Annotated in this window: 105 protein-coding genes and 4 tRNA genes (1 of these 109 running past the window's edge); 60 read left to right on the top strand and 49 right to left on the bottom strand. The window is 61.3% G+C overall.

What is annotated here, in order from left to right; all coding sequences use genetic code 11:
• From sdhA to H620_RS0124455, 9 genes are all read left to right on the top strand, one after another.
• Nucleotides 1–469: the 3' portion of a succinate dehydrogenase flavoprotein subunit gene (gene sdhA, locus H620_RS0124495; RefSeq protein WP_023381356.1), read on the top strand. It extends 1304 nt beyond the left edge of the window; only the last 469 of its 1773 coding nucleotides appear in the window; its start codon lies beyond the left edge, outside the window; it ends in the stop codon at nt 467–469.
• An 11-nt stretch (nt 470–480) separates the two neighbouring features.
• Complete coding sequence (locus H620_RS0124490; RefSeq protein ID WP_023381355.1) at nt 481–1185, top strand: succinate dehydrogenase iron-sulfur subunit; 705 nt, start codon at nt 481–483, stop codon at nt 1183–1185.
• Nucleotides 1186–1429: 244 nt separating this feature from the next.
• Nucleotides 1430–4261 (top strand): 2-oxoglutarate dehydrogenase E1 component, encoded by a 2832-nt coding sequence (locus H620_RS0124485; RefSeq protein WP_023381354.1) that lies wholly within the window; start codon nt 1430–1432, stop codon nt 4259–4261.
• A 42-nt stretch (nt 4262–4303) separates the two neighbouring features.
• Entirely contained in the window at nt 4304–5530 is a 1227-nt protein-coding gene (gene odhB / locus H620_RS0124480) for a 2-oxoglutarate dehydrogenase complex dihydrolipoyllysine-residue succinyltransferase (protein ID WP_027908202.1), read from the top strand.
• A 92-nt stretch (nt 5531–5622) separates the two neighbouring features.
• Nucleotides 5623–7059 carry a dihydrolipoyl dehydrogenase gene (gene lpdA, locus H620_RS0124475; RefSeq protein ID WP_023381352.1) on the top strand — a complete coding sequence of 479 codons (1437 nt, stop codon included), beginning with the start codon at nt 5623–5625 and terminating at the stop codon, nt 7057–7059.
• A gap of 172 nt (nt 7060–7231) precedes the next feature.
• Nucleotides 7232–8398, top strand: a complete 1167-nt coding sequence (gene sucC / locus H620_RS0124470; protein WP_023381351.1) for an ADP-forming succinate--CoA ligase subunit beta — start codon at nt 7232–7234, stop codon at nt 8396–8398.
• Nucleotides 8398–9282, top strand: a complete 885-nt coding sequence (gene sucD / locus H620_RS0124465; RefSeq protein ID WP_027908201.1) for a succinate--CoA ligase subunit alpha — start codon at nt 8398–8400, stop codon at nt 9280–9282. Before sucC ends, sucD begins: the two co-directional genes overlap by 1 nt.
• A 375-nt stretch (nt 9283–9657) precedes the next feature.
• Nucleotides 9658–10971 (top strand): branched-chain amino acid transport system II carrier protein, encoded by a 1314-nt coding sequence (gene brnQ / locus H620_RS0124460; protein ID WP_023381349.1) that lies wholly within the window; start codon nt 9658–9660, stop codon nt 10969–10971.
• A 214-nt stretch (nt 10972–11185) separates the two neighbouring features.
• On the top strand, nt 11186–11935 hold the full coding sequence (locus H620_RS0124455; RefSeq protein ID WP_027908200.1) for a DUF599 domain-containing protein: 750 nt from the start codon (nt 11186–11188) through the stop codon (nt 11933–11935).
• Between the two features lie 67 nt (nt 11936–12002).
• On the opposite strand, the gene H620_RS0124450 is transcribed toward H620_RS0124455, so the two are convergent.
• Nucleotides 12003–12287: a hypothetical protein gene (locus tag H620_RS0124450; RefSeq protein WP_023381347.1), complete on the bottom strand. Its 285-nt coding sequence runs from the start codon at nt 12285–12287 to the stop codon at nt 12003–12005.
• Between the two features lie 154 nt (nt 12288–12441).
• Between H620_RS0124450 and H620_RS0124445 the strand changes: the two genes are divergently transcribed.
• The 4 genes from H620_RS0124445 (at nt 12442) to H620_RS0124430 (ending at nt 16157) form a co-directional block, all read left to right on the top strand.
• On the top strand, nt 12442–12918 hold the full coding sequence (locus H620_RS0124445; RefSeq protein WP_023381346.1) for a PaaI family thioesterase: 477 nt from the start codon (nt 12442–12444) through the stop codon (nt 12916–12918).
• Nucleotides 12915–13397: a PaaI family thioesterase gene (locus H620_RS0124440; protein ID WP_023381345.1), complete on the top strand. Its 483-nt coding sequence runs from the start codon at nt 12915–12917 to the stop codon at nt 13395–13397. The genes H620_RS0124445 and H620_RS0124440 overlap by 4 nt, the downstream gene beginning before the upstream one ends.
• Before the next feature lie 70 nt (nt 13398–13467).
• A complete protein-coding gene (htpG, locus tag H620_RS0124435; protein ID WP_023381344.1) occupies nt 13468–15372 on the top strand; it encodes a molecular chaperone HtpG in 1905 nt (634 codons plus the stop codon).
• Between the two features lie 59 nt (nt 15373–15431).
• Nucleotides 15432–16157: a dienelactone hydrolase family protein gene (locus H620_RS0124430; protein WP_023381343.1), complete on the top strand. Its 726-nt coding sequence runs from the start codon at nt 15432–15434 to the stop codon at nt 16155–16157.
• Nucleotides 16158–16275: 118 nt separating this feature from the next.
• On the opposite strand, the gene H620_RS0124425 is transcribed toward H620_RS0124430, so the two are convergent.
• The gene (locus H620_RS0124425; protein ID WP_027908199.1) at nt 16276–17139 is read right to left on the bottom strand and encodes a pirin family protein; all 864 of its coding nucleotides are present in this window, start codon (nt 17137–17139) and stop codon (nt 16276–16278) included.
• Nucleotides 17140–17254: 115 nt separating this feature from the next.
• Here H620_RS0124425 and H620_RS0124420 point away from each other — a divergent pair, with 115 nt between their 5' ends.
• Nucleotides 17255–18256 (top strand): amidohydrolase family protein, encoded by a 1002-nt coding sequence (locus H620_RS0124420; protein WP_027908198.1) that lies wholly within the window; start codon nt 17255–17257, stop codon nt 18254–18256.
• A gap of 112 nt (nt 18257–18368) precedes the next feature.
• On the opposite strand, the gene fabB is transcribed toward H620_RS0124420, so the two are convergent.
• From fabB to H620_RS0124395, 5 genes are all read right to left on the bottom strand, one after another.
• A complete protein-coding gene (gene fabB, locus H620_RS0124415) occupies nt 18369–19589 on the bottom strand; it encodes a beta-ketoacyl-ACP synthase I (RefSeq protein ID WP_023381340.1) in 1221 nt (406 codons plus the stop codon).
• A gap of 11 nt (nt 19590–19600) precedes the next feature.
• On the bottom strand, nt 19601–20116 hold the full coding sequence (fabA, locus tag H620_RS0124410; protein WP_003251509.1) for a 3-hydroxyacyl-[acyl-carrier-protein] dehydratase FabA: 516 nt from the start codon (nt 20114–20116) through the stop codon (nt 19601–19603).
• A 208-nt stretch (nt 20117–20324) separates the two neighbouring features.
• On the bottom strand, nt 20325–22256 hold the full coding sequence (locus tag H620_RS0124405) for a response regulator (protein ID WP_027908197.1): 1932 nt from the start codon (nt 22254–22256) through the stop codon (nt 20325–20327).
• Nucleotides 22253–23143 (bottom strand): ABC transporter substrate-binding protein, encoded by an 891-nt coding sequence (locus tag H620_RS0124400; RefSeq protein WP_023381338.1) that lies wholly within the window; start codon nt 23141–23143, stop codon nt 22253–22255. Before H620_RS0124400 ends, H620_RS0124405 begins: the two co-directional genes overlap by 4 nt.
• Nucleotides 23143–25290: a TonB-dependent receptor plug domain-containing protein gene (locus H620_RS0124395; RefSeq protein WP_177325249.1), complete on the bottom strand. Its 2148-nt coding sequence runs from the start codon at nt 25288–25290 to the stop codon at nt 23143–23145. The genes H620_RS0124400 and H620_RS0124395 overlap by 1 nt, the downstream gene beginning before the upstream one ends.
• A gap of 336 nt (nt 25291–25626) precedes the next feature.
• Between H620_RS0124395 and H620_RS0124390 the strand changes: the two genes are divergently transcribed.
• From H620_RS0124390 to H620_RS0124325, 14 genes are all read left to right on the top strand, one after another.
• A complete protein-coding gene (locus tag H620_RS0124390; protein WP_023381336.1) occupies nt 25627–26652 on the top strand; it encodes an NAD(P)H-dependent glycerol-3-phosphate dehydrogenase in 1026 nt (341 codons plus the stop codon).
• Between the two features lie 36 nt (nt 26653–26688).
• The gene (locus H620_RS0124385) at nt 26689–27036 is read left to right on the top strand and encodes a DUF4389 domain-containing protein (RefSeq protein WP_023381335.1); all 348 of its coding nucleotides are present in this window, start codon (nt 26689–26691) and stop codon (nt 27034–27036) included.
• The gene (sixA, locus tag H620_RS0124380; RefSeq protein WP_023381334.1) at nt 27033–27491 is read left to right on the top strand and encodes a phosphohistidine phosphatase SixA; all 459 of its coding nucleotides are present in this window, start codon (nt 27033–27035) and stop codon (nt 27489–27491) included. The genes H620_RS0124385 and sixA overlap by 4 nt, the downstream gene beginning before the upstream one ends.
• Nucleotides 27492–27589: 98 nt before the next feature.
• Nucleotides 27590–27973 (top strand): hypothetical protein, encoded by a 384-nt coding sequence (locus H620_RS0124375; protein WP_023381333.1) that lies wholly within the window; start codon nt 27590–27592, stop codon nt 27971–27973.
• 88 nt (nt 27974–28061) lie between these two features.
• Nucleotides 28062–28850, top strand: coding sequence for an alpha/beta fold hydrolase (locus tag H620_RS0124370; RefSeq protein WP_023381332.1), 789 nt, complete (start codon nt 28062–28064; stop codon nt 28848–28850).
• On the top strand, nt 28847–29701 hold the full coding sequence (locus H620_RS0124365) for an alpha/beta hydrolase (protein WP_023381331.1): 855 nt from the start codon (nt 28847–28849) through the stop codon (nt 29699–29701). The genes H620_RS0124370 and H620_RS0124365 overlap by 4 nt, the downstream gene beginning before the upstream one ends.
• A 109-nt stretch (nt 29702–29810) precedes the next feature.
• Nucleotides 29811–30605 carry a DUF4892 domain-containing protein gene (locus tag H620_RS0124360; RefSeq protein ID WP_023381330.1) on the top strand — a complete coding sequence of 265 codons (795 nt, stop codon included), beginning with the start codon at nt 29811–29813 and terminating at the stop codon, nt 30603–30605.
• A gap of 12 nt (nt 30606–30617) precedes the next feature.
• A complete protein-coding gene (locus tag H620_RS0124355; protein ID WP_023381329.1) occupies nt 30618–31670 on the top strand; it encodes an AI-2E family transporter in 1053 nt (350 codons plus the stop codon).
• 141 nt (nt 31671–31811) lie between these two features.
• On the top strand, nt 31812–31901 hold the full coding sequence (kdpF, locus tag H620_RS26140) for a K(+)-transporting ATPase subunit F (protein WP_041925515.1): 90 nt from the start codon (nt 31812–31814) through the stop codon (nt 31899–31901).
• 9 nt (nt 31902–31910) lie between these two features.
• Nucleotides 31911–33605: a potassium-transporting ATPase subunit KdpA gene (gene kdpA, locus H620_RS0124345; RefSeq protein WP_027908196.1), complete on the top strand. Its 1695-nt coding sequence runs from the start codon at nt 31911–31913 to the stop codon at nt 33603–33605.
• Between the two features lie 10 nt (nt 33606–33615).
• Entirely contained in the window at nt 33616–35670 is a 2055-nt protein-coding gene (kdpB, locus tag H620_RS0124340; protein WP_023381327.1) for a potassium-transporting ATPase subunit KdpB, read from the top strand.
• A gap of 10 nt (nt 35671–35680) precedes the next feature.
• On the top strand, nt 35681–36232 hold the full coding sequence (gene kdpC, locus H620_RS0124335) for a potassium-transporting ATPase subunit KdpC (RefSeq protein ID WP_023381326.1): 552 nt from the start codon (nt 35681–35683) through the stop codon (nt 36230–36232).
• 154 nt (nt 36233–36386) lie between these two features.
• On the top strand, nt 36387–39041 hold the full coding sequence (locus H620_RS0124330) for a sensor histidine kinase (protein ID WP_027908195.1): 2655 nt from the start codon (nt 36387–36389) through the stop codon (nt 39039–39041).
• Nucleotides 39038–39733, top strand: coding sequence for a response regulator (locus H620_RS0124325; RefSeq protein WP_023381324.1), 696 nt, complete (start codon nt 39038–39040; stop codon nt 39731–39733). Before H620_RS0124330 ends, H620_RS0124325 begins: the two co-directional genes overlap by 4 nt.
• Before the next feature lie 133 nt (nt 39734–39866).
• Here the strand turns inward: H620_RS0124325 and H620_RS0124320 are convergent, their stop codons facing one another.
• The 5 genes from H620_RS0124320 to H620_RS0124300 are packed head-to-tail and all read right to left on the bottom strand — an operon-like array spanning nt 39867 to nt 46405.
• Nucleotides 39867–41363 (bottom strand): efflux transporter outer membrane subunit, encoded by a 1497-nt coding sequence (locus H620_RS0124320; protein ID WP_027908194.1) that lies wholly within the window; start codon nt 41361–41363, stop codon nt 39867–39869.
• A gap of 12 nt (nt 41364–41375) precedes the next feature.
• The gene (locus H620_RS0124315; protein ID WP_023381322.1) at nt 41376–42491 is read right to left on the bottom strand and encodes an ABC transporter permease; all 1116 of its coding nucleotides are present in this window, start codon (nt 42489–42491) and stop codon (nt 41376–41378) included.
• Nucleotide 42492: 1 nt separating this feature from the next.
• On the bottom strand, nt 42493–43626 hold the full coding sequence (locus H620_RS0124310) for an ABC transporter permease (RefSeq protein ID WP_023381321.1): 1134 nt from the start codon (nt 43624–43626) through the stop codon (nt 42493–42495).
• Nucleotides 43623–45383 carry an ATP-binding cassette domain-containing protein gene (locus H620_RS0124305; RefSeq protein ID WP_023381320.1) on the bottom strand — a complete coding sequence of 587 codons (1761 nt, stop codon included), beginning with the start codon at nt 45381–45383 and terminating at the stop codon, nt 43623–43625. The genes H620_RS0124310 and H620_RS0124305 overlap by 4 nt, the downstream gene beginning before the upstream one ends.
• Nucleotides 45383–46405, bottom strand: coding sequence for an HlyD family secretion protein (locus tag H620_RS0124300; RefSeq protein ID WP_023381319.1), 1023 nt, complete (start codon nt 46403–46405; stop codon nt 45383–45385). Before H620_RS0124300 ends, H620_RS0124305 begins: the two co-directional genes overlap by 1 nt.
• A 94-nt stretch (nt 46406–46499) precedes the next feature.
• Here H620_RS0124300 and H620_RS0124295 point away from each other — a divergent pair, with 94 nt between their 5' ends.
• The 3 genes from H620_RS0124295 (at nt 46500) to H620_RS0124285 (ending at nt 49230) form a co-directional block, all read left to right on the top strand.
• Nucleotides 46500–47150 carry a TetR/AcrR family transcriptional regulator gene (locus tag H620_RS0124295; protein WP_023381318.1) on the top strand — a complete coding sequence of 217 codons (651 nt, stop codon included), beginning with the start codon at nt 46500–46502 and terminating at the stop codon, nt 47148–47150.
• Nucleotides 47151–47277: 127 nt separating this feature from the next.
• Nucleotides 47278–48243 carry an ABC transporter substrate-binding protein gene (locus H620_RS0124290; protein ID WP_023381317.1) on the top strand — a complete coding sequence of 322 codons (966 nt, stop codon included), beginning with the start codon at nt 47278–47280 and terminating at the stop codon, nt 48241–48243.
• Nucleotides 48244–48258: 15 nt separating this feature from the next.
• Nucleotides 48259–49230: an aliphatic sulfonate ABC transporter substrate-binding protein gene (locus H620_RS0124285; protein ID WP_023381316.1), complete on the top strand. Its 972-nt coding sequence runs from the start codon at nt 48259–48261 to the stop codon at nt 49228–49230.
• Here H620_RS0124285 and H620_RS0124280 read toward each other — a convergent pair.
• The 4 genes from H620_RS0124280 to H620_RS0124265 form a co-directional block, all read right to left on the bottom strand.
• Nucleotides 49215–49994: an AraC family transcriptional regulator gene (locus H620_RS0124280; protein WP_023381315.1), complete on the bottom strand. Its 780-nt coding sequence runs from the start codon at nt 49992–49994 to the stop codon at nt 49215–49217. The two genes, H620_RS0124285 and H620_RS0124280, sit on opposite strands and share 16 nt — an antisense overlap.
• 32 nt (nt 49995–50026) lie before the next feature.
• Nucleotides 50027–51262, bottom strand: coding sequence for an MFS transporter (locus H620_RS0124275; protein WP_023381314.1), 1236 nt, complete (start codon nt 51260–51262; stop codon nt 50027–50029).
• Between the two features lie 205 nt (nt 51263–51467).
• The gene (locus tag H620_RS0124270; protein WP_023381313.1) at nt 51468–52847 is read right to left on the bottom strand and encodes a nucleobase:cation symporter-2 family protein; all 1380 of its coding nucleotides are present in this window, start codon (nt 52845–52847) and stop codon (nt 51468–51470) included.
• Between the two features lie 115 nt (nt 52848–52962).
• Entirely contained in the window at nt 52963–53634 is a 672-nt protein-coding gene (locus H620_RS0124265; protein WP_023381312.1) for a Bax inhibitor-1/YccA family protein, read from the bottom strand.
• Between the two features lie 134 nt (nt 53635–53768).
• On the opposite strand from H620_RS0124265, the gene H620_RS0124260 reads away from it, so the two are divergent.
• Nucleotides 53769–53856, top strand: a tRNA-Ser gene (locus H620_RS0124260).
• 286 nt (nt 53857–54142) lie between these two features.
• Here H620_RS0124260 and acuI read toward each other — a convergent pair.
• Both acuI and acuR read right to left on the bottom strand, forming a co-directional pair.
• Complete coding sequence (gene acuI, locus H620_RS0124255; RefSeq protein WP_027908191.1) at nt 54143–55126, bottom strand: acrylyl-CoA reductase (NADPH); 984 nt, start codon at nt 55124–55126, stop codon at nt 54143–54145.
• Between the two features lie 47 nt (nt 55127–55173).
• A complete protein-coding gene (acuR, locus tag H620_RS0124250) occupies nt 55174–55806 on the bottom strand; it encodes an acrylate utilization transcriptional regulator AcuR (protein WP_440137991.1) in 633 nt (210 codons plus the stop codon).
• 204 nt (nt 55807–56010) lie between these two features.
• On the opposite strand from acuR, the gene H620_RS0124245 reads away from it, so the two are divergent.
• Nucleotides 56011–56646, top strand: a complete 636-nt coding sequence (locus H620_RS0124245) for a hypothetical protein (RefSeq protein ID WP_027908190.1) — start codon at nt 56011–56013, stop codon at nt 56644–56646.
• Nucleotides 56647–56688: 42 nt separating this feature from the next.
• Here the strand turns inward: H620_RS0124245 and H620_RS0124240 are convergent, their stop codons facing one another.
• Complete coding sequence (locus H620_RS0124240) at nt 56689–57234, bottom strand: hypothetical protein (RefSeq protein ID WP_023381308.1); 546 nt, start codon at nt 57232–57234, stop codon at nt 56689–56691.
• Nucleotides 57235–57384: 150 nt separating this feature from the next.
• Here H620_RS0124240 and H620_RS0124235 point away from each other — a divergent pair, with 150 nt between their 5' ends.
• A complete protein-coding gene (locus tag H620_RS0124235; RefSeq protein ID WP_023381307.1) occupies nt 57385–57801 on the top strand; it encodes a RidA family protein in 417 nt (138 codons plus the stop codon).
• A gap of 183 nt (nt 57802–57984) precedes the next feature.
• A complete protein-coding gene (locus H620_RS0124230; protein WP_027908189.1) occupies nt 57985–59439 on the top strand; it encodes a TrkH family potassium uptake protein in 1455 nt (484 codons plus the stop codon).
• 419 nt (nt 59440–59858) lie between these two features.
• Here H620_RS0124230 and chrA read toward each other — a convergent pair whose 3' ends face one another.
• Both chrA and H620_RS27055 read right to left on the bottom strand, forming a co-directional pair.
• On the bottom strand, nt 59859–61214 hold the full coding sequence (chrA, locus tag H620_RS0124225) for a chromate efflux transporter (RefSeq protein ID WP_425311467.1): 1356 nt from the start codon (nt 61212–61214) through the stop codon (nt 59859–59861).
• Nucleotides 61215–61320: 106 nt separating this feature from the next.
• Nucleotides 61321–61515 carry a hypothetical protein gene (locus H620_RS27055; protein ID WP_148299920.1) on the bottom strand — a complete coding sequence of 65 codons (195 nt, stop codon included), beginning with the start codon at nt 61513–61515 and terminating at the stop codon, nt 61321–61323.
• On the opposite strand from H620_RS27055, the gene H620_RS0124220 reads away from it, so the two are divergent.
• A complete protein-coding gene (locus H620_RS0124220; protein WP_027908187.1) occupies nt 61493–63655 on the top strand; it encodes a methyl-accepting chemotaxis protein in 2163 nt (720 codons plus the stop codon). The two genes, H620_RS27055 and H620_RS0124220, sit on opposite strands and share 23 nt — an antisense overlap.
• A 90-nt stretch (nt 63656–63745) precedes the next feature.
• Here the strand turns inward: H620_RS0124220 and H620_RS0124215 are convergent, their stop codons facing one another.
• Both H620_RS0124215 and H620_RS0124205 read right to left on the bottom strand, forming a co-directional pair.
• A complete protein-coding gene (locus tag H620_RS0124215) occupies nt 63746–63931 on the bottom strand; it encodes a hypothetical protein (RefSeq protein WP_023381302.1) in 186 nt (61 codons plus the stop codon).
• A gap of 723 nt (nt 63932–64654) precedes the next feature.
• Complete coding sequence (locus H620_RS0124205) at nt 64655–65575, bottom strand: LysR substrate-binding domain-containing protein (RefSeq protein WP_027908186.1); 921 nt, start codon at nt 65573–65575, stop codon at nt 64655–64657.
• 99 nt (nt 65576–65674) lie between these two features.
• Between H620_RS0124205 and H620_RS0124200 the strand changes: the two genes are divergently transcribed.
• Nucleotides 65675–66436 (top strand): sulfite exporter TauE/SafE family protein, encoded by a 762-nt coding sequence (locus H620_RS0124200; protein ID WP_023381300.1) that lies wholly within the window; start codon nt 65675–65677, stop codon nt 66434–66436.
• Nucleotide 66437: 1 nt separating this feature from the next.
• Here H620_RS0124200 and H620_RS0124195 read toward each other — a convergent pair whose 3' ends face one another.
• From H620_RS0124195 to H620_RS0124180, 4 genes are all read right to left on the bottom strand, one after another.
• Nucleotides 66438–67862: a GGDEF domain-containing protein gene (locus H620_RS0124195; RefSeq protein ID WP_027908185.1), complete on the bottom strand. Its 1425-nt coding sequence runs from the start codon at nt 67860–67862 to the stop codon at nt 66438–66440.
• Between the two features lie 139 nt (nt 67863–68001).
• Complete coding sequence (locus tag H620_RS0124190; protein ID WP_027908184.1) at nt 68002–69831, bottom strand: SLC13 family permease; 1830 nt, start codon at nt 69829–69831, stop codon at nt 68002–68004.
• 138 nt (nt 69832–69969) lie between these two features.
• Complete coding sequence (locus tag H620_RS0124185; RefSeq protein ID WP_023381297.1) at nt 69970–70353, bottom strand: glycine zipper domain-containing protein; 384 nt, start codon at nt 70351–70353, stop codon at nt 69970–69972.
• Nucleotides 70354–70425: 72 nt separating this feature from the next.
• Nucleotides 70426–70605, bottom strand: a complete 180-nt coding sequence (locus H620_RS0124180; protein ID WP_023381296.1) for a hypothetical protein — start codon at nt 70603–70605, stop codon at nt 70426–70428.
• A 226-nt stretch (nt 70606–70831) separates the two neighbouring features.
• Here H620_RS0124180 and H620_RS0124175 point away from each other — a divergent pair, with 226 nt between their 5' ends.
• The 3 genes from H620_RS0124175 to H620_RS0124165 all read left to right on the top strand — a co-directional run bounded on the left by H620_RS0124175 (nt 70832) and on the right by H620_RS0124165 (nt 73268).
• A complete protein-coding gene (locus H620_RS0124175; RefSeq protein WP_027908183.1) occupies nt 70832–71992 on the top strand; it encodes a GGDEF domain-containing protein in 1161 nt (386 codons plus the stop codon).
• Nucleotides 71993–72060: 68 nt separating this feature from the next.
• Complete coding sequence (locus H620_RS0124170; RefSeq protein WP_027908182.1) at nt 72061–72411, top strand: hypothetical protein; 351 nt, start codon at nt 72061–72063, stop codon at nt 72409–72411.
• 35 nt (nt 72412–72446) lie between these two features.
• On the top strand, nt 72447–73268 hold the full coding sequence (locus tag H620_RS0124165; RefSeq protein ID WP_023381293.1) for a class I SAM-dependent methyltransferase: 822 nt from the start codon (nt 72447–72449) through the stop codon (nt 73266–73268).
• On the opposite strand, the gene H620_RS0124160 is transcribed toward H620_RS0124165, so the two are convergent.
• The 4 genes from H620_RS0124160 to H620_RS0124145 all read right to left on the bottom strand — a co-directional run bounded on the left by H620_RS0124160 (nt 73269) and on the right by H620_RS0124145 (nt 76418).
• Nucleotides 73269–74036 carry an SDR family oxidoreductase gene (locus H620_RS0124160; RefSeq protein WP_023381292.1) on the bottom strand — a complete coding sequence of 256 codons (768 nt, stop codon included), beginning with the start codon at nt 74034–74036 and terminating at the stop codon, nt 73269–73271.
• Between the two features lie 23 nt (nt 74037–74059).
• Nucleotides 74060–75127 carry a phosphotransferase family protein gene (locus H620_RS0124155; RefSeq protein WP_027908181.1) on the bottom strand — a complete coding sequence of 356 codons (1068 nt, stop codon included), beginning with the start codon at nt 75125–75127 and terminating at the stop codon, nt 74060–74062.
• A gap of 210 nt (nt 75128–75337) precedes the next feature.
• Complete coding sequence (locus tag H620_RS0124150) at nt 75338–75655, bottom strand: SCP2 sterol-binding domain-containing protein (RefSeq protein ID WP_023381290.1); 318 nt, start codon at nt 75653–75655, stop codon at nt 75338–75340.
• Nucleotides 75656–75707: 52 nt separating this feature from the next.
• Nucleotides 75708–76418 (bottom strand): histidine phosphatase family protein, encoded by a 711-nt coding sequence (locus H620_RS0124145; RefSeq protein WP_023381289.1) that lies wholly within the window; start codon nt 76416–76418, stop codon nt 75708–75710.
• A gap of 198 nt (nt 76419–76616) precedes the next feature.
• Here H620_RS0124145 and sohB point away from each other — a divergent pair, with 198 nt between their 5' ends.
• From sohB to H620_RS0124125, 3 genes are all read left to right on the top strand, one after another.
• Entirely contained in the window at nt 76617–77636 is a 1020-nt protein-coding gene (gene sohB / locus H620_RS0124140) for a protease SohB (protein WP_023381288.1), read from the top strand.
• A gap of 154 nt (nt 77637–77790) precedes the next feature.
• Nucleotides 77791–77864: transfer RNA gene (locus H620_RS0124130), tRNA-Cys, on the top strand.
• Between the two features lie 279 nt (nt 77865–78143).
• On the top strand, nt 78144–78338 hold the full coding sequence (locus H620_RS0124125) for a hypothetical protein (RefSeq protein WP_023381287.1): 195 nt from the start codon (nt 78144–78146) through the stop codon (nt 78336–78338).
• A 1-nt stretch (nt 78339) separates the two neighbouring features.
• Here H620_RS0124125 and H620_RS0124120 read toward each other — a convergent pair whose 3' ends face one another.
• Nucleotides 78340–78753, bottom strand: a complete 414-nt coding sequence (locus H620_RS0124120) for a DoxX family protein (RefSeq protein WP_023381286.1) — start codon at nt 78751–78753, stop codon at nt 78340–78342.
• 102 nt (nt 78754–78855) lie between these two features.
• Nucleotides 78856–78940 (bottom strand) — tRNA-Leu (locus H620_RS0124115).
• Nucleotides 78941–79141: 201 nt separating this feature from the next.
• On the opposite strand from H620_RS0124115, the gene H620_RS0124110 reads away from it, so the two are divergent.
• The 4 genes from H620_RS0124110 (at nt 79142) to H620_RS0124095 (ending at nt 82481) form a co-directional block, all read left to right on the top strand.
• Nucleotides 79142–79432, top strand: coding sequence for a hypothetical protein (locus tag H620_RS0124110; protein ID WP_023381285.1), 291 nt, complete (start codon nt 79142–79144; stop codon nt 79430–79432).
• An 80-nt stretch (nt 79433–79512) separates the two neighbouring features.
• On the top strand, nt 79513–80673 hold the full coding sequence (locus H620_RS0124105) for a two-component system sensor histidine kinase NtrB (RefSeq protein ID WP_023381284.1): 1161 nt from the start codon (nt 79513–79515) through the stop codon (nt 80671–80673).
• Between the two features lie 5 nt (nt 80674–80678).
• A complete protein-coding gene (locus H620_RS0124100; RefSeq protein WP_023381283.1) occupies nt 80679–82124 on the top strand; it encodes an ATPase domain-containing protein in 1446 nt (481 codons plus the stop codon).
• 3 nt (nt 82125–82127) lie between these two features.
• Nucleotides 82128–82481, top strand: coding sequence for a response regulator (locus tag H620_RS0124095; protein ID WP_023381282.1), 354 nt, complete (start codon nt 82128–82130; stop codon nt 82479–82481).
• Between the two features lie 54 nt (nt 82482–82535).
• On the opposite strand, the gene csrA is transcribed toward H620_RS0124095, so the two are convergent.
• From csrA to H620_RS0124055, 8 genes are all read right to left on the bottom strand, one after another.
• The gene (gene csrA / locus H620_RS0124090; RefSeq protein WP_023381281.1) at nt 82536–82733 is read right to left on the bottom strand and encodes a carbon storage regulator CsrA; all 198 of its coding nucleotides are present in this window, start codon (nt 82731–82733) and stop codon (nt 82536–82538) included.
• 253 nt (nt 82734–82986) lie between these two features.
• Nucleotides 82987–84009 (bottom strand): DNA topoisomerase IB, encoded by a 1023-nt coding sequence (locus H620_RS0124085; RefSeq protein ID WP_027908179.1) that lies wholly within the window; start codon nt 84007–84009, stop codon nt 82987–82989.
• A 57-nt stretch (nt 84010–84066) separates the two neighbouring features.
• Nucleotides 84067–85158 carry a molybdenum ABC transporter ATP-binding protein gene (modC, locus tag H620_RS0124080; protein ID WP_023381279.1) on the bottom strand — a complete coding sequence of 364 codons (1092 nt, stop codon included), beginning with the start codon at nt 85156–85158 and terminating at the stop codon, nt 84067–84069.
• Nucleotide 85159: 1 nt separating this feature from the next.
• A complete protein-coding gene (modB, locus tag H620_RS0124075; protein ID WP_023381278.1) occupies nt 85160–85840 on the bottom strand; it encodes a molybdate ABC transporter permease subunit in 681 nt (226 codons plus the stop codon).
• Nucleotides 85840–86598: a molybdate ABC transporter substrate-binding protein gene (gene modA, locus H620_RS0124070; protein WP_023381277.1), complete on the bottom strand. Its 759-nt coding sequence runs from the start codon at nt 86596–86598 to the stop codon at nt 85840–85842. The genes modB and modA overlap by 1 nt, the downstream gene beginning before the upstream one ends.
• Nucleotides 86599–86684: 86 nt before the next feature.
• A complete protein-coding gene (locus H620_RS0124065; protein ID WP_023381276.1) occupies nt 86685–87758 on the bottom strand; it encodes an NAD(P)H-dependent flavin oxidoreductase in 1074 nt (357 codons plus the stop codon).
• 43 nt (nt 87759–87801) lie between these two features.
• Nucleotides 87802–87972, bottom strand: a complete 171-nt coding sequence (locus H620_RS27250; protein WP_023381275.1) for a hypothetical protein — start codon at nt 87970–87972, stop codon at nt 87802–87804.
• A 7-nt stretch (nt 87973–87979) separates the two neighbouring features.
• Nucleotides 87980–88282: a DUF1883 domain-containing protein gene (locus H620_RS0124055; protein WP_023381274.1), complete on the bottom strand. Its 303-nt coding sequence runs from the start codon at nt 88280–88282 to the stop codon at nt 87980–87982.
• A 161-nt stretch (nt 88283–88443) separates the two neighbouring features.
• Between H620_RS0124055 and H620_RS0124050 the strand changes: the two genes are divergently transcribed.
• The 8 genes from H620_RS0124050 to ahpF all read left to right on the top strand — a co-directional run bounded on the left by H620_RS0124050 (nt 88444) and on the right by ahpF (nt 96886).
• Entirely contained in the window at nt 88444–88803 is a 360-nt protein-coding gene (locus H620_RS0124050; protein ID WP_023381273.1) for a hypothetical protein, read from the top strand.
• A 145-nt stretch (nt 88804–88948) separates the two neighbouring features.
• A complete protein-coding gene (locus H620_RS0124045) occupies nt 88949–89599 on the top strand; it encodes a c-type cytochrome (RefSeq protein ID WP_023381272.1) in 651 nt (216 codons plus the stop codon).
• The gene (locus H620_RS0124040; RefSeq protein WP_023381271.1) at nt 89596–90510 is read left to right on the top strand and encodes a c-type cytochrome; all 915 of its coding nucleotides are present in this window, start codon (nt 89596–89598) and stop codon (nt 90508–90510) included. Before H620_RS0124045 ends, H620_RS0124040 begins: the two co-directional genes overlap by 4 nt.
• An 89-nt stretch (nt 90511–90599) precedes the next feature.
• Nucleotides 90600–91961, top strand: a complete 1362-nt coding sequence (locus tag H620_RS0124035; RefSeq protein WP_023381270.1) for a UDP-glucose dehydrogenase family protein — start codon at nt 90600–90602, stop codon at nt 91959–91961.
• Nucleotides 91962–92010: 49 nt separating this feature from the next.
• Nucleotides 92011–92850: a UTP--glucose-1-phosphate uridylyltransferase GalU gene (galU, locus tag H620_RS0124030; RefSeq protein WP_023381269.1), complete on the top strand. Its 840-nt coding sequence runs from the start codon at nt 92011–92013 to the stop codon at nt 92848–92850.
• Nucleotides 92851–92947: 97 nt separating this feature from the next.
• A complete protein-coding gene (gene gorA / locus H620_RS0124025) occupies nt 92948–94303 on the top strand; it encodes a glutathione-disulfide reductase (protein WP_027908178.1) in 1356 nt (451 codons plus the stop codon).
• Between the two features lie 257 nt (nt 94304–94560).
• Nucleotides 94561–95124, top strand: coding sequence for an alkyl hydroperoxide reductase subunit C (gene ahpC / locus H620_RS0124020; RefSeq protein WP_023381267.1), 564 nt, complete (start codon nt 94561–94563; stop codon nt 95122–95124).
• A 199-nt stretch (nt 95125–95323) separates the two neighbouring features.
• The gene (gene ahpF / locus H620_RS0124015; protein ID WP_023381266.1) at nt 95324–96886 is read left to right on the top strand and encodes an alkyl hydroperoxide reductase subunit F; all 1563 of its coding nucleotides are present in this window, start codon (nt 95324–95326) and stop codon (nt 96884–96886) included.
• A 197-nt stretch (nt 96887–97083) separates the two neighbouring features.
• Here the strand turns inward: ahpF and H620_RS0124010 are convergent, their stop codons facing one another.
• The 3 genes from H620_RS0124010 to H620_RS0123995 all read right to left on the bottom strand — a co-directional run bounded on the left by H620_RS0124010 (nt 97084) and on the right by H620_RS0123995 (nt 106039).
• Nucleotides 97084–97863, bottom strand: a complete 780-nt coding sequence (locus tag H620_RS0124010; protein ID WP_027908177.1) for an IS5 family transposase — start codon at nt 97861–97863, stop codon at nt 97084–97086.
• A gap of 908 nt (nt 97864–98771) precedes the next feature.
• Nucleotides 98772–103259 (bottom strand): NEL-type E3 ubiquitin ligase domain-containing protein, encoded by a 4488-nt coding sequence (locus H620_RS0124000; RefSeq protein ID WP_162144469.1) that lies wholly within the window; start codon nt 103257–103259, stop codon nt 98772–98774.
• A 236-nt stretch (nt 103260–103495) separates the two neighbouring features.
• The gene (locus H620_RS0123995; RefSeq protein ID WP_027908175.1) at nt 103496–106039 is read right to left on the bottom strand and encodes a dermonecrotic toxin domain-containing protein; all 2544 of its coding nucleotides are present in this window, start codon (nt 106037–106039) and stop codon (nt 103496–103498) included.
• Between the two features lie 405 nt (nt 106040–106444).
• Here H620_RS0123995 and H620_RS0123990 point away from each other — a divergent pair, with 405 nt between their 5' ends.
• A complete protein-coding gene (locus H620_RS0123990) occupies nt 106445–106633 on the top strand; it encodes a hypothetical protein (protein ID WP_023381261.1) in 189 nt (62 codons plus the stop codon).
• Nucleotides 106634–106638: 5 nt separating this feature from the next.
• Here H620_RS0123990 and H620_RS0123985 read toward each other — a convergent pair whose 3' ends face one another.
• From H620_RS0123985 to nhaR, 3 genes are all read right to left on the bottom strand, one after another.
• Nucleotides 106639–107286: a YceH family protein gene (locus tag H620_RS0123985; RefSeq protein ID WP_023381260.1), complete on the bottom strand. Its 648-nt coding sequence runs from the start codon at nt 107284–107286 to the stop codon at nt 106639–106641.
• A 132-nt stretch (nt 107287–107418) separates the two neighbouring features.
• Entirely contained in the window at nt 107419–108630 is a 1212-nt protein-coding gene (gene sstT, locus H620_RS0123980; RefSeq protein WP_023381259.1) for a serine/threonine transporter SstT, read from the bottom strand.
• A 128-nt stretch (nt 108631–108758) separates the two neighbouring features.
• On the bottom strand, nt 108759–109652 hold the full coding sequence (gene nhaR, locus H620_RS0123975; protein ID WP_023381258.1) for a transcriptional activator NhaR: 894 nt from the start codon (nt 109650–109652) through the stop codon (nt 108759–108761).
• A 135-nt stretch (nt 109653–109787) separates the two neighbouring features.
• On the opposite strand from nhaR, the gene H620_RS0123970 reads away from it, so the two are divergent.
• A complete protein-coding gene (locus H620_RS0123970) occupies nt 109788–110027 on the top strand; it encodes a hypothetical protein (RefSeq protein WP_023381257.1) in 240 nt (79 codons plus the stop codon).
• Nucleotides 110028–110051: 24 nt separating this feature from the next.
• Complete coding sequence (locus H620_RS0123965; protein WP_023381256.1) at nt 110052–110804, top strand: TerC family protein; 753 nt, start codon at nt 110052–110054, stop codon at nt 110802–110804.
• 48 nt (nt 110805–110852) lie between these two features.
• On the opposite strand, the gene H620_RS0123960 is transcribed toward H620_RS0123965, so the two are convergent.
• Nucleotides 110853–111032 (bottom strand): hypothetical protein, encoded by a 180-nt coding sequence (locus H620_RS0123960; protein ID WP_023381255.1) that lies wholly within the window; start codon nt 111030–111032, stop codon nt 110853–110855.
• A gap of 213 nt (nt 111033–111245) precedes the next feature.
• Between H620_RS0123960 and H620_RS0123955 the strand changes: the two genes are divergently transcribed.
• On the top strand, nt 111246–111908 hold the full coding sequence (locus tag H620_RS0123955; RefSeq protein ID WP_023381254.1) for a peptidase C39 family protein: 663 nt from the start codon (nt 111246–111248) through the stop codon (nt 111906–111908).
• Nucleotides 111909–111986: 78 nt separating this feature from the next.
• On the opposite strand, the gene H620_RS0123950 is transcribed toward H620_RS0123955, so the two are convergent.
• A complete protein-coding gene (locus H620_RS0123950) occupies nt 111987–113270 on the bottom strand; it encodes an NAD(P)/FAD-dependent oxidoreductase (RefSeq protein ID WP_023381253.1) in 1284 nt (427 codons plus the stop codon).
• Between the two features lie 201 nt (nt 113271–113471).
• Here H620_RS0123950 and H620_RS0123945 point away from each other — a divergent pair.
• Nucleotides 113472–113548 (top strand) — tRNA-Val (locus H620_RS0123945).
• Nucleotides 113549–113749 lie beyond the last annotated feature (201 nt).

Below are 113749 nucleotides of genomic sequence, written 5' to 3'. Positions count from 1 at the left end.
CGACACCGACGTCGATGTTGCACTGAACCGCCTGAGCAAGCTGAACGAGCGCACCACCGGTGAAGACGTCGCCAGCCTCAAGCGCGAGCTGCAGAGCTGCATGCAGAACTACTTCGGTGTGTTCCGTACTGGCGAATACATGCAGAAGGGTATCGAGCAGCTGGCCGGTCTGCGTGACCGCATCGCCAACGTCAAGATCAATGACAAGTCCCAGGCCTTCAACACCGCGCGTATCGAAGCGCTGGAGCTGCAGAACCTGCTGGAAGTTGCTGAAGCTACCGCCATCGCGGCCGAAGCCCGTAAAGAGTCCCGCGGCGCTCACGCCCGTGAAGACTTCGAAGACCGTGACGACGAGAACTGGCTGTGCCACACCCTGTACTACCCGGGTGAGAAGCGCGTTGCCAAGCGTGCAGTCAACTTCGCGCCGAAGACCGTACCGGCCTTCGAACCAAAAGTCCGGACTTACTAAGGGTGGCCGCCATGTTGCAAGTTGAAGTTTATCGTTACAACCCGGACACCGATTCGGCACCGAAGATGCAGACCTTCCAGGTCGACACCGGTGGCAAGGATCTGATGGTCCTGGACGTACTGGCACTGATCAAGGAGCAGGACGAAGGTTTCTCCTATCGTCGCTCCTGCCGTGAAGGCGTTTGCGGTTCCGACGGCATGAACATCAACGGCAAGAACGGCCTGGCGTGCATCACGCCGCTGTCCTCTGTCGTAAAAGGTAACAAGCTGGTTCTGCGTCCGCTGCCAGGCCTGCCGGTTATCCGTGACCTGGTCGTCGATATGAGCATCTTCTACAAGCAGTACGAGAAGGTGAAACCGTTCCTGCAGAACGATACTCCGGCTCCGGCCATCGAGCGTCTGCAGTCGCCGGAAGAGCGTGACAAGCTGGACGGTCTGTACGAGTGCATCCTGTGCGCGTGCTGCTCGACCTCCTGTCCTTCGTTCTGGTGGAACCCGGACAAGTTCCTGGGTCCCGCCGCTTTGCTGCAGGCCTATCGCTTCCTGGCTGACAGCCGTGACACCAAGACTCAGGAGCGCCTGGCGTCCCTGGATGACCCGTTCAGCGTATTCCGCTGCCGCGGGATCATGAACTGCGTAAACGTTTGCCCGAAGGGTCTGAACCCAACCAAGGCGATCGGTCACGTACGTAACATGCTGCTGCAAAGCGGCACCTGATCCAAACGTTGTACCTGCAGTAAGCCGAGGTGCGGGTGGTGAGCCCGCACTGAGGTAAAACCCGAGCAAGGGCTCAAAAAGCCCGCGCTCATTACCTATGAAGATATGAGACCAGCAGGGGCTTCCGGGCTGGTACCCGGAAAATCAGCAGGATCCAGGTGGCGTGGTTCAGTCGCTGTGTTCGGACTTTTCCAGGTTTGCTGTGGCTCTCGCCGATCAGTCCCCTAACCGAGGGTGACCAAGCATGCAAGAAAGCGTGATGCAGCGCATGTGGGAAAGCGCCCACCTTTCAGGTGGTAACGCTGCATATGTGGAAGAGCTTTATGAGCTCTACCTGCACGACCCTAACGCTGTGCCAGAAGAGTGGCGCACTTACTTCCAGAAGTTGCCCGCCGACGGCAGCACCGCTACTGATGTATCGCACTCGACAATCCGCGACCATTTCGTACTGCTGGCAAAGAACCAGCGCCGCGCCCAACCGGTGTCCGCCGGGAGCGTGAGCAGTGAACACGAGAAGAAGCAGGTTGAAGTTCTGCGACTGATCCAGGCCTATCGTATGCGCGGCCATCAGGCTGCCAAGCTCGACCCCTTGGGGTTGTGGCAGCGCCCTGCGCCCGTAGACCTGTCGATCAATCACTACGGCTTGACCAATGCCGATCTTGATACGACCTTCCGTGCCGGCGACCTGTTCATCGGCAAAGAGGAAGCGAGCCTACGTGAAATTTTCGAGGCGCTCCAGAAGACATATTGTCGCACCATTGGCGCCGAGTTCACCCACATCGTCGATTCCGAGCAGCGCAGCTGGTTCCAGCAGCGCCTGGAAAGCGTCCGCGGTCGTCCGGAATTCTCCGCCGACGTGCAGGCTCACCTGCTCGAGCGCGTGACCGCCGGTGAAGGCCTTGAGAAGTACCTGGGCACCAAGTACCCGGGCACCAAGCGTTTCGGCCTCGAAGGTGGTGAAAGCCTGATCCCGATGCTGGACGAAATGATCCAGCGTTCCGGCTCCTACGGCACCAAGGAAGTTGTGATCGGCATGGCCCACCGTGGCCGTCTGAACGTCCTGGTGAACACCTTCGGCAAGAACCCGCGCGAGTTGTTCGACGAGTTCGAAGGCAAGAAGATGAACGAGCTGGGCTCCGGTGACGTGAAGTATCACCAGGGCTTCTCCTCCAACGTGATGACCCCCGGTGGCGAAGTTCACCTGGCCATGGCGTTCAACCCGTCCCACCTGGAAATCGTCTCGCCAGTGGTGGAAGGTTCGGTGCGCGCCCGTCAGGACCGTCGTAACGACACCGTGGGCGACAAGGTTCTGCCGATCTCGATCCACGGCGACGCTGCGTTCGCCGGTCAGGGCGTGGTCATGGAAACCTTCCAGATGTCGCAGACCCGCGGTTTCAAGACCGGCGGTACCGTGCACATCGTGATCAACAACCAGGTCGGTTTCACCATCAGCAACCCGCTGGACTCGCGTTCCACCGAGTACGCCACCGACGTCGCCAAGATGATCCAGGCGCCGATCCTGCACGTGAACGGTGACGATCCGGAAGCCGTGCTGTTCGTGACCCAGCTGGCCATCGACTACCGCATGCAGTTCAAGCGTGACGTGGTCATCGACCTGGTCTGCTACCGTCGTCGCGGCCACAACGAGGCCGACGAGCCGAACGGTACCCAGCCGCTGATGTATCAGCAGATCAGCAAGCAGCGCACCACCCGTGAGCTGTATGCGGATGCCCTGATCCAGGCTGGTCGCATCGACGCCGAGCGCGCTCAGGCCAAGGTCGACGAGTACCGCAACGCCCTGGACAACGGTCTGCACGTGGTCAAGAGCCTGGTCAAGGAGCCGAACCGCGAGCTGTTCGTCGACTGGCGTCCGTACCTGGGCCACGCCTGGACCGCGCGTCACGACACCCGCTTCGACCTCAAGACCCTGCAGGAGCTGTCGGCCAAGTTGCTGGAGCTGCCGGAAGGCTTCGTGGTTCAGCGTCAGGTAGCGAAGATCTACGAAGATCGCCAGAAGATGCAGGCCGGTGGCTTGCCGATCAACTGGGGTTACGCAGAGACCATGGCATACGCCACCCTGCAGTTCGAAGGTCACCCAATCCGTATGACCGGCCAGGACATCGGCCGTGGCACCTTCTCGCACCGCCATGCAGTGCTGCACAACCAGAAGGACGCCAGCACCTACGTACCGCTGAAGAACCTGTTCCCAGGCCAGCCGAAGTTCGAGCTGTACGACTCCTTCCTTTCGGAAGAAGCCGTTCTGGCCTTCGAATACGGCTACTCGACCACCACGCCGAACGCGTTGGTGATCTGGGAAGCCCAGTTCGGTGACTTCGCCAACGGTGCGCAAGTGGTGATCGACCAGTTCATCACCAGTGGCGAGCACAAGTGGGGCCGTCTGTGCGGTCTGACCATGCTGCTGCCACACGGCTATGAAGGGCAGGGCCCGGAGCACTCCTCCGCGCGTCTGGAGCGTTACCTGCAGCTGTGCGCCGAGCACAACATCCAGGTTTGCGTACCGACCACTCCAGCCCAGATCTACCACCTGCTGCGTCGTCAGGTCATTCGTCCGCTGCGCAAGCCGCTGATCGTGCTGACACCGAAGTCGCTGCTGCGCCACAAGCTGGCCGTGTCGACCTTGGAAGACCTGGCCGAAGGCTCGTTCCAGACCGTGATCCCGGAAATCGACAACCTCGATCCGGCCAAGGTCGAGCGCCTGATTCTGTGCGGTGGCAAGGTTTACTACGACCTGCTGGAAAAACGCCGTGCCGAAGGCCGCGAAGACATCGCCATCGTGCGTATCGAGCAGCTGTATCCGTTCCCTGAGGATGACCTGGTGGAAATCCTGGCGCCGTACACCAACCTCAAGCATGCGGTCTGGTGCCAGGAAGAACCGATGAACCAGGGCGCCTGGTACAGCAGCCAGCACCACATGCGCCGTATCCTGGGCCGCCACAACAAGGCACTGGTTCTGGAATACGCAGGTCGCGACGCTTCCGCCGCACCCGCTTGTGGTTACGCATCGAAGCACGCCGAACAGCAGGAAAAACTGCTGCAAGACGCCTTCACTGTCTAACGCCATCGCGCACACGAAACCGAATTTAAGGAAACACTGATAATGGCTATCGAGATCAAAGCCCCAACCTTCCCGGAATCGGTCGCCGACGGCACCGTTGCTACCTGGCACAAGCAGCCGGGCGACGCCGTCAAGCGTGACGAGCTGATCGTCGACATCGAAACCGACAAGGTGGTCCTGGAAGTCCTGGCCACCGCCGACGGCGTGCTGGGTGCCATCGTCAAGGGCGAGGGCGACACCGTCCTGTCCGACGAAGTGCTGGGTTCGATCGTTGAAGGTGGCGCTGCCGCCGCCGCTCCGGCTGCTGCTCCGGCCGCCGCCGCTGCCCCTGCCGCCGCTGCAGCCGATGCGGGTGAAGACGACCCGGTCGCCGCACCTGCCGCACGCAAGCTGGCTGAAGAGAACGGCATTGACCTGGCTACCGTTGCCGGCACCGGCAAAGGCGGTCGCATCACCAAGGAAGACGTAGTTGCCGCAGTTGCCAACAAGAAGTCGGCTCCTGCCGCTGCTCCGGCTGCCAAGCCGGCTGCCGCTGCCGCTGCTCCGGTCGTCGTCGCTGCTGGCGACCGCACCGAGAAGCGTGTACCGATGACCCGCCTGCGTGCCAAGATCGCCGAGCGTCTGGTCGAAGCCCAGTCGAGCATGGCCATGCTGACCACCTTCAACGAAGTCGACATGACCGAAGTCATGGCCCTGCGTTCGAAGTACAAGGACCTGTTCGAGAAGACCCACAACGGCGTGCGCCTGGGCTTCATGTCCTTCTTCGTCAAGGCTGCCACCGAGGCCCTGAAGCGCTTCCCGGCCGTCAACGCCTCGATCGACGGCAACGACATCGTCTACCACGGCTATGCTGACGTCGGCGTTGCCGTCTCCAGCGACCGTGGTCTGGTGGTTCCGGTCCTGCGTAACGCCGAGTCGATGAGCCTGGCTGAAATCGAGAACGGCATCGCCACCTTCGGCAAGAAAGCCCGTGACGGCAAGCTGGCCATCGAAGAGATGACCGGCGGCACCTTCACCATCACCAACGGTGGTACTTTCGGCTCGATGATGTCGACCCCGATCGTCAACCCGCCGCAGGCCGCGATTCTCGGCATGCACAACATCATCCAGCGTCCGATGGCCATCAACGGCCAAGTGGTCATTCGCCCGATGATGTACCTGGCACTGTCCTACGATCACCGCCTGATCGACGGCAAGGAAGCGGTCACCTTCCTGGTGACCATCAAGAACCTGCTGGAAGATCCGTCTCGCCTGCTGCTGGACATCTAACCCTCTGGCTGCTTACCGTTCGGCCCCGGCTTCGAGAGAAGCAGGGCCGCGCGGTTCGCGGCTTGTAGCTTGTAGCTGATAAGGAATCTTTTATGACCCAGAAATTTGACGTAGTGGTAATTGGTGCAGGTCCTGGCGGCTATGTGGCTGCCATCAAGGCCGCACAACTTGGTCTGAAGACTGCCTGTATCGAGAAGTACACCGACGCCGAGGGCAAGCTGGCCCTGGGCGGCACCTGCCTGAACGTAGGTTGCATTCCTTCCAAGGCGCTGCTGGACAGCTCCTGGAAATACAAGGAAGCCAAAGAGAGCTTCAACGTCCACGGTATCTCCACGGGTGAAGTGAAGATGGACGTCGCCGCGATGGTTGGCCGCAAGGCTGGCATCGTCAAGAACCTGACCGGTGGCGTTGCCACGCTGTTCAAGGCCAATGGCGTCACTTCGATCCAGGGCCACGGCAAGCTGCTGGCTGGCAAGAAAGTCGAAGTCACCAAGGCTGACGGCACCACCGAAGTCATCGAAGCCGAAAACGTGATCCTGGCCTCTGGCTCGCGTCCGATCGACATTCCGCCGGCTCCGGTCGACCAGAACGTCATCGTCGATTCCACCGGCGCCCTGGAATTCCAAGCTGTGCCTAAGCGCCTGGGCGTGATCGGCGCCGGTGTCATCGGTCTGGAACTGGGTTCGGTCTGGGCTCGTCTGGGCGCTGAAGTCACCGTCCTGGAAGCCCTGGACACCTTCCTGATGGCTGCCGACACCGCCGTCTCGAAAGAAGCCCAGAAGACCCTGACCAAGCAAGGCCTGGACATCAAGCTGGGCGCTCGCGTCACCGGCTCGAAAGTCAACGGCAACGAAGTCGAAGTGACCTACACCGACGCCAACGGCGAGCAGAAGATCACCTTCGACAAGCTGATCGTCGCGGTCGGCCGTCGTCCTGTGACCACCGACCTGCTGTCGGCTGACTGCGGTGTGAACATCGACGAGCGTGGCTACATCTTCGTCGACGACTACTGCGCCACCAGCGTTCCTGGCGTCTATGCCATCGGTGACGTGGTGCGCGGCATGATGCTGGCACACAAGGCCTCGGAAGAGGGCATCATGGTCGTCGAGCGCATCAAGGGCCACAAAGCCCAGATGAATTACGACCTGATTCCATCGGTCATCTACACCCACCCGGAAATCGCTTGGGTCGGCAAGACCGAACAAGCCTTGAAGGCCGAGGGTGTTGAGGTTAACGTAGGCACCTTCCCGTTCGCGGCCAGCGGCCGTGCAATGGCAGCCAACGACACCGGTGGTTTCGTCAAGGTCATCGCCGATGCCAAGACCGACCGCGTCCTGGGCGTGCACGTGATTGGCCCATCGGCTGCCGAACTGGTACAGCAGGGCGCAATCGCGATGGAATTCGGCACCAGTGCCGAGGATCTGGGCATGATGGTCTTCAGCCATCCGACCCTGTCCGAAGCGCTGCATGAAGCAGCGCTGGCAGTGAATGGCGGCGCCATTCACGTGGCCAACCGTAAGAAGCGTTAATTATAAGAAACCACGGCGGGCTGCCCGTCGTGAGTCTTGCGTGCATGACTCACCGCGGAACGTCCGCCGGACCGAACTACATGGGATAACCCGGGGTTAACGGTCACAGGTGGTGCGGCGCCAGCAATGGCGCAGCGCCGAAGCGCAGTACCTAACGAAGACGGTAAAAAGCATGAATCTTCACGAGTATCAGGGTAAGCAGCTGTTCGCTGAATACGGCCTGCCAGTTTCCAAGGGTTTCGCTGTCGACACCCCTGAAGAAGCTGCAGAAGCCTGCGACAAGATCGGCGGTTCGGAGTGGGTCGTCAAAGCCCAGGTCCACGCTGGCGGTCGCGGTAAAGCGGGCGGCGTAAAGCTGGTTCGCAGCAAGGAAGACGCCAAGGCGTTCGCTGCGCAGTGGTTGGGCAAGAATCTGGTGACCTACCAGACTGACGCCAACGGTCAACCAGTTTCCAAGATCCTGGTCGAATCCTGCACTGACATCGCCAAAGAGCTGTACCTGGGCGCTGTCGTCGATCGCTCGAGCCGTCGTATCGTGTTCATGGCCTCCACCGAAGGTGGCGTGGACATCGAGAAAGTCGCTCACGAAACTCCTGAGAAGATCCTCAAGGCTACCATCGATCCACTGGTCGGCGCTCAGCCGTTCCAGGGTCGTGAGCTGGCGTTCCAGCTGGGTCTGGAAGGCAAGCAAGTTCAACAGTTCGCCAAGATCTTCGTCGGTCTGGCCAAGCTGTTCAAGGATCACGACCTCGCCCTGCTGGAAGTGAACCCGCTGGTCATCAAGGCCGACGGCGACCTGCACTGCCTCGATGCCAAGATCAACATCGATGCCAACGCCATGTACCGTCAGCCTAAGCTGAAGACCTTCCACGACCCGTCGCAAGACGACGCCCGTGAAGCCCACGCTGCCAAGTTCGAACTGAACTACGTAGCCCTGGAAGGCAACATAGGCTGCATGGTCAACGGTGCCGGTCTGGCCATGGGTACCATGGACATCGTCAACCTGCACGGTGGCAAGCCAGCCAACTTCCTGGACGTTGGCGGCGGCGCCACCAAAGAGCGCGTGACCGAAGCGTTCAAGATCATTCTGTCGGACAGCAATGTCGCGGCCGTTCTGGTCAACATCTTCGGCGGCATCGTTCGCTGCGACATGATTGCCGAAGGCATCATCGGTGCAGTGAAAGAAGTAGGCGTTAAGGTTCCGGTCGTCGTTCGCCTCGAAGGCAACAACGCCGAACTGGGCGCTAAAGTACTGGCAGAAAGCGGTTTGAACATCATTGCGGCCACCAGCCTGACCGACGCTGCTCAACAAGTTGTCAAAGCTGCGGAGGGCAAGTAATGAGCGTCCTGATCAATAAAGACACCAAAGTCATCTGCCAGGGCTTCACTGGCTCGCAGGGTACTTTCCACTCCGAACAAGCCATCGCCTACGGCACCAAGATGGTTGGCGGCGTTACTCCGGGCAAGGGTGGCACTACCCACCTGGGCCTGCCGGTGTTCAACACCGTCAAGGACGCTGTCGAAGCCACTGGCGCCGAAGCCTCGGTGATCTACGTTCCGGCTCCGTTCTGCAAAGACTCGATCCTGGAAGCTGCCTTCGCCGGCATCAAGCTGATCGTCTGCATCACCGAGGGTATCCCTACCCTCGACATGCTGGACGCCAAGGTCAAGTGCGACGAGCTGGGCGTACGTCTGATCGGCCCTAACTGCCCAGGTGTCATCACCCCGGGCGAGTGCAAGATCGGCATCATGCCAGGCCACATCCACCTGCCAGGCAAGGTTGGTATCGTTTCCCGTTCCGGCACCCTGACCTATGAAGCGGTCAAGCAGACCACCGACGCCGGCTTCGGCCAGTCGACCTGCGTCGGTATCGGCGGCGACCCGATCCCAGGCTCGAACTTCATCGACATCCTGAAGCTGTTCCAGGAAGACCCGCAGACCGAAGCGATCGTCATGATCGGTGAGATCGGCGGTTCGGCTGAAGAAGAGGCTGCTACCTATATCAAGGCCAACGTCACCAAGCCTGTCGTTTCCTACATCGCTGGTGTTACCGCTCCTGCGGGCAAGCGCATGGGTCACGCTGGCGCCATCATTTCCGGCGGCAAGGGCACTGCGGACGAGAAGTTCGCCGCCCTGCAGGACGCAGGTGTGAAAACCGTGCGTTCCCTGGCTGACATCGGCAAGGCCCTGGCCGAGCTGACTGGCTGGGAAATGAAGAAGTAATACGCTTTACCCCCCACGCGCACAGAGGCCACCTTCGGGTGGCCTTTGTCGTTATGAGGGGGAGGTCTTTTCTCGGTGCGGAAAATTCGATCGCCTCGATCAGGTTTTTCCACCAGACATTTGCCCGATTCAGCAATAAATTATCGCCTGAGACAGATATCCAGACGACAAACACATACGCACATCGGACAAGCAGCACTGTATCAGTGCGTTTGCCCGGTAAAACGGTTAATCTACGCGCTCACTCTGTGCCCGTACCCCAAAAGGGAACGACACGCTAAACGGGTCTGGCCTACCAAGCCGGGCAGCATTTCCCTCACCCATTGGGAAATCCCCTCTCGAATCCCGATTTCAGCAGTGTGGTACTTCCTTAAAATGAAAGTGTTAAAAGGCCAGGATATCCTGGCGCTTGGCTTTATGACGTTTGCGCTTTTCGTAGGCGCCGGCAATATCATCTTCCCGCCCATCGTCGGCCTGCAGTCGGGTCCGCATGTATGGATGGCGGCCCTGGGCTTCCTGGTTACAGCGGTTGGCCTGCCGGTGATCACCGTGGTTGCCCTGGCCAAGGTCGGTGGTGGCATGGACGCGCTGAGCAGCCCGATCGGCAAGTTCTTCGGTGGCTTGCTGGCAGCCGTGTGCTACCTGTCGGTCGGCCCGCTGTTCGCCACCCCGCGCACCGCGACCGTGTCGTTCGAAGTAGGCGTGGCGCCGCTGACCGGTGAAAGCCCCATGGCGCTGTTCATCTACAGCCTGGTGTACTTCGTGGTGGTACTGGCCGTGTCCATGTACCCTGGCAAGTTGCTCGACACGGTCGGCCGCTTCCTCGCCCCGCTGAAGATCATTGCCCTGGCGGTGCTGGGCATCGCCGCGTTCGCGCTGCCGGCCGGCACCATCGGTGAGGCGCAGCCCGCCTATGCCGCTGCCGCGTTCTCCAAAGGCTTCTCCGATGGCTACCTGACCATGGATACCCTCGGTGCGTTGGTGTTCGGTATCGTGATCGTCAACGCCATTCGCTCGCGTGGTGTCGAGTCGCCTAAGTTGATCACTCGCTATGCCATCATTGCGGGCCTTATCGCCGGTGTCGGCCTGGCGTTGGTCTACGTCAGCCTGTTCCGCCTGGGTGCGGGCAGTCATGAGATCGCGGCGGGCGCCACCAACGGTGCGGCGGTACTGCACGCCTATGTGCAGCACACCTTCGGCTCGCTGGGCAGCGGTTTCCTGGCCGTGTTGATCGCCTTGGCGTGCCTGGTGACCGCGGTCGGCCTGACCTGTGCGTGTGCCGAGTACTTCAGCCAGATTCTGCCGTTGTCGTACCGTGCATTGGTGGTGATCCTGGCGGGCTTCTCGCTGCTGATCTCCAACCTTGGCCTGACCAAGCTGATCATGTTCTCGATCCCGGTGCTGACCGCGATCTACCCACCGTGCATCGTGGTGGTAGGCCTGAGCTTCGTGAAGGATCTGTGGAATTCGCCGACTCGCATCCTGGCGCCGGTCATGCTGGTATCGCTGGTGTTCGGTATCGTCGATGCAATCAAAGGCAGCAGCATCGCCCACGTACTGCCGGACTTCATGGCTCACCTGCCGTTCAGCGACGAGGGCATGGCCTGGCTGGTGCCTTCGGTCCTGACCCTGGCAGGCGCCGTGGTCTGCGACCGTATGCTGGGCAAGCCGCGCGAGGCGCTGGCCTGATGTGTTGATGCCTGATCGCGGCACCGGCCACAAGCCATAGGGTGTTGCCAGAGGCCCAGACCTGAAGCCCCGTGTCCGAGAGGATGCGGGGCTTTTGTTTGCATCGAGTGGCATCGGCAGAAAAACATTTTGACCCGACGGTGTGCCTTTCCGGGCTTGCAGGCGTCGAAATGCCGTCTCTATTCTTTGTGCACCTGGCGTTCGGGAACTCTGCATGAACTTCATTCAAAGCAACATCTACAACCTGCTGGCCATCGGCTGGTTTGCCCTGTGTTGGGGAGGCTATACCCGTTACGCCATCTGGAAGGGCCGTGATACGGCGTGCCTGGCCAGTGTCCTGCATTTGTATCGCGAGGACTGGATGCGCCGCATGCTGCTGCGTGACAACCGTATCGCGGACGCCAGTGTGATCGGCAATCTTGAGCGCAATGCCTCGTTCTTCGCCTCCAGTACGCTGATCATCCTGGCCGGCATCCTTACGGTGCTCGGGGCGTCGGATCGGGCGCTGTCGTTGCTGGCCGACCTGCCGTTGGTCCAGCAGACATCGCAAGGCATGTCGGAAATCAAACTGTTATGCCTGGCGATGGTGTTCGTCTATGCATTCTTCACGTTCAGTTGGTGCATGCGCCAGTACAACTTTGCCGCCGTACTCGTCGGCTCGGCACCGATGATCGGTGAGCGCCTGGTCAACGAGTTGGAGCGAAAGGCGTTTGCTTCGCGTGCCGCACGCGTGCTGTCGCTGGCGGCCAACCAGTTCAACTTTGGTCTGCGCTCTTACTACTTCGGCATGGCCATGCTCAGCTGGTTCATCAGCCCGTGGTTATTCATGGTCATGAGTGTGGGGGTTGTGTTGATTCTGTACCGTCGAGAGTTTCATTCCGATGTATTGGAAGTGATGGTATTCACGCCGACGGAAAGCGCCCCGGTAGAAGTGGGTAAAGAAAGTTCCACTACCGGTGCCTGAAACGTTTAATCCATAAAAGATACATACAAAAAAACCCGACAGTGTCGGGTTTTTTTGTTGGGACCGATTACTGCTTGGCAGGTTCGGCCGGGGTAGCAGGCGCAGCTTCTGGAGCCGGGGTGGCAGGAGCGGCTTCTTCAGCAGCTTTCTGCTCAGCTTCGGCCTGATCTTTGGCGGCTTCGGCGTTTTCCTTGGCAGCCTCGTTCATCTTATCCTGAGCTTCGCCCATTTTTTCCTGGGCTTGCTCGGCGTGTTGCTGTGCGTCCTGGGCTTTGTCTTCGCTCGCTTTATCGCAAGCAGCCAGGCCCATGGCAGCAGCCAGCATCAGAGCAAAAGCAAAAGGTTTACGCATGGGGGTGTTTCTCCTTGGTGGAATAAGTGACTTGTTCCTTCGAGTTCAACGGTGCGGAATAAGTTCCGCAAAGGTTACAGATATATAAAAGTTTGTTCCATATAGACTTTTTACCGATTTTATGCCGCTGCGGCATTGATCATGGACTGCGCCTATGAGCGATACAACCTTGATGGCCATGGCCGAGCGATTTCTTTCGGCGTTGAAACATTGCCAGGTTTTACAGATGCGGGTTGCGCATGCCGACAGCGACGGCATCACCTTGGTATTACCCTGGTCGAAGGCCATCGTCGGCAATCCGCAGACCGGCGCCGTACACGGTGGCGCGCTAACCACCCTGATGGATACCACGTGCGGCATGGCCACGCTGTGCGTCCTTCCGCGCTTCGAAGTCTGTCCGACCCTGGACCTGCGAATCGACTACATGCACCCAGCCGCGGCGGGCAAGGACATCCATGGTCATGCCCAGTGCTACCGCGTGACCCGTGACGTGATCTTCACCCGGGGCACTGCCTACCAGGATGATCCCGACCGACCTATCTGCCAGGTGGTGGGTACCTTCATGCGCCTTGGGCAGGACATAAAAGGCGGGCTTCATTTCGGTAACAGCCTCAGGGAGAAAGACGCATGATTCCACGGGATGTCCGCCAGCGGTTGAACGAGGCCCATGCCGTGGGTGACTACCGGCCATTGCTGGCCCTGATCCCCTACGCTGGCCTGATCGGCATCGAATGCCAGCGCGACGGCGAGGACCTGCTGTTTCGCCTGCCAGCCAATCCGGACAACATCGGGAACCCCTTGCTGCCAGCCATTCATGGTGGGGTGATCGCAGGTTTCATGGAGCTGTCCGCGGCACTTTACCTGCTGATCTACAGCGAGAGCGCGAGCATTCCCAAGATCATCGATTTCTCCATCGACTACCTGCGTGCCGGGCATTTTCGCGATACCTATGCGCAGTGTCAGTTGTGGCGCCAGGGCCGTCGCGTGACCAATGTCGCCATCACCGCCTGGCAGGGCGATCGCCAGTCGCCGATTGCCACGGCTCGTGCGCATTTCAAGATCGAACCGGAAAAGCCCTTGAAATCATCCGGGCAGCCCCCATCTGCATGACATCCGCCGTTAATGCAGGCCGATTCGGCTGCCAGGCGCCAACTGCCATCAGATCGGAGTTTTGAAGACCATGACTGTGGAAACACAAAAGGAAACCCTGGGCTTCCAGACCGAGGTAAAGCAGCTGCTGCACCTCATGATTCACTCGCTGTACTCGAACAAGGAGATCTTCCTCCGTGAACTGATCTCCAACGCCTCCGATGCCGCCGACAAGCTGCGTTTCGAAGCGCTGGCCACGCCTGATTTGCTCGAAGGTGACGCCGATCTGAAGATTCGCCTGAGCTTCGACAAGGACGCCCACACCATTACCCTGGAAGACAACGGTATCGGCATGAGCCGCGAAGATGTCATCGCGCATCTGGGGACCATTGCCAAGTCGGGCACCGCCGACTTCATGAAGAACCTTAGTGGTGACCAGAAGAAGGACTCGCACCTGATCGGTCAGTTCGGCGTGGGCTTCTACTCCGCATTCATCGTCGCCGACAAGGTCGATGTGTTCAGCCGTCGCGCTGGCCAACCGGCTTCCGAGGGCGTGCATTGGTCCTCCAAGGGCGAAGGCTCGTTCGAAGTCGCTACCGTGGACAAGGCCGAGCGCGGCACGCGCATTGTCCTGCACCTGAAAAAAGGTGAGGAAGAGTTCGCCGATGGCTGGCGCCTGCGCAACCTGGTCAAGAAGTACTCCGACCACATTGCCTTGCCGATCGAACTGCCTAAGGAGCAGGCTGGCGCCGAAGGCGAGGAGAAGCCAGCTGTCGAGTGGGAAACCGTCAACCGCGCCAGCGCCCTGTGGACCCGTCCGCGTACCGAGATCAAGGACGAGGAATACCAGGAGTTCTACAAGCACATCGGCCACGATTTCGAGAATCCGCTGGCCTGGAGCCACAACAAGGTCGAAGGCAAGCTGGAGTACAACTCGCTGTTGTACGTGCCGGCCCGCGCACCGTTCGACCTGTACCAGCGTGAAGCGCCACGCGGCCTGAAACTGTACGTGCAGCGCGTGTTCATCATGGACCAGGCTGAGTCGTTCCTGCCGTTGTACCTGCGCTTCATCAAGGGCGTGGTCGACTCCAACGACCTGTCGCTTAACGTTTCGCGGGAAATCCTGCAGAAGGACCCGATCATCGACTCGATGAAGTCGGCGCTGACCAAGCGTGCGCTGGACATGCTGGAGAAGCTGGCCAAGAACGAGCCCGAGCAGTACAAGAGCTTCTGGAAAAACTTCGGCCAGGTGCTCAAGGAAGGCCCGGCCGAGGACTTCGCCAACAAGGAGAAGATCGCCGGCTTGCTGCGCTTTGCCTCCACCCAGGACGACAGCGGCGAACAGACCGTTGCCCTGGCCGACTACCTGGCGCGCGCCAAGGAAGGTCAGGACAAGATCTACTACCTCACCGGCGAGTCCTACGCGCAGGTCAAGAACAGCCCGCACCTGGAAGTCTTCCGCAAGAAAGGCATCGAAGTGCTGCTGTTGACCGATCGCATCGATGAATGGCTGATGAGCTACCTCAGCGAGTTCGATGGCAAAGCCTTCATCGACATCGCCCGTGGCGACCTGGACCTTGGCAAGCTGGATTCGGAAGAAGACAAGAAAGCCCAGGAAGAAGTCGCCAAGGAAAAAGAAGGTCTGGTCGAGCGCCTGAAGGGTGCGCTGGGTGACAGTGTGGCCGAGGTGCGTGTTTCCCACCGCCTGACCGACTCGCCGGCCATCCTGGCCATTGGTGAGCAGGACCTGGGTCTGCAGATGCGCCAGATCCTTGAGGCAAGCGGGCAGAAGGTGCCTGAGTCCAAGCCGATCTTCGAGTTCAACCCGACCCACCCGCTAATCGAGAAGCTGGACAACGAACAGAGCGAGGACCGCTTCGCCGAGCTGTCGCATATCCTGTTCGACCAGGCCGCGCTTGCAGCCGGTGACAGCTTGAAGGATCCGGCGGCTTACGTTCGTCGCCTGAACAAGCTGTTGGTCGAACTGTCTGCTTGAGTTGATGCAAAGGAAAGCCCGCTTCGGCGGGCTTTTTTAATGGTGCAAGGAGGAATTTGATGAGCAAGGTAATCGTCGAGTCGTTGGTTTATCACCTGTCCGGCAAGGCGTACGAGAGCCGCCTGGTGTATGAACCGGGCTCGTTGCCCAAGCCTGGCCTGGTCATGGCGCCGAACTGGATGGGTATTGGCGAGGGGGCCGAGCGGATCGCCAAGGAGGTGGCCGAGAAGGGCTACGTGGTGCTGATTGCCGACCTGTATGGGCAGTCGGTGCGTCCTTCCAATGCCGATGAGGCTGGGGCGGCGATGATGCCCCTGAAGAATGACCGGGCCGAGCTGCGCAAGCGTATGCAGGAGGCGCTGGCCCAACTGCTGGGCCAGTCGAAGGCGTTGCTGGAGCCTGGCCAGGTGGCCACCTTCGGCTTCTGCTTCGGCGGTTGCTGTGCCCTTGAGCTGGCCCGCTCAGGGGCTGACCTGAAGGCGGCGGTGTCGTTCCATGGCACGCTCGATACGCCGAATCCGGAAGATGCCAAGCGCATCAAGGGTTCGGTGCTGGTGCTGCATGGTGCTTCCGACCCGCTGGTGCCGAAGGAGCAACTGCCGGCCTTCGAGGACGAAATGAACGCAGCGAAGGTCGACTGGCAATTGGTCAGCTATGGCGCGGCGGTGCATTCGTTCACTGACCCCAATGCCAATGTGCCGGGCAAGATGCAATACGATCGGCGGACCTCCGAGCGGGCTTTCCGTGCGATGCACAATCTGCTGACCGAAGTGTTCCCGCGCTGATCGCCTGTAGGAGCGGGCTTACTCGCGAAGAACTCGATGCGGTAGAGGGCACGGGCTTTGCCCGTGCTCGCGGGTATACCCGCTCCAGCAGGGGGATCGGCCGTCAGGCGGCCCTCTGTCAGCGAGGCAGTTCAATTCGCGAACTCTCCCCCGGCACCGTGGGCCAATCACCTGCAGCCCATTTGGCCCTTGCCTGTTCGATCAACTGCGGATCGCTTGCCACGAAATTCCAGTTCATCCGCCGCGGCCCATCCAGCGCAGCGCCGCCGATCAAAACGAGCTGGCAATCACCCTCGGCGTAAAGGGTGACCTCTTCACCTTCCGGTAGCACCACCAGGCTGCGCGGCTCGACTTCTGTATCCTCCATCAGCAATTCGCCTTCCAGCAGGTAAAGCGCCCGCTGCGCATGCTCGTTCGGTACCTGCAAGGTTGTGGCCGGCTGCATGTGCACATGGGCATAGAGGGTAGGGGAGAGCACTGGTACCGGCGACTCCAGGCAGAAGCCCTGGCCGGCAATCATGCAGATCCGAACCCCCATGCTATCGCTCACTGGTAGGCTGGCCGCTGGATGATGGCTATAGCTCGCCGGACCTTGCTCAAGCTCGCGGGGCGATGCGAGCCAAACCTGCAGGCCATGCAGTCGGGAGCCGTCGGTGAAGGCCTCGGCTGGGGTGCGTTCGACATGCGCAACGCCGCTGCCAGCGGTCATCCAGCTCACATCGCCGGGCTGTACGCGCTGTTCGGAGCCGAGGCTGTCCTTGTGCAGGATTTCACCCTCGAACAGGTAGGTCAGGGTAGACAGGCCGATGTGCGGGTGTTGGCGGATGTCCATGCCGCTGCCGGGTGCATACTCGGTCTCCAGCATGTGGTCGAAGAAGACGAAGGGGCCGACGCTTCGGCATTGTGCCGATGGCAAGGGGCGCAGTATCGGCTGGCCCTCGACCGATTCGGCGCGCGGGCGGATGACCAGGGGGCTGCTCATGTTGGGCTCCAGGCTGGATGGAAATGCCCCAAGCATAGCGGTTCGCCAGGCGTTGCTGAACCGCCGGGCAAGCTTGCCGGTCTACCGTGTTCGTAACGGGACAAGGAATACAGCGATGATGGTCAGAGTGCTGGGTTGCTTACTATTGTCTGCCTGGATAGGCCATGCGGCGCAAGCACGTGATTACGCTTACAGCGACGCCCACCTGCACTACGTCGATTTCTTCCAGGAGACCGAGGGCATGCCTGCATTGATCGAGGCCATGGACAGGGCAGGCATCGAGCACTCGATGATTTCCGGCATTCCGGTGGCCAAGAAGTGGCATGAGGACGAGCCCAAGCGGCCGCGCTACTATGCAGGCGACGATGCTGATGCCTATTGGTACAGCGCCACCGACCTGTATGTGGCGGCAGCTCTCGAAAAGCTGCCTGCCGAGCAGCGACGCAGGTTCCATCCCTTTCTCACTGGCTTCAACCCAGTGGACAAGAATGCCGTCAGCCACATCGAGCGCATGCTTGAGCTGTACCCAGGGCTTTGGCAGGGGATCGGTGAAGTGTTCACCCGTCATGACGACCTGACCGCGCTCACCAGTGGCGATACGCCTCGCGCCAACAACGAGGCCATGACGCGTATCTACCACTTGGCGGCCGAGCGCGACCTGCCGGTGCTGTTGCACTCGAACATCACCTCGAAGCGCGAACGCAACCCGCTGTATCTGGCGGAGATCGAAGAGCCATTGCGCAATCATCCACATACCCGTTTCATTTGGGCCCACGCCGGCACCAGCATGGAAATTCACCGGCATCAGACGCAGATGGACTTCCTGTTGCCGGTGTTGACGCGGCTGCTGGAGGATTACCCGAATTTGTATGTGGATCTTTCCTGGAGTGTGCTTACGCCCTACCTGCTGGATGAGCGAGGCGTGCCGCGCAAGGCGTGGATCGATGTGGTCGTCAAGCATCCACAGCGCTTCATGCTGGGCTCGGATGTGGTGGGCAAATTTGGCGGCCTGGGAGAACAGTTGCACGGTTTCAGGCCATTTCTCGATGCCTTGCCTGAGGAGGTGGCGAACAAGGTAGCGCGGGATAACTTCCTGGCGGTGTTGCCCAGGCGGTAGTGCCTCGGAAGGGTTGGCCTCATCCCGAGTGCGCCCAATCCCACAGGGTTGCACGCCACACATGAAAACGCCCCGAACCAGTCGGGGCGTTTTCAATTACCGCATCAGCGTCTTACTTGCCAGTCCAGCGCTTGAGCACCAGGGTGGCGTTGGTGCCGCCGAAGCCGAAGCTGTTGCTCATGACCGTGTCGATCTTGGCGTTCTCTTCGGTTTTGCGCAGGATCGGCATGTCGGCGACTTCCGGATCCAGCTCGTCGATGTTGGCGGAGCCGGCGATGAAGTTGTTTTCCATCATCAGCAGGCAGTAGATCGCCTCGTGCACGCCAGCGGCGCCCAGCGAGTGGCCCGACAGGCTCTTGGTCGAGCTGATCTTCGGCGCTTTGTCACCGAACACTTCACGCACGCCCTTGATTTCTGCAACGTCACCGACCGGCGTCGAGGTGCCGTGGGTGTTCAGGTAGTCGATCGGGGTGTCGACGGTGGACAGCGCCTGCTGCATGCAGCGGATGGCACCTTCGCCGCTCGGTGCGACCATGTCGTAGCCGTCGGACGTGGCACCGTAGCCGACGATTTCGGCGTAGATCTTCGCGCCGCGGGCCAGTGCGTGTTCCAGTTCTTCGACCACGACCATGCCGCCGCCGCCAGCGATGACGAAGCCGTCACGGTCGGCGTCGTAGGCGCGCGAGGCCAGTTCCGGGGTTTCGTTGCGCTTGGTCGACAGGGCGCCCATGGCATCGAACAGGAACGACTGGCTCCAGTGCTCTTCTTCACCGCCACCGGCGAAGACGATGTCTTGCTTGCCCCACTGAATCTGCTCCATGGCGGTGCCGATGCAGTGTGCCGAGGTGGCGCAGGCCGAGGAGATCGAGTAGTTGATACCCTTGATCTTGAACGGAGTGGCCAGGCACGCCGATACGGTGCTGCCCATGGTGCGGGTGACACGGTAAGGGCCGACACGCTTGACGCCTTTCTCGCGCAGGGTGTCCAGCGCTTCCATCTGGTTCAGGGTCGAGGCGCCGCCGGAACCAGCAACCAGGCCGGTACGCGGGTTGGAAATCTGCTCTTCGGTCAGGCCGGAGTCCTTGATCGCGTCCTGCATCGCCAGGTAGGCATAGGCAGCGGCGTGGCCGACGAAGCGGTAGACCTTGCGGTCGATCAGTTCTTCGAGGTTGAGGTCGATGGAACCGGAAACCTGGCTACGCAGCCCCATTTCCTTGTATTCCGGGTTGTAACGAATGCCCGGACGGCTGTTGCGCAGGTTTTCGGTGACAGTAGCTTTGTCATTGCCCAGGCACGAAACGATGCCCAGACCAGTGATAACGACGCGGCGCATGCGAATAACCCTTAGAAATTGTCAGTGGAGGTGAACACGCCGACCCGCAGGCCTTCGGCGGTGTAGATCTCGCGACCGTCGACGCTGACCGAGCCATCGGCGATGGCCATGTTCAGCTTGCCCTTCAGGACGCGCTTGATGTGAATGTTGTAGGTGACTTTCTTGGCTTCGGGCAATACCTGGCCAAAGAACTTCACTTCGCCCGAACCCAGGGCGCGACCACGGCCTGGCAGGCCCTGCCAGCCGAGGAAGAAACCGACCAGCTGCCACATGGCGTCGAGGCCCAGGCAGCCTGGCATTACCGGGTCGCCTTCGAAGTGACAGGCGAAGAACCACAGGTCCGGATTGATATCCAGCTCGGCGACCAATTCACCTTTGCCATACTTGCCGCCTTCTTCGCTGATGTGGGTGATGCGATCGACCATCAGCATGTTCGGCGCGGGCAGTTGCGCATTACCTGGGCCGAACAGCTCACCGCGACTGCAGCGCAGCAGGTCTTCCCGAGTAAAGGCGTGTTGTTTGGTCATGCGAGCTCCTCAATAACCCCCTGCGGCAGGGGATGAATCTTCCCGGCCGGCCCGGAGTGTGTTGAGTCCGGGGCGGCAGCCTACAGGTAGACTATTGCGTTGTGGTGAAAGTCACAGCGCACCTGGCAAAAAGAAGTACAGGTGTGCACTGAAACGGCTATTTTCAGGTCCGACGAAGGTCCTGTCCAGTCCTTAAGACTGCCGCACTTTAGCATTTATCGCCAGTCGCGGCTGTCCGGCCGGGTAACCAACGCTGCAATACCCGTTGCAATTCGGTGCGGCGGAAGGGTTTGCTCAGGTAATCGTTCATGCCGGCGGCCATGCAGCGCTCGCGGTCGCCCTGCAACGCATTGGCCGTCAAGGCGATGATCGGCAGGCTGTCGCGATCGGGCAGTTGGCGGATGCGCCGGGTGGCTTCGTAACCGTCCAGCCGCGGCAGCCGGCAGTCCATCAGTACCGCGGCGAAGCGCTGCTGGCTGACCTGCTCCACGGCCTGGAGGCCATCCAGCGCCACGCTCACCTCCAGCCCAAGGCTGCGCAACATGGCTTCGATGACGCTTTGATTGATCGGATTGTCCTCTACCAGCAGGATTCGCCCGCCCTCGGTACCCAGGCTGCCCTGCGCGACGCTGCCGGGCAGGGCCGGGGGCGCCATGCTGGCCAGGGTCAGGGGAATTTCCAGGGTGAAGGTCGAGCCCAGCCCTTCGCGGCTTTCCCCGCGCAGCTTGCCACCCATGCGTTCGGCCAGGGTGCGGGCGATCGACAGGCCCAGGCCGGTGCCGCCATAGCGCCGGGAAATCGAGCTGTCCGCTTGCTGGAAGGCCACGAACATGGTCTCCAGGCGCTCGCTGTCGATGCCGATGCCAGTATCGCGCACACTGCAGGTCAACCAGATCAGCTGCCGGTCCAGGGGCTGCCAGCGCGCATGCACCTGGACCTGGCCGCGTTCGGTGAACTTCAACGCGTTGCCGATCAAGTTCAGCATGATCTGGCGGATTCGAGTCGGATCACCGCTGACTTCCAGCTGCTCCATGCCGGCCGGCATCTGCAGTTGCAGGTCGAGTCCACGCTGCTGGGCGCTGTGCTGGAACGACTGCACGCTGTGGGCGATCAATTCGCCGAGGTTGAAGTCGATCTGCTCAAGTTCCAGCGTGGTGCGTTCGATGCGCGAGAAGTCGAGGATATCGTTGATGACCTTGAGCAAGTGGCCCGTGGATTCGCTGGCGACCGCCGCATAGTCGGCCTGCTCGGGCGTCAGCTGGGTGGTTTCGAGCAACTGCAGCATGCCCAGCACACCGTTCATCGGCGTGCGTAACTCATGGCTCATCATCGCCAGGAAGTCGGACTTGGCGCGGTTGGCTTGCTCGGCCTCCTCACGGGCCTGGATCAACTGGGCAATGGCCTGCTTCTGTTCGGCGCTGGCCTGCTCCAGGGCGCTGGCCAGGTTGTTGATATGGCGCGCCAGGTGGCCGAGCTCGCTGTCGTCCACCACCGGTAACGGGGCATTGTACTCGCCCTGCTGGATCGCCTTCACCGCATGGCCCATGTCGCTGATCGGCTTGGCCAGGCTGGTGGCCAGGCGGCGGGCGAGCAGGAAGGTGAACAACAGGGCGAACAAGGCAAGAATGCCAGCCTTGATAACGATTTCCTGCTGGCGTTGGCTGAACGCATCATCGGACATACCGACGATCACCCGTCCCAGGTAATCGTCGCCGATGGCGGGGGTGGGGGCCTTGCCCTGTTGCAGGAAGTCGCTGTCCAGGCGGATCTGCTGCAGCCGTATGGGGGCCTGGAACACTTCCACGCGCTGGGCGCGGTTGCTGCTTTCATCGGACTGCTCGACGTACACCAGAATATGGTTGCGGCTGTCCTGCACCTCCAAAAAACGCACGTGTGGAATGCTCAGGGTGGCCCTCATGAGGCCTTCGAGCACCTCATTGTTGCCGGAGATCACCCCGTACTCGGACGCCGGGGCCAGTTGGTTGGCGATCAACTGCCCGGTGTGGTTGAGCTCCTGGCGCAAGTCCTGGATCCGCACGAAGGTGAAGAAACTGATCAGCAGCAGGGTCAGCAGCAGTGCAGGACCCAGGCTGATCATCTGGGTGCGGGTGTGGATATCCCAGCTCAGGCGTTTGCTCATGGGTTGGGTTCTCCTGCGGCCAGGGCCTGGGCAGCGGCCTTCGGATCGATGGGTTCCAGGCCCAGTGCACGGGCGACTTGCTGGTTGCCACTGACGCCGAAACGCGCCGGGTAAAGACTGCGCGGCCAGCGCGAGGGCGGTTGGTCGAGCAACTGGTCGAGAACCGCCAGCCAATCATCCTGGTCGCTGTAGCTGCTGGCCAGGGCGCCAGCGCGCACGAAACCGGCGTTCGGCCCGATCAGCGCCATCTGTCGGCCGTAGCTGCTGAGCAACAGGTTCTTGGCGGTCTTCGAGTTGTACAGGTCGGGGTCGTCCAGGCCCAGCAGCACGTCGCTGTTGAGCAGCAGGTTCTGCAGTGGTCGGCTGTCCCGTTGATCGGGCCAGTCCTGGGCAACGATCTCCAGGCCCAACGGGCGGGCGGCATGGCGCAACTCTTCGAGCAGGAAGTGGCTGTGCTCGCCATACAGCACGCCGATGCGCTGCGCCTGCGGCAGCAGGTAGCGTGCCAGGCGTAGCTGCCGTGCCAGGGGCGGGTCGCTCCACAGCAGGCACAGGTAGGCCGGACGGGATTTGCCCAGGCGCTGCTGCGCCTGCACCCGGCTGATACGCATCGCCAGTGCCGGGGGGCCGGCGGGCTCGGCGAGCCGCCAGTCCAGGGCAGCGCTATCGAGCAGGATCAGGCGCAGGTCGGCATTCAGCTGGCCGGGGCGGGGTAGGGTCGAGGTGGTCTGGAAACGCACCACGTCGTGGCTGCGACGGCTCTCCAGGGCCGCCACGAAGCTGCGAATGCCGGGTTGATCTTCACCACCGACCAACAGGATTTCGCTAGCGGACAGCGATCCCATGGGCCAGAGAAAGATCAGCAGCAGGCGCAGCAGGCGGGCCATCAGAACTCCAGCTCCGCGCTGACGCTCAGGCGGTGACGGCTGTCGTAGCGGTTCTGGATCGTCGTGGTCGGTTCATCGTCCAGGCGCTGCTGCCACAGCGCGGCCAGCTCCAGGTTGCTACCCTGGATACGCAAGCGCTTGGCCACACGCAGGTCCAGACGCTCGTAGCGGTACTGGTTGAGTGCGTCGTCGCCGTAGTAGAAAAGAGCGCTGGACCAGCCGTCGCCCCAATCGCGCATCCAGCCGGCCGAGCCACTGTTGCGGGCGGTGTTGGCGCTGTCCAACGGGTTGCTGGCCCAGGCGTCGACATAGGCGTAGGTCAGGCGCAGGCGGTCGCGTTGGGTCACGCGCCAGTCGGCTTGCGCCTCGCTGCCACTGAACCGCGCTTTGTTGGCGTTGCTGGCGATGTACTGGTTGTTCCTCAGGGGCTCGCTGATCATTCCGGTGATCTCGTCATAGAACAACTTCACATCCATGCTCAAGTCGATGTCGCTGAAGTAACCGTTGTAGCCCAGTTCCCGCGAGCGCATGCGTTCTTGATCGAGGTTGCCAGGGCCTCGGGTCTTGACGAAATATTCGCCGTTCTGCAGCCCGAAGTCGTTGGGCGTCAGGTTCTTGACCGTATAGCTCCAGTTGACGTTGTTCTCGAACATGTCGGGCGAGCGGACCGCTTCGGAGTACACCGCTCGCAAACCGTGGCGCGGGGTGATCAGGTAGTTCACCGCCATGCGCGGGGTAAGCGAACTGCCCGAAAGACGCGAGTCCTCGAACATCGCACCGCCCTGGATGATCCAGTGTTCGTCCGCACGCCATTCCAGCTGGCCGAATGCGCGCCAGGTCTGGTCGTCGATGCTGCCGTTGAAGTAGGTCTGCGAGTCGGCGCGATCATAGCGGTAGTTCATACCGCTGAGCAGGCGCAGGTTGTCGGTCAGGCTCAGGGTGTCCTGGATCTCCAGGTCGTAGCGGGTTTCGCGGGTACTTTGATCGACATCGCCGCAGACCGTGCTTTTGCCGCCGTTGTTCCATTGCGTCTGGGCCTGGGTCAGCAGGGCGCTGAGCGTCGGGTCCGTGGTTGTCGGCAGGTTTCCGGTCGACAGGTTGCGTGCCACCTTCTCGGCGAAGTCTGGGTTCAGTTGCCACAACTGGGTCAACGCCGGACTGAACGCCATCAGCGCGTCGCACGCCAGCCAGACTTGCTGGCGATCGAAGTGTTGAGCCGACCCTTGGATGTAGAAGCTGTGCTCTGGGCTGATATCGATGTTCCAGCGTACCGAGCCCGCGTAATCCTTGGCGTTGACATCTGCGTCGGTGCCTGCGGCATACTTGCCGAACACCGGTTGGTAGGTGTACGGCCGCTGGTTGCTGCCCTCCTTGGCCGCCAGTTGCCACTCCAGGGTCTGGTCGGGCGCGAGGTTGTGGCTGGCGCTGAGGTTGACGCGGTTCAGGCGGCGGCTGTCGCGGTAGTCGTTGCCGAACTGGTCGCTGTCGAAACCGTCGTCCTGCTGTCCCGACACCGACAGGCGCAGATCACCGCCGTCCCAGCCGAATCCATGACTGGCGTAGTAATCGTTGATGCCATCCTGGCCACGGGTGAGCTTGACCCGTGTGCCATGGCTGTCGGCGGGGTTGCGGGTGAGGATGTTGACCACCGCCATCAAGGCGTTGGCGCCATAGCTGACGGTGTTCGGGCCGCGGAACACCTCGATGCGCTCGATATCCTCCAGGGCCACCGGGATATCGCTCCAGTCCACCGTGGCAAGGCCGGCCCGATACACCGAGCGGCCGTCGATCAGCACTTGCATGCGCCGGGCTTCGTTGACGTTGCTGCCGTGGTAGTTGACGGTTGGCTGGTTGCCGGCGCCGTAGCCGATCATCATGCCTGGCACCAGGCGCAGCAGTTCGGGAATATCGCGGGCACCGCTGGCACGGATCAGTTCGCTGTCGAGCACGGTCATGCTGCCCGGCACCGCCGCCGGGGATTGTTTCAGGCGCGTGGCGGTCAGAACCTGCGGCAAGTCAGTGTTGTCGATGAACAGGTCATCGGCCATGACCGGGCCACCGAGCAGGGCGGTCAGCAATAACAGACGCGGGTAAGGGGGCGTGCCTGGGAACACGATACGGCCTTGTATCAAAGATGAAACAGGCATGTTAACTGACCTTGGACCTTTTGCCAGTGGTGGGGCGCGAGTTTGCGAGGTGGGGGGGTGAGGGAAAGGCTTGCCGGTGGTTTTCGGGTGGTGTCGAGATCGCGCGGCGCATCGCGAGCAAGGCTCGCTCCTACGCTTTTTTCGGGCCAGTTATGCCTGTGGGATTTGCGCGCGACCGCTTTGGCATGGCCCGAAAAACGTAGGAGCGAGCCTTGCTCGCGATGCGCCACGCGATCGCCAACCCAACCCGCCACGCAAGCCATGCACTGGCCCTGTCGCATCCGCACCGTATAATGGTCCGGTCGCCACTCACATTTTGGCATTAACGGATTGAATATGACTGAACAGCAACCTGTTGCAGTTCTGGGAGGCGGAAGCTTTGGCACCGCCGTGGCGAACCTGCTGGCTGAAAACAACGTGCCAGTGCGCCAATGGATGCGCGACCCCGAGCAGGCCGAGGCCATGCGCATCAATCGCGAGAATCCGCGTTACCTCAAAGGTATCCGCCTGCACGACGGTGTCGAGCCGGTCAACGACCTGCTGGCGACGCTGCAGGCTTGCGAGCTGATTTTCGTGGCCCTGCCGTCTAGCGCCCTGCGCAGCGTGCTGGCCCCGCATGCCGAGTTGCTGCGCGGCAAGGGACTGGTGAGCTTGACCAAGGGCATCGAGGCGCAGAGCTTCAAGCTGATGAGCCAGATCCTTGAGGAAATCGCCCCCCAGGCACGTATTGGCGTGCTGTCGGGCCCGAACCTGGCCCGCGAGATCGCCGAACATGCGCTGACCGCCACTGTGGTCGCCAGCGAAGATGAAGACCTGTGCCAACGCGTGCAGGCGGTGTTACACGGGCGCACCTTCCGGGTGTACGCCAGCACCGACCGCTTCGGTGTCGAACTGGGCGGTGCCCTCAAGAACGTCTATGCCATCATGGCTGGCATGGCCGTTGCCCTGGGCATGGGTGAAAACACCAAGAGCATGCTGATTACCCGTGCCCTGGCCGAGATGACTCGTTTCGCCGTCAGCCAAGGCGCCAATCCGATGACCTTCCTGGGGCTGGCCGGTGTCGGCGACCTGATCGTCACCTGCTCTTCACCCAAGAGCCGCAACTATCAGGTGGGTCATGCGCTGGGGCAGGGCCTGAGCCTGGAACAGGCGGTCAACCGCCTGGGCGAAGTGGCCGAGGGGGTCAATACCCTCAAGGTACTGAAGGCCAAGGCCCAGGAAGTGCAGGTGTACATGCCGCTGGTGGCGGGCCTGCACGCGATCCTGTTCGAAGGCCGCACGCTGAACCAGGTCATCGAACACCTGATGCGCGCCGAGCCCAAGACCGACGTCGATTTCATTTCCACAAGCGGTTTCAACTGAGCCTTCGTGGGTTCTGAACAGAGCAAGGAGCAATACATGAACGATACCCCCGAGCGCGCGCAGCGCGAGTCGATCATCCTGCGGGTGCTGTGGATGCTGGTGTTCCTGGTGGTCTGGCAACTGGCCGAGCTGCTGCTGGGTGGCCTGGTGCTGGTGCAGCTCATCTACCGACTGGTGTATGGCGCCCCGAGCGCCAGCCTGATGAACTTCGGCGACAGCCTCAGTCAGTACCTGGCGCAGATCGGTCGTTTCGGCAGTTTCCACAGCGACCAGAAGCCCTGGCCATTCGCCGACTGGCCGGCCCCGCGGGCGCCGGAAGGCGAGGCGCCTCACGCCGTGGCACCGGCAGCGCACCCGGTGCGCGACGAGGAGCCCAAGCTGTGAAGCTCTGGGTTCTGCGCCACGGCGAGGCCGAACCGCGGGCCAATACCGACGCCGAGCGGCGCCTGACGCCCCATGGCCGCGAGCAAGTGCTGCACAGCGCGGCGCGCTTGCTGGGCCAGCCACTGCAAGCCATCCTGGCCAGCCCCTATGTGCGCGCCCAGCAGACCGCGGCACTGGTGCATGACACCCTCGGTTTCACCGAGCCGGTGCACACAGTGCCGTGGTTGACCCCCGACAGTGACGTGCAACAGGTCATCGGCGAAATCGAGCGACTGGGCCTTGAGCATGTGCTGCTGGTCAGCCACCAGCCGCTGGTGGGCACATTGGTTGGAAGGCTCGAGCACGGGCATGGCCAGCGACCAGCCCCCATGAGTACCGCCAGCCTTGCAGAGTTGGAAGGGGATTGGCCATTGGCAGGCCTGATGACCGTGCGCGCGATTAATTCACCCGACTGAAACCGGGCAACTGGCATTTTTGTCAGTTGCCGCCTCTGGCAGGGCGTTGCTAGCGTTGCATCGAGGCGGTACAGGCAGGGAAGAATCAGGAGTGCGGGATGGGTGGTCGAAGGTTGGATCTGGTTCGCTGTGCCGATTTGCAGCCAACGTTGGATAAAGTGCAGGCCAGCGGGGCGCTGGATTTTGCCGAGTACAGCCTGCTGCGTGAGGCCGCTGATGCCAAGCTGTATCACCTGATGGGCAGGCTCCAAGGCCGTGGCTGCCCGGACCTCGCCACCCGGATACAAGGAGAGGAAGACCTGCGCAGGCTGCAGGACGCTTGCCAGCGCGTATCCCACCTGGTGCAGACCAGCTGCCTGGCGTTACGCCGGCTACAGCTCGACCACAAGGATCAGCGCCTGGCTCGCGAGGCGCTCGAAAGCCAGCTGGCCTACCTGCAAGCCTGCCTGCGCCGTTCATTGCTCGGTTTCGACCTGTCCTGATTGCCCTGCGCGATGACCTTTCCGGACATTGCCGAGCGCCGCCACGATGCCGACAATGGGCAACCATCCCCGGTTCGGACCTGGCGCCATGTCGCAACGGATCTTCTTCGCCCACGCCAACGGATTTCCCTCGGCCACCTACGGCAAGCTGTTCGCCGCGCTCGCGCCGGACTACCAGGTGACGCACCTGGCCCAACACGCCCACGACCCAAGGTTTCCGGTCGATGACAATTGGCGGAACCTGGTCGATGAACTGTTGCACCATCTGGCTCAGCAGGATCAGCCCGTGTGGGGCGTCGGTCACTCCCTGGGCGGTGTGCTGCACCTGCATGCCGCGCTGCGCCGCCCAGAGTTGTACCGGGGCGTGGTAATGCTTGACTCGCCGGTGTTGACCCGTGCCGACCAGTGGTTGATCCGCACCGCCAAGCGTTTCGGTTTCATCGATCGCATCACGCCTGCGGGCCGCACCTTAGGGCGGCGCGAGGCCTTCGCCGATCGTGACAGCGCGCGGACATATTTCGCCAGCAAGACCTTGTTCCGCAATTTCGACCCCGAGTGCCTCGAGGCGTATCTGGAACATGGTCTGCAAACCGCAGAGGAGGGTCTGCGCTTGCGCTTCGACCCGGCCACCGAGATCAGTATCTATCGCAGCATCCCCCATGCCAGCCCGGCACCTGCCCGGCATTTGCAGGTGCCGTTGGCGATGGTGCGTGGCGACCGTAGCCGGGTGATTCGTCGTCACCACGCGTTTGCCGTGCGTGGCATGCCCACGGGTGAGTACCACAGCGTACCGGGTGGCCATATGTTCCCGCTGGAGCGCCCCACTGATACCGCCAGCCTGATCAAGGGCCTGTTCGATCGCTGGAGCCAGGCATGAGCCTGCCCGTCGAAGAAGTGCGCCTGAGCCTGGGCCATATCGAACTCGCCGCGCACCTGTTCGGGCCAGCGGACGGGTTGCCGGTGATCGCACTGCATGGCTGGCTGGACAACGCCAACAGTTTCGCGCGCCTGGCACCCCGTCTACAGGGCTTGCGTATCGTCGCGCTCGACTTGGCCGGCCATGGCTATTCCGAACACCGCCCGCCAGGGGCCGGCTATGCCCTGGCCGATTACGCCCATGACGTGTTGCGGGTCGCCGAGCAGCTTGGCTGGCAACGATTCGCCCTGCTTGGTCACTCGCTGGGCGCCATCATCTCGGTGCAGTTGGCTGGGGCCTTGCCGGACAGGGTCAGCCACCTAGCGTTGATCGACGGCGTGATCCCGCCTACCGGTGCCGAGCAGGATGCGGCTGAGCGGTTGGGCATGTCGTTGCAGGCGCAGTTGCGCCTGGATGGCAAGCGCAAGTCGGTTTACGCCTCGGTCGAAGACGGCGTGCAGGCTCGCATGAAGGGGATGGTCGCGGTAAGCCACGAAGCTGCGCAGTTGCTGGCCCAGCGCGGACTGATGCCGGTCCCGGGCGGGTTCAGCTGGCGCAGCGACAGCCGACTGACCTTACCATCGCCGGCGCGCCTGAACCCGGCCCAGGCCATGGCGTACGTGCACCGGGTCGGTTGCCCGGGCTGTCTGGTGGTGGCCGCCGATGGCATGCTGGTGCGCCACACCGAGTTGCTGGAGCAGCTACCCTTTGAGCGAGTGGTGCTGCCAGGTGGGCATCATCTGCACCTGAACGATGAGCAGGGTGCGATCCTTGTCGCAGACTGTTTCAATCGCTTCTTTGGCTTTTCTTGACTTGTACCGGACAAGTGCCGAGGCTTGGCGGGTTGAACAGGGAGACAACCATGCAAATGCCAGACATCCTGGACCTTCGCTCCGCCACCCGCTGCCCCAAGGGTGGCCGATGAGCGCATCCGTTTTCATCCGCGTCACCTTCGTCACCTGCGTCGCGCTGGTCAGCGCCGCTTCCTGGGCGGGCAGCCTGCCGGTGCCGCAAGATGGCAAGGTGGTCGACCAACGCCCCGCCGTAGAACAGGAACGCGTCTACCCCCTGGGCCCGCTGCGCAAGATCAGCGGTCGCCTGCGGGTCGATGACAAGGTCGAGAGCCGTGGCCAGGTTAGCTCGGTCACTTACGAACTGCCCGTCGAACGCACCGCTCGTGAGGCGTTCACCAGCGCCCGCGAACAATTGCAGCGTGACGGCGGTTACCCCTTGTTCTGGTGCCAGGGCCGTGACTGCGGCGAAGCCAGCCTGTGGGCCAACGATGTGTTCGGCAATGCCCGGCTCAATGGCGGCGACGAGCAGCAGGCATTCATCCTGTTGCGCCGTTCGGCCGAAGAGGCCGACACCTTGGTGGCGTTGTACAGCGTCACCCGTGGCAACCGCCGCGCGTACTTGCACGTCGAAGAGTTCGTCGCGGGCAGCCCGCTGGGCGAACTGCTACCCACGCCAGCGACTGTGCTGCGCGAAATGCGCGACACCGGAAAGCTGGACTACCCTGACCTGGGCGCACCGCAAGCCACCTGGGTGACCCTGCTCGGACGCAGCCTGAACCTTGACAGCACCCTGCGTGCCAGCCTCAGTGGAGCCGAGGCCGAAGCCTGGCGCCAAGAGCTGATCAAGGCAGGCGTGCGCAGCAGCCGACTGGAAGTCGGGGACGCCCCTACCGATGGCCTGCACCTTGAACTGATTCGTTGATCGAGCGCCACCATGGCCAACAATGATCGTCTGTTGATCCAGATTCTTCTGCTGGCGCTGTTGGGCGCGGGGCTGTGGGTAATGGCGCCGTTCATTTCGGCACTGCTGTGGGGGGCCATCCTGGCCTTTGCCAGCTGGCCGTTGATGCGCCTGCTGACCCGCGTGCTGGGGGATCGCGAGACCCTCGCGGCAGGTTTGCTGACCGGTGTCTGGATTCTGGTCGTGGCCTTGCCGCTGGTCTGGCTTGGGTTCAACCTGGCGGACCACATTCGCGACGCCACGGCGTTCATTCGCGATGTACAGGTCGATGGTTTACCTGACGCCCCGGACTGGCTGGCCGGTGTCCCGCTGGTCGGCGGGCGCCTGGTCAGCTGGTGGGAGTCGCTGGACCAACAGGGCGCGATGCTGCTGGCCTCGGTCAGACCCCACCTGGGTCAGGTTGGTAACTGGCTACTGGCACGCAGTGCGCAATTGGGCAGTGGTGTGCTCGAACTGACCCTGAGCCTGGTGTTCGTGTTCTTCTTCTACCGCGACGGCCCGCGATTGGCGGCGTTCGTCCTGCGCCTGCTGCAGCGTTTGATGGGCGACCGTGCCGAGTATTACCTGGAACTGGTGGCCGGCACCGTGCAACGTGTGGTCAACGGCGTGATCGGCACCGCCGCGGCCCAAGGCCTGCTGGCATTGATTGGCTTTCTCATCGCCGGTGTGCCGGGCGCCATCATCCTCGGCCTGGTGACCTTCATGCTCAGCCTCATTCCCATGGGGCCGCCGCTGGCTTGGATACCGGCCACCGGTTGGCTGGTATGGAAAGGTGAGTACGGCATGGCCGTGTTCCTGGGTATCTGGGGTACCTTCGTCATCAGTGGCGTTGACAACGTGCTCAAGCCCTACCTGATCAGCCGCGGCGGCAACCTGCCACTGGTGATCGTCCTGCTTGGTGTGTTCGGTGGCCTGATCGCGTTTGGCTTCATCGGCCTGTTCATCGGGCCGACACTGCTGGCGGTGGGCTACAGCCTGTTGCTGGACTGGAGCCGCAACGCAGGGCAGCAGACGCCGCAACGCTGATATCACCCGCGGCCCGGCAACGGGCTGCATCTTTACGCATTCTTTATGCGCTGACCTGTCCCTCGATCTCGCCCCTTTACGTCGCACCCTCGGACAATTTCCCCAAAGCGGCCAACGCCGCATGGATGGGGAGAACCACCGATGAATGTGCTCGAAGGGTTGTCACTGCTGCTGGCAGTGGCGTTGGCGATTTACCTGCTTACGGCGCTGCTGCGCGCCGATCGCAGCTAGGGAGCGGTCATGCACAGTTACGACTACGCGTTGCTGTTGGCCTTCTTTGCCATCGTGCTGCTGCCTGCACCCTGGCTGGGGCGTTTCTACTACAAGGTGATGGAAGGCCAGCGTACCTGGCTCAGCCCAGTACTCGGCCCATTGGAGCAGGGCTGTTACCGGCTGGCGGGCGTGCGCACCGAGCAGGAGCAGAATTGGAAGCAGTACGCCCTGGCTTTGTTGGCCTTCAACCTGGCCGGGTTCGTGCTGCTGTTCTGCGTGCTGTTGCTGCAGGGCTATCTGCCGCTCAATCCGCAGCACTTGCCAGGCCAGGAGTGGTCGCTGGCATTCAACACAGCGGTAAGCTTCGTCACCAACACCAACTGGCAGGCCTACAGCGGCGAAGCCTCGGTCAGCTACCTGAGCCAGATGCTTGGCCTGACCGTGCAGAACTTCGTCAGCGCTGCCACCGGCCTGGCCGTATTGGTTGCACTCTGCCGTGGCATTGCCAGGCGCTCTGCGGCAACGCTGGGCAACTTCTGGGTCGACATGACCCGGGGCACCCTCTACGGGCTCTTGCCGTTGTGTCTGGTGCTGGCGCTGCTGCTGGTGTGGCAGGGCGTGCCCCAGACCTTCGCCGATTATGCCCATGCTGTGACCCTGCAAGGCGTTGACCAGGTCATCCCGCTGGGACCGGCTGCCAGCCAGATCGCCATCAAGCAACTGGGTACCAACGGGGGTGGTTTCTTCGGCGTGAACTCGGCGCACCCGTTCGAGAACCCCACGGCCTGGAGCAACCTGTTCGAGGTGGCGTCGATCATTCTGATCCCGGCTGCCCTGGTGTTCACCTTTGGCCACTACGTGAAGGACTTGCGCCAGAGCCGCGCCATCATCGCCTGCATGCTTGCCCTGTTCCTGATCGGTGGCAGTACCGCCTTGTGGGCGGAATACCAACCCAATCCGGCATTGGAAAGCGTTCAGGTACAGTCGAGCGCGCCGATGGAGGGCAAGGAAAGCCGCTTCGGCACCACCGGTTCGGTGCTCTGGAGCGTGACCACCACCGCTGCGTCCAACGGTTCGGTCAACGCCATGCACGACAGCCTCAACCCGCTGACGGGTATGGTGGCCATGGCCAACATGATGGTCGGTGAGGTGATCTTCGGCGGCGTCGGTGCCGGGCTCTACGGCATGTTGCTGTTTGTGCTGATCGCTGTGTTCCTGGCAGGCCTGATGATTGGGCGCACGCCGGAATACTTGGGCAAGAAGCTGCAAGCCCGTGAGGTGCAGTTGTTGGTGGCGACCTTGTTGGTGATGCCGGTGGGCGTGCTGGTGCTCGGCGCCATCGCCGCCAGCCTGCCAGGCCCTGCGGGGGCGGTGAGCAACCCAGGCGCCCATGGCTTCAGCCAGCTGCTGTATGCCTACACCTCCGGCACCGCCAACAACGGCTCGGCCTTCGCCGGTTTCGGTGCCAACACCGTTTTCCACAACCTGATGATCGGCTTGGCCATGCTGATCGGCCGCTTCGGCTACATCCTGCCGGTGCTGGCCCTGGCAGGCAGCTTGGCTGCGAAGAAAACCGCGCCGCAAGGGCTGAACAGCTTCCCGACCCACGGGCCACTGTTCGCCACCTTGCTGGTGGTGACCATCCTGCTGGTGGGCGGCCTGACCTTCCTGCCAACCCTGGCCCTTGGGCCGATCGCCGAACACCTGAGCCTGGGCTTCTGAGGAGCGAACCATGAACATGCCCATTCCCGAAGTGAAAGCCCACTCCAGCGCCAAGGACCAGACCCGTTTCGCCGCACTCTGGCGCCCGGCCATGGTGCAGGCCTTCGTCAAACTCGACCCGCGTCAACTCAAGCGTTCACCGGTGATGCTGGTCGTGGCCCTCACGGCTGTGCTCACCACTGTGCTGTGCTTTGCACCGGGCAGTGGCGTGAGCACCAGCGTGGCGGTGCAGATTGCCCTGTGGCTGTGGTTCACCGTGTTGTTCGCCAACTTTGCCGAAGCCCTGGCCGAAGGGCGCGGCAAGGCCCGCGCCGACAGCCTCAAGGCCGGCAGCCAGGGCCTTACCGCGCAGCGCCGCACCCGCCAAGGCGGCTTCGAGACCGTGCCTGCCTCGCAGTTGCGCAAGGACGATGTGGTCAAGGTGGTGGCCGGTGAATTGATCCCCGGCGACGGCGAAGTGCTCGAGGGCATTGCAGCGGTCAACGAGGCGGCCATTACTGGCGAGTCGGCCCCGGTGATCAGAGAGTCCGGTGGCGACCGATCGGCCGTCACCGGCAACACCCGCCTGGTATCCGACTGGCTGCTGATCCGCATCACCAGCAACCCTGGCGAGTCGACCCTGGACCGCATGATTGCCCTGGTTGAAGGTGCCAAGCGGCAGAAGACGCCCAACGAGATCGCGTTGGATATTCTGTTGATCGGCCTGACCCTGATCTTCCTGATCGTGGTCGTGACCTTGCAGCCGTTCGCCCACTTCGCAGGCGGTAGCCTGCCGCTGATCTTCCTCGCAGCGTTGTTGGTGACACTGATCCCCACCACTATCGGCGGACTGCTATCGGCCATCGGCATCGCTGGCATGGACCGCCTGGTGCGGCTCAATGTCATCGCTCGCTCGGGCCGCGCCGTGGAGGCGGCCGGTGATGTGCACACCCTGATGCTCGACAAGACCGGCACCATCACCTTCGGCAATCGTCGTTGCAGTGCGCTGCACAGTGCGCCGGGGGTCACGGCCAAGGAGTTGGGGGAGGGCGCGTTGCTGGCATCGTTGGCCGATGATACTGCCGAGGGCAAGTCGATCGTCGAGTACCTGCGTCAATTGCACGCGTTCATTGAACCAAGCGCCCAGCAGCTGGTACCCATTGCCTTCAGCGCCGAGACGCGGCTTTCCGGTGTCGATTTTCAGCAGCGTCACTACCGCAAGGGCGCGGTCGATGCGGTGCTGGCCTTCGTCGGCATGCAGCGACTGGAGATGCCGCCGGCACTGGCCCGTGAAGTCGAACGCATCGCTCAGAGCGGCGGTACGCCCCTGCTGGTGTGTGTCGACAAGCGCTTGCTGGGCGTGATCCACCTCAAGGATGTGGTCAAGCCCGGCATTCGCGAGCGCTTCGCTGAGCTGCGCAAGCTGGGTATCCGCACGGTGATGGTCACCGGCGACAACCCGCTGACCGCTGCTGCCATCGCCGCCGAAGCCGGGGTGGACGATGTGCTGGCTGAAGCCACGCCCGAGAAGAAGCTGGCGCGCATTCGCCAGGAACAGAACGACGGGCGTCTGGTCGCCATGTGCGGTGACGGCGCCAATGATGCACCGGCGCTGGCCCAGGCAGATGTGGGCATGGCCATGAACGATGGTACCCAGGCGGCGCGTGAGGCGGCCAACATGGTCGATCTGGACAGCGACCCGACCAAGCTGCTGGACGTGGTCCAGGTGGGCAAGGAGTTGCTGGTCACGCGCGGGGCGCTCACCACCTTCTCCATCGCCAACGACGTGGCCAAGTACTTCGCCATTCTGCCGGCGCTGTTCGCCGCCATCTACCCGCAGCTGGGCGTGCTCAACCTGATGCACCTGGCCAGCCCGCAGAGCGCGATTCTGTCGGCGATCGTCTTCAACGCGCTGATCATCATCGCGCTGATTCCCTTGGCCTTGCGCGGTGTGCGTGTGCAGGCAGCGAACGCGGCCCAGTTGCTGCGACGCAACCTGCTGATCTACGGCCTGGGCGGGATCATCGTGCCGTTTGCCGGGATCAAGCTGATCGACATGTTGCTCAATGCATTGCACCTGGTCTGAGGAGGCCGACATGAACACCTATCTGCGCCCGGCATTGAGCCTGGCCTTGTTGATGACCCTGGTCACCGGCGCGTTGTACCCCTTGGCGGTAACCGGCATAGCCCAGGTCGCGTTTCCCGAGCAGGCCAACGGCAGCCTGGTGCGTGACGACCATGGCCAGGTGCGTGGCTCGGCATTGATCGCCCAGGACTTCCAGGGTGATGGCTGGTTTCACTCGCGTCCGTCGGCCGGTGCCTATGCCACCGTGGCCAGCAGTGCGAGCAATCTTTCCCCCAGCAATCCGGCATTGGCCGAACGGGTGAAAGGGGAGGCGGCAGCGCTCTACCAACCTGGGCAGGGGGGCGTACCCCAGGCGTTGCTGACCACCTCGGGCAGCGGCCTGGACCCGCACCTGCCGCCTGAGGCCGTGGCCTACCAGATCGCGCGCGTGGCGGCAGCCCGGCAGATGTCAGTCGAGCGCTTGCAAGCCTTGGTGGAAGAGGCCACCCTGCAGCCACTGATCGGCCCCCCTGTGGTCAATGTGCTGGCCCTGAACCGGGCGCTTGGCAGTATTGGTCACTGACTCAAGGCCGGTTACCAGCAAAGGCCTGTGGGGGCGGGTTTGCCCGCGAAGGGTGCGGTGAGCTCACCGACGTATTCGCGGGTGAACCCGTTCCTGCACGTGCCATGCCGATCTTGCGGCCCGTGTTTTCTGCACAGCAGATGAAGGATGACTCATGAGTGATTCCGCCCGCGCAGACGCGCTGTTGGCCAATCTGCCGCGTGAAGGGCGCGGCAGGCTCAAGGTGTTTCTCGGTGCCGCGCCTGGGGTGGGCAAGACCTACGCCATGCTGCAAGCCGCTCACGCCCAGCAACGCCAAGGCGTGCAGGTGCTGGCCGGGGTGGTCGAGACCCATGGCCGGGCCGAGACCGAAGCCTTGCTCGGCGGCATGCTCCAGCAACCCTTGCTGCGCAGCGAGTACCGTGGCGTCACGTTGGAGGAAATGGACCTCGACGGACTGCTCAAGGCATCCCCGTCCTTGGCCCTGGTCGATGAGTTGGCCCACACCAATGCGCCTGGCAGCCGCCACGCCAAGCGCTGGCAGGATGTCCAGGAACTGTTGGCCGCCGGGATCGACGTCTACACCACGGTCAACGTCCAGCACCTGGAAAGCCTGAATGACAAAGTGCGTGACATCACCGGCGTGCAGGTGCGCGAGACCTTGCCCGACTGGGTACTGCAGGAGGCCTTCGAGCTGGTGCTGATCGACCTGCCGCCCCGCGACCTGCTCGCCCGTCTGCGTGAGGGCAAGGTGTATGTGCCCGAGCAGGCGCGGGCGGCCATCGATGCCTACTTCTCCCAGACCAACCTCACGGCCCTGCGCGAACTGGCCATGCAGACGGCGGCTGCGCAGGTGGATGCCGACCTGGCCCACGGCTACCGCCAGCGTGGCCAGGAGGCACCGGCCTTGCGTGGGCGTTTGCTGGTCGGGGTCGACGGTGACGATCAGGCCGAGCGTCTGGTGCGCCATGCCTGTCGGGTGGCCCAGCGCCGACACCTGCCCTGGAGCCTGGTGCATGTGGACAATGGCCGGTTGCTCGACGAAACCGCCCGTCATCGCCTGCAGGCTGCGCAGCAGCTTGCCGAGCGGCTGGGAGGCGAAGTGGTGGTGTTGCGGGCCGGGGAGGTGGCGCGCACGCTGATCCAGCATGCTGCCGAACGCAGGGCCAGTCTGGTGCTGGTCGGGCAGTCGCGTGATCGCCTGCGGCGGCGCTTGTTCGGCGCCGGGGTGGCGGCTCGGTTGCTGCGTGAAAGCCATGGGTTGGAAGTCAACGTGCTCGACCGCGATGCCCAACCCGCCACACCCAGCATGTCGGTCAAGCGCGTTTGGGTGTGGCGCCATTATCTGCTGGCCGTGCTGGCGACTGCGTTGGCGGCAAGTCTGTCCTGGGCGGTGGCCGGCGTGTTGGCATTGCCCAATATTTCCTTGGTGTTCCTGGCCGCGGTGTTGCTGGTGGCCGTACGCAGCAGCCTTGGGCCAGCCCTGGCCTGTGCGGCGTTGTCGTTCCTGACCTACGACTTTCTGTTCATACCGCCGAACTTCTCCTTCACCATCCAGCGCGAGGAAGACGTGCTGACGCTGGTGTTCTTCCTGCTGATGGCCGCCCTGACCGGCAATCTCGCAGCGCGGCAACGCCAGCAGTTGCAGGCCCTGCGCGAGACTCAGGCGCAGACCAGCCAGTTGCTCGACCTTTCTCGACGGTTGACCGTGGCTACCGACCGTCAGGCGGTATTCAATGCAGCGGGCCAGCATTTGAACGGTTTGCAGGACATGCAGGTATGCCTGCTCGAGCGCAATGCAGAGGGCCTGTTGCATCGGGTCAGTGGCGAGGCGCAAGCCCTCACCGACAACGAACGGGCCGCTGCCGAGTGGGCCTGGCAACACGGCCAGGCTGCCGGCCATGGCAGCGATACCTTGCCCCATGGGCGCTGGTGGTGGTGGCCGTTGGCGGTTGATGAGCAGCCGCTGGCGCTGCTTGGCGTGCGGCCGCACTCCGGCGAGCCGCTCAGCGCCCAGCGCCGTCGCCTGCTGATGGCCTTGGGGCAACCTTTGGCCCAGGCCCTGGCCCGGGCGCGGCTGGCCGAGCAACTGGAAGCGGCGCGCCTGCATGGCGAAACCGAGCAGTTGCGCAGTGCCTTGCTGGCATCGGTATCCCATGACCTGCGTACACCGCTGACCGCCATGCGCGGCAGCATCGACAGCCTGCTGGCATTGGGCGAGGCCATTGCGCCCGCTGATCGGCGTGAGTTGCTCGAAGGCACGCGCAACGAGGCCGAACGCCTGGACCGTTACATCCAGAACCTGCTCGACATGACCCGCCTGGGCCATGGTGGGCTGAAGCTTGCTCGCGACTGGGTGGCACCGGCGGACATCGTCGGCAGTGCGCTGAACCGCCTGCGCGCCGTGCTGGCGCCGTTGCGCGTGCACACCGAGGTGCCGGCCGCGTTGCCCTTGTTGTTCGTGCATGCGGCATTGATCGAACAGGCCCTGGTCAATGTGCTGGAGAACGCCGCCCGCTTTTCGCCGGCGCAGGGACGGCTGGAACTGGAGGTGTCCGTGCACGACCAGCAACTGTACTTCGCGGTAAGCGACCAGGGGCCTGGCATTCCGGTGGCGGAGCGGGACAAGATCTTCGACATGTTCTACACCGCTGCCCGGGGGGATCGGGGCGGGCAGGGCACGGGGCTTGGGTTGGCCATCTGCCAAGGCATGGTCGGCGCCCACGGCGGGCAAATCCTGGTCAGCGAAGGCATCGATGGCCAGGGCACCTGCATCACATTATGCTTGCCGCTGCCCGATCAACCTGAAGCCGAAAGCGAAGCCCCATGAGCCAGCACGCGACCCTCCTGGTCATCGACGACGAACCGCAGATCCGCAAGTTTCTGCGCATCAGCCTGGCATCCCAGGGGTACAAGGTGATCGAGGCCGCCACAGGTGCCGAGGGCCTGACCCAGGCCGCCCTGGCCAAGCCGGACTTGGTGGTGCTCGACCTTGGTTTGCCAGACATGGACGGCCAGCACGTGCTGCGTGAGCTGCGCGAGTGGAGCTCGGTGCCGGTAATGGTGTTGTCGGTGCGCGCCAGTGAAGTTCAGAAAGTGGATGCGCTCGATGGTGGTGCCAACGACTATGTGACCAAGCCCTTCGGTATCCAGGAGTTCCTGGCACGCATCCGCGCCCTGCTGCGTCAGGCGCCACAGGCCAGTGGCGGGGAGGCATTGGCGAGCTTTGGGCCGTTGACGGTCGACTTTGCCTTTCGCAAGGTGACCCTGGACGGTGTCGAGGTGGCGCTGACCCGCAAGGAATATGCGCTGCTGGCGCAACTGGCCGGGCATCCTGGGCGGGTGATCACCCAGCAGCAGTTGCTCAAGGATATCTGGGGGCCGACCCATGTGGACGATACCCACTACCTGCGGATCGTGGTGGGGCACCTGCGGCAGAAACTGGGCGATGACCCGACGGCGCCGAGGTTCATCATTACCGAGGCGGGGGTGGGGTATCGGTTGGTGGCGCCGGCTGGATAAGCCCAGGGTACTGGCGCATCGCGAGCAAAGCTCGCTCCTACAGCGGTTCGCGGCGGCTGCACACCTTACGGACCCAGATCAGACGTAGGAGCGAGCCTTGCTCTCGATGCGCCGCGCAGGCGGCGCTTGTCCATCATTGCTGCACCTCGCGCGCACCCACTGGAGCACCGCCCCCCAGCGCCTTGTACAACGCTACAAGGCCCAGGCGTAACTGGTTGTCACTGTCCACCACATCTCGGCGCGCCTGCAGATAGTTGCGTTGGGCGTCGAGCGCTACCAGAAAGTCAGTCAGTCCACCGGCATAGCGTGCCTTGGCCATGTCATAGGCTTGCCCGGCGCTGCCCAGGCGTGCCTTGAGCTGGTCGTTGCGCTGGCGTTCGGCGCCATAACTGCTCAGCGCATCATCCACCTCCTGCCAGGCCTTGAGTACCGTCTGCTGGTAGTTGACCGCTGCCTCCTGTTGTTCGAGCGTGCGCAAAGTGACTTGAGCGCGGCGCCGACCATTGTCGAAAATCGGCACGCTCAAGCTCGGCCCTACCGCCCACTGGCGGCTGCCCCAGTCAGAAAACTTGCCGCTTTCGAACGAGGAATACCCAAAGCTGGCACCCAGGCGGATGCTTGGATACAACTCGGCGACCGCCACCCCTATGTTGGCCGTTGCCGCGTGAAGCTGGGCTTCGGCGGCGCGGATATCCGGGCGTTTGCGCGCCACGTCCGAGGGCAGCCCAGGGCTCAGGTCGGGTAGGGTGGGAGGCGTGGCTGTAGGTAGCAGCAACTGAGCCTGCAGTTCGCCCGGTTGCGCGCCGACCAGCACGCCCAGTTGGTTGATGGCCTGGGTCTGCGCCGCCTGCAGTGAGGGCAGGGTGGCACTCAGTTGTTCGAGTTGAGCGCGTTGACGGACCAGGTCGAAATCGTCGACCAGGCCGCCGTCGGCGCGGGCTTTCACCAGTTCGAGCGACTCCTCGGTGGCTCGCAGGTCTTGCTCGGTGACGCCGATCAACTGTTGCACCCTACGCAATTCGAAATACCCGCGCGCCACTTCGCTGGCCACCACCAGCCGTGCCTGCTCAAGCAAAGCGCGCTGCTGCTCGACACGGGCGTCCGCGGCCTCGACGGAGCGGCGTACGCGGCCCCAGAAATCGACCTCCCAGGATGCGTCGAAGCCTGCTTCATAAAGGGTGAATGGTTGCGCCAGGGCCTTGGTCAGCTCGTCGCTGTTGCCCGGTGCGAAGCTGTCGATCATCTTCGCGCTGGCACCGCGCTCACTCTGACGCTGGCGCTGGATGTCGGCCCTGCCGTCGACGTTCACGCCACGCTGCGCCGCGACCATCTGCCGTTGCATGCGCGCTTGTGCAAAGCGCAGGGCGGCGTTGGTCAGGTCCGGACTGGCGGCAATGGCGCGCCGCTGCAGGTAGTTCAGCGTCGGGTCGGCAAACTGGGTCCACCATTGCGTCGCAATGGCCTGGTTGGCCGAGCGCGTGTTCAGGAGCGTGGGGTCACCGCTATGGGCCGCGTGCCAGTCGCTTGGGGTAACCGGCTGCGGCGCTTGGTAGTCAGGCCCGACCGCGCTGCAGGCCATCAGGGCCAGTAGCAACGGCGTGAGGCAAAAGGCGTTGAGCGGCGACGACATTGCAGCCTCCGGTTAAGCGAGTCGATTGCGGAACAGCCAGGCAGACAGCGGCAGAGTGACGGCGGCTACGGCGAGCATGGGGACCAGGTCGTGTGCCACGTCGAACAGGCTGACGCCTTCGAGATAAATGCGTTGAATCAGGTCGATGGCAAAGCGCAGGGGATTGATCCAGGTGGCCAGTTGCATGGCGTCGGGCATGTTGCGCACCGGCGTGGCCAGGCCCGACAGCAGCATGATCGGCATGATCAGCACGAAGGTATAGAGCATGGCCTGCTGCATGTTCAGCGATATGGCCGAAATCGACATGCCCAGGCCGACGCTGGAGATCATGAACACCAGCAGGCCTCCGTACAGGTCGAGCAGGGAGCCGGCCATGGGAATGCGGAACCAGAACAGCGCCATCAATAGCACCAACGAGGCTTGCACCAGGCCGATGAGAATGGGCGGTATGGCTTTGCCGATCATGATCTCCATCGGCGAGTAGGGGGTGACCAGCAATTGGTCGAACGTGCCCTGCTCACGTTCGCGCGCCACCGACAAGGCGGTGAGCACCAGTGTCTGCAGCATGCTCAGCGAAGCAATCAACGCCGGAATGAGCGGCCAACGGGTTTCCAGGTTGGGGTTGTACCAGGCGCGGGTAACCACGTTGATCGGTGCTTGCGCCAGACCGCGTTCTCGGTTGAAGTCGTTCACGATGCTGGCAAGGCCCGCTGCGGCGGAGCCTGCGGTGGTCGAGTTACGGCCGTCGAGTATCACCTGCAGCGGTGCGGTTTCTCCTCGGGTAAGGCGGGCCTCGAAATCAGGTGGGATGTGCACCACCAGCAATGCCTCTTGCGCATCGATCACCTCGGCGATGTCGCGGCTGGAGTTGAGGGTCTGCACGCGGTGGAAGATGCCGCTGCCGTCCAGGCGGCTGGCCAGGCGCTGGGACGACTCGCTGTGGCTATGGTCGAGCAGTGCGTAGGGCACGTCGTTGAGATCGAAGGTCACGGCATAGCCGAACAGCAGGCTCTGCATGAGCACCGGTGCGATCAGTACGATGCGGTTTGCCGGGTCTTTGAAAATCACCAGTAGTTCCTTGCGCCACAGGTTGACCAGGCGACGCAGCAGTTCCAGGAACGTGGCCATGTCAATCGAGCCTCTTGCGCGTGGCCAGGCGCGCCAGCCCCAGCAAGGCCACGGCGTAACCGGTGAGAATCAAGCTGTTGCGCAGGATCAATGGCCAGAAGTCGCCGGCCAGGAACAGCGACTTCACCACTTGCATGAAGTAGGTGGCGGGCAGCAGGTTTCCGACTACCTGCACGGCGGTGGGTACGTTGCGCAGGTCGAAGATGAAGCCTGAAAGCATCATCGCCGGCAGGAAGCTGACGAGCAGGGAAATCTGGCTGGCCAGGAACTGGTTCTTGGTGACCGCCGAAATCAGCAGGCCGATCCCCAGTGCCACGAGCAGGTACAGCATCGAGCAGATCACCAGCGCCCACAGCGAACCATACATCGGCACATCGAATAGAAAACGCGCTGCCAGCAGGCACAACCCCAGGCCGATCAGGCCGACGACGAAGCAGGGAATGACCTTGGCCAGGAGAATCTCCGCAGCCCGCACGGGCGTCACGAACAACGCTTCCAGGGTGCCGCGCTCCCATTCGCGGGCCATCACCAGCGCGGTGAGAAAAGCCCCCACCAGCGTCATGATCAATACGATCAACCCAGGCACGAGGTACCAGGTACTGGTGTTGGCGGCATTGAACCACATGCGTTGCTCGATCTGCACTCCACCAGCCTGCAAGCCGCCGTTGCGCGAACTCTGCTTCTGGCCCCACAAGGCCAGGGCCTGGTTCAGGTAGTTGCTGACCCCCGAAGCACGCGTCGCGTCTGAGCCTTGTACCAGCACCAGTACCTGGGCGTTGCCCGCCTGCAGGCGACGGCTGAAATCGCCCGGCAGGTACACCAGGGCATCGACTTCACGCGAAGCCAGCCATTGCCTGCCTTGCTCGAAGGACTTCACAGGCCGCGGTTCCAGGTAGGCCGAATGGCTGATGCTGGCCAGCAGGTCGTGGGCTTGCGGCGCAGGGTCATCCTGCACCACCGCGACCACGCTGTGACGCACGTCCAGCGACAGTCCGTAGCCGAAGATGAGAATCAGCACGATGGGCAAGCCAATGCCGATCAACAGATTGCTTTTGTCACGCAGCATCTGCCGCACTTCCTTGCGGGTCAGTGACACCAGTCGGCGGCAGAAGGCACCGAGCGTCGCGGTGCTCATGCCGGCGTCACCTGCTGTTGCTGGCGCTCCTGCTCGACGATGGCGATGAAGGCCTGTTCCATGTTCAGCGTGCTGCCCTTGCCTGCGGCCTGCTCGCGGACTTCCTGCGGCGTGCCCATGGCGATCAGCTTGCCAGCGTCCTGGATGACGATGCGGTCGCAGTACTCCGCCTCTTCCATGAAGTGGGTGGTGATGATGATCGTGGTGCCGGCAGCCGCCAGTGCCGTGATGCGTTGCCAGAAACCTCGGCGGGCGAGGGGGTCGGCGCCGCTGGTGGGCTCGTCGAGAAAGAGGATTTCCGGCTCGTGAAGCAGGCCCACGGCCATGGCCAGGCGTTGCTTGAAGCCGCCAGGCAGTTGGCCGCTGGGGTCGCTCTCGTGTCCGGACAAGTCGAATTGCTGGGCGACTTCGTCCATGCGCCGCTGCAACTGCTTGCCGGGCAACCCATAGGCGCCGCCGAAGAACTCAAGGTTCTCGCGGACCGAGAGGTTGCCGTACAGGGAGAATTTCTGCGACACATAGCCCACCCGGCGGCGAGCCTTCGCCCGTGCATGGCGCAGATTGACGCCGGCCACCTGCAGGCTGCCCGACGAGGCGGGCAGCAGGCCGCAGAGCATGCGGAAGGTGGTGGTCTTGCCAGCGCCATTGGGCCCCAGCAGGCCGAAGATCTCACCCCGGCGCACACTGAAACTGGTGCTGGCCACGGCGGTGAAGTCGCCGAACGTGCGCACCAGGTCCTTCACTTCGATGGCCGGTTCGCTGCTGTGTGGGTCGCTCGGGGCACTGGTCTTGAGTGTTTCCATGTCGACGTGCTCGGCATCGCTGCGTGCACGCAGCAGGAACATGAAGCCATCTTCCAGCCTGGCCTCCACCGGGCGTACCGGAGCGCCGCCCAGCAGCGTGTCGAGTGTCTGCTGGTCGGCATCAGGCTGGCGCATGAAACGCACCTCACCCGATTGCGGCACCGCATCGATGATGGTGTGCGTGTTGCCCAGCAGACGGGCCTGCAGGGTGCGCGCCGGCTGCCCGGCGGGCGGTGTGGCGAGGTAGCAAAGGCCATCGGCGTGGCGGCGGATGTCCTGTGGCATGCCTTGGGCCAGCAGTTCACCCTGGTGCAGCATGTACACTTCCGAGCAGCGCTCGGCTTCGTCCAGGTAGGAGGTGCTGAGCAGTACGCTGAGGTTCTCTTCCCGCACCAGTTGCTGGACGATCTCCCACAGTTCACGACGTGACAGCGGGTCGACCCCCACGGTCGGCTCATCCAGCAACAGCAGTTGCGGCGACCGCACCAGGGTGCAGGCCAGGCCGAGCTTCTGCTTCATGCCACCAGACAGCTTGCCTGCTGGCCGGCGAGTGAAGTGCGTCAGGTCGGTCATCGCCAGTAGCCGCTCGAAGCGCTGCCGACGCAGGTTGGCGCCTACGCCATGGAGGTCGGCGTAGAGGTCGAGGTTCTCCTGTACGCTCAGGTCTTCATACAAGCCAAAGCGCTGCGGCATATAGCTGATCAGGTCCTGGACCTTCTGCGGGTGCGCCTTGACGTCGACGCCGAGCACGTTCAACTCCCCGCTATCGGCTTGCAACAGCCCCGCGACCAGGCGCAGGAATGTGGTTTTACCGGCGCCATCGGGCCCGACCAGGGCGGTGAGGGTGCCTTTGCGCAGTGTCAGGTCCAAGCCGTGCAATGCCTGGACGGCCTGCCCCGATGCCTTGACCAGGAACCGCCTGGCAACAGCCTTGGCCTCGATGACCAACTCCATTACCGGGCCTTCCCGTCGTTCACCAGGTCCGCCTGGGCAAATCGAACGGTTGCCGGCATTCCCAGGCGCAGGCGGTTGTCCTTATCGTCGACGATGATGCGCACCTCGTACACCAGCGCGGTGCGTAGCTCGGCGGTTTGCACGGCCTTGGGCGTGAATTCGGCAACGTCGGAAATGAACCCGACCTGCCCCTGCACGGGAGCGTCCGGGTGGCTGTCGGTCGTGACCCTGGCGGGCAGGCCCGGTCGGATGTGGCCCAGTTGCGACTCATTGATATAGGCCCGTACCCACTTTGGCGTGGTAATGGCCAGGGCATACACCGCCCGTTGCGGCGAGGCCATGTCGCCTGGTTCGAGCATGCGCGAGCGGACGGTGGCATCCTGCGGTGCACGCAGTTCGGTTTCGTCGAGGTTGTGCTGCAGCAGTGCCAGTTGCGCGCGGGCGCTTTGCAGCTGGGCCTCGGCCTGGGCGATGTCTTCGGCCCGGGGGCCAATCCTGGCCAGACGCAGGGCCTTCTGGCTGTCCTCCCACTGGGCCTGGCGCACCTTCAGTTGCGCGGCGGCATTGTCCAGGTCCTGTTGGCTCACGGCCCGTCCGCCGCTGCTGTTGGCGCGGATGGTTTGCAAGCGGCGCAACTGGGTGGCGGCGAGGTCGACCTGGGCCTTGCTGGCTGCTGCCTGGGCACTGGCGCGGTCGATGTCCTCGGGTCGGCTGCCATTGCGCAGGCGCAGGACGTTGGCCTGCTGGACGGCGACCTGGGCGTTGGCCTGGTCGATCTGCAGCTTCAACGCACGGCTATCGAGGGTAGCCAGCACCTGCCCGGCTTTGACGGTGTCGCCTTCCTCCACGCGCATTTCGCCGATGCGCTCGCTGCCGGTGAATGCCAGCGAGACCTGGCGGATATCGACGTTGCCATAGAGCACCAGGTCGCCCCCCTGGTCGCCCCGGGTGTGCACGTAGTACCACGCCCCAAAGCCCACCAGCGTTGCCGCCAACAGGGCGATGACGAGCTTTTTCTGCATGATGACGACCTGTGATCGATCACTGACATGGAGCAAGCATAGTCACAGAATTCAAATTAGAATTTGATTTGAGACAACACCACGAGTGCCTGGCATGAGCCGCGAACCAGCCCCTTCCAGTAAGCCGCGTGGGCGCCGCCCGGATGGCGACATCACCCGGCAGCGCATCCTCGATGCCGCCGGCCAGCTGATTGCCGAACGTGGCTATGCCGAGGCGACCAGCAAGGCCATTTGCGCCCTGGCGCAGTGCAACCTGGCCGCGGTGAACTACCACTTCGGCAGTCGCGAGGGCCTCTACCGCGCAGTACTCAAGGAGATGCACCAACACCTGATCAGCTTGGAGCAGTTGCAGCAACTGGCCTGCAGCGACCGCCCAGCCCGTGAACGCTTGGTCGACCTGATCAGGGCACTGACCCTCAACGTCATCAACGGCAAACGGTGGCAAGCCCGGTTGTGGAGCCGCGAGTTGCTGACCCCGTCGCCGTATGTGAGCGAGTTGATCGCAGAAGAGGCGATGCCCAAGTCGCGACTGGTATTGAGCCTGCTGGGTGAGCTCACGGGTAAGCCCGTGGAGGACCCGGCATTGCTGCGCTGTCTGTTCAGCGTCATCGCACCGGTGATGATGTTGCAGGTGATCAGCCGCGACATCACGACACCGCTATCGGGATTGTTCGAACAGTCGGAAGAGGCGTTGGCAGAACACTTGGTGCGGTTCGCCCTGGCAGGGCTCGATGCGGTGATGTAGTCCTGCTTTTTGCATATTAGGTTAGCACTAAAATCAATTTCATTAATTTCTAGGTGCTCGATAAAGTGTCCCGGCATCAGGTGGCATGCCACCTGGCCTTTCCAGGAATGCTTTGAAGGAGCACAGGATGTCCAGCCGTCGCCGTCTATCGTTGTTGCTTGTAGCCTCATTGCTGGCCACCCAGGCCATCGCCGCCGAGCGCCTGACCCTGCGTGTCGGCGACCAGAAAGGCAACATGCGTGCCCAGTTGGAAGCGGCAGACGCCTTGCGCGATGTGCCTTACGACATTCAGTGGGCCGAGTTTCCCGCAGCTGCGCCGCTCGCTGAAGCACTGAATGCTGGCGCTATCGATGCCGGCATCATCGGCGATGCGCCGTTGTTGTTCGTGCTGGCATCAGGTGCGCCAGTCAAAGCGATCGCCGTGGACAAGTCCGACCCTTACGGCACGGCGCTGCTGGTGCGCCCTGACGCGCCGCTGCACAGCGCGGCGGACCTCAAGGGCAAGCGCATCGCCACCGGCCGTGGTTCCATCGGCCATCACCTGGCACTCAAGGCGCTGGACCAGGTCGGGCTGACGGAGAAGGACGTGGAGTTCCGTTTCCTGGGACCGGTCGATGCCAAGATTGCCCTTGCCAATGGTTCGGTGGACGCCTGGTCGACGTGGGAGCCCTATACGGCCCTGTCCGAACTTAACGGGCAAGGCAGGGTGCTGGTCAACGGCAGAGGGCTGTCCACCGGCAACAGTTTCCTCGCGGCCACCGACAAGGCTCTCGAAGACCCTGCACGCCGCACGGCGTTGCAGGACTATCTTGCCCGTCTGGCTGGTGCCCAGGTCTGGGCCAACCAGCATCTGGACACCTATTCCAGGACGCTTTCCGCCATCATCGGCTTCCCCGTGGAAGCGGCGCGACTGCAGTTCGAACGTCGCCAACTTCGCTGGCAGGCGATCGACGGCGAGACCATCGCTGAGCAACAGGAAACCGCGGACTTCTACCAAGCCCATGGCCTGATGAGCGAGCGCCTGGAGGTAGCGCCGACCTTCGCTTCGGGTTTCAGCGTACCCGCCACCGACCCTCTGACTGCCCAACACTGATTCCGGAGAATCTTCATGGCATATCCCAAACGCCTGCGCCATCTTGCGCTGGGCCTGTTGATCGGCGGCGTGCTACCGTCCCTGGCCAGCGCCGAGCAGACCCTGCGTATCGGTTACCAGAAGTCCTCGACCCTGCTGACCCTGCTCAAGGCACGCGGCACCCTCGAACAACGCCTGCAGGCTGAGGGTATACGAGTCAGCTGGCACGAGTTCCCCAGCGGCTTGCCGCTGCTCGAAGCGTTGAACCTGGGTAACGTCGACCTTTCTGCAGATGTGGCCGACACCGTTCCCGTGTTCACCCAGGCCGCTGGTGCGCAACTGACGTACTTTGCCCGGGAGGCGCCGTCGCCGGCGGCCCAGGCCATCCTGGTGCCGGCCAACTCGCCGCTCAAGACCCTTGCCGACCTCAAGGGCAAGCGCGTGGCGGTGACCAAGGCCGCTGGCAGCCACTACCTGCTGATCCAGGCGCTGGCCAAGGCGGGACTGAGCTTCAAGGACATCAGCCCGGCCTACCTGATTCCCGCCGACGGACGCGCAGCTTTCGAAAACGGCAAGGTCGACGCTTGGGTAACCTGGGATCCCTACGTGGCCAGTGCCCAGCGTCAGCAGCACGCGCGAATTCTCGCCGATGGCACCGAACTGGCTAGTTACCAGCGTTACTACCTGGCTGGCAGTGAATACGCCAAGGCGCACCCGCAGGTGCTGGATCAGGTGTACCAGGCGCTGCGTGAAATTGGCGGTTGGACCAAGGCCAACCCGGCCGCCGCAGCCCGGGTGCTGGGGCCACTGTGGGGTAATCTGGACAGCGTCACGGTGCAGCAGGCCAATGCTCGGCGCAGCTATGACGTGCAGCCGGTGAAACTGGACAACCTGGCCGAGCAACAGCGAATAGCCGATGCATTCTACCGCGAAGGCCTGCTGCCGAAGGCCGTGGATGCGCGAGCGGTAACCGTGTTCGAGCCAGGGGCCGCTCATCTGAAGAATTGACTCGGCGTCGTGCCGAACTGGCGCTTGAACATGCTGGCGAAGGCGCTTGGGCTGTCATAGCCGAGCGTCCCCGCGACGTCGATGATCCGCTCACCGAGAGCGATCCGCTCCAGGGCTTGCATCAGCCGCGCTTGTTGGCGCCATTGGCCGAAGGTCATGCCGGTTTCCTTGCGGAACAGACGCTGGATGGTTTTTTCATCCACCCCAAGGTGAAGACCCCAGTCTGCCACCGTCGAGTTGTCCTCGGGGCGCTCGTGCAGTGCCGAGCAGATGACCTGAAGACGCTTGTCGCCGGGCTGCTGCAGCTTCAACGGCAGGGTTGGCAGCACGCTGATCTCGTCGAGGATCAGGTGCACGATCCGTGATTCGCGTGAGTCCTCGGCGTAGGGGCCGGTGAAGTCCACCGAGGCCTTGATCAGTTCGCTCAGCAGCGGCGAGATACTGATGGCCTTGCTCTGTGATGGCAGGTTCGCTGCTGCGTCCGGGCGCACGAACACGCTGCGCATCTTCACATCGCCCACGCAGCGGATCGCGTGTTCCTGGCCACAGGGCATCCATACGCCGCGACTCGGCGGCACGGTCCAGCGCTCGGACCGCGACTGCACGATCATCAGGCCCTTGATGGCATAGATCAGCTGATGCTTGGCATGGGAGTGGGGTGCGATGAACCAGTCCGGTGGGTAGTCCGTGGCACGGCTGCCCACCTCCCAGGTCCATTCGTCGACCTCCACCAGCATTTGCTCCATCGGCTTGATCAGTGCCATCGTGCGCCTCCTAGGTGTTCCGCGTGGCCATCTTAGCAGCAGGTGGCCGGGTGGGCTTTGGCGCGGGTCGCCGGCAGCAGGGCCGTTGCCAGGCCCAACAGGGGCAGGAACGAGATCACCTGATACACCCACTCGATGCCATGTCGGTCAGCCAATTCGCCCAAGCCAGCCGCACCGATGCCGCTGATGCCGAACATCAGGCCGAACATCACCCCGGACACCATGCCGACTCGGCCCGGTACCGCTTCCTGGGCGTAAACCACCAGGGCGGCGAACGCCGAAGACATCACCAGCCCGATGGCCACAGCCAGGACTGCGGTCCAGGCCAGGTTGGCGTAGGGCAGGGCCATGGCGAACGGCGCCACACCAAGGAAGGAAACCCAGATCACCGCCTTGCGGCCAATGCGATCGCCCACCGGCCCCCCTGCGAAGGTGCCTAATGCCACGGCCGCGAGGAAAGCGAACAGGTACAGCTGGCTTTGCTGCACGCTCAAACCGAAATGTTGGATGAGATAGAAGGTGAAGTAGTTGGTGAACGAAGCGATATAGACGAACTTGGCGAACATCAACAGCGCGATCACCCCCACTGCGCGACAAATCGCACCGTTGGAGAGCGCGGGTGCCTGTTGCCCGGCAATGCTCTTGAGGCGATGCTGGCCGTGGCGAATCGTCCAGCCGGTGACCCGCCACAGCACCCATACAGCAAGTGCAGCAGCCACCATGAACCAGGCAATGGCCGATTGGCCGTTAGGGATCACGATCAGCGCGGTGAGCAACGGGCCGATGGCCGAACCGGTGTTGCCGCCCACCTGGAAGGTGGACTGTGCCGTGCCGAAGCGCCCGCCAGAGGCCATCCTCGCCACTCGCGAGGCCTCGGGGTGGAAAGTGGCGGAGCCTACGCCGACCACGGCAGATGCCACCAGCAACATTTCATAGCTGCCTGCCGTTGCCAACAGGGCGATGCCGATCAGAGTAATCAACATGCCGCCTGGCAACAGGTAAGGTTGCGGGTGCTTGTCGGTGTACAGGCCAACCCAGGGTTGCAGCAGCGAGGCGGTGACCTGGAACACCAGCGCGATCCAGCCGATCTGGGCGAAGCTCAGGGAAAAGTCTTGTTTGAGCATCGGGTAGATCGAGGGCAGGACGGCCTGGATAAGGTCGTTGAGCAAGTGGGCGAAGGCGGCGGCGCCGACGATACGAACCAGGAAACCCTGAGGTTGATCGACGTGGGCCGTGGGGCGGGCCAAGGTGGCGGCAGAAGTCGTCATGGGCGAAGTTTCTTTTGTCGAGTGAGGACACTGCGGCCTGGGGGCAGACCGCAACAAGGCAGTGCCAAAGGAGGGTATCCAGGGCGGCCTTTGCCTGTCTCACGTCGTACAGACACTCACTGTCGCGATTCGGGCATGCTTGCAGCGAGCTCGCCCGCCAGCAGGTGCATCGTCGCCGCGACGCGCCTGCCGGTGTTTGTTGCGATCAGGCGTGTTCCTTGCTCTCGGGCAGGAACCAGTTCAGCACCAGTGCGCAGATGCCGCCAGTGGCCACGCCCGACTCCAGCACGTTGCGCAAGGCTGCCGGCATGTGCGCGAGGAATTCCGGCACCTGGGCGACGCCCAGGCCCAGCGCCAGCGACACGGCAATGATCAGCAGGGCGCGACGATCCAGTCGGGTGCTGGCCAGGATATTGATACCCGAGGCTGCCACGGCACCGAACATGACCATCGCGGCGCCGCCCAGTACTGGCTCCGGTACCGCTTGAATCACCCCGGCGACACTTGGGAACAACCCCAGCACGACCAGCATCAGGGCGATCCAGATGCCGATGTGGCGGCTGGCGATGCCGGTCAGCTGAATCACGCCGTTGTTCTGGGCGAAGATCGAGCTCGGGAAGGTGTTGAACAGCCCCGCCAGCAGCGAGTTGGCACCGTTGACCAGCACCCCGCCCTTGATCCGTTGCATCCACAGCGGGCCCTCGACCGGCTGGCGTGAGACCTTGCTGGTGGCGGTGACGTCACCGATGGCTTCCAGTGAAGTCACCAGGTAGATCACCAGCATCGGGATGAACAGCGCCCAGGAGAAGCTCAGGCCGAAGTGCAGTGGCGTCGGCACCTGGAACAGCGCGGCTTCATGCATGCCGGTGAAGTCCAGGCGACCAAGGTAGCCGGCCAATGCATAGCCCACGGCCAAGGCGATAACGATGGCGCAGCTGCGCATCCACACCAGTGGAATACGGTTGAGGATCACAATGATCGCCAGCACCACGCCCGACAGCAGCAGGTTCTCGCCGTTGGCAAAGGTGCCGTTGGCCATGGCGGTGAAGCCACCCCCCATGCTGATCAGGCCGACCTTGATCAAGGTGAGGCCGATCATCAGCACCACGATACCGGTCACCAGCGGGGTGATCAGGCGCTTGATGAACGGCAGGATACGCGACACGCCCATCTCGACGAATGAGCCCGCGATCACCACGCCGAAGATTGCCGCCATCACGCTTTCGACCGGCGTGCCTTGCTTGACCATCAGTGCACCCCCGGCAATCAGCGGGCCGACGAAGTTGAAGCTGGTGCCCTGCACGATCAGCAAGCCCGCGCCGAACGGCCCGAAGCGCTTGCACTGGACGAAGGTGGCGATGCCGGAAATCACCAGCGACATGGACACGATCAAGTTGGTGTCCCGTGGCGAGACGCCCAGGGCCTGACAGATCAGCAGGCCGGGGGTGACGATGGGAACGATGATCGCCAGCAAGTGCTGCAGTGCTGCCAGCAGGCCGATCAACAGCCGTGGCTTGTCCTCAAGACCAAGCACCAGTTCATTGGCAGGCGCCGGTGCGCCTGGGCTGTGTTCGTGTGAGCTCATTGCTAAAGCTGTCCCGGAAGAAAAAAGGAGCGCATTCTACAGTGATCGCCCGTCTGGGGCGAACAGGCATGAAAAAGCCCGCCGAAGCGGGCTTTTCAAGTGCGGGCGTGACTGATCAGTCGTCGCGGCCCATGATGCCGAACAGCTGAAGCAGGCTGACGAACAGGTTGTAGATCGACACGTACAGGCTGATGGTCGCCATGATGTAGTTGCGCTCGCCGCCATGGATGATGGCGCTGGTCTGGAACAGGATGCAGACCGACGAGAACAGGACGAAGCCGGCGCTGATCGCCAGTTGCAGGCCGCTGATCTGGAAGAAGAAGCTGGCCACAACGGCACCCAGCAGGACGAAGAAACCAGCGGTGATGAAGCCGCTGAGGAAGCTCATGTCCTTGCGGGTGATCAGCACGTAGGCCGACAGGCCGCCGAATACCAGTGCGGTCATCGCGAAGGCCGAGCTGACCACTTCGGCGCCGCCGCTCATGCCCAGGTAGCGGTTGAGGATAGGGCCGAGGATGAAGCCCATGAAGCCGGTGAGGGCGAACGTGGAAACCAGGCCCCAGACGGAGTCACGCAGCTTGGCGGTGAGGAAGAACAGGCCGTAGAAGCCGATCAGCACGACGAACACGTTCGGGTAGCCGACACGCATCTGCTGGGCAACGAAGGCCATGATGCCACTGAAGGCGAGGGTGAGTGCCAGCAGGCTGTACGTGTTGCGCAGGACCTTGCTGATCTCCTGCTGCTCGACCTGCTGGCCGTGGTGTACGGCGTAATCCTGTTCGCGCATGGCGACACTCCTTGGTGAACCTGTGGTGATGAGACATTCAGATGCAACGAGTCTAACAGAGCTCCTGCAACCCGCGACACAGAGAGTTTGACAGCGTGTTTCATTACGGTATTATGGCCGCCGCAAAACGAGCTGGAAGCGTGGCCGAGTGGTTTAAGGCAACGGTCTTGAAAACCGTCGATGGGCAACTATCCTAGAGTTCGAATCTCTACGCTTCCGCCATATTCAAAGCCCTGATTATTCAGGGCTTTTTGCGTTTTTGGAGGGCGGAAAACCTGACGCTGGAACGGCCAATTTCCCCGCAGCGTTTCGATGGTGTACCGCACCACTGCAGTGAAAAGGATTTCATCGGGTGGTTATCACGATCTCTCAGGCGCGCCAGTAAACAGCCGGCGTGATCCGCTTCTCGGTGTGGCCGCGTAGCTTGCTAGCGTTCGCCAAGGCCTCAGTCTCACTCGTTGCCCTTGGTCGATTGTTGCGGCGTTCGCCCAAGCATCAGGCGACCCTCCTAGGCGTTCACGTCCACAACCAACCGGCCACGAATCTTCCCGTCCATCAGGTCCGAGGCGGCGGCAATCGCGCTCTCCAGGCTGATTTCTTTGATCATCAATGACAGTGCGTCGAGGTTCAACTGATCGGAGAGCTTTTCCCAAGCCTCCACGCGTCGCTCAAATGGCTGAGTGACGCTGTTGATACCAAGCAGGCTTACCCCTCGGAGAATGAACGGTGCGACGGTTGCCGGGAAATCCATCCCCTGAGCCAATCCGCATGCAGCCACCAATCCTTCAGACATCGTGCTTGCGCACGCATTGGCCAGCGTATGGCTGCCGACCGAATCGATCACGGCTGCCCATTTTTCTTTTGCCAATGGACGCCCCGGAGCTGAAAGCTCGGTCCGGTCAATGATGGTGGTTGCCCCCAGGCTTTTCAGATAGGCGTCCTCGCTAGCTTTGCCGGTTGCGGCAGTGACGTTATACCCGGCACCCGCCAGAAGGCTGATGGCGAAGCTACCGACGCCGCCTGTGGCGCCTGTGACCAGCACCGGCCCATGTGCGGGTGTCAACCCATGGCGCTCAAGGGCCATCAGGCACAGCATGGCGGTGTATCCAGCGGTACCGACGGCCATCGCTTGGCGTTCGTTCAGGCGATCAGGGAGAGGAATCAGCCAGTCACCGTTCACTCTCGCCTTTTGTGCAAGTCCGCCCCAATGGCTTTCACCCACCCCCCAACCATTGAGCAATACGCGATCGCCCGGCTGGTACCGCGGATCGTCACTCGCTTCGACAGTGCCCGCGAGGTCGATGCCCGGCACCATCGGAAACTGCCGAACGACTGGCCCCTTGCCGGTGATTGCGAGTGCGTCCTTGTAGTTCAAGGTGCTGTAGGCCACGTTCACCGTCACGTTCCCGGTGGGTAGCTGATCATCCTGCAGCTCGGCGAGTCGGGCCGAATACGTGTCTTCCCGCTTCTCGATGACAATGGCTTTGAACATTGCTTATCCTCGTTTAGACCGGTTGTCTTTAAATGGTTCGATCGAAATCACCGAGTGATTCCCGTCAGAAAACCTTGGAAAAAAATCTCCAGGGGGCGGACATGCTGCGTCAGTCGTGCCCGAAGCACGGCACCCTCCCAGCCAACCCAGAAATAGGCCGCGAGGGCTTTGCAGTCATGCTCGCAAGACACTTCGCCCAGCTTGACCGCTTCCTCCAGGCAGGCAGACAAGCGTTGCTCCCAGTCCTGCAGGGTCCGTTCCAGTTGTTCACGGAAGCTGTCGGGCAGCACCAATACCTCCTGGCCAAGGTTACCTACCAGGCAGCCCCTTCTGAACTGGTACTTGGCCATCCCGACCTTCGCTTCTTCGACGAAGTTGGAAAGTCTTCGCAGCGGTGACACGCTCAGGTCGCTGAAACAGCGATCGAGTTTTCGAGCGAAGTAGTCGGCATAGCGCTGCAGCACCGCCTGGCCGAATGCTTCTTTGCTGTCGAAGTAGTGATAGAACGAGCCTTTGGGCACCTGCACGCGTTTGAGCACGGTGTCGATGCCGGTAGCCGCAAAACCCTGTTCGGTGAGGATTTCCATGCCACAACGCAGCAGAAGCTCCAGCGTTTCGCCATGCTCACGTGCGACTTTGGGGGGGCGGCCCCTTCGAGGGATAGGTTGGGCGCTGTTCATGCGTTTTAATTTAGACTGATTGTCTCTAATGTCAACCACCGAGCAACCCGATCCCCGGGACCATCACGTTGGGATGTTCAGCCGCTTGTGCTGGAGCATGGAGGAGAGCAAACAAGTGATGGCCTTTTGAAATCGCCCGGATTTCTCTAGAATCCGCATCGCCTTCATGTGAAGCACACGTAATGATCACGCAAGGAAGTTGATATGCGATTTGTGAAATCCCTTGGCCTCGCCTTGGCAGTAGCCCTGGGGGGATGCGCCAGCTTCACCAAGGACGAAGTGGCTCCGGTGGATTTGCCTTCGATGGCGAGCTACTCGAACAAGCCGAACGTCTACGTGGACTTCGACTTTTTCCAGGGAGACCCGGACACCGCCAACGCCAATGAGGTGCCACAAGCTCGCGATATGCTCAAACCCGAGCTCAAGCGTGTTTTCAAAGAGTCAGGCCTCTTTGGCCGGGTGACCTTCGATGAATTCGAGAAGCAGCCTGGCGACTACAACCTTCGACTGAAGGTCTATAACCACGCGCCCGGCGGTGGGCAGATGGTGCTCGCTTTCATCAGTGGTTTCACGTTCACCCTCATCCCGGCACTGGCAACGGATCAGTACACCATGAGCCTGGAAACCCTGGATGACCGAGGCCAGTCTCTGGGCAAGAGTACCAACCATGATGCGGTCAATACCTGGATGGGAATCTGGTTCCTTCCGCTGGTGGGTAACACGCCGAAAGCCGCGGTCACCGACACCTTCAACCGGCAGGTCAATGGACTGCTGAAGAATTGGCTCGACAGCAACCGCACTAAATACTCCGCTGTCCAGGCATATACCCCGCGCAGCTGAGCCCATGGAAAAAGAGCCGCGATGGCGGCTCTCTTTCGTTGATCACTTCAATGCCTGGATGAACTGCGGGTCGCTATACAGGTGCTTGAGCAAGTCTTTGAGCATAGGATTGTAATTGTTCGCCGCGGCGGGGATGGCGATCGGTCCGAAGAAGCTGCTATTCCAGTCATGCTCCACCTGTTTGGTGGTTTCGTACAGTACGTCATTACCTTTGCGCACGGTGAATCGAGCAGCGAGCTCACCATGGCCGTTGGCTACACCGGAGTTGAGTTGACTCTTGATCAATTGAATCTGCAGTTGCCGATCCGCGCGAGGATCAAGCAGTCCGGCATGGCGGAGTTCGTCATTGATCGCGGCTTGGACATGCAGGGGGACGCTCCCTTCAGGGGAGGATATCGGGTTCAGGCGTACCATCAACGACCCTTGTCCGGCGTCGGCTTTCACCTGGGCCTGTTGCACAGGCTGCAGTGGGGCATTTTGCTTGAGCTGTTGGACGTTTTGATAATTTGGCTCATAACGGGCCATGGTCACACCGCAGCCCTGCAAAAACACAGCGCACAGCGGGAGGGTCAGGTAAAACTTCTTCACGGCAGGTCCTTGCGTGAGATGTGGAAAGCAGGATTATCGACAGGTGGCCATATGCCATCAAGTGGCCGGCTTATAAATCGCCAGAGCACCCTTGACCTCGAGTTCACTTGAGGTTGCAGACTCCCGTTCTCTTTCACCTGGAGTCGTCTCATGTCCGTAAAATCGCGCCCCGCGTTCGAGCTGTCCAATCCGCCTGGCCTGTATGATCCGAGCAACAACGGCTATTCCCACGTCGCATCAGTGGCCCCTGGCGCCAGGCTGTTGTTCATCGCCGGGCAAGGTGGTGAGGACGTCGAAGGGCGTCTGCCTGCGGCGTTTTCCGACCAGGCCAGGCAGGCGCTGGCTAACCTGGACACTGCGCTTCGATCACAAGGATCGAGCTTGAAACAGGTGTTCAAGTTGACCTTGTTGATTGTCGATCATGATGAGCATCGCCTACACGATTGGGTGACGGAAGCGAACCGGGTCTGGCGGGAAGGGCATCCGGTCTGCACTCTGATTCCGGTGCCTCGGCTGGCATTGGATGGAATGCTTGTGGAGATCGATGCGGTGGCTGCGTGTAGCTAAAGGGCCCATCCAGTCAGCGAAGGCGATGACTGTTCGCTTTATGAGCGGCGAGTCGCTTGGCCCGTATGATCTTAACCCGTTACGCCGCCTGACGAATTGCCCATAAAAGTTTTACGCAGAATTTACTCGAATTTGAATGGGCGCATCCGATACTGCGCAGTGCTAATTCGGAGCGCTCCTGTGATGTCCCTGGCAGCAATTCGGCTTATCGGCTTCATCTTGGGTATTTTTCTGGTCACACTGGCCGTAAGCATGGCCATTCCGATGATCACACTGGTGGTCTATGAGCGTAGCGACGATCTCTCGGCTTTCCTCAGGTCGAGTTTGGTTACCCTCATTTGTGGTCTTCTTTTGATCATACGGGGGCGCCCAGACACTGCTCATCTTCGCCCCAGGGACATGTACCTGCTGACTACCGGAAGCTGGGTAGTGGTATGTACTTTCGCAGCGCTACCAATGGTGTTCATCAGCGATATTAGCTACACCGACGCATTCTTTGAGACGATGTCCGGCATCACGACCACTGGTTCGACGGTCCTCACGGGCCTGGATAGTTCGTCGCCCGGCTTGCTGATCTGGCGCTCCATGCTGCATTGGTTGGGTGGCATCGGATTCATCGGCATGGCGGTGGCGGTCCTTCCCATGTTGCGAGTGGGTGGCATGCGTCTGTTCCAGACAGAGTCCTCGGACTGGTCGGATAAAGTGACGCCACGCTCCCATGTGGCCGCCAAATATATTCTGTTGCTCTATCTCGGGCTGACGAGCATCGGCGCGTTGGCGCTCTGGCTCGCTGGAATGACGCCATTTGAGGCGGTCAACCATGCGATGTCGCTAATCTCCACTGGAGGATTTTCAACTTCGGACGCCTCCCTTGGCCACTGGGTGCAACCAGCGATCCATTGGGTGGCGGTCGTCATCATGATTCTGGGCAGCCTGCCATTCACTTTGTACGTCACGACATTGCGGGGCAATCGGCGCGCGCTGCTCAAGGATCACCAGGTGCGCGGATTCCTTGGTTTCTTGTTGGTTACGTCGCTGGCTGTGGGTACCTGGCTGTATTTTCACAGCGACTACAGATGGTGGGATGCATTTCGTATCGTGGCAGTGAATGTGACCTCGGTCGTGACGACCACCGGCGTTGCGGTTGGCGACTACACCTTATGGGGAAGCTTCGCAGTCTTGCTGTTCTTTTATTTGACGTTCGTCGGTGGCTGCTCCGGTTCAACGGCAGGCGGTCTCAAGATCTTCCGGTTTCAGGTTGCAGCGGCTCTGCTGCTCAGCAACTTGAAGCAGTTGATTCATCCTCGAGCCGTGATTCAGAAAAAGTACAATGGCCATCCTATCGACGAAGAGATCGTGCGCTCACTTTTGACCTTTTCGTTTTTCTTCACCATCACGATTGCCGTCATCGCGCTGGGCTTGTCGCTCATTGGCCTTGATTGGACAACGGCGTTGAGCGGTGCCGCTACGGCGGTATGTAACGTCGGGCCAGGACTGGGCACCATCATTGGACCGGCAGGCAACTTCTCGTCGCTACCGGATGCCGCCAAATGGTTACTGACCGTTGGAATGCTTCTGGGCAGGTTGGAAATCCTGAGTGTATTGGTACTTGTAGCTCCAGTTTTCTGGAGATATTGAGCTGCGTGCCGAGCGTGGCATGGCGGTTCACACCACGTCTGGCGTGACGGCACTGTAAAGGTATTGAAAAGGTCGTAGTGGCCAGCTACCGGCCCATCTTTGCGCCCTCTAGAATCGCGGCGCTGCCCCCTGTACCCCTGGTGGCAGCGTCTTTGCCTTTTGGAGCGTTTTGATGAAGTTCAATCAAATTGTCCGCGCAGCTCTCGTAGCCGCCCTCGTTTCCACGCTTTCGGGCTGCTGGATGTTCATGCCCCCGGGCGGCGGCGGTGGGCATGGCGGTGGGCATGGTGGCCCTGGCGGATTCGGCATGGGTGGCGGGCCTGGCGGCGGTCCTCGCTAAGGCCAGTCAGTACCGCAATTGCCATTTGCCCTGTCAGGATGCAACAGGGCAAGTGGCGCGCAGAATCTGCACAGTCCTTTCAACCTCGCACCAAGTGCACCGCCAACCCGGCAAGCGCACAGGCCATCAGCACCTGAATCACGCCCCGCTTGAAGCGGAACAGGGCCACCGCCGCGGCCACGGCAATCAAAGCCGATGGCCAGTCCAAGGCCCCTGCCAACCCTTGCGGCCAGAGCACGTGGTAGCCGAAGAACAGCGCCAGATTGAGGATCACGCCGACGACGGCCGCGGTGATTGCCGTCAGCGGTGCCGTGAATTTCAGTTCGTTATGGGTCGATTCCACCAACGGGCCGCCGGCAAGTATGAACAGGAACGACGGCAGGAAAGTGAACCAGGTCACCAGGCAAGCCGCCACCGCACCGGCCAGAAAGGCCTGATCGGCGCCAAACATCGGCTGCACGTAGCCTCCCACGAAGCCGACGAAGGCGACCACCATGATCAGTGGTCCTGGCGTGGTCTCACCCAGGGCAAGGCCATCGATCATCTGCGTTGGGGTCAGCCAACCGTAGTGGCTCACCGCACCTTGGTACACATAGGGTAAAACCGCATAGGCCCCACCAAAAGTCAGTAGGGCAGCCTTGGTGAAGAACCAGCCCATCTGCGTCAGGGAACCTTGCCACCCGAACAGCGCGCTGAGCACAGCCATGGGTAGCCCCCACAGGGCTGCGCCGAGGGCGATCAGCATGGCCAGGCGTGACCAGCGAAACCGAGCATGCTCAGGGGGCGGGGTGTCGTCGTCGATCAGCGCGGGGCCGGCTGATGCGCTGGCTTTGCCGTGGCCGCCAGCGTGGCTGAATCGCTGTGGTGCCAGTCGCCCGCCGAAGTAACCGACGATTGCCGCACCGAGCACGATCAGCGGGAAGGGGAGGTTGAAGGCGAAAATGGCGACGAACGAGGCCGCCGCGATCGCCCAAAGCCAGCTGTTTTTCAACGTGCGCGAGCCAATGCGGTGAGCGGCCTGGACGACGATGGCGGTGACGGCGGGTTTTATCCCGTAGAACACCCCGGCCACGATGGGCACTTCACCGAAGGCGAGATAGACCCAGGACAGTCCAATCAGGATGAACAGCGAGGGAAGGACGAACAGCACCCCGGCAATTACGCCGCCCCAACTACGGTGCATCAGCCAACCCAGGTAGGTGGCCAATTGTTGCGCCTCCGGGCCGGGCAGCAGCATGCAGTAGTTCAGGGCGTGCAGGAAACGGCGTTCGGAAATCCAGCGACGGCGCTCCACCAGTTCCTGGTGCATGATCGAAATCTGTCCCGCTGGGCCACCAAAACTGATTAAGCCCAACTTCAGCCAGAAGGCCAGGGCTTGCCAGAGGCTCACTTGCGGGGCGGGGTGTTGAGCGTTATGCGCATCGGATTGCGTCACGTCGAGGATTCCCCTTGTCGAGTTTGGACGGCCGCCCGCGATCTTACCTGAAGGACGATGATCTCATCAGGCCACGCCATGCGCTCCGCCTTGGTGCGCGCGAACGTCACTGCACCGATTCGATGCGCGCCGGTGTGCGCAGCAAACCCTTCAGCCCGTGGCGTTGTCGCTGCAATGGCCCCTCGGTGGTTCGTTGGAGCAAATCAGTTAGCAAGCTCACGAGTTGGCGCGCTAATTGCTGTCGCTTCGCCACTATCATGTCGCGGATGGGGATATAAATGTCGCTTGCAAGCAATTCCATGGCGTTGTCCGCTAGCGAAAAACGCTGGTTACCCTGGTTCGGCAAGACCGGAAAGCTCTCCATGGGTTGGGCCTGCCGGCTCAACAGGACGAGCTACCCAGTGATCGAGCAGACCTTCGAAGCCATCGCCCAAACCCGTGTGCGTTTGTTGCAGAGTTGGGCGCGCGAGCAGTGGGATCACCTGGCGGAACTGGCCGAGCGGGTGGACGGCGATCTTGCCCAGCTCGACCGGGCAGCGTTGGTCGACAAGCTCGGTCAGGCCGAAGACTTTTCCGAACTGTTCGTTGTCGATCGCCACGGTTCCGTCATCGCATCGACCTGGGCGCAGCGCGGTAGCTCGCAGCTGGAGCGCACGGACGCCCTGGCGCAGGGTTTGAAGGGCGCTTTCCTGCATGGGCCCTACAGCGATCCGCTGACGTTGCAGATCGGCCCCTCGTCGTCCCGCTTCCATGATGCCGTGACATTGATGTTCTACCAGCCGCTGATAGTGGCCGGCAAAACCCTTGGCTGCCTCTGCGGTCGTGTGCCCAACGATGTGCTGGGTGATCTTATCCAGCGTGAAGCCGGGCACATTTTCACCGAGTCGGGCGACAACTACCTGTTCATGGCGCAGTCGTGTTTCGACCCGAGCATAGAGCCAGGTACGGCGCTGTCCCGTTCGCGTTTCGAGGACGGCACCTTCACCCATGGCGAGAACCTCAAGAGCGGCGTGCACACGCCCTGGTCCACGGTGCGCATCGAGCGCCACACCGAGCTGGAACTGCGCTTTACCGACCCTGCGACCCAGCAACTGCACCCCGGTGTGCGCGAAACCATCCGCTGCGGCTCCAACCTCTTCGTGACGTACCCAGGGTACTCGGATTACCGCCATATTCCGGTGGTGGGCAAAGGCATTACGTTCCAGTTGCCAGGCTCACCGGATCGTTGGGGCATGATGTGCGAAGCCGACCTGGAGGAGGTCTACCGCCGACGCTCTCTCACCCATGGGTTGATGAAACCCTACATCGCCACCATGGCCGGGTTGTTTGGCTGCAATGTGTTGGTCCAGCACTACGCCGGGCTGTCGCAGGGCATGCAGGACGTGGTCATGCTGGCCAGCCTTTTGTGCGCCGCTGCGCTTTTCCGCACCCTGGGGCCAAAGCGTCTGGCCGCACGGTTGAGCGGCATGACCGAGGTGTTGAGAGCCATCGCCGAGGGTGAAGGCAACTTGCGCCAGCGGCTGGATATTACCGCCATGGCCAATGATGAAACCGGTGACATGGGGCGCTGGATCAACAGTTTCATCGACCGGCTCGACTCGGTGGTGGGCCAGGTGGTGAAGGCCAGTCGCAATGTCGGTTCGACCAACCAGATGATGCTTGGGCGTAGCCAGCAAGCCGGGCTGACTTCCGGCGAGGTGGCCGAAGCCGTGCACCAGATGATGCTCATCGTCGAAGACCAATTAGGCGAAATCCAGCAAGCCTCTGCCAGTGCCGAGCAGATGAAACAGGCCATGGATGAAGTGGTCAGCCGCGCCCGTGAGCAGTTCGCCTCCGTACAGCAGGGCACCCAGTCGATTCGCGACGTGGTGCAGCGCTCGTCGTCGAGCGTGCAGTTGCTCGACAATCGCATGACTCAGATCGGCAACATCACCGGGTTGATCAGCGAAATCACCAGCCAGACCAACCTGCTGGCGCTCAATGCAGCCATTGAGGCGGCGCGTGCCGGTGAGCATGGGCGCGGTTTCGCCGTGGTGGCCGATGAAGTGCGTGGCCTGGCGGCGCGCACCTCGCGAGCAGCGGAGGATATTCGCCAGCAGATCGAAGGCTTGCAGTCTGAGACTCAAAAGGCGGTCAGTTTGATGGAGGAGGGCGTCAAGGACGTGGATGACAGCTTGCGTCTGGCTGAAGATGCCTCGTCGGAGAACGTCCAGTTGCACCAGGCGGTGGAAGGCATGTTCACCATTATCCAGCAGCTCAATGCACGCAGCCTGGCGTGTGGCAAGACCATCGAGAAAGTCGACCAGTGCTCGGCAGAAATGCGTCAGACGGTGGTGGTGCTGCAGAGCAGTGCGGAAACCGTGAAGGTCAATGCCAACAAGCTGCAGAAGCTGGTGGGGCAGTTCGAGGTGACCGGTAAGCACGGGCGGGCGGCTGCTTGAAGCGCAGCCAGGTGCTTGTTCAAGTTAGGCTTTCGAGCTGGCGGGAGAAGTAGCGTCCCCGCCGACTCGCTTTCAGGGATGGACCAGCCCTCACTGCAAGGTCGGCGGCTTCATGGCCTTGGGTAGATTGCCGATCACTGCTTCGATCCTGGCTATTTGCTCCGCCAACTCCGCTGCTTTCTGGTCGTCGCCCTGCGCCCGCAGGCGATCACGCTCCCGGCGCAGATTCAGTAGGTTCTTTTGCAGTGCCAGGGCAGATGAGTTGAACGGTTCCATGTTTCTCTCGTGCTGAAGGCATCCGTGCCGTTGTAGGAAAACTGGACCGTAACAGCTCAATCTTTCGGATGAAACTGAGGTTTCATACAGGCTTGCGACGAGAGCTAGAAAATTCCTACTGCTCACCGGTAATGCATCCTACAAACCTGGCGCGAGTCTTTTTCTATTTATGTGCGCAAGAAGGCCGACCGGCGCCGGTCTCTGCTGGATTTTCGGGCGTTTGGGCCGGGCGGCGCTTTTGGCGGGGAGAAGGAGCCTTGCCCGCGAAAGACGAAATGTTATGTAGCAATTCGTCCCGAGGTGAAGCGGGTGCAGTGGCTGGGAGCAGGTGTACGGCGCGGTCAAATCAACGGCGGCGCGCCATCTGATCTGGTTTTTTTCGACGAACCTGAATCTGTAACCGTATCAGTCAAAGTCCGACAATGCTCTTCGTCCCGACAACACACTGTAGAGGTTCCGATGGGTAAGCTTGCGCTGTTTCTGGGTGGTTTTCTGCTTCTGACCATTCTGGTAGGCATCTTGGGGACCATTCCGCCAAGCTGACCTGCTTTCACCCACGGCCCATCGCCTTGCGCAGATGGGCCACCCTGGCTTGCGGTGGTATCGCCACCTTCCCAGCACGGGGAAATCTGTCCACAAAAAACGTGGGTAGGTCTGTGGATAAAGTGCTGTAAGCCAAGCTGGCGGCGGCCTCTGTTAAATTGAGCAGATTTTGAACAGCCCTTACCGGGGCGCCCCCGCAACCGATTTACCTGCATGGCGCAAGGCCTTCAGCAGGTCACGAACCCGAGCGGGTAATTCGCCTGCAGCGTACAGGGCGTGCATTTGCGGGTCCTGCCCGGTGCTGGAAGTCAGCCGATAATGCGGGCACACCCGCACCAGCCGCCCGGTCTTGACCTGAGGTTCCCCGACCCAGTCCGCCAGCCGGGCTATGCCGGCACCCGCCAGGGTTCTGTGAAGCACTGCATCACCTGAGTCCAGGCGCAGGCGTGGATGCGTCCGTAGGCTGGTGATCTGGCCGTCGCGACAGAAGTGCCAGGCTTTGAGGATGCGCGGGGCGGTGTGCAGGACGAGCGAGTGGCTGGACAGGTCTTCGAGGCTCTGTGGCGTGCCGGCGCGCGCCAAATACGCCGGGCTGGCGTAGAGGTGGCGGCGGTAGGACCATAAGGGATAACCGATCAGTTCGCTGGATTGGGGAAACGCACCGCGCACCACGAAATCGAACTTGCCCACCACCGGGTCTAGCGCTTCATCGCTGTATTGCACGTCCAGGGTGACTTGTGGGTGCTTGGCCGAGAACGTCGCCAGTACGTCTGGCAGCACGTGTTCGGCCAGTAGTTTTGGCACGGCGAGGCGTATCCATCCCTGGGCGGTACCGCTAAGCGCCGCCAACTCGTCGGCGGCATCACGTTGCACATCCAGCAAGCGCTCGGCATGGGGCAACAGTCGCTCACCGGCCTCGGTGAGGGTCACGACATTGGCATTGCGGTTCAGCAGTTTGCTCCCTGCGTTGTCCTCCAGCGTCTGTACCGCCCGCGTTACCGCGCTCGGCGAGCGGCCCAGGGCGCGTGCGGCGGCGACGAAGCTGCGCTTGTGCGCAACGCTGACGAATGCCTGGATTTCCCTGAGCATGTCCAGTGCCATGGCAGTGACCTCATTGCAGTTTTCGCAATATGGCATTTCACCACAAGTGCCGCGCTTTGATTAGCCTTGCAGCGTGCCCCCACTGCCTGGAACCGCGTGATGATGGATATTGCTGTGCTTTCTGTGTTCGCTTTTGCCGCCGGACTGATCGATGCCGCAGTGGGGGGGGGTGGGCTGATCCAGATTCCGGCCTTGTTCAATGTGCTGCCCACGGCACAACCGGCTGCGCTGTTGGGCAGCAACAAACTGGCGTCGGTGTGCGGCACAGCCTTCGCCGCGCGCTCGTTCATTCGCAAGGTGACCCTGGACTGGGGGCTCATCGTGCCGGCGGCGTTGAGTGCTTTCGTCATGTCGTTCGCCGGTGCCGCCACGGTGTCGCTGGTACCGCCCAGCGTCATGCGTCCGGCGGTGCTGGTGCTGATCGTGCTGATGGCGATCTACACGTTCCTCAAGAAGGACTTCGGCACCCTGCACAAGCCCGCACGCATCGGTCGCAAGGAGCAATGCCTGGCGGTGCTGATCGGGGGAGCGATCGGTTTCTACGATGGGCTGTTCGGGCCGGGTACAGGCAGCTTCCTGATCTTCCTGTTCATCCGTTTCTTCGCATTGGATTTTTTGCATGCCTCGGCGTCGGCCAAGGTGGTTAACATCGCCACCAACCTCGCTGCGCTGGTGTTCTTCGTGCCCTCGGGCAATGTGCTATACGCCATTGCCCTGCCCATGGCGGCGTGCAATATCCTGGGGGCGCTGACCGGCACCTGGCTGGCGGTGCGCAAAGGGGTGTCCTTCGTGCGCGGGCTATTCCTGATCTTGCTGTGCGTGCTGATCGCTAAGTTGTCCTGGGACTTGTTGGCGGCCTGATTCAGCCCTGATCGCGCAGCGGCTCGGCCTGTTCGACGCGGTTGCGACCATGGGCCTTGGCCCGGTACAGCGCCAGATCGGCGCGGGCCAGCAGTTCGTCGAGGCTAGGGGCGGGTGCGTCTGCGGCGCAGCCGTCCAGGCCGATGCTGACAGTGATCTGCAAGCGTACATCGGCCTTCACCACATGCAGGTCCTGCACGGCGCGACGCAGACGCTCGGCGGTGAAGCGTGCGCGATCCGGGGCCAGGCCTGGGACAATGACCACGAACTCTTCACCGCCCATGCGCGCCAGCAGTTCGCCTTCGTGCAGTTGGTCCTGCAGGGTGCGAGCGAACTGGCGTAGCACTTCGTCTCCCACCCCGTGACCATGCCTGTCGTTGATCGACTTGAAATGGTCGATGTCGAGCATCATCAGCGTCAGTGGCAACGCCTGGGCATGTTGTTGGCGTCCTTCGAGCAAGGCGTTGGCGCGGCGGGTGAAGGCGCTGCGGGTAAGTACGCCGGTGAGGTGGTCGATGGTAGCCTGATGCGCAAGGCGAGCGAGCAGGCTGCGATTGGCCTGGCTGACGCAGGCCACCACTAGCGGTCCGAGTACCAGCATGGCGATACCCAGGCGCGCCGACATCAGGGTGGTCACCCCCAGTTCGCTCTGCGGCAGGCTGAAATGCATGAGGTTTTGTGCCACGGCGACGATCAGTGTGCTGCCAGCGGTGAGCGCTAGCAGGGACACCAAAAAGGGCGAGTAGGTCCAGGCACACCACAGCAGCGCCGCGATTGGAAACGCGATGGCCCCCGGCCCACCGAAGCCAATGCTCAGGGCCAGGGAGGCGAGCAGCACCAGCAAGGGTGCCAGGCGAATGGCGTGGGTGCGGCTTCGGGGCAACGCCCGCGCGGAAGGCGCGGTAAGCAGCACCGGCAGCACCAGGATGCTGGTAGAGAACTGCTCGCTGAACCAGGCCAGCCACGTCGAGCGCAACGATTGCTCGAACCACGGCGTGGCCATGGCCGATGCCATGCTGGCTGCCACCACGGCACCGGCCGCGCAGGCGCCGAACAGGCACAGCACGCCGTGCGGTGTGCGCATGCGCCAGTGCACGCGAGGCAGGCGGGAAAGCAATCGCCAGACTGTCACCACCACGCCAAGGTTGCACAAGTTGAACCATAGCGCCGGCGTCCAGGCACTGCCACTGGCAATGTCTGCCGTGACCATGGCCACCCAGATCAGGGCAAAGCCGACCAGGTTGGCCTGGCGTGGGTTACGCAGCAGCACGCCCGCCAGAACCGCATTGACCGGCCAGAACAGCGACAGCGATTCGATGGGCCGGGCCAGGATTCCACCCAACGTAAGGGCAAAGGTCAGGCAGAACAGAGCGGCATAGGGCAACAAGCGCGAATGGGCTGGATAAACCATGAGCTCGACCGGCAAGCAGGAACGGAATCCAGGACAACGGCTGCAAGCACCTGGGGCAATAACGTATCAGTGTGTTTCGGGAGGGTCGTTGATGTCAATCTGCCGCGATCCTGGGGGATGATGCCAGATTGACTTCATTCTCCTCCTGATCGCGTCACAGTCCGAAGAACCACGGCACCATCACCACGGTTACCAGCATCACCAGCACGGTGAATGGCACACCAACTTTCACGAAGTCGCTGAACCGGTACTGACCCGGGCCCAGTACCAGGGTATTGACCGGGGACGACACTGGCGTCATGAACGCCGCCGATGCGGCCAAGGCCACGGTCATGGCGAACGGGTAGGGTGACATGTCCAGTTGGCTGGCGGTGCTGATGGCCACTGGCGCCATCAGGACTGCCGTAGCGGTGTTGGAAATGAATAGGCCGATCAGCGCGGTGACGGCGAACAGGCAGGCGAGAATGGCCATGGGACCGGCGCCTCCCAGCACGTTGACCAACCCCCCAACGGCCAGATCTATGCCACCGGTTTTCTGCAGGGCCTGGGCGAATGGCAGCATGCCGACGATCAGCACCAGGCTTTGCCAATGGATGGCACGGTAGGCACTGTTCATGTCGATGCAGCGGCCCGCGCCCATCAAAAGGCAACCGATCAGGGCGGCAATGACGTTGGGCACGACGCCGCTGACCATCAACCCGACCATCACGGCCAGGCTGATCAGGGCATAAGGCGCACGGGAGCGGGCTGGGGCCACTTGGTCGATTTCCGCGGGCAGGCTGAGCACCAGGAAGTCGCGTGGCTGGCTTTGCAACTGGCGCACGGCCTTCCAGGGCCCAACCACCAGCAAGGTGTCGCCAAGGCGCAGTTTTTCCTCCACCAACTGTTCTTCGATGGCCGCTTGCTCACGCCGCAGACCCACCACGTTCAGGTCATAGCGCGAACGGAAGGCCAGTTCCAGGATGCTCTGGCCGATCAGTTGCGAACCCGGTGGCAAGGAAACTTCGGCCATGCCGATTTCCTGGGACTGGTCGATGAAATAGGCCGCCTTGAAATGCAAGGGTTCCAGTTGCATGGTCTGGCACAGGCTGCGCAAGTCGTCGCGGTTGGCGAACAGATCGAGCAGCAGCACATCGCCTTGGTGCAGGACGGTGCCGGAATCGGCAGAGAACACCCGGGTGGTGAACTTGTGCTGGCGTTCGATGCCGATCACGTTGGCGCCGTGCCGGGTCCGCAGTTCCAGCTCGCCCAGGGTGTGGCCAATCAGCGGGGAGTGGGGGCGGATGCGCAGGCGCCGTTCGCGACCGTTGAGTTTGTAGTCCAGCACGAGGTCAAGCAGGGTACGACGGCTTTCCACCCGGCCATCCTTGCGAACTTCGCCGTTGAGCCAGTGACGTGTAAGCAGCATGTAGCCGATGCCGAGCACCAGCACGACCAAGCCGAATGGGGTGAAACTGAAGAAGCTGAACCCCTGCTCGCCAGCGCGCACCAGTTCGCTGTGTACCACCACGTTGGGCGGTGTGGCGACCAGGCTGAGCATGCCGCTGATCAGGCCCGCGAAGCTCAGAGGCATCATCAGGCGGCTGGGCGACAGCTTCTGGCGCGCGGCGATGCTCAGCACCACCGGGATGAAGATCGCCACCACCCCGGTCGAGCTCATCACCGAACCCAAACCGGCCACTGCCACCATCAGTAGCACCAGCAGGCGGGTTTCGCTGTTTCCGGCCCGTTCGCTCATCCATTCACCGATGCGCAGGGCGATGCCAGTGCGTACCAAGCCCTCGCCAATGACGAACAGGGCGGCGATCAGCACCACGTTGGGGTCACTGAAACCGGCCAAGGCCTGTTCCACCGTGAGGATGCCCGAAAGCGGCAAGGCAAGAATCACCATCAGGGCCACCACGTCCATGCGTGGGCGGTTGACGACGAAAAGAATGATGACGAGGGCCAGCAGGCCGAGGACCCAGAGCAGCTCTTGGTTCATGGGGAGAGGGCGTTCCTTCACACAAAGGGGGCACGTAAGACAGTAGCAGTCAGTGTGCCAGCCGCAGAGGAAGGGGTGTTGATGTGCTGCAGGGTTTTGCGCGGACAGGGGGCCGGGTAGGCCCCCAGACGAACCGGATCAGTGACGGTGACGGTGGTGCTTGCGGTTGTTGTCACCCAGGTGGTTGCCGATGGCACCACCGGCCGCGCCGCCCAGGCCGGCACCGACGGTCGAACCGGTCCTGCCGCCGACCGCACCGCCCAGCAGCGAACCGCCCGCCGAGCCCAGGCCACCACCGATAGCGGCTTCGGTACGGTTGCCTTTGCGTGCGCCTACGGCGCTACCCGCTGCGCCACCCAGGCCAGCACCAATGGCTGCGCCGGTCCTGCCGCCGATCGACTGGCCGACAACGTTGCCCAAGGCACCACCCAGACCACCGCCAATGGCGGCAGTACCGTCACCGGCGAAAGCGCCCTGGCACAGCAGCAGGCCAAGGGCAAGGGAAGGCAGAGTTAGACGCATGATTTGAACCTCAAAGGAATCATCGGGGTTAGGTGCCACGCAACGGGTGGCGGGTCAGGGTTGGAAGACGTTTCAGCGGTAGTAGCGGTCACGGTAGCGACGATCATCGTCGTCGTCCCGATCATGGCGATGGTGGTGACGGTGGCCACGGTCGTCGTCGCGCCAGCCATCGTCGTCACGGTAATGGTGGCTATGGCAGCCGGCGACGAGCAGGACGGCGGCGATCAGCGAGAGGCTTGCAAGGCGAGTCATCACGGTATAGGTCCTTGATCCGCAAAGGTTTACGGTGCACTCCCTGAGACTGGAGTCGGTTCATTTGGTTTCCTTGCCGCGCAATATTTTTGTGGTGCAGTCGATGAGCGGCGTGCTTTGCGGTTGCTGTTATGTCCCGCTCGGTCATGGCTTGTCGGCCGGCCGACCCTTAGACTTCAACACAGGCCGCAGCGAAGACGGCCAGTTGCCAACATGGTGAATCACGATGATCGCCCACACTCCCACGCTGTTCGCCGCCGTTGCCCTGGTCGCGATCATCCTGGCGTTCTGTTTGCTGTTGGTTGGCCAGTCCAATCGGCGCGACAACTTGTTGCTGACCGGCTGTGGGCTGCTCGCCCACGCCCTGGCGTACGTTTGCTACACCGTTTATGGCCATGCGCCGCTGTGGCTTTCCTACGGGCTGGGCAACAGCTTGTTGTCCCTGGCGCTGGCGTTCTATTCGGCCAGCCTGTTCCGCATTCGCGAGCAGGTCGTACCCTGGCGGCTTTTGTTCATCATTCCAGTCATCATGCTGACCGGGTTGATGCTGCTGCTCGACACCCTTGAGCCACGCATGTTGCTGGCGACCCTGGTGTTGGTGGTGCAGTGTTCGATGATCCTTTATTGGTCCAGACGCTACGTCGAGCGGCCCGGCAGGGCGCATTTGCTGCTGGAGATCGGCGCCATGATCAGCCTGATCGGCCTGGGCATGCGGGCGCTGGCGGTCGTCAACGGTCATGCTGTCGAAATGCGCTATGACGTCAGCAACCTCAAGCAGAGCATTTCCGTGGCCATCGGCACGGTCACGGTGATGATGTATTCCATCGGCCTGGTGCTGATGGCCAAGGAGCGCAGTGAGTCGCGCTTGCAGCACTTGGCCCTGCGTGATGTGTTGACGGGCACCTTCAACCGCAGGGCGATCCTCGAACGCTTCGCCGTTGAGCTGGACCGTGCCCGAAACGAGCGCAGCAGCCTGGCGGTCGCCATGATCGACATCGACCACTTCAAGCGCATCAATGACCTGCATGGGCACCTGGCCGGCGATGAAGTGTTGTGCCATTGCGTGCGTGAACTGCAAATGCGCTTGCGGCTGAGTGACAGCCTTGGGCGTTATGGCGGTGAGGAGTTTCTGTTGCTGTTGCCGTGTACCGACCGCGAAGGCGCGATGGCCACCTTGCAAAGCCTGCGTGAAACCATCGCCCGCAGCCCGGCGTGTTTTGCCGGTGACGAAATTGCGCTGCGCTTCAGCGTGGGCTTGTGGTGCGGCATTCCCGGACCGCATGACAATACCGCCAGTCTGCTGGCCCAGGCCGACGCGGCGCTGTACCAGGCCAAGGCCGGTGGACGCAATGCCGTGCATATGGCGGTGCTGGTGGATACGGGTTGAAGCAGGCCATTCACGCCTGCCGCTCGCCAGTGCTAGAGTCGCGTTCTTTTTTGCCCTGAGGATGGAACATGCGAGCAATTGTGCCGATGGCCGTTGTGCTGATGCTGGCTGGCTGTGCGTCAGCAACCATGGATGCGGCGCGCAGCGCCAAGCCCACCGCGCAACTTGACTCGCACAAGGCACCTGAGTTGGTGTCCCAGTGCATCCAGTTCAGTTGGCAGGAAGAGTCGGTGTTCGGGGTCGATGCCAGCGGATATCTTGAGCCGCGCAAGCAAGGCGGCTTCACCGTCTACACCCGTGAGGCCGAGTCGTTCGTGGACGTCTACCCACAGGCCGGAGGCACGCGCGTCGATTACTATGCGCAAAAGAATGACAGCCTGGCCTTGCAACGCCGTGCAGCCGCGGCGACCTGCCTCTAAGCTGTATCGCTCACGTCGTGGCAAGGAAGCACGTTATGGATCGATCGCTACTGCTCAATCGCGCGAGCTGGGATGAGCGTGCACCGTTGCATGCCGCATCCAGGGACTATGAAGTCGAGGTGCTGGTCAGTCAGCCCGAGCACCTGAGCGAAACCGTGCGCTTCGACGTGCCACGGCTGGGTGATGTGCGTGGCCTGCGCACGGTGCACCTGCAATGCCATATCGGCACCGACACCGTGTCTTTGGCACGGCTTGGCGCGCAGGTTTGTGGGCTGGATTACTCGGCGGCTTCCCTGCTTGAGGCGCGGCGCCTGGCCGAGCGTTGCGGCGCGGCCATCGAGTATTTCGAGGCCGATGTCTATCAGGCGGAGCGGGTACTGCCTGTCAGCACCTTCGACCTGGTCTATACGGGCATCGGCGCATTGTGCTGGCTTCCTCGTATCGAGCCTTGGGCGCGCACCGTAGCGGCCTTGCTCAAACCCGGCGGGCGGCTGTTTCTGCGTGATGGGCATCCAATGCTGATGGCGGTGAATGAAGACCATCGGGACCGCCTGCAGTTGGAGTACACCTACTTTGAGCAGGAGTCTCCGACGGTATGGCATACCGACCAGACCTATGTCGAGAGCGACCAGCGTCTGCTTCAAACCGAGACCCATGAATGGAACCATGGCCTCGGCGAGGTGATCAGCGCTTTGCTGGCCAATGGGTTGCAACTTTCCTCGCTGGTAGAGCACCAGAGCATTCCCTGGGAGGCCCTGCCAGGGCAGATGGACAAGGGGGCCGATGGAGAGTGGCGCTTGCGTCAGTCTCCCGAACGGCTACCCCTGAGCTACACCTTGCAGGCGATCAAGGCCTGATCAGGACAGGTAGCCACCGTCCACATTGAGCGCGGTGCCGGTGGTATAGCTGGACGCATCGCTGGCCAGGTACAGGACGGCGCCAGCCATCTCCTTGGGGTCGGCTACGCGCTTGAGCGGGATCTGCTGCAGGGCGGCATTGAGGATAGTGTCGTTCTTGACCAGTGCCGAAGCGAACTTGGTGTCGGTCAGGCCGGGCAGCAGGGCATTGCAGCGGATACCGAACTGCGCACACTCCTTGGCGAAGACCTTGGTCATGTTGATCACAGCAGCCTTGGTCACCGAGTAGATGCCTTGGAAGTGGCCGGGTGATACGCCATTGATCGATGCCACATTGATGATGCTGCCACCGCCATGCTCGCGCATCAGCTTGCCGGCCTCCACCGACATGAAGAAGTAGCCACGAATGTTCACGTCCACGGTCTTCTGGAATGCGCTGAGGTCGGTGTCCAGCACGTTGCAGAACTGCGGGTTGGTGGCGGCGTTGTTGACCAGGATGTCCAGGCGACCGAACTGCTCGCGGATGCCGGCGAATACCTGCTGGATCTGCTCCATCTCGCCAATGTGGCAGGCCACCGCAGTGGCCTTGCCGCCCTGCGCGATGATGGCATCGGCCACGTGCTGGCAGCCGTCCAGCTTTCGACTGGAGACGATCACATGGGCACCTTGCTGGGCCAGCAGATGCGCGATGGCCTCGCCGATGCCGCGGCTGGCGCCGGAAACGAAGGCGATCTTGCCGTCGAGGTCGAACAGGTGGGTCTTGGACATGCTGTTTTCCTTGTTGTCTGTCGTCAGAGCGTGGACTTGGCGATGACCTGCAGGCTCATCTGCTCCAGCAGCCGGTTCATGTGAATGAACTGGGCGAAGCGCTTGTCCTGGGTCTGGCCATGGAAGAAGCGGTAGTAGATCTGCTGGACGATGCCGGCCAGGCGGAACAGGCCGTAGCAATAGTAGAAGTCGAAGTTGTCCAGGCTGATGCCAGCGCGCTCGGCGTAGTAATCGACGAACTGGCGACGGGTGAGCATGCCGGGGGCGTTGCTTGGCTGGCGCCGCATCAGTTGAACCGGCGCCGGATCGCTGGCCTCGATCCAGTAGGCCAGGCTGTTGCCCAGGTCCATCAACGGGTCGCCGATGGTGGCCATTTCCCAATCCAGCACGCCGATGATGCGCATGGGGTTTTCGGCATCGAGAATGACGTTGTCGAAGCGGTAGTCGTTATGCACGATGCCAGGGCGTGGGTGATCGGCCGGCATCTTTTCCCGAAGCCAGGCGATGACCTGTTCCCAGCGCGGTGCATCGGGGGTCAGGGCCTTTTCGTAGCGGTTGGTCCAGCCTTCGATCTGGCGTTGCACGTAACCTTCCGGTTTGCCCAGGTCGGTCAGGCCACAGGCGTGATAATCGACTTGGTGCAGTTCCACCAGGCGATCGATGAAACTCTTGCACAGGGCTTCGGTACGCGCCGCATCGAGGTTCAATTCGGCGGGAATGTCCGAGCGCAGGATGATGCCGTTCACCCGCTCCATCACATAGAACTCACCGCCGATCAGCGAGGTATCGGTGCAATGCGCGTACGCTTTCGGGCAGTAGGGGAAGCCACTGTTGAGCTGGTTGAGAATGCGGAATTCACGACCCATGTCGTGGGCCGACTTGGCCTTCTGGCCGAACGGTGGACGGCGCAACACGAATTCGCGGCCAGGGTAGGTGACCAGGTAGGTGAGGTTGGAGGCGCCTCCGGGGAACTGGCTGATCGTCGGTACGCCATCCAGCCCACCGATGTTGGCCTTGAGGTAAGGGTCGATGACGGCCGCGTCGAGTTCTTCGCCGGGGCGTACCTGAGTGGACTGGTCAGTGAGCGTCATGCGTTTTCCTTATTTTCGGTCGCGAGGACTATTGGCTAATCTAATGGCCTGTCGGCCGTGGAACAAGCGTGCCAAGTGTCATATAGGTACGGGTGTTGCCGGCCGATCAATCCCCCTGATAGGCATCTGATGCTTCCCTGTGAGACACAGGCAAAAAAAAACCGAAGCCGGGCAGGCTTCGGTTTTCGTCGCGATTGATGTACCCGCCACTCAGGCCGGGAACAGCTCGCTGAGCTTCATCGACAGCATCATGTCGCCTTCGACGCGCAGCTTGCCGCTCATGAAGGCCTGCATGCCATCGGTGTCACCGCTGACGATACCCTTGAGGGTTTCGCTGTCCAGCACCAGGGTGCAGTTGGCGTCTGCGTTCTCGCCTTCCTGGATTTCGCAGGTGCCGTCCTTGACGAGCAGTGCGTAGTGCTTGTCTTCGTCGGTGATGTTGAAGCCGAACACCAGGTCAAGACCGGCGGCGGCTGCCGGATTGAACTTTGCTTTCATCGCTTCGACGGCTTTAGCTACATCGCTCATGGTGTATTCCTTGTTAAGTAATATTCGCGTCCCAAGGGACAACAAACCGGGCTCATCGATAGGTGACAAGCTCCGGCGCCCTCAACAGCTGCACATGGGCTTGGCTGTTGAAGGAAGCCAGTGACACATCGTTGCCGCGAAACTTCAGCAGGCTGAGCGATGTGTTGATGATCTGCCAGTTCAGCGCGAAGGCTTGGCTGGGGGTTATCCGGGTGACCAGGTGGAGCAGGGCGGCAATGGTACCGCCGGAAGTGAACACGGCAATGTTGTCGCCGCTGCCAGCGCCCTCCAGTACGCGCTGCAGCCCACCGTTGACGCGAGCGGTGAAGGCTTGCCAGGTTTCCAGGCCGTCGTATTCATGATCGCCATCGTGCCAGCGCTGCACCATGAGCGCGAACAAACGCTGGAACTCGCTGCGATTCTGCGTAGGGTTGCGCAGCACATGCAGCGCTTCTGGTTCCACCGCCATCAGGCTAGGGAGCAGGGCGCGGATGACGCCATCGGCGTTGAATTCATTGAACGCATCATCGGTTTCTACCGCCGGGACCTGGCTGCCATGACCCTGCAAGGCTTCGAGCGCCAGGCGCGCGGTATCTTGCTGGCGCCGCAGGCTACCGGCTATGCAGCGGTCCAGCCGCACACCGAGCTGAGCCAGATGCTCGCCCAATGCCTGGCTCTGGCGCACACCGACGGGCGAGAGGACGTCGTAGTCGTCGGCACCGAAGGAGGCTTGGCCATGTCGGATCAGATAGAGGTTGCCCACAGAGGTATCCGGCCGGTTGGAGGTTGCTGGGAGGTTAGGATGCGGCACACAGGCTGTCAACGAAAAAACATACAAGCGTTTGAAAAGGTTGTTTGAAAGATGTTGCCAGCCTTTACCCCGGCTGGCAGCGCCTTAGGCTCGTCGGTATGCTTGCATCAGTGTCGCGTCGTTCAGGCGCTGTTCTATCAAGGAGTCAACGTGGAGTTTCTTGCCGAATACGCAAGCTTTCTCGCTAAAACCGCCACCCTGGTGATTGCCATCCTGGTGGTGTTGTCCGCCATTGCCGGCATGCGCGGCAAAGGGCGGCGCAAGTCGGGTGGGCAGTTGCAGGTCACTCGCCTCAACGAGTTCTACAAAGAGTTGCGCGAGCGCCTGGAGGCTGGTCTGCTCGACAAGGCCCAGCTCAAGGCGTTGCGCAAGCAGCAGGCCAAGGCGGAAAAACAGCAGAAGAAGGGCAAGGCCGAAGAGAAGCGTCGGGTATTCGTGCTCGACTTCGATGGCGATATCAAAGCTTCGGCCACCGAAAGTTTGCGCAATGAGATCACCGCGCTGCTGACCCTCGCCACGCCACGAGATGAAGTGGTGCTGCGTCTGGAAAGCGGCGGCGGCCTGGTGCACAGCTATGGGCTGGCGGCATCGCAACTGGCGCGTATCCGTCAGGCCGGCATACCGCTGACCGTGTGTATCGACAAGGTGGCGGCCAGTGGTGGTTACATGATGGCCTGCATTGGCGAGAAGATCGTCAGTGCACCGTTCGCCGTACTTGGATCGATCGGCGTGGTGGCGCAACTGCCTAACGTCAATCGCCTGCTGAAGAAGCACGACATCGACTTCGAGGTGCTGACCGCCGGCGAGTACAAGCGCACCCTGACCGTCTTCGGCGAGAACACCGAAAAGGGCCGGGAGAAATTCCAGGAAGACCTGGATATCACCCACCAGCTGTTCAAGGACTTCGTCTCTCGTTATCGCCCGCAGTTGCACATCGATGAAGTGGCGACCGGCGAAGTGTGGCTGGGCGTAGCGGCGTTGAACCGCAAGTTGGTGGATACGCTGCAGACCAGCGACGAATACCTCAGTGAGTGTGCTCGCGAGGCCAACCTGTTCCATGTGCATTACGCCGAGCGCAAGAGCTTGCAGGAGCGCATCGGCATGGCGGCCAGCGGCACGGTTGAGAATGCCGTGGTCGGGTTGTGGAGCAAACTTGGCCGTCTGCGCTAACACGTTGAACCCCTTGAATATTTTTTCTGTTCAGGGGGTTGCAAGGCGCAAAGAATGCAGACATAATGGCGCCCATCGAAACGCAGCGAACTTTGAAAAAGGTTCAGTGTTTCAAGGAGATAGCAAAGCGAAAGCAGCTAGATCCGAACTTTGAGGCCGAGTAGCAAAGTGGTTATGCTCCGGATTGCAAATCCGTCTACGCCGGTTCGATTCCGACCTCGGCCTCCACTATTCGAAAGCCCCGCAGATGAAAATCTGCGGGGTTTTTTCTTGTGTGCGTCCAAAAAAGAAAACCCGCCGAATAGGCGGGCTGAAAGAACGTACGGAGAGCCTGCAGTCTGTCCCGCGCGTTGTCAGAATTTCGTGAAGCGCAGGTTGCAAGGTCATCGATCAAAAAAAAAGCCCGCCAGGCGGCGGGCAATCAACGTATTGAAGGGAGAGCCTGTAGGATGGTGCCTGCCGGTTAACCCAGCGTTAAGTCCTCTCTCCATTGCACCGAGAACTCCCATGCGCGACGAAGACGATCTGCACGAACCCGAGCACGACCATTTGCTCGACCACGAATTCCTCTATGACGAAGGCGACGCGTTTGAGGCCGATGCCCAAGGCGCCGAGGACGAGACCGAGCAAGACATGCTGGATGATCTCGACGATGAAGAGCGCGATCATCCAGCCTGGCACGACGACTGCGAAGACGATTGAATCAGCGACCGTCCAGCGAGAAGCGCCCCGGGCCGCTCACGGCCAGCAGCAACATTCCACCGACAATGCTGAGGTTTTTCAGAAACTGAGTCATGTTGGCACTACGCTCGGGGTCGACCATGTTCCAGAACGGGTGCCCCAGAAGCGCCGTGCCCAGTACGAACAGGGCGAACAGGAAGGCCAGCGGGCGGGTGTAGAATCCCAGGATCAGCACGATCCCGACAAAGAACTCCATGATGACCGCTATGGCCGCTGCCAGCATCGGGGCAGGGGCGCCCAGTGATGTCATGTAACCGACGGTACCCTCGAAGCCGGTCAGTTTGCTCCAGCCAGAGAGTACGAACAGGATCATCAGCAACACGCGGGCAATCAGGATGATGAGGTCGCGTTGACCATCGAACAGGGTGTAGCGCATGGTGGCATTCCAGTGGACGGTGACACACTCCACTCTAGCAGTTGCGCTGGGGTTTTCCGGCGGGCAGCAAAAAGGCGCCGCAAGGGCGCCTTTTCTGGAATTTGGTGCGAGTGGCGGGACTCGAACCCGCAAGGCTCACGCCGACAGATTTTAAGTCTGCTGTGTATACCAATTCCACCACACTCGCACGCTTGAAAGGGTCGTGGCGACCGGCGCGCTTCTAGGCAGAAGGGCCTGACAATCAAGCGCGCTTTATAACCCATTGTTATAGTTGAGTCAACTGCAGAGCCTACTCTCAAAAAGATACAGGTCGGTCGCACAGGTCGTTGACACAGGGATGTCATTAGGCCACTGTCGCCTGATTATTGGATCCAAAGAGGGAAATGCCATGGTTCGGGCCGCACCCACCGCTGTTGATGAGGCTCGCCTCGTCCGCCCTCGGCTGGTCTGGCGTCTAGTGTTCATCCAGGTGCTGCTCATGGGAGGCTTTTTGTATGTGAGCCTGTTGTGCCTTGGCGGTTTCCTGTTGATGGTGGGATTTGACGACCAGCACTCCCAAGCGCAGCGTCTGATGGCGCTGGCAGGTGGTGGCCTGATTCTGCTGGTAAGCCTGTGGCTGCTGAAAGTCGCAATGCCTCGGCGGCTGGTTCCCGTACTGGTCGAGCGTGATCGTCAATAGGTAGTTACAGCAGCAGGGGAAACAGGCATGCTTGGCTAGATTCACTATAAACATCCCGCTGTGGCTGCCTGGGAGTCCGCATGGTTTCAGCTGCCCCCTTCAACCATCCCGTCATGCCGGCCAACCGCTACGAGCAGTTGGTGCAGTCGGTGGTCGACTATGCCATCTATATGCTTGACCCCACCGGGCACGTGGTGTCCTGGAATGCCGGTGCCGAGCGGATCAAGGGTTACCGTGCCGAAGAGGTGATCGGCCAGCATTTCTCGTTGTTCTTCACTGAGCAGGATTGTGCGCAAGGGCGTCCCGATGTGTTGCTTCGCCAGGCGCTGGAGCAGGGCGTTGCGCAGGATGAAGGCTGGCGTGTGCGTAAGGACGGTACCCAGTTCTGGGCGCTGGCCGCGCTGGACGTGATCCGCGACTCCCAAGGGCAAGTGGTCGGCCTGGCCAAGGTCACGCGGGACATCACCGACCGGCGCGACTCGGCCTTGCAGCTCGATGCCATGCGCGCCCAGCTGTTCCAGGCGCAGAAGCTCGAAGCCCTGGGCCAGTTGACGGGTGGCCTGGCCCATGATTTCAACAACCTGCTGACCATCATTCTCAACTCGGCCCGGATGGCGCTGGTCAGTCAGGACCCGAAACGGGTCCAGCGGATGCTGGAGCATATTCTCGACGCGGGCAAGCGCGGCACGGAGCTGACTCAGCAACTGCTCAGTTTCGCTCGTCACCGTCAGCTGGATGTCACGCGAATTGCCCCTGCTGAACTGATCGCCTCCACCCGAGGTCTTCTGGAGCATGCCTTGCCCAGCGACATCGAGCTCAACGAGCGCCTGCAACCTGACTTGCCGTTGATCGAGGTCGACGCCGGGCAATTGCAGATGGTGCTGCTCAACTTGCTGTTCAACGCGCGCGATGCCATCGAAGGACCGGGTCAGATCAATATCGAGGTGGATGCCGTGGAGCTTGCCGGTGAAGTGGAGGGGCTGCGCGGGCGCTACGTGCGATTCGAAGTCCGGGATACTGGCGCGGGCATTGACCCACAGACGTTGCCGCGCATCTTCGAGCCTTTTTTCACCACCAAGGCGTTTGGCAAGGGCACCGGGCTTGGCCTTAGCCAGGTGTATGGCTTTGCCAAGCAAAGCAACGGCGCAATCTGCGTGGAAAGCGCGACCGGTCAGGGCACATGCATGAGCCTTTACTTGCCGGTGTATCAACACGAAGCGGAACCTACAACTGACAGGTAAGCGCCATGGTCCAGTCTCTGAGCAGGTTGGTGACGGGTATCGCGGGGCTCGATGCCCTGCTCAAGGGCGGCCTGGTCACCGGGGCCTCCTACATCATTCAGGGGCCGCCTGGTGCCGGCAAGACCATCCTGGCAAATCAGCTGGCTTGCGGGCATGTACTCAACGGCGGTCGTGTGCTGGTAGTGACATTGCTCAGCGAGTCCCACGAACGGCTGTTCCAGTACATGGGAACCCTCGAGTTCTTCGACCCGGTTCTGGTGGGTGATCAGATCCAGTTCGTCAGTGCCTTCGATACCCTGGAGCAGGAAGGGCTCGAAGCCGTGGTCAGGCTGCTGCGCCAGGAGATCGGCCGGCATCAGGCCAGTTTGCTGATCGTCGATGGCGTGCTCAATGCCCGGGCGCGGGCGGACTCGGCGCTTGAAACCAAGAAGTTCGTGTCTGAATTGCAGGGGCATGCAGCGTTCGCTGGTTGCACGGTGCTGCTGCTGACCAGTGCCCGACTCGATGAGGGTAGCCCCGAGCACACCATGGTCGATGGTGTCATCGAGTTGGGTGAGCAACTGGTAGGCAGCCGTGCGGTGCGGCATATACAACTACGCAAGACTCGAGGGAGCGGCGCCTTGTCGGGGCGCCACGAGTGCCTGATCGACGAGGCCGGGATGCATGTCTATCCGCGCCTGGAGTCACTGTTCAGTCGTCCCAGCCATACCGGCGCTGCCAGCCTCAGTCGCGTGACCAGCGGGGTGCCAACGCTGGATGAAATGCTCGATGGTGGCCTGGCCTCAGGCTCGGTCAGCCTGGTGATGGGGCCCTCGGGGATCGGCAAGACATCGTTGGGCCTGGCGTTTCTCGCCGCCAGCAGTGCGCAGGCGCCGGGCCTGCACTTCGGCTTCTACGAGACGCCAGAGCGGCTGCGCCTGAAGGCGGCATCGCTGGGCTACGATTTTGCAGCGCTGGAGCGCGACGGTGCCCTGCAGTTGTGCTGGCAGCCCACCACCGAAGGGTTGCTGGACCAGGTGGGCGCACGCCTGCTCGCGCAGGTGGAGGCGCTGGGGGCCAAGCGGGTGCTGATCGACAGCCTGGGGGCATTCAGTCGCCTGGCCATCGACCCGGCCCGGCTCAACGCCTTTTTCCGGGCCTTGACCGGAGAGCTGCGTGCTCGCGACATCAGCGTCCTGCTGACCTGGGAAATGCGCGATATATTCGGCTCGGAAATCACCGCCCCGGCTCCGGACCTATCGAGCATCGTCGACAACCTCATGCTCATGCGCTTCGTCGAACTGGATTCGCAATTGCGGCGTATGCTGTCGATTCTCAAGGTGCGCGACAGCCATCATGACCCCGCGCTGCACGAGATGCGCATGGGGCCGCAGGGGGTCTCTCTGCGCAAGGCCTTCGAGGGCGCGTGCGGGGTGCTCTCGGGCACGCCGGTGCCGCCGGCGAGTGGGTAGGCCATGAACACCATCCTGATCGTCGATGACGAGTACCTGATTGCCGATATCCTCGGTTTCGCCCTGGAGGACGAGGGTTTCCTGGTGGAAAAGGCAAGCAATGGCCGTAAAGCCCTGGAGGCGCTTCAGGACAAACGCGTGGAATTGGTGATCACCGACTACATGATGCCGGTGCTCAATGGCGAGGAGTTGGTGCGGGCGATTCGCGACGAACTGCAGCTGCACGACCTGCCAGTGATCCTCATGAGCGGCGCTCAGGCCAGCCAAGGACGCCCGGAACTGTTCGCCGCGGTGTTCGACAAACCGTTCGACATGGACAAAATGATCGCCAAGGTGCGCGAACTCCTGGGCACCTGAGGCGAGCGCGTGCCGTCAGATCAAGCGCGTCCGTGCGACTTGAGGCAACGCGACTCAGTGCGAGTCGTCGTGTTTTTCCGGTGCTGGGTTGCCAGCCTGGATGCGTTTGAAGATTTCTTCACGATGAACCTGTACATCCTTCGGTGCATCGATGCCAATCCTCACCTGCATCCCTTTAACGCCCAGAATGGTGACTTTGATGTCATCGTTGATGACGATGCTTTCGCCAACCTTACGGGTGAGTATCAGCATGTAGTTCTCCTTGGTGGTGTCGATATCCGCGTGGCCATTTGGCGAGGCGGTGGGAGCTGGTCCCTCTTCCTTCTCATTAAAGACGCTTTCGGCGGATAGTAATTCCCCGGAATACAAATTCTGTAGCGTGTCTTTAGTCGCAGGTGCCGACGAAATCTGCTTTGGCAGCGTCGGCGAAGGTGCTCGCTGGCAAGAATAGGGGGCTTCGAGGCAGATGGGAAATTTCCTTGCATGATGGGCCAGATAGCAAGGCTCAATGGGCCTGCGAATTTTCCAGCGCCTGCAGGAACAGCAGCAAGGCTACCTCCTCAGGCTCCAGTCCCTGCCGGTTGCGGCTGCGGGGCAATGCAGCCAGTTGCCCGAGATGGAAATGCTCCAGTACCGCCGGGTGGATGTAGCAGCGCCGGCACACCGCGGGAGTGTTACCCAGCCGGCTGGCAACCTGCCTGACGATGGCTGCCACCTGGCGTTTGGCTTCGCTTTCCGGCTCCCAGGCCAGAGGCCTGAGCAGGCTCAGGGCAAGGCTGCTACCGGCCCAGGTGCGATAGTCCTTGGCGGTGAAGTCGGCGCCGGTCAATTGCTGGAGGAACTGGTTGATATCGCTTGAGCCGATGCTGCGGCGCTGGCCTTGCTCATCCAGGTACTGGAACAGTGTCTGCCCAGGCAGCTCGATACAGCGCTTGAGCAGGTTCGCCAGGCGTCGGTCGCGCAGGGTCACATCATGCTCGACGCCGCGCTTGCCGCGGAACTGGAAGCGTATGGTGCTCCCTTCGACGGTGACGTGGCGATTGCGCAGGGTGGTCAGGCCATACGACTTGTTATCGCGCAGGTACTGTGGGTTGCCGATGCGAATCAGGGTGCTGTCGAGCAGGCTCACCACCAAGGCGATGATTTTCTCTCGATCCAGCCCCGGGCGCGCCAAGTGGCTGTCGATATGCTTGCGCAGCTTGGGCAGGGCCCTGGCGAAGGCCAGCATGCGCCCGAACTTGTGCTGGTCGCGCAGCTCGCGCCATTGAGTGTGGTAGCGGTACTGCTTGCGGCCACGGACGTCGCGGCCAGTGGCCTGCAGATGGCCCTGTGGGTCCAGGCATATCCACACATCGGTATAGGCGGGGGGGATGGCCAGGGCGGCGATCCGCGCGAGCGTCTCGCCATCGCGCACCCGCTGGCCCTCTGGGTCCAGGTAGATGAACCGACCACGCCATTTGCGCCTGGTCAGTCCTGGTTGGGTGTCGTCGACGTAGTGCAAGGTCGCGGGCAGGGGGTGGTCGAGCATCGCTGGCAGGCCTCGATCAGTGCTATGACCAATGGACAGCAGGCGTGCGACGGATGCTCAGCCCAACAGTGCTACCGATTTGATCTGGGCAATCAACGCCTGACCTGGATGCAGGTCGAGTTGGTCGGCAGAAAACCGGGTGATGCGCGCCAGCAAGGCGTTGTCGCCAGCATCGAGGCTCACCAGCACGTGCGCAGGGTTGTCTGCAGGGCGACATTCGCGCACGCGCACCGCCAGCCGGTTAAGGATGCTGGACGTGCTGTCTGCGCCAAGCGCGAGGCTCACATCACGGGCCTGAACTTTGACCCGCAGCGTGCTGCCCAGTGCGTGGGGCGGATGCGCGATGCGCAGCACAGGGCCATCGCTGCCGGGCAGGCGCAGGTCGAGCAGATCGTAATGCGCGTCGTGACCGACCACCCGGCCTTCGAAGACCACCCCGGCCTCTTCGCCCTGCGCCAACGGTAAGTCCAAGCGGGCGAGGGTTTCGCCAATCGGGCCACTGGCGACTGCCTTGCCTTGCTCCAGGAGTACCAGGTGGTCCGCCAGCCGTGCCACTTCGTCCTGAGCATGGCTGACATACACAAGGGGAATGTCCAGTTCATCGTGCAGGCGCTCAAGATACGGCAGGATCTCACGCTTGCGAGGCCCGTCCAAGGCCGCCAGCGGCTCGTCCATCAGTAACAGGCGCGGGCTGCTGAGCAAGGCGCGTGCAATGCCGACTCGTTGCGCCTCGCCACCCGACAAGGTGGCTGGCTTGCGCGCAAGCAAAGGGCCGATGCCCAGCAACTGGCACGCTTGCTCCAGGCCGACCTTGCGTTCGCCCGCGGGCACCCGGCGCCAGCCGAATTCCAGGTTGCCGCGCACCGACAAGTGCGGGAACAGGCTCGCTTCTTGGAACACGTAGCCCACCGGGCGCAGGTGGGGAGGCTGGAAAAAGCCGCGAGCGCTGTCTTCCCAGATCTCGCCATTGACCTCGATGTAGGCGCTGGCGGCGCGCTCCAGGCCCGCCAGGCAGCGTAGACACGACGTCTTGCCAGACCCGGAGTGGCCAAACAGTGCACTGATCCCGCGCCCCGGCAGGTGCAGGTCGACATCCAGGGTGAAGTCCTCGCGGGCCAGCTCGAGGCGCGCCACGATCGTCGTGCTCATGTCAGCTCCAGCCCGCTTTGCTGCGGCGCCCGGCGTACAGCAAGAGCAGCACGAGGAAAGAGAACACCAGCATGGTCCCGGCCAGCCAGTGCGCTTGCGAATAGGCCATGGCTTCGACGTGATCGAAGATCTGAACGGAGACCACGCGGGTCTTGTCCGGAATATTGCCGCCGATCATCAGCACCACGCCAAACTCGCCGACGGTATGGGCGAAGCCGAGGATAGTGGCGGTGACGAAGCCAGGGCGTGCCAGCGGCAGCACAACGTGCACGAAGGTGTCCCAAGGGCTGGCACGCAGAGTGGCGGCCACTTCCAGCGGGCGCTGGCCTATGGCGCTGAAGGCGTTCTGCAACGGCTGCACCACGAACGGCATGGAGTACACCACCGAGCCGATGACCAGCCCGCTGAAGCTGAACACCACGCTGCCCAGGCCAAGCGCCTGAGTAGCCTGGCCGACCCAGCCGTGCGGACCGAGGGCAATCAGCAGGTAGAAGCCAATGACCGTGGGTGGCAATACCAGGGGCAGTGCCACCACGGCGCCTACCGGCCCGCGCAGCCACGAGCTCGTGCGCGCCAGCCACCAGGCGATGGGGGTGCCTAGGATCAGCAGAATCAAGGTGGTCAGGCTGGCCAGTTTGACGGTCAGCCAGAGGGCACCCAGGTCACTGGCGTCCAGTGGCATCAGATTTCATATCCGTAGGACTTGATCACTGCTGCTGCCTTCGGGCCCTTCAGGTACGCGACCAGCGCCTTGGCGGCTGCGTTGTCCTTGCCTTTTTTGAGAATCACCGCGTCCTGACGGATCGGGGCGTGCAGGTTGGACGGTACGATCCACGCCGAACCGTTGCTCACCTTGCCGTCCTTGTAGATTTGCGACAGCGCGACGAAACCCAGTTCGGCGTTGCCGGTGGAGACGAACTGGAAGGCCTGGGTGATGTTCTGGCCCTCGACGATCTTGCTCTGGGTGGCTTCTTTGAGCCCCAGCCTGTCCAGCACCTGTGTGGCGGCCAGGCCATAAGGCGCGGTCTTGGGGTTGGCGATGGACAGGTGCTTGAAGTCGTTCTTCTTCAGCACTTCACCCTCGGCGTCCACGTAGCCTTCCTTGGCCGACCACAGTGCCAGAGTGCCCACGGCGTAGGTGAAACGCGAGCCTGGGACGATTTCCTGTTCGTGTTCGAGTTTGGCCGGTGTGCTGTCGTCGGCCGACAGAAACACGTCGAAAGGTGCGCCGTTCTTGATCTGGGCGTAGAACTGGCCAGTCGCCCCGTAGGCGGCGACCAGCTTGTGCCCGGTGTCCTTCTCGAAGTCTTTGGCGATGGCCTGGATAGGCGCGGTGAAGTTGGCTGCCACCGCCACCTGGACCTCATCGGCCCAGGCACTGTTGAGTGAGACCAGGCTGGCCAGGGCGGTGACAGCCAGGTGGGACAGGCGGATACGCATGAAGACGGCTCCAGAGGGTTATCGTTATAGCCTGAACTATATAGCGATAAACTGTTCGCGTGGAAGAGGCCGGCGTGTTGGGGGATTCAGCGGGTAATCAGCGCCAGTGCCTTCTCGGCGATCTCGCGGGTCAACTGCTCGGCCGGCATCGGCCTGCCCAGCCGCAAGGCCTGCCCTGACCACAGGTTGCTGAAGTCGCTGGCGCCTCGTGGGTCGCTGACTGCCCGCAACGGCATCAGCGCACCGCCTGCCAGGGGGAAGCGTGGGGCCAGTTCGCTCATGGCGCCCAGCTCGCGCATGATGCGGTTGTTGATGCCTCGGGCAGGGCGCCCGGTGAACAGGTTGGTCAGCGCGGTGTCGCTGGCCGGCGCGTTGTCCAGGGCATGACGATGGGCCGGGGAAACCTTGGCTTCAGGGCTGAACAGGTAGGCGGTGCCGATCTGTACGGCGGACGCACCCAGGGCCAGTGCAGCGACCAGGCCACGGTGATCACCGATGCCGCCGGCGGCGATCACGGGTACCTGCACCGCATCGGCGATCTGCGGTACCAGGGCGAAGGTGCCGATCTGACTGTTGATGTCGTCGGTCAGGAACATGCCGCGATGGCCGCCTGCTTCATAGCCCATGGCAATGATCGCATCGCAACCATGGGCCTGCAGCCATACCGCTTCTTCGACAGTGGTGGCGCTGGACAGTACCTTGGCACCGCTGGCCTTGACCCGTTGCAGCAGCTCGGGCGCTGGCAAGCCGAAGTGGAAGCTGACCACCTCGGGGTGCAACTGCTCGATCAGCTTGCAGCTCTGTTCATCGAACGGGGCACGGTTTGACACGGGGGTCGGTGCCTCGAAGTCGACGCCCAGTTCGTCGTAATAGGGCTTGAGCGCCTGCTTCCAGCGAGCGGCCTGCTGCGCATCTGGCACCGGTGGTTGGTGGCAGAAGAAATTGAGGTTCAACGGGCCCTGGCAGGCTGCGCGAAACGTCTCGATCTCACGCCGTAGCTGCTCCTCGGTGAGCATGGCACAGGGCAGGGCACCCAAACCACCGGCCTTGCCCACCGCGATCGCCATGGCCGAGCCTGAAGCCCCGGCCATCGGTGCCTGGAGGATGGGCAACCGGATGCCCAGCAGATCGAGGATACGACGGTCGGGCCAGTGGCTCATGGGGCTCTCCTTGCGAGTGTGCGATGGGGGCTGGGTTCAGGCCTCAGAGTGCCTTGCTGACTTGAATGTCGCTGATCTTGTCTGCGTCGTCACCATGGATCTTGCGCAGGGCTTCCAGGGCTTGCTCCTGGGAGTTGTCGGGCATCAGGGCGAAGTCCCAGCGGCGCTGGCCGTCGAGCTTGTACTTGATGACGTATTTGATGGTCTGGGTCATGGCAGCCTTATCCGAGTTTCGACGACGAGCGGCGAATGATCTTGATCTTGTGAGTGAAGGTCGGCTTGCGCGTCACCGAGATCGGGCGTGAGGTCACGGTATCGAGGGTGATATTCCAGAAACCGGTGCTGGGTACGGTGATCTTGGCCGGGAAACGCTCGAAGTGGCCACCATGGTAGGTGTGGCGGCCGCCGTTCTTGAAACTGCGGAAATTGGCGTCGTTCATCAGGCGAATATTGCAGCGCTGGGAACACTCGATGACCACGATGTCGTCTTCGTTGAGGTGCTCGCGCTGGTGAATGAATTTCATGGGGGGCCCCGCAAGGTGTAATTCTGCAAACGCGAACAATACCACGATGGCGGGCGGCGCTGCCGTGCTCGATGGTCGGGCTGCAGATAAATCTGCCAAAGCAGGGAGCAAAACCGCCTGGCTGTTGTCCAACGCGGTTCCTGACGGCAGAGGTGCAGTAAATGAAGTGGTTGGTGGCGGCGTTGACCTTGACCCTCGGTGGTTGTGTCAGTGTGACGGAACTGGAGCAGTCTCACGAAACGTTGGATGTCATTTCTGGCAAGACGCCGCGTGAGTACGCCGATTGCGTCAAGCACAAGCTTGCAGATAGCCGAGACCCCTTGGTGGAGGAGTCGCGCAGCGACGGCCTGCGCCTGATCGTGCCGCAGAAGCTGTCGGCCGGTGTCGGCCCGGCGGCGTTGGTCGATATCGACAAGCGTGGTAGCGGCAGCAGCATCAAACTGCACGAGCGCCTTAACAACTTCCCATTGCGCCTGGGTGATGTGCGCACGGCGGCGACGCAATGCATCTCGGGCAGTTGACCTGGCTCAAGTAAAGCGCGGTTAGAAGGCTAATTGCCATCCTCTGGTCGGCCTGGGCGTTGTTGCGACTTTCCCTGCGGGGCTAGTATCCATTTGCTTATGTTTTTTATGCCTAAGCTTATAACAAAAGAAATGGAGATTCGTGATGACCCCGTTGAGTCGAGTCGTGATCGGCGGCCTGCTGATCCTGGCCTGGCCCGCGGCGCATGCCGCCGATGGCCAGAAAGTCTTCACCCAGGGTGGGGCCAACCCCGCCGCCATGGCCTGCCTAGGCTGTCATGGCGCAGACGGCAAGGGCATTGCCGCCGCAGGGTTCCCGCGTCTGGCTGGGTTGCCCGCCGGTTATCTGAGCAAGCAACTGCATGACTGGCGCGCTGGCAGCCGCAAACAGTCGGTCATGGAGCCCCTGGCCAAAGCGTTGACCGAGGCCGAGATCGAGGCGGTCAGCACTTACCTGGCCAAGCGGTCCGGCGACCCCGCCCCCGATCTGCGCCGCCAGCGGATCGCCAACGACAGCGTTACCCGGCTGGCGCTTTACGGTGACTGGAGTCGGCAGATCCCCGGTTGCGTGCAGTGCCATGGCCCTGGGGGCAGTGGGGTTGGCCAACATTTCCCGCCCCTGGCTGGGCAGCCGGCCGGTTATCTGGCCGCGCAACTCAACGCCTGGCGCGACGGCAGTCGCAGCAATGACCCCAACCAGCTGATGGTCGGTGTGGCCAAGGCCATGACCGATGACGAGGTCACGGCTATCGCTGAGTTCTTCGCCCGTCCAGCTCGCCAGGAGGTCAAGCCATGAGACCATTGATGCCAATCGCGTTGCTGTTGGTCATGTGCAACGCCCACGCCGCCCCCGTTGCCATGGAAGACCAGTCGCAGCTGAAGGTGCCCGACGCCCAGTCCTCGCCACAGTTCGTCCCGCCTCTGGAAAGCACGCTGCCGGACAACGCCTTCGGCAAGATGGTGCGCGAGGGGCATGCACTGTTCGTCGATACCCGCAGGCTGATGCCCGAAGCCGTGGGCAATGGCATGAACTGCAGCAACTGCCACCTCGATCAGGGTCGCCTGGCCCACTCTGCGCCAATGTGGGGCGCTTACCCGATGTATCCGGCATATCGCAAGAAAAACGACAAGGTCAACACCTATGCCGAACGCATCCAAGGGTGTTTCCAGTTCAGCATGAACGGTACACCGCCAGCGGTCGACAGCCCACAGATGACGGCGCTTTCGGTGTATTCCTACTGGCTGTCGAGCAAGGCGCCAACCGGCGTCGAGATCGCCGGGCGTGGTTACCCCGAGGTGCCGCAACCCAAGGGCGGCTATGACTTCACCCGAGGCCAGCAGGTCTACCGCGAACAGTGCGCGATCTGCCACGGCAATAACGGAGAGGGCCAGAAAGTGGCGGGCGAGTATGTCATGCCGCCGCTCTGGGGCAAGGATTCCTACAACTGGGGTGCCGGCATGCATCGGATCAACACGGCGGCCTCCTTCATCAAATACAACATGCCCTTGGGCAAGCCCGGCAGCCTGAGCGATCAGCAGGCCTGGGACGTAGCGGCCTGGGTCAACCGGCACGAACGGCCACAGGATCCACGTTTGATCGAGGGCTCGGTGGAGAAGACGCGGGTCAAGTTCCACGCCAATGACGGGGTCAACCTGTATGGGCAGAAAGTGGACGGTGTGCTGATTGGGCAAGGCACCGGTAGCTGAGGCGCATCCCCGTCCTGTCACACCTGTATCACGGCACTGTAACCACCGACAGGTAGCAATGGCTGCGTGCATGTCGAAGGAGCGCGGCCATGGAGCTTTGTGTGATCGGAGCGGGGTATGTGGGCCTGGTGACGGCGGCCTGTTTTGCCGAGATGGGTAACCGGGTGGTGTGCCTGGAACGCGACCAGCAGCGCTTGGCGCAGTTGCGCCAGGGACATTGCCCCATTCACGAGCCCGGTCTGGAGGTGCTGCTCAAGAGCGGCCTGAGCCGCGGCCAGTTGAGTTTCAGCGACGACTGGCAGCAGGCCTTGGCCCGGGCCGACGTGGTGTTCATCGCGGTCGGCACGCCTAGCCAGGAGGACGGCTCGGCTGACCTGCAGCATGTCATGGCAGTGGCGGACAGCCTGGGTCGGCACCTGCGATGCCCTTGCCTGGTGGTGAACAAGTCGACGGTGCCAGTGGGCACTGCCGAGCGTGTGGCCGCGCAGATTGCGCTGGGTTTGCGTGAGCGTCGTGCGGGCTTTGCCGTCGAGGTGGCCAGCAATCCGGAGTTTCTCAAGGAGGGCAGCGCCCTGGACGACTTCATGCGCCCGGACCGTATCGTCATCGGCAGTGACAGTGAGGCCGCCCGCCAGTTGTTGCAGCGCCTGTACGCGCCGTTCGTGCGCAACCATGAGCGCATATTGATAATGACGCCGCGCGCCGCCGAGCTCACCAAGTACGCAGCCAATGCGTTCCTGGCGACCAAGATCTCGTTCGTTAACGAACTGGCCGGCCTGTGCGCCTGCCTGGGCGTGGACATCGAACAGGTACGCCGTGGCATCGGCAGCGACCGGCGCATCGGCAGCCATTTCATCTACGCGGGTTGCGGCTACGGCGGCTCATGCTTCCCCAAGGATGTGCGTGCGCTGATTCATACCGCCGAGCAGCAAGGTTACCCGTGCGCAATCCTTCAGGCGGTGCAGGCCCGCAACGAACAGCAGAAAACCCTGCTGTACAGTGCGTTGCACCAGCACTTCGGTGGCTTCCTGCGAGGGCGGGTGGTAGCGCTTTGGGGGATGGCATTCAAACCAGGCACCGACGATTTGCGCGAAGCCCCAAGCCTGGTGTTGCTGGATGCCCTGCTGGCCTCGGGCACGCGGGTCCAGGCCTGCGATCCGGTAGCGCTGTCGGCGGTTGCCGAGCGCTACCCGTGGGCCGTAGCCAGCGGCCAGTTACGTCTGCACGATGACCCGTACGCCTGTGTCGAAGGGGCGGATGCGCTGGTTCTGGTGACCGAATGGAAGCAGTTCCGACAGCCGGACTTCCCCCGCGTACGGGGCTTGATGCGCATGCCGGTAGTGTTCGATGGGCGTAATATTTACGATCCGCTGGAACTATCTACACTGGGTTATCTCTATCATGGCATCGGTCGGCCACAGGCGGGGCATTGTAAGGTGACTGCCGCCTGATTAGACTGCGCCGAATTCCAACAGGCCTTGCCTTTGTTTAAGGACGTATATGATCAAAAAATGCTTGTTCCCGGCCGCCGGCTACGGCACCCGCTTCCTGCCTGCTACAAAAGCCATGCCCAAGGAAATGCTGCCGGTGGTCAACAAGCCACTGATCCAGTATGGCGTCGAGGAGGCCCTGGACGCCGGCCTGACCGAGATCTCCATCGTCACTGGCCGTGGCAAGCGCGCCCTGGAAGACCACTTCGACATCAGCTACGAGCTGGAAAACCAGATCAAGGGCACCGACAAGGAAAAGTACCTGGTCGGTATCCGTCGCCTGCTGGATGAGTGCTCGTTCTCCTACACCCGTCAGACCGAGATGAAGGGCCTGGGCCATGCGATTCTCACCGGCCGTCCGCTGATCGGCGACGAGCCGTTCGCCGTGGTGCTGGCCGACGACCTGTGCGTCAACCCGGAAGGTGACGGCGTTCTGACCCAGATGGTCAAGCTGTACAACCAGTTCCGTTGCTCGATCGTCGCCATCCAGGAAGTCGATCCGCAGGAAACCAACAAGTACGGTGTCATCGCTGGTGACATGATTCGCGACGACATCTTCCGTGTCACCAACATGGTCGAGAAGCCCAAGCCCGAAGACGCGCCGTCGAACCTGGCAATCATCGGTCGCTACATCCTGACGCCGGACATCTTCGACATCATCGCCAACACCGAGCCTGGCAAAGGTGGCGAGATTCAGATCACCGACGCCCTGATGCAGCAGGCGCAGAATGGCTGCGTGATTGCGTACAAGTTCAAGGGCAAGCGTTTCGACTGCGGTGGCGCCGAAGGCTACATCGACGCGACCAACTTCTGCTTCGAGAACTACTACAAGACTGGCAAGGCTTACTGATAAGCCTGGCAGGTCCAGAAGCCACCCTCCGGGGTGGCTTTTTTGTTTGCGGCGGCCAACGGGGGTATGCTGGACGCCAGCCAAGGAGACTGAATACATGGCCTACGATTTTGATCTGTTCGTGATTGGCGCCGGTTCCGGCGGTGTGCGTGCCGCGCGTTTCGCTGCGGGCTTCGGCGCGAAAGTGGCGGTGGCCGAGAGCCGCTATCTGGGCGGTACGTGTGTCAACGTCGGCTGTGTGCCGAAAAAACTGCTGGTGTATGGCGCCCACGTGGCCGATGAGTTGGAACAGGCTGCCGGCTTCGGCTGGACGCTGGAAGAAGGCCATTTCGACTGGGGCACGCTGATCGCCAACAAGAACCGTGAAATCGAGCGGCTCAACGGCATCTACCGCAATCTGCTGGTCAACAGTGGCGTGAACCTGTTGCAAGGGCATGCGCGCATGACCGGTGCCCACGAGGTGGAAGTGGAAGGCCAGCGCTACAGCGCCGAGCACATCCTCATTGCCACGGGCGGCTGGCCGCAGGTGCCGGACATTCCGGGCAAGGAGCTGGCCATCACTTCCAACGAGGCCTTCTACCTCAAGGACCTGCCGCGCCGCGTTCTGGTGGTTGGCGGCGGCTACATCGCGGTCGAATTTGCCGGGATCTTCCAGGGCCTTGGCGCCGATACCACGCTGCTGTACCGGGGCGATCTGTTCCTGCGGGGCTTCGATGGATCGGTGCGGACCCACCTCAAGGAGGAGCTGGAAAAGCGCGGCTTGAACCTGCAGTTCAATGCCGACATCCAGCGCATCGACAAGCTGGAGGATGGCAGCCTCAAGGCCACGCTCAAGGATGGTCGCGAGCTGCTCACCGACTGCGTGTTCTATGCCACCGGACGTCGCCCGATGCTGGACAACCTGGGCTTGGAGAATACCGGTGTGGAGCTGGATCCACGTGGCTACATCCGGGTTGACGAGCAGTACCAGACCACCGAACCCTCGGTGTTGGCGATTGGCGATGTGATCGGCCGCGTCCAGCTGACCCCGGTAGCATTGGCCGAAGGCATGGCCGTGGCCAGGCGGTTGTTCAAGCCTGAGCAGTATCGCCCAGTGGATTACCAGAACATTCCTACCGCAGTGTTCAGCCAGCCGCCGATTGGTACGGTGGGCCTTACCGAGGAACAGGCCCTGGCGGCCGGGCACAAGGTGCAAATCTTCGAGAGCCGCTTCCGGGCGATGAAGCTGACCCTGACCGACATCCAGGAAAAAACCCTGATGAAGCTGGTGGTGGACGCCGAGACCGACAAAGTGCTGGGGTGCCACATGGTCGGGCCGGATGCAGGCGAGATCATCCAGGGCCTGGGTATTGCGCTCAAGGCCGGGGCTACCAAGCAGCAATTCGACGAGACTATCGGCGTGCACCCGACGGCGGCCGAAGAGTTCGTGACCTTGCGTACCGCCACGCGCTGACGTGTTAGAGCGGGTTCCCCACGCAGCCTTCGACGCAGTGTTGGGCACCGGCTTTGCCGGTGCTCGCGGTGAACCTGCTCCCACGGCCCACGCGGCGTATCGCGCAATCCTTTGCTCAGCGCAATCCCTTCTATTAATAAACCTCGGTTATAGCCAAAACCAATCGCAAGCATGAGCTTTGCCAATGAGCCTTTATGGGGATGAGCGGTTAGGATTCTCTCCGTCAACTGATTCCAACCCATGAAGGAGCGTCTCTCATGCCTATCATCAACAGCCAGGTCAAACCGTTCAATGCCACCGCTTTCCACAACGGCGAATTCGTTCAGGTCAGCGAAGCCGACCTGAAAGGCAAGTGGTCTGTCGTGTTCTTCTACCCGGCCGACTTCACCTTCGTTTGCCCGACCGAACTGGGTGACCTTGCTGACAACTACGAAGAGTTCAAGAAACTCGGCGTGGAAATCTACGGCGTGTCCACCGACACCCACTTCACCCACAAAGCCTGGCACGACACTTCGGAAACCATCGGCAAGATCAAGTACCCGCTGATCGGTGACCCGACCCACGTCATCTCCCGCAACTTCGATGTGCTGATCGAAGAAGCTGGCCTGGCTGATCGCGGTACCTTCGTGATCAACCCGGAAGGCCAGATCAAGATCGTCGAAATCAACGACGGTGGTGTAGGTCGCGACGCCAGCGAACTGCTGCGCAAGGTCAAGGCTGCTCAATACGTGGCTGCCCACCCAGGCGAAGTCTGCCCGGCCAAGTGGAAAGAAGGCGAAGCGACCCTGGCGCCATCCCTGGACCTGGTCGGCAAGATCTAATGTTCGCCCGATGAGTGCCAGCGCGACGACCATGCTGCGTCGAAAACAGGCTTGGCACTTCTCGAACGGATAAAGGTTCATGCACCCGTCGCGGGCGGTGAGCAGCCGCCATAGCTGAAGTTCTCACTGCCCCGTCAAACGCCCGGGCGCCATCGCCTGGGCGTTTTTGTATCCGAAGTTTGAAAAAGGAATCGCCCGTATGTTGGACGCCACGCTTAAATCGCAACTGAAAACCTACCTGGAGCGGGTCACCCAGCCGATCGAGATCGTTGCTTCCCTCGACGACGGCGCGAAGTCCCGCGAATTGCACGACCTGCTGGTGGAAATTGCCGGCCTGTCGAACCTCATTACCCTGCGCGCGGATGGTGATGACGCCCGTCGTCCCTCGTTCTCGCTCAACCGCCCGGGTGCCGATATCAGCCTGCGCTTCGCCGGCATCCCAATGGGCCATGAATTCACCTCGCTGGTGTTGGCGCTGCTGCAAGTCGGTGGCCACCCATCCAAGGCCAGCGCCGAAGTGATCGAGCAGATCCAGGCGCTTGAAGGCGAGTTCACTTTCGAAACCTACTTCTCGCTGTCGTGCCAGAACTGCCCGGACGTGGTCCAGGCGCTGAACTTGATGGCGGTACTCAACCCGAACGTGCGCCACGTGGCCATCGACGGTGCGCTGTTCCAGGATGAAGTCGAAGCCCGCAAGATCATGGCGGTGCCTAGCATTTACCTGAACGGCGAAGTGTTTGGCCAGGGCCGTATGGGCCTGGAAGAGATTCTCGGCAAGATCGACACCAATGCCGGTGCCCGCCAGGCCGAGAAGATCAACGCCAAGGACGCGTTCGACGTGCTGGTGGTCGGCGGTGGCCCCGCTGGCGCCTCGGCAGCGATTTATGCCGCCCGCAAAGGCATCCGTACCGGTGTCGCCGCCGAGCGTTTCGGCGGTCAGGTGCTCGATACCCTGGCCATCGAGAACTTCATCTCGGTACAGGAAACCGAGGGGCCGAAACTGGCCACGGCGCTGGAAGAGCACGTCAAGCAGTACGACGTCGACATCATGAACCTGCAGCGCGGTGAAGCGTTGATTCCGGCCACCGATAGCGGTCTGCACGAAGTACGCCTGGCAGGCGGCGCCTCGCTCAAGGCCAAGACCGTGATCCTGGCCACCGGCGCCCGCTGGCGCGAAATGAATGTGCCGGGCGAGCAGGAGTACCGCGCCCGTGGCGTGGCCTACTGCCCGCACTGCGACGGCCCGCTGTTCAAGGGCAAGCGCGTGGCGGTGATCGGTGGCGGCAACTCGGGTGTTGAAGCGGCCATCGACCTTGCGGGTATCGTCGCCCAGGTAACGCTGATCGAATTCGACAGCCAGCTGCGTGCCGACGCCGTGCTGCAGCGCAAGCTGCACAGCCTGCCGAACGTCAAGGTCATCACCAGTGCCCTGACCACCGAGGTGCTGGGCAATGGCGAGAAGGTCACCGGCCTGCGTTACAAGGACCGCACAACCGATGAGTCGCACGAGCTGGCGCTGGAAGGCATCTTCGTGCAGATCGGCCTGCTGCCGAACACTGACTGGCTCAAGGGTACCGTCGAGCTGTCGCCGCGTGGCGAGATCATCGTCGATGCCAAGGGCGCGACCAACATCCCCGGCGTCTTCGCTGCCGGTGACGTGACCACAGTGCCGTACAAGCAGATCGTCATCGCAGTAGGTGAGGGCGCCAAGGCCTCACTGGCGGCTTTCGATCACTTGATCCGTACGTCTGCGCCGGCGTAAGCCTGTAACGACCCATCGCCGGCAAGCCGACTACAGGTTTGCGTAAGCCCTATGAAGGGTCTGAAATAGCCGGATATTTTCCGGCTATCGAGCGGTCAGCACGTCAAAAAGCGACGCACGTCAGGATTTGATCAGTCCTCTTTGATTTTTCAGGCCCATCGGCCTCAGCAAGCCACTGTGCAGCCGCCATTCCTGTATTACACGCGCACCTCTCCTGCGTTCGCCAACAAATGTCGGCGTGCCATCCACAGGTTCGACAGCGCTGCAATTTGCCAAATGACCTCGCGTCCCGCGTGCTCTTCGCGCTTCTCGGCCCCAGTGTAACCCGCATCAGCGCAGACCACGGTTTCCTCACCGTGCAGCAGTTTGCCGACTTGCGTGACGTCCGCAACATTGGCTGCCGTGACAACCACGCTGTGCACCAGCCCCGACTCGTCATCGACACCGATATGGGCTTTGGCACCGAAGTAATACTGATTCTTCGTCTGGTGCATCGCGGGATCGCGCTTGCCGTCCTTGTTCTTGGTCGTACTGGGGGCATGAATCAGGGTGGCATCGACGATGGTGCCCTGGCGCAACGACAGGCCCCGGTCGCCCAGATAGCCATTGATTACACCGAGAATCCCGGCCGCCAGGTCGTGCTTTTCCAGCAAGCGTCGGAAATTGAGAATGGTGGTTTCGTCCGGGATTCGCTTAAGACTCAGACCAGAAAACTGGCGCAGAATGGTGGTTTCATACAACGCCTCTTCCATCGCCGGATCGCTGTAGCCGAACCAGTTCTGCATCAGATGTACGCGCAGCATCGCCATCGATGGGTAGGCCGGACGACCACCTTCACCCTTTGGATAATGGGGCTCGATCAGCGCAATCAAACCCTTCCAGGGCACCACCTGATCCATCTCGATCAGGAACGATGCCTTGCGGGTCTGCTTGCGCTTGCCGGCGTACTCGGCGTCGGCGAAGGACACCTGTTTCATCATCGAATAGCTCGGCAACGGGTATCCGGAGATTTTGCCAAATCAGGAAGTCTTTTCAGAATTTCCTTAGGGCATAGCTGCAGAAAGGTCAAGCAATGCATCGAAACCCTACGTGCTCTAAAAAATGAACAATCATTCATCACCTCCGCACCCATTTAAACACTTTGTTTATATCAACTGAGATGACAACACCACTATAGTTGACCGGCCGGGTGGGTTTTCGGCAGTTTTCGGCCTGGTGCTTCCTGCACTCGAGGCAATTAACATTCGTACATGGAGGCTCGATGCTCAACAGAACCGCACTAGACTGGGAGCGTTTGCGAGAGCCATCCGCCTTGCTTGAGGAGATCCCTGCGCTCGCCGATGAACTGGGATTTCACTTCTATAGCTTCAGCTACAGCTGCGCAAGCCACGAGGTCTACGTGGGTAACCTACTACCGGGTGGTCTGAGGCTGGTCCAGGCAGCACTGGACTTCAGACCTCATGATCGCCAATGGTCGCATGCTCCCGTACTTTGGACGAAAGATGCTTTCTTGAAAAGCCCACGCTGGTGGAAAGTCGCACAGGTACTTGGCTTGCGCCACGGTTGGGTCCAGCCCTTGCGCGATGGTATGCGCCAAAGCAGCCTGGCGCTTCTGCGGCCACATGTCAGCGTGTCGACTCCAGAGTTGTACCAAAAGGCCGCGCAAGTGATGTGGCTGAGTGAGCGCCTGCACCTAGCGGCAAACCAAAGCGATATGACACTCATGCACACTCACGAGCCTTGCGGAACTTCGTTCGCAAGGTAATGTCAAGCGGTATTCGCCACCACCCCCGGATCGATTGCAATGGAATTCTAAAAAGAGAATCGCAGTGGCTTGATCGCATTCATTGAATGAAGGGCAGGTTTTACCCTGCCCCATCACTCATCAAGTGTCGACGCTTGTCGATCTGCGATTTTCTTGCAGCGCAGCTAATGTAATTTCGTGCATCAACGTGCGCTGTGCTGCCAGCCGCTCATCCCTAATGTTGTTCATTTGCATCACACGCCCACCGTCTTGAATCGCCGTATCATCCATCACAGCAGCCAGCCTGGCGTGAAACGGTGCATCAACCGCATCGAATCTAGCACTTTGAGTACGCAACAAATACTCCTGCCAAAAATCCCGTGCAACCATGGAACTAGCTACAGCACTATCCGTCTCTCTTTCCATCACTTGATTACGTACTTCGAAAATTCGATCCATTTCCAGTTCAGCATCTAAACCGAAGAGCATATCGTTAGGTTGTGCAGGTAGATCAAGCTCATCACGCAAGGCAACGCGATATGCCAGAGCAACTTCGATCTCATCCGGCTCCCCCCCAGCCGCCTTTCGTGCGCGAATATCCTCCAGTGCAATCCTATCAACCTCATCCAACCGCCAAAGCTGCCGGCCAAGTGAGAGTAGTGCACGCTGCTGGCCCTCAACGGCGTACTGTGCCTGCCACACCAGCATCCGCAACTCCAAATTGCTGAAACATAGGGCCACACTATCCTGACAGGTCAATGTTTCAGTGGCATGAGTCAGCAGATCTTCACGCAGACTGGTATAGCCGTACATAAGTCTGATCATGGTGAAGACCCGGTTCGCCAGTGCGTGACCATTCTGTCGGAAATCCGCTGTCTCACGTAGGCGCTCTAGCAAGCCGAAAAAGTCACCTGACCCTGGCTCCATCTGCAAATATTCCCAGTACACAGACATGTCGCCTCGCATGGGAGATTGCGCTACATCGAGCCAACTCTGTCGAACCGACCTTGGAGTCTGAATAACAGCTTCCTCTTCGGAAACTGCACGCAACCCTATCTGTGAGGCTCGCAAGCGTACGGCTTCTGAAGCAGAAAGAGGGTTGTTCGCCAGCAGTATGACCCGCCGGACCCAGCCTGGAGCAGCATAGAACGGCGCCGGCAATTGAGTAATCTGGTTCCCTCGTAAATCCGCAAGAGTGAGATCTGGCCGAGTCACAAGTGCATTCGGTATATCGGTGATGCCAGTGTGGGTTAAATACAGGATACGCAACCGACGCATCCCACTCACGGAGAACGAGCGCCCAAGTGGGTTGTATGATAAGTTGAGATACTCGAGTGATTCGCAGCTTGCTAGAATCGTGGACTGCCCTGGATCCAGCACGATCTGATTGTTAACCAGTTCCAACTCTCTAAGATGCGTCATCTGGATCAAGGCCTGTGGCAAGCGCGTCAATCGATTACCAGAAAGCTCCAGAGTCCTGAGGTTCCTGAAGGCACTCAAGAAGCTGTCAGGCAGCGATGTCAATGCCATACCTAACAATGCCAGCTCTGATACATGAGCAAAGCTCACTCCCGCTGGAAGATCCGGTAGTGCTTCCAGCCCCAAGCCATGCAGGCCATAGCGATAGTTGACGGCTTGCTCACTGATATTGACTCCGGTGTTTACCCGGCGGCGCCAACAGTTAAGCAGTGACTCTCGAATGTAACGTCGGCTCGTTTGTGACGTGGTTGTACTAGCACGGTTCTGCCAATGATGCAGATGGCTATTCAGGGTGCCAAGTTCATGCCTCAGCCTGGCCAACTCAGCCTCTACCTGTAGCCCAGCACCGCGCGTGTTGTTGATCCAGGTATTCACCTGCTCATCGCTAAAGGTTGGATACAGGTCACGGACCATCACGAACAACGAACGTGGCCTGCGACCACGCGCTCTACCTGCCAGGCCTCGACCACTCAACAAATAGCCCATACGCCCATCCGTCAGCCGCTGGGGTAACTTGAACCAGCCAATGCGCTGTTGTTTTCCGAACAGCACTTCGACCTCTTGGCGACGGCGAATCATCTGCCTCCCGACAGATACCCTCAGGTTCTGAGTGATCGGATCCGAAAGGCCCATCGCTGCACGCTGACGCTCACTGTAAGCCGCAGTCATGACATCGAAAAGTTCTCCTGGCTCACCTAACAATGTCCCATGGGTATCAACCAGTTGAAACATCCCCTGCTGATGAATGAGTCCAAAAGCCTGCATACCTACTTCAGTCTGCAGTAATTCTGGGCCATCGACAGCGCCCTCGATTAGGCGCCAACGCACGCCAGTAGCAGCACCAGGCAAGTGTTTAAGCATGGAAAGAACAACCCTTGCCACGTCCGCATTCTGAGGAGTGTCGGCAACCAGTGCTTCATAAGCCCGAGCAGTTCGAATTCGGACCACACTGGCCCTCGCTGCTTCAGCAAGGGACAGAGAAGCCTTACCCGTTGACTGCAATTGCTGGCGATCGGCGATGGTCGCCGCGCGTATCAGTTCATTTGCAGCAGGACCGTGCAGGCTCGTAAACAGTCGACGCAGCGCTTCCGCTCCACTTTGCGCGGTGTCCTGGAAGCTGGTATATGCGGCCTGGAACCATTGCCGACGTTGTGTCCAGGCAGCATCCGCCAATGCGCTGCCATTCAAACCGCCTGCACCGGGTAAGCGTTGAGCAAACTTCAACAGAGGCAAGTCGATTACATCTTCGCCCGAGCGTAAACAACGAACTACGTCACGAATACGCTGGTCCAGCCGTAGACGCATAACGCTGTCCAACAGTGCCGCATCGGGAGCTAAACCATGCATGTGCATGGCCCGAAGATTATCAGCGTTCAATGTGTGAGCATTGAGTACGTGATCAATTTGTTCATCGTCAAGCGCTCGACATTCACCGCCAAACCGCCGAAACATCCCATGAACATTATCCCACTCATCAGGTTGCTCGCACCATAGTCGCCAGGCACCAGCACCGTTGTGGCTCAGCATCGGGCCGTGCCCTTCTTTCGGCTGTATCCGCCACTCACCGTCAGTGATATGTTGCACTACCGGATAGTAATGGCCATCCATCTCAACCCAGCATTGACCTCCTAGTCGGTAGATACCTTGTGCGTCCCGTTCTGCACCGTTAAGAACACTGTCGCTACGCAGCGGCACCAAGTCCTGGTTCCAGAGTTTAACGGTACCATCTTCCAGTTGTGCAGGAACAAGACTATCAACCACAGATGAACGATTCCATACACGGCTGGCAACAGTCACTCCAGTTGCGAGCGCTCCAATGACAGCAAGATCTGTCCCTACGTTGATCAGATGGTCGAGCGCTTGACTGGTATCGCCGTGCCGCCATGCGGCAATACCATGAAAGGTCTCTCCTAATAGCTTCCATGCTGTGATTGTCAAAAGTCCCACGCCGATGATCGGGATAAAGAAACCGGCAACATTGAGCAGTGTCCAGCCTTCGGCGGCAAGACGCTGGTCATGGTCTTGCTGAACCCGCCGGTCCACATCGCTAGTTGGCACAGCAATCATCGCCGCATCATCTTTAATTTGGCGAATTCGCGCTGTTGCCAAACTTTCGAAAAGTGGCATTGGGTAGGCGTACATATGCTCTTCGAGGTCGAAGTTGGCTGTCGTCACCAAATCCGCATAGGCAGCAATTACGACTGAAAAGAACAGCTGGCTATCGCGGCGTCGCACAAATTGACTGAAAAATTTCTGGTAATCACCCGAGCGCAACCTTCTGCCTAATGCATTGGCAAACGCTCGCAGACTATCGAAGACACACCAAGCCCCATGCGAATCGCCAGGAATATGTACCAGAACTCGCCGCGTCACATTTCGAATCAGGCCTTCATCAATGACATCAAGCACTACGATTTGCTCAAGCCTGCAACCCAACAAGGTGAGTTGCTTGGCCACCACAGGATGTCCATCCAGGCGTCCAAGGGTATCCTCGTTACACATCCCGGAAATCAACTGAAATTCCCTCTCGGACAAACTTCCTTTGAGTCTTGCCTCATAAGCATCGACCAGCATGGCATATCGATGCGAGCTGGCGAGCAGCTCTGGCATCGTCTCAGAATGATCAGGGGTAGTGTGAGACTGAAGAACTTCATCGAGATGACGTTGGTACTGCCCTCCCACATCAATTTCTCGGCAGAACCTAGCAAATTCTATGGCTGTTGGCGGTCTGATAGTACCCTGCCGAGCACTTGTCAGACGATTACCTCGAGGCTGTCCATTGGCCTCGGTTTCAGCGAGGGTAAAGTTACGCAGTACAGCCTCAATTAGCGGTACATCTTTGTAGATTGCTTCAGTCAAGTGTGAGCCAACCGGCAGCTGGTTTATGATCGGCTCGCGTTCGCCAACGATGAGGGTCCAGCGCCGAACGTCATACTCGTCGCCGAAGCGCTCCTTGAGTGCAGCCTCCAATGTAGTGATCGCGAAGCTGTCGATACTCTGGATGCGCGCCAGTCTTTCGCTCAGGTGATGGCGGGTGATAAGGCTTTGACGCAGTGCCGTTCCCAATGCGGTCAGTTGATCAGGATTGGCCGACCTGAGCCAGGCCGGCAGCCGTTTGGCGATAAAGCTGTCTTGAAAGGCCCGCTCCATCGCCAGTGGCTCGACCACTGTCATTTCTCGATCTTGCTCGGTTCGCATGTGTAAGCCCTGATAAGTTATTCGACAGCATAATCTTATAGGGCCTGGGCAATGGGTCGTATTGCATAGATACCGCATTTGGATGCGACAGTTACAAGGCCGAGTTTCTTCAGGGAGTTGGCATTTGAAACAGGCACTAAGGTGTCAGGTTGATTTCGCAAATCTACGACAGCGCAAGAGGTAAAAAGTCATTGGTCGGGGAAGAATCGGTTTGCCAAGTCCGGTGATTTCACCCGTTCAACAAATGCAGCCCTATCGAATGGAGCACCCGTGCGTAAGTCATACACAGGCCTGGCTACCGGCCTGACAACCTGACTCAGCGTCACCTGAATGAAACGATAACGCTCCCCATGCACGTGAGATAATTTGTCTATTTTGAAGTAGTGCCCTGGTAGAAAAAGTGTTTCAGCCTCATCCCAATACAATGAGAAGGCACTAATCGGAATCCCGCTATTATAGCGGTGGGCGGGCAATTCGAAAACGACGGAGGTGTCATCGAAGACACTAGTCCAACCATTGGCGTCGAGATGGCGTGAGGCTGCGAAGTGTCGAACCATGAAGGGGTTTTCGGTCCATGAGGTCAGGTCAGTATTGACCAAAATATCGCCGACGTTAAGCCGGCCACTACGAAAATGTTCGCCGCTGGTACCTCGCCCCCCATGTCCTCCACGATACAGGTTCACTTCATTGTTCTTGGGTAGTCTCTCAAGCGTGGTGGCCAGGTCATTGATGTAATCCACCGAGTCCGTGTACTTGTGTATACCCTGTCGCAATATGTCGTTGACCGAGGAGGCTTCATCCGTATAGTACTTGATCAGCTCGTTAGCGTACTGACCATCTGCTTCTCGATATGTGTACTCAAACGTATTGCCAAATCTTACGCAGTAGATGCCATGTTCATCTTCGGCAGGGAGTTCGTTAATGCCCAAGATAAGGATGGACTGAGTTTCCAATAGTTTCTTCTGACGCGCCCGGGCCTGTGCAGAAAATTTCTGACTTTGAATTACATGAGTTGCCGTGTATTCATCCCAGAACTGCGACGTCTCATTGATCATGCCGATCACCGCAGGTGGGGCTTCGCGCTCTGGTGGCACCAACAGATGCCAATCGCCTCCATCATTTACACGAACAGGAAATAGTGGGCCAAGCGCAAAGGGATTGTCCAGCGGAACGATCAACCACGTTGACAATTCGTGACTGTATCGGACACGGTATGTCAAACCGTTCATCTCGATCCAACAATCGCCTTTTTCGTCGACACGTACCCCCCTTAGACGGCCGTCCGTCGCCAGTTCTCCTTCGATCAACTGATTCGTTTCACGTCCGGCCAGGATGGGATCCGGCTCTCTGGCGACTTGCCATCGAGCCAGGGAGGCCCTGGTCTCATGGAACGGCGCCTCATACGCTAGGGAGGCGAACGTCGACTGAAATCCTATTTCTGTAAGATTCAAGGCGGCGAACAAACAGTCAAGCATGGCTTGGCGCAATGCAGACTTACGTGCCTCCTCACTGGTAGCATGCACTGCTGCATCCACCCCCAAACCCAACCTGCCCAATGCCGCACCTAGCAGCGCCAGTGACATCGGCCATCCTAAGGGAGTAAAGCCCGCAAAGACATTCAAGAATGCCGAGAGGTACCCACTCAACATCGCCTTGCGTAATCCAGCATTGTTGAGCAATGCAGCAGCGCTACGCTCCATATCATTACGCGCCCGTCGGGCGATATGAACAAAAAAATCATCGCTGATTGAAACGCGTCTGAAGTGAAGAAGTGCCAAGGCGGCCTGGTCGGAACGACTGTTGGCAATGCCTTGTAAAACCACCCGAACATTACTGACTTCAGGCTGCTCGCCAGGATCGACCAACGCTGCCGCGAGAAACTCAGCCATGGTTTGTTGATCACGTAGCTGCTGACGTAGCCAGGCAGCCATGGCCAACTCGCTGTCGAACCCCTGAATCGCTTCTTTAGCCCAAGGACGGTACAGCGTTACCCGCCCACCGCTTGAACCGAAGGTGAAGAAGCATGCGTACTCAACATGGCCAAGCTCGTACGCGTAAGTGGTCAAAGAAACAGTCGAGTGGTTAGCCTGTAACTGCGTCAAGGACGGTAGCTCTCTAGCTTCCAACTCAGGGACCACAATGCCGCGCAAGGCAGCTGCTTCTGCTTCGGTGATACGCCGTGCCAGAACAGCCTTTGCACACTCCCCAAGCAGGTTGATTTTGGCTAACACACGAAACGCAACGTCACGTTCGGCCCAGAAGCGTGTCACCTTGGCTCGGTATATCTCGGCGAAATCTAGCGCCCAAAAGTCCTTTTGCACATCACTCGGCAGCATGGGGATTTCATTGGTTTCATCAAAATAGTGGGCCTGTGCCCCCTCCTTGTAGAAACCTCCATACACGTTCAGCTCATCCGTAGCATCCTGAAACGGAAGGTCGAATCGCTGAGCCACCAGTTCCGTGAAGGGCACTGACTTCTGCGGCGGCCCACTATGCTGCCAGCCGGTAAAACTCCGAGGGCTGCTGCTGGCCGTTGTGAACTGATGCCACCAGACATAGCGCGGGTCTACAGCCTTGCCAATGCGCTTGAGGAGTATATCGGCGGCATGCTGTTTGGCTAGCAGATAGGGGTCTGGATACTCGTCAATGAATCCATCGATCAGCTGAACCAGATTTCGTCCGCCGTCCAGCAGGTCTAGCTTGCGTTGCAATTTCTCTTTGATGCTGCTCATGGGTAGCCACTTGATGTCTGGGATCGAGTGGCCATCCTCGCTCAACGCTTAACTTACGTGCGGTAGATGTATCTAGTGTCCTGTCTCGGAAATACGTTCTCTTTTGGCGAGTGGCCTGGGTGTTCGGCAAAGGCGCCGCGACGAGTCATAGCAGGGCTATGGCGAGGAGTGGCAACGCAGGCCGAAAGCCCAGGACGCCGCCAAAAGTGAACAGCTTATTTCCGAGACAGGACACTAGGGAAATTCCGAGCATATTACCGCGCGCCTGGAATGAGCAGCGTCTTGACGCCGCAAGGGTGGTTTTCAGCCGCCAAGTGCTTGTAAGTGCTGCATCGCGCGGCGATTGGGCTTGTGATGACCGAGGGTGTCTATCATTAAGTCCAGACACCCTCAGGAATCTCAGCCATGACCCTGATCAGCCGCGAACCCTGGTGGCTCGTGCCACCCAAGCCCGGCCAGAAAGAGCAGGACCTGCACTGGGGCTATCTGGAAATCTACGCCGACGGACGCACGGTGTTCGTCGACCAGCGCCCGAGCGACCGCGAGCTTGCTGAGCGCAAGAGTTGTCGCAACTTCCCCGAACCGGATAATTGAACGGATCACCCGCCAAGTTCGGACAGGCGCGCTTCCAGAGCGGCAATCCGGGCTTCCAGGGCTTCGATCCGCTCTTCCGATACGTTGCTGGCGCTGCCACGCCCGCCACCTTCCTGCTGGCGTGCGGCGAGTATCGCCTCGATTTCCGCCGGGTCGCCCAGCGCATGGGTGTATCGGTCTTCGCGCTGGCCAGCCTGGCGCGGCAGGTGCAGGGCAAGGCCTCGTGAGATCAAACGCTCGAGTTGGTGCTGGATCTGCTCGGTATCGTCGAAGTCGTGAAGGCGGTTGCTGCGCGTGAGCAGCTCGTTGAGGGTCTGCGGGCCGCGCAGGAACATCAGTCCCATCAGTATCAGCTGTGCCGGTACCAGTTCCAGCGCCTTGTCCACGCGCTGTTCCCAGCGGTCGGCACGGCTGCCCATCTGCAGGCGGGTCATGTCCTGGCCTTCGAGGGCGCGCAGGGCCTGGCCAACCTGGCCTTGGGTCAGATTCATGACCGGCTCGCGGCTGGTCTTCTGGTTGCACGCCAGAACCAGGGCGTTGAGGGTCAGCGGGTAGCTTTCCGGGCTGGTGGCCTGCTTTTCGATCAACGAGCCGAGGATTCGGATCTCGACGCTGTTGAAGCGGCCTGCGCCTGCGGTTTCGTGTTCTGACATGACCCTGTCTCGTTACTGGGGGAGGGCCACTAGCGTAGGTAAAGCGCCAGGCTTAGGCAATCACTGGCTTCATCGTCGGCCAAGCATCAACCGAACCTGTAGGCGCTGGGCCGCATGGCGGCCCAGCGTCATTCATGCACTGCGTTGCGTTTCTGCCTGGCACGCGGCAGCCGTGAACAGTACATCGGTCGACGAATTCAGCGCGGTCTCGGCTGAATCCTGCAGCACGCCAATGATGAAGCCGACCGCCACCACCTGCATGGCGATCTCGCTGGGAATGCCGAACAGGCTGCATGCCAGCGGGATCAGCAGCAGCGAACCGCCCGCTACCCCGGAGGCGCCACAGGCACAGATGGCCGCGACCACGCTCAGCAGCACGGCGGTCGGCAGGTCGACAGGAATTCCCAGGGTGTGTACCGCTGCCAGGGTCAGCACGGTGATGGTGATCGCCGCGCCGGCCATGTTGATGGTCGCACCCAGCGGAATCGATACCGAGTAGGTGTCTTCATGCAGGCCAAGACGCTCGGATAATGCCAGGTTCACCGGAATGTTCGCCGCCGAACTGCGGGTGAAGAACGCCGTGATGCCACTTTCGCGCAGGCACAGCAAGGTCAGCGGGTATGGGTTGCGGCGTATCTTCCAGAACACGATCAGCGGGTTCATCACCAACGCCACGAACAGCATGCAGCCGATCAGCACCGCCAGCAGGTGCAGGTAGCCGAGCAGGGCGCTCAGCCCCGATTGGGCGAGGGTGGAGCTGACCAGGCCGAAGATGCCCAGTGGTGCGAAGCGGATCACCACGCGAACGATCAGGGTCACGCCATTGGACAGGTCCTCGACCACCGTACGGGTGGTGTCGCCGGCATGGCGCAGGGCCACGCCCAGGCCGATGGCCCAGGTCAGAATGCCGATGAAGTTGGCGTTGAGCAGCGCATTGATCGGGTTGTCGACAGCGCTCAGCAGCAGGTTCTGCAACACTTCGCCGATGCCGCCCGGGGCGCTGAGCGCTGCCTCGCCGGTGCTCAATGCCAGTTGCGAGGGGAACAGCATGCTGGCAACCACGGCCACAACTGCGGCTGCGAAGGTGCCCAGCAAGTACAGCCAGAGAATGGGGCGGATGTGGGTTTCCTGGCCGTGCCGGTGGTTGGCGATCGAAGCCATGACCAGGATGAACACCAGCACCGGCGCCACTGCCTTGAGCGCGCTGACGAACACTTTGCCGAGGAAAGCCAGGTCGCGGGCGATGGCTGGTGCAAGCAGCGCCAGAGCGATACCGGCAACCAGGCCGATGACGATCTGCGTCACCAGGCTGGTGCGGTTGAGTAGGCGAAGAACAGGGGTCATGTGAAGCAGTATCTCGTTATTGTGAAAGGGCGCGACTTTACCACAGACCGTTTGGCCGTTATCGCCGGCAGTCCGGCTCCGGCGATAACGGCGGCGCGTCGGTTTGCCGCACTGGGGTGCAGCGCCTTCTACCAGTGAAAAAGCTCTCGCCGCGCGCCTTCGGTGATCGCCACGATCCCAGGGTGTTTGACCTTGCGCTCGACTGAAATCGCGTAGAACGACTCGTGCACCGCGTCGGTCTGGCCAACCAGCTCGACCCCATACTGGCGGCATACTTCATCGGCGATCACGCTCGGGGCCACGAAAATACCGCTACCCGACTGCCCGAAGGCCTGCATCAGTGCACTGTCATCGAACTCGCCGATGACCCGCGGCTGCACCTGCTGCTCGCTCAACCAGCGCATCAGGCGACTGCGCACCACCGTTTCCTGGCCCGGAATCAGCAGCGGCGCGTCCTGCAGGCATGCAGGAAAGGGCCCCTTGTGGCGCTGGGCCAATGCCGGTGTGGCGAAGAAGCTGAGCCCGCATTCCCCCAGCTTCTGGCTGTAACCCTTGATATCCAGGTGATTGGGCATCGGGCTGTCGGAAATAACCAGGTCCAGACGCTGGATCGCCAGGTCCGCCAATAGCCGTTCCAGCTTGTCTTCGCGGCAGTTGATACGCAGTGCGTTGTCCAATTCCATGGTCGGTGCCAGCAGGCGATAGACGATGGATTTGGGCACCACGTCCGCCACGCCGACACGGAACAGGATCTGCTCTTGCGGGCCTGCCCGCAGCAGCGCCTCCAGCTCGCCACCGATCTGAAACATCTGCTCGGCGTATGCCAGGGTCTGGCGGCCGGTTTCGGTCAGTTCCAGCTGGCGTCCGACGCGCTGAAACAGCTCTAGGCCGTAGGTCTGCTCGAACAGGCTGATCTGGCCGCTGATGGTCTGGGGTGTGAGATTCAGCTGTTCGCTGGCACGTGCGATGCTGCCGGTCTTGGCCACGGCCCAGAAGTAATGCAACTGGCGATAGTTGAGCACGGGGTATTTCCAATATTCGTAAAAACCGAAGTATAACTGCTGAAAATACGAATTTTTCTGATGTATCGCACTCTTTAGAATGCGACCCCATCAGGCGCAGTGCGCGCCGCCCGGTTTTCGACAAGCGAGGAACCCATGCTGCAACTCAAATCCATCGGTACGCCCCTGGTGCTGGTGTTGGCACTGTTTGCCATGAGCGGGTGCGATCAGGCCGAGAAATCCGCCCAGCAAATGCTCGACCAGGCTGCAGAGTCGGCCAAGCAAGCCATCGACAAGACCAACGAAGCGGCCCAGCAGGCGCTGCATGAAGCCATCGGTTCCGAAGGGCACAAGCCCAAGAGCACCGAGCCCGACGCAAAGACCCAGGACATCTGACCCAGACCCGAGCAGGATTGAAAAATGGAATATTTGCTGGAACTCGTCGCAAGCCCAACCGCCTGGGTCGCCCTGGCCACGCTGGTGGCGATGGAGATCGTCCTGGGTATCGATAACCTGATCTTCATCTCCATCCTCACCAACAAGCTCCCGGTGGAGTATCGCTCCAAGGCGCGGCGCATCGGTATCAGCATGGCCCTGGTCATGCGCCTGGCGTTGCTGAGCACCGTGGCCTGGATCGTCCAGCTCACCGAGCCGGTGATCGATGTGTTCGGCCATAGCTTCTCGTGGAAAGACATGATCCTCATCGCCGGTGGCCTGTTCCTGTTGTGGAAGGCGACCAAGGAAATTCACGAGAACGTCGACCCGCGCGGCGCCAAGGAAGAAGCCAAGGCGGGCTCCACCGTGACGCTGGGCTTCGCTGCGGCGATCGGGCAGATCCTGCTGCTGGACATCGTGTTTTCGGTCGACAGCATCATCACCGCCGTGGGCATGACCGAACACTTGCCAATCATGATCATCGCCGTGATCAGTGCTGTGATCGTGATGCTGGTGGCAGCCGACCCGTTGGCCAAGTTCATCAACGACAACCCGACCGTGGTGATGCTTGCGCTGGGCTTCTTGATCATGATCGGTATGACGCTGATCGCCGAGGGCATGGGCGCCCACGTACCGAAAGGTTATGTGTATGCGGCGATGGCCTTCTCGACGCTGATCGAGATCCTCAACATCATGGCTCGCCGTGCGCGGGTCAAGCGTGAGATGGCTGAAGGCTGATGCATGGACCGAGGCCCGCCGGTGAGCGGGCCTCGACGTATCTGCAGGTCAGTGCGCTCCAGCATGGCGGCGCGCGCGCCGGGCCGGCTGTGGCGTGGGCAAGGTGTGCGGCGGCAGAGGGTGATGATGGGCACGACGCCGCACGATTCGTAGTACACCCCACAGCATGGCGGCTGCGACGCTCAGCCACATGCCCACCAGCATGAGAATTGCCATGGTCAGGCTCATAGGTGCCTCCTTCTCTCGGGCCAGCGCAAGGCTTTGCCTTCCAGACACTGCTTTAGTCTAGCTCGCGCCCTGTGACGTTCCATTGACCTTAAGTCTATTGCTTGGTCCGATTCGTTCCTACGGTGGGTCGGACTATACCCGCGAGGCTGTCCGACCTATGATCGACGACCACAGCCGGGCGTGCCTGTCCGGCGCTGGAACAAGTGAGTGTCCATGGAGCAAAAATCCTTCAAATGGCTGGCCGCGTGTCTGCTGGCCGTCAGCCTGACGGGCTGTGCCAGTGCGCCACCGGCCGCTCTCAAGGGCTTGCCGCAGCGTGTCGAAATCAGCAGCGTGCCGTTCTACCGTGGCAATGCCAACCACAGCGGCGCCATGGCCCTGGCGGCGGTGCTCTCGCAGCAAGGCGCACCGATCACGCCAGGCCTTTTGGACAAGCCCTTGAACCTGCCCCAGGCCGCCGAGTCGCTGGATACCGGCATTCCTCGCGTTGCCAGGGATTACGGCATGGTCGTCTATCCACTGGACAAGCGCCTGGACGCCTTGCTGGTGCAGGTGGCTGCGGGTAATCCGGTGTTGCTGCGCTACGAGGAGGGTGCGGCCTGGTGGGGCGAGCCGCGTTACGCGGTGCTGATCGGCTATGACCGTTACAAACAACGGGTGCTGCTGCGCTCAGGCATGCATCGCCGGGAGTTGATGGCGTTCGATGATTTCGAGGCGGCCTGGGTCAAGGAGGGGAGCTGGGCGGTGCTGGTGCAGCCACCGCGGCAGTTGCCGGCCCAAGTGGACCGCCAACGCTGGTTGCAGGCGGCAGATGAACTGGCTCGGGCAGGCCAGGAGCTTGCAGCCAAGCAGGCGGTGAGCAGCCTGGGCAGGTAACGTGGCCTGATCGCTGGCAAGCCGGCGCCTACAGGGTTACGCGAAACCTGTAGGAACCGGTGCGCCGGCGATGAACCGTTAGAAGCCCAGACGATCGCGCAGGCTGTAGTACCAGGCGCCGATGGCGCTGAATGGCACGCGCAGCATCTGGCCACCCGGGAATGGGTAGTGGGGCAGGCCGGCGAAGGCATCGAAGCGCTCAGCCTGGCCTCGCAGGGCCTCTGCCAGCACCTTGCCTGCCAGGTGGGTGTAAGTCACGCCATGGCCTGAGCAACCCTGCGAGTAGTAGATGTTGTCGCCGATACGGCCGACCTGCGGCAGACGCGACAGGGTCAGCAGGAAGTTGCCGGTCCAGGCGTAATCGATCTTGACGTTCTTCAGTTGCGGGAACGCCTTGAGCATCTTCGGACGGATGATCGCTTCGATGTTGGCCGGGTCACGTGCACCGTAGACAACGCCGCCGCCGAAGATCAGGCGCTTGTCGCTGGTCAAGCGATAGTAGTCGAGCAGGTAGTTGCAGTCCTCGACGCAGTAGTCCTGCGGCAGCAGGGTGCGCGCCAGCTCGTCGCCCAGCGGTTCGGTGGTGATCACCTGGGTGCCGCATGGCATCGACTTGGCGGCCAGTTCCGGGACCAGGTTACCCAGGTAGGCGTTACCGGCGACGATGATGAACTTGGCGCGCACTTTGCCCTGCGGGGTGTGTACGACCGGATTGGCGCCGCGTTCGATACGTACGGCCGGGGTTTGCTCATAAATGATGCCGCCCAGCGACTCGACCGCGGCGGCTTCGCCCAGGGCCAGGTTCAGCGGGTGGATGTGGCCGCCGCTCATGTCCAGCATGCCGCCGACGTAGTTGTCGCACGCCACGACTTCGCGAATGCGCTTCTGGTCCATCAGTTCCAGCTGGGTGTGACCGAAGCGTTCCCACAGGCGCTTTTGCGATTCCAGGTGACCCATCTGCTTGGCGGTGAGGGCGGCGAAAACACCACCGTCCTTCAGGTCGCACTGGATGTTGTACTTGGCTACGCGCTCACGAATGATGCGGCCGCCTTCGAAGGCCATCTGGCCCAGCAACTGTGCTTGCTTGGGGCCGACGGTACGTTCGATGACATCGATGTCGCGGCTGTAGCTGTTGACGATCTGGCCGCCGTTGCGGCCCGAAGCGCCGAAGCCGACCTTGGCGGCTTCGACGATGCTCACCTTGAAGCCGTTTTCCAGCAGGAACAGCGCGCTGGACAGGCCGGTGTAGCCGGCACCGATGATACACACATCGGTTTCCACCTCACCCTGCAGCGCCGGACGTGGCGGCACCGGGTTAGCCGAGGCGGCGTAGTAGGACTGGGGGTAGGGGGTATTGGCCATGCTCGAGGAACCTCGTGTTTTATATTTTTAACGAATGTACCGATGCTATCAATAATAATAAACACCCGCTAGTCGTCCGTTGAAAATCCTTTACTCGCATTGCCAGCGCCTGGACTCTAAATATTTTTAAGATTCAGTGGGTTAGCGGGAAAAAAACAGTTGACACCGGTTTCGGAACGCGTAGAATGCGCCCACATCGACAGGCACATAGCTCAGTTGGTTAGAGCACCACCTTGACATGGTGGGGGTCGTTGGTTCGAGTCCAATTGTGCCTACCAAACAAAAGTCCCGGCTTTCGGGCACATGAAGGGCGATCCGAAGGGGTCGCCCTTTTTGCTTGTGCAAGAAAAGTTCATGCGTGCTCGTCTGTGGTGGAGGCAGGGCAGCTGCCATAGATCTCGCGGGGCTTCAGAAGGGCGCCGCCTGTGCGGCGCATCGCGAGCAAGGCTCGCTCCTACAGTTGCGCTTTATTGCACGGC

The organism is Pseudomonas taiwanensis DSM 21245 (genome assembly GCF_000425785.1).
Taxonomy (GTDB): domain Bacteria; phylum Pseudomonadota; class Gammaproteobacteria; order Pseudomonadales; family Pseudomonadaceae; genus Aquipseudomonas; species Aquipseudomonas taiwanensis.
The sequence above is the reverse complement of the archived record's forward strand: the minus strand, read 5'-3'. Positions and strand labels throughout refer to the sequence as shown.

Excerpts from the sequence above, each read along its gene's own strand:
- H620_RS0124265 (WP_023381312.1), bottom strand. The coding sequence starts at position 53,634 with ATGCGCGAACAGGATTACGCCGTACACCACGGCCAGCAGGTCGAGCAG.
- H620_RS0123960 (WP_023381255.1), bottom strand. The coding sequence starts at position 111,032 with ATGAGCCTGACCATGGCAATTCTCATGCTGGTGGGCATGTGGCTGAGC.
- H620_RS0123985 (WP_023381260.1), bottom strand. The coding sequence starts at position 107,286 with ATGTCAGAACACGAAACCGCAGGCGCAGGCCGCTTCAACAGCGTCGAG.
- H620_RS0124220 (WP_027908187.1), top strand. The coding sequence starts at position 61,493 with ATGTCGCTTGCAAGCAATTCCATGGCGTTGTCCGCTAGCGAAAAACGC.
- brnQ (WP_023381349.1), top strand. The coding sequence starts at position 9,658 with ATGAAAGTGTTAAAAGGCCAGGATATCCTGGCGCTTGGCTTTATGACG.
- H620_RS0124165 (WP_023381293.1), top strand. The coding sequence starts at position 72,447 with ATGGATCGATCGCTACTGCTCAATCGCGCGAGCTGGGATGAGCGTGCA.
- H620_RS0124360 (WP_023381330.1), top strand. The coding sequence starts at position 29,811 with ATGAGCGCATCCGTTTTCATCCGCGTCACCTTCGTCACCTGCGTCGCG.
- kdpC (WP_023381326.1), top strand. The coding sequence starts at position 35,681 with ATGAACACCTATCTGCGCCCGGCATTGAGCCTGGCCTTGTTGATGACC.
- H620_RS0124385 (WP_023381335.1), top strand. The coding sequence starts at position 26,689 with ATGAACGATACCCCCGAGCGCGCGCAGCGCGAGTCGATCATCCTGCGG.
- H620_RS0124235 (WP_023381307.1), top strand. The coding sequence starts at position 57,385 with ATGTCCGTAAAATCGCGCCCCGCGTTCGAGCTGTCCAATCCGCCTGGC.
- lpdA (WP_023381352.1), top strand. The coding sequence starts at position 5,623 with ATGACCCAGAAATTTGACGTAGTGGTAATTGGTGCAGGTCCTGGCGGC.
- H620_RS0124320 (WP_027908194.1), bottom strand. The coding sequence starts at position 41,363 with ATGTCGTCGCCGCTCAACGCCTTTTGCCTCACGCCGTTGCTACTGGCC.
- H620_RS0124405 (WP_027908197.1), bottom strand. The coding sequence starts at position 22,256 with ATGAGCAAACGCCTGAGCTGGGATATCCACACCCGCACCCAGATGATC.
- H620_RS0123970 (WP_023381257.1), top strand. The coding sequence starts at position 109,788 with ATGCTGCAACTCAAATCCATCGGTACGCCCCTGGTGCTGGTGTTGGCA.
- H620_RS0124170 (WP_027908182.1), top strand. The coding sequence starts at position 72,061 with ATGCGAGCAATTGTGCCGATGGCCGTTGTGCTGATGCTGGCTGGCTGT.
- H620_RS0123995 (WP_027908175.1), bottom strand. The coding sequence starts at position 106,039 with ATGAGCAGCATCAAAGAGAAATTGCAACGCAAGCTAGACCTGCTGGAC.
- H620_RS0124490 (WP_023381355.1), top strand. The coding sequence starts at position 481 with ATGTTGCAAGTTGAAGTTTATCGTTACAACCCGGACACCGATTCGGCA.
- H620_RS0124040 (WP_023381271.1), top strand. The coding sequence starts at position 89,596 with ATGAGACCATTGATGCCAATCGCGTTGCTGTTGGTCATGTGCAACGCC.
- modC (WP_023381279.1), bottom strand. The coding sequence starts at position 85,158 with ATGAGCACGACGATCGTGGCGCGCCTCGAGCTGGCCCGCGAGGACTTC.
- H620_RS0124105 (WP_023381284.1), top strand. The coding sequence starts at position 79,513 with ATGGTTTCAGCTGCCCCCTTCAACCATCCCGTCATGCCGGCCAACCGC.
- H620_RS0124160 (WP_023381292.1), bottom strand. The coding sequence starts at position 74,036 with ATGTCCAAGACCCACCTGTTCGACCTCGACGGCAAGATCGCCTTCGTT.
- H620_RS0124390 (WP_023381336.1), top strand. The coding sequence starts at position 25,627 with ATGACTGAACAGCAACCTGTTGCAGTTCTGGGAGGCGGAAGCTTTGGC.
- H620_RS0123950 (WP_023381253.1), bottom strand. The coding sequence starts at position 113,270 with ATGGCCAATACCCCCTACCCCCAGTCCTACTACGCCGCCTCGGCTAAC.
- H620_RS0124000 (WP_162144469.1), bottom strand. The coding sequence starts at position 103,259 with ATGGAGCGGGCCTTTCAAGACAGCTTTATCGCCAAACGGCTGCCGGCC.
- fabB (WP_023381340.1), bottom strand. The coding sequence starts at position 19,589 with ATGCGCCGCGTCGTTATCACTGGTCTGGGCATCGTTTCGTGCCTGGGC.
- H620_RS0124330 (WP_027908195.1), top strand. The coding sequence starts at position 36,387 with ATGAGTGATTCCGCCCGCGCAGACGCGCTGTTGGCCAATCTGCCGCGT.
- H620_RS0124150 (WP_023381290.1), bottom strand. The coding sequence starts at position 75,655 with ATGAGCGATGTAGCTAAAGCCGTCGAAGCGATGAAAGCAAAGTTCAAT.
- H620_RS0123990 (WP_023381261.1), top strand. The coding sequence starts at position 106,445 with ATGACCCTGATCAGCCGCGAACCCTGGTGGCTCGTGCCACCCAAGCCC.
- H620_RS0124295 (WP_023381318.1), top strand. The coding sequence starts at position 46,500 with ATGAGCCGCGAACCAGCCCCTTCCAGTAAGCCGCGTGGGCGCCGCCCG.
- modA (WP_023381277.1), bottom strand. The coding sequence starts at position 86,598 with ATGCGTATCCGCCTGTCCCACCTGGCTGTCACCGCCCTGGCCAGCCTG.
- H620_RS0124155 (WP_027908181.1), bottom strand. The coding sequence starts at position 75,127 with ATGACGCTCACTGACCAGTCCACTCAGGTACGCCCCGGCGAAGAACTC.
- H620_RS0124450 (WP_023381347.1), bottom strand. The coding sequence starts at position 12,287 with ATGCGTAAACCTTTTGCTTTTGCTCTGATGCTGGCTGCTGCCATGGGC.
- H620_RS0124355 (WP_023381329.1), top strand. The coding sequence starts at position 30,618 with ATGGCCAACAATGATCGTCTGTTGATCCAGATTCTTCTGCTGGCGCTG.
- H620_RS0124375 (WP_023381333.1), top strand. The coding sequence starts at position 27,590 with ATGGGTGGTCGAAGGTTGGATCTGGTTCGCTGTGCCGATTTGCAGCCA.
- H620_RS0124315 (WP_023381322.1), bottom strand. The coding sequence starts at position 42,491 with ATGGCCACGTTCCTGGAACTGCTGCGTCGCCTGGTCAACCTGTGGCGC.
- H620_RS0124275 (WP_023381314.1), bottom strand. The coding sequence starts at position 51,262 with ATGACGACTTCTGCCGCCACCTTGGCCCGCCCCACGGCCCACGTCGAT.
- H620_RS0124100 (WP_023381283.1), top strand. The coding sequence starts at position 80,679 with ATGGTCCAGTCTCTGAGCAGGTTGGTGACGGGTATCGCGGGGCTCGAT.
- H620_RS0124050 (WP_023381273.1), top strand. The coding sequence starts at position 88,444 with ATGAAGTGGTTGGTGGCGGCGTTGACCTTGACCCTCGGTGGTTGTGTC.
- H620_RS0124440 (WP_023381345.1), top strand. The coding sequence starts at position 12,915 with ATGATTCCACGGGATGTCCGCCAGCGGTTGAACGAGGCCCATGCCGTG.
- H620_RS0124190 (WP_027908184.1), bottom strand. The coding sequence starts at position 69,831 with ATGAACCAAGAGCTGCTCTGGGTCCTCGGCCTGCTGGCCCTCGTCATC.
- ahpC (WP_023381267.1), top strand. The coding sequence starts at position 94,561 with ATGCCTATCATCAACAGCCAGGTCAAACCGTTCAATGCCACCGCTTTC.
- ahpF (WP_023381266.1), top strand. The coding sequence starts at position 95,324 with ATGTTGGACGCCACGCTTAAATCGCAACTGAAAACCTACCTGGAGCGG.
- H620_RS0124205 (WP_027908186.1), bottom strand. The coding sequence starts at position 65,575 with ATGGCACTGGACATGCTCAGGGAAATCCAGGCATTCGTCAGCGTTGCG.
- H620_RS0124010 (WP_027908177.1), bottom strand. The coding sequence starts at position 97,863 with ATGAAACAGGTGTCCTTCGCCGACGCCGAGTACGCCGGCAAGCGCAAG.
- H620_RS0124310 (WP_023381321.1), bottom strand. The coding sequence starts at position 43,626 with ATGAGCACCGCGACGCTCGGTGCCTTCTGCCGCCGACTGGTGTCACTG.
- csrA (WP_023381281.1), bottom strand. The coding sequence starts at position 82,733 with ATGCTGATACTCACCCGTAAGGTTGGCGAAAGCATCGTCATCAACGAT.
- H620_RS0124290 (WP_023381317.1), top strand. The coding sequence starts at position 47,278 with ATGTCCAGCCGTCGCCGTCTATCGTTGTTGCTTGTAGCCTCATTGCTG.
- H620_RS27250 (WP_023381275.1), bottom strand. The coding sequence starts at position 87,972 with ATGACCCAGACCATCAAATACGTCATCAAGTACAAGCTCGACGGCCAG.
- acuI (WP_027908191.1), bottom strand. The coding sequence starts at position 55,126 with ATGTTCAAAGCCATTGTCATCGAGAAGCGGGAAGACACGTATTCGGCC.
- H620_RS0124095 (WP_023381282.1), top strand. The coding sequence starts at position 82,128 with ATGAACACCATCCTGATCGTCGATGACGAGTACCTGATTGCCGATATC.
- H620_RS0124035 (WP_023381270.1), top strand. The coding sequence starts at position 90,600 with ATGGAGCTTTGTGTGATCGGAGCGGGGTATGTGGGCCTGGTGACGGCG.
- H620_RS0124305 (WP_023381320.1), bottom strand. The coding sequence starts at position 45,383 with ATGGAGTTGGTCATCGAGGCCAAGGCTGTTGCCAGGCGGTTCCTGGTC.
- H620_RS0124365 (WP_023381331.1), top strand. The coding sequence starts at position 28,847 with ATGAGCCTGCCCGTCGAAGAAGTGCGCCTGAGCCTGGGCCATATCGAA.
- gorA (WP_027908178.1), top strand. The coding sequence starts at position 92,948 with ATGGCCTACGATTTTGATCTGTTCGTGATTGGCGCCGGTTCCGGCGGT.
- kdpF (WP_041925515.1), top strand. The coding sequence starts at position 31,812 with ATGAATGTGCTCGAAGGGTTGTCACTGCTGCTGGCAGTGGCGTTGGCG.
- H620_RS0124455 (WP_027908200.1), top strand. The coding sequence starts at position 11,186 with ATGAACTTCATTCAAAGCAACATCTACAACCTGCTGGCCATCGGCTGG.
- sucD (WP_027908201.1), top strand. The coding sequence starts at position 8,398 with ATGAGCGTCCTGATCAATAAAGACACCAAAGTCATCTGCCAGGGCTTC.
- H620_RS0124185 (WP_023381297.1), bottom strand. The coding sequence starts at position 70,353 with ATGCGTCTAACTCTGCCTTCCCTTGCCCTTGGCCTGCTGCTGTGCCAG.
- odhB (WP_027908202.1), top strand. The coding sequence starts at position 4,304 with ATGGCTATCGAGATCAAAGCCCCAACCTTCCCGGAATCGGTCGCCGAC.
- H620_RS0124085 (WP_027908179.1), bottom strand. The coding sequence starts at position 84,009 with ATGCTCGACCACCCCCTGCCCGCGACCTTGCACTACGTCGACGACACC.
- H620_RS0124325 (WP_023381324.1), top strand. The coding sequence starts at position 39,038 with ATGAGCCAGCACGCGACCCTCCTGGTCATCGACGACGAACCGCAGATC.
- H620_RS0124055 (WP_023381274.1), bottom strand. The coding sequence starts at position 88,282 with ATGAAATTCATTCACCAGCGCGAGCACCTCAACGAAGACGACATCGTG.
- H620_RS0124065 (WP_023381276.1), bottom strand. The coding sequence starts at position 87,758 with ATGAGCCACTGGCCCGACCGTCGTATCCTCGATCTGCTGGGCATCCGG.
- htpG (WP_023381344.1), top strand. The coding sequence starts at position 13,468 with ATGACTGTGGAAACACAAAAGGAAACCCTGGGCTTCCAGACCGAGGTA.
- fabA (WP_003251509.1), bottom strand. The coding sequence starts at position 20,116 with ATGACCAAACAACACGCCTTTACTCGGGAAGACCTGCTGCGCTGCAGT.
- sstT (WP_023381259.1), bottom strand. The coding sequence starts at position 108,630 with ATGACCCCTGTTCTTCGCCTACTCAACCGCACCAGCCTGGTGACGCAG.
- galU (WP_023381269.1), top strand. The coding sequence starts at position 92,011 with ATGATCAAAAAATGCTTGTTCCCGGCCGCCGGCTACGGCACCCGCTTC.
- H620_RS0124245 (WP_027908190.1), top strand. The coding sequence starts at position 56,011 with ATGCGATTTGTGAAATCCCTTGGCCTCGCCTTGGCAGTAGCCCTGGGG.
- H620_RS0124425 (WP_027908199.1), bottom strand. The coding sequence starts at position 17,139 with ATGAGCAGCCCCCTGGTCATCCGCCCGCGCGCCGAATCGGTCGAGGGC.
- H620_RS0124395 (WP_177325249.1), bottom strand. The coding sequence starts at position 25,290 with ATGCCTGTTTCATCTTTGATACAAGGCCGTATCGTGTTCCCAGGCACG.
- H620_RS0124400 (WP_023381338.1), bottom strand. The coding sequence starts at position 23,143 with ATGGCCCGCCTGCTGCGCCTGCTGCTGATCTTTCTCTGGCCCATGGGA.
- H620_RS0124110 (WP_023381285.1), top strand. The coding sequence starts at position 79,142 with ATGGTTCGGGCCGCACCCACCGCTGTTGATGAGGCTCGCCTCGTCCGC.
- H620_RS0124285 (WP_023381316.1), top strand. The coding sequence starts at position 48,259 with ATGGCATATCCCAAACGCCTGCGCCATCTTGCGCTGGGCCTGTTGATC.
- H620_RS0124230 (WP_027908189.1), top strand. The coding sequence starts at position 57,985 with ATGTCCCTGGCAGCAATTCGGCTTATCGGCTTCATCTTGGGTATTTTT.
- H620_RS0124280 (WP_023381315.1), bottom strand. The coding sequence starts at position 49,994 with ATGGCACTGATCAAGCCGATGGAGCAAATGCTGGTGGAGGTCGACGAA.
- H620_RS0123955 (WP_023381254.1), top strand. The coding sequence starts at position 111,246 with ATGGAGCAAAAATCCTTCAAATGGCTGGCCGCGTGTCTGCTGGCCGTC.
- acuR (WP_440137991.1), bottom strand. The coding sequence starts at position 55,806 with ATGAACAGCGCCCAACCTATCCCTCGAAGGGGCCGCCCCCCCAAAGTC.
- H620_RS27055 (WP_148299920.1), bottom strand. The coding sequence starts at position 61,515 with ATGGAATTGCTTGCAAGCGACATTTATATCCCCATCCGCGACATGATA.
- H620_RS0124370 (WP_023381332.1), top strand. The coding sequence starts at position 28,062 with ATGTCGCAACGGATCTTCTTCGCCCACGCCAACGGATTTCCCTCGGCC.
- H620_RS0124430 (WP_023381343.1), top strand. The coding sequence starts at position 15,432 with ATGAGCAAGGTAATCGTCGAGTCGTTGGTTTATCACCTGTCCGGCAAG.
- H620_RS0124175 (WP_027908183.1), top strand. The coding sequence starts at position 70,832 with ATGATCGCCCACACTCCCACGCTGTTCGCCGCCGTTGCCCTGGTCGCG.
- H620_RS0124420 (WP_027908198.1), top strand. The coding sequence starts at position 17,255 with ATGATGGTCAGAGTGCTGGGTTGCTTACTATTGTCTGCCTGGATAGGC.
- H620_RS0124120 (WP_023381286.1), bottom strand. The coding sequence starts at position 78,753 with ATGCGCTACACCCTGTTCGATGGTCAACGCGACCTCATCATCCTGATT.
- modB (WP_023381278.1), bottom strand. The coding sequence starts at position 85,840 with ATGCCACTGGACGCCAGTGACCTGGGTGCCCTCTGGCTGACCGTCAAA.
- H620_RS0124045 (WP_023381272.1), top strand. The coding sequence starts at position 88,949 with ATGACCCCGTTGAGTCGAGTCGTGATCGGCGGCCTGCTGATCCTGGCC.
- kdpA (WP_027908196.1), top strand. The coding sequence starts at position 31,911 with ATGCACAGTTACGACTACGCGTTGCTGTTGGCCTTCTTTGCCATCGTG.
- H620_RS0124125 (WP_023381287.1), top strand. The coding sequence starts at position 78,144 with ATGCGCGACGAAGACGATCTGCACGAACCCGAGCACGACCATTTGCTC.
- H620_RS0124200 (WP_023381300.1), top strand. The coding sequence starts at position 65,675 with ATGATGGATATTGCTGTGCTTTCTGTGTTCGCTTTTGCCGCCGGACTG.
- H620_RS0124270 (WP_023381313.1), bottom strand. The coding sequence starts at position 52,847 with ATGAGCTCACACGAACACAGCCCAGGCGCACCGGCGCCTGCCAATGAA.
- sucC (WP_023381351.1), top strand. The coding sequence starts at position 7,232 with ATGAATCTTCACGAGTATCAGGGTAAGCAGCTGTTCGCTGAATACGGC.
- H620_RS0123965 (WP_023381256.1), top strand. The coding sequence starts at position 110,052 with ATGGAATATTTGCTGGAACTCGTCGCAAGCCCAACCGCCTGGGTCGCC.
- H620_RS0124300 (WP_023381319.1), bottom strand. The coding sequence starts at position 46,405 with ATGCAGAAAAAGCTCGTCATCGCCCTGTTGGCGGCAACGCTGGTGGGC.
- H620_RS0124445 (WP_023381346.1), top strand. The coding sequence starts at position 12,442 with ATGAGCGATACAACCTTGATGGCCATGGCCGAGCGATTTCTTTCGGCG.
- H620_RS0124485 (WP_023381354.1), top strand. The coding sequence starts at position 1,430 with ATGCAAGAAAGCGTGATGCAGCGCATGTGGGAAAGCGCCCACCTTTCA.
- H620_RS0124215 (WP_023381302.1), bottom strand. The coding sequence starts at position 63,931 with ATGGAACCGTTCAACTCATCTGCCCTGGCACTGCAAAAGAACCTACTG.
- H620_RS0124180 (WP_023381296.1), bottom strand. The coding sequence starts at position 70,605 with ATGACTCGCCTTGCAAGCCTCTCGCTGATCGCCGCCGTCCTGCTCGTC.
- kdpB (WP_023381327.1), top strand. The coding sequence starts at position 33,616 with ATGAACATGCCCATTCCCGAAGTGAAAGCCCACTCCAGCGCCAAGGAC.